113 protein-coding genes, 1 pseudogene and 1 riboswitch are annotated in these 110,897 nt (G+C 71.4%); of the genes and pseudogenes, 73 read left to right on the top strand and 41 right to left on the bottom strand.

Annotation, left to right across the window (positions count from 1 at the left end):
- Nucleotides 1–267: 267 nt before the first annotated feature.
- On the bottom strand, nucleotides 268–954 hold the full coding sequence (locus AB0C01_RS31765) for a hypothetical protein (protein WP_357244136.1): 687 nt from the start codon (nucleotides 952–954) through the stop codon (nucleotides 268–270).
- Nucleotides 955–1,023: 69 nt separating this feature from the next.
- Here AB0C01_RS31765 and AB0C01_RS31760 point away from each other — a divergent pair, with 69 nt between their 5' ends.
- From AB0C01_RS31760 to AB0C01_RS31750, 3 genes are read left to right on the top strand one after another with little or no spacing between them, the layout of a single operon-like run.
- Complete coding sequence (locus AB0C01_RS31760) at nucleotides 1,024–3,642, top strand: valine--tRNA ligase (protein WP_357244139.1); 2,619 nt, start codon at nucleotides 1,024–1,026, stop codon at nucleotides 3,640–3,642.
- Nucleotides 3,639–4,973, top strand: coding sequence for a folylpolyglutamate synthase/dihydrofolate synthase family protein (locus AB0C01_RS31755; RefSeq protein ID WP_357244142.1), 1,335 nt, complete (start codon nucleotides 3,639–3,641; stop codon nucleotides 4,971–4,973). Before AB0C01_RS31760 ends, AB0C01_RS31755 begins: the two co-directional genes overlap by 4 nt.
- Nucleotides 4,970–5,419, top strand: a complete 450-nt coding sequence (locus AB0C01_RS31750) for a DUF4233 domain-containing protein (protein WP_357244145.1) — start codon at nucleotides 4,970–4,972, stop codon at nucleotides 5,417–5,419. Before AB0C01_RS31755 ends, AB0C01_RS31750 begins: the two co-directional genes overlap by 4 nt.
- Nucleotides 5,420–5,443: 24 nt before the next feature.
- Here AB0C01_RS31750 and AB0C01_RS31745 read toward each other — a convergent pair whose 3' ends face one another.
- Nucleotides 5,444–6,880: a VOC family protein gene (locus tag AB0C01_RS31745; RefSeq protein WP_357572879.1), complete on the bottom strand. Its 1,437-nt coding sequence runs from the start codon at nucleotides 6,878–6,880 to the stop codon at nucleotides 5,444–5,446.
- A 141-nt stretch (nucleotides 6,881–7,021) separates the two neighbouring features.
- Here AB0C01_RS31745 and ndk point away from each other — a divergent pair, with 141 nt between their 5' ends.
- Nucleotides 7,022–7,447 carry a nucleoside-diphosphate kinase gene (ndk, locus tag AB0C01_RS31740; RefSeq protein WP_357244151.1) on the top strand — a complete coding sequence of 142 codons (426 nt, stop codon included), beginning with the start codon at nucleotides 7,022–7,024 and terminating at the stop codon, nucleotides 7,445–7,447.
- A gap of 75 nt (nucleotides 7,448–7,522) precedes the next feature.
- Here ndk and sigJ read toward each other — a convergent pair whose 3' ends face one another.
- Nucleotides 7,523–8,398: an RNA polymerase sigma factor SigJ gene (sigJ, locus tag AB0C01_RS31735; protein ID WP_357244154.1), complete on the bottom strand. Its 876-nt coding sequence runs from the start codon at nucleotides 8,396–8,398 to the stop codon at nucleotides 7,523–7,525.
- Nucleotides 8,395–8,835 carry a carboxymuconolactone decarboxylase family protein gene (locus AB0C01_RS31730; RefSeq protein ID WP_357244157.1) on the bottom strand — a complete coding sequence of 147 codons (441 nt, stop codon included), beginning with the start codon at nucleotides 8,833–8,835 and terminating at the stop codon, nucleotides 8,395–8,397. Before AB0C01_RS31730 ends, sigJ begins: the two co-directional genes overlap by 4 nt.
- A gap of 501 nt (nucleotides 8,836–9,336) precedes the next feature.
- On the opposite strand from AB0C01_RS31730, the gene ileS reads away from it, so the two are divergent.
- Both ileS and AB0C01_RS31720 read left to right on the top strand, forming a co-directional pair.
- Nucleotides 9,337–12,483 carry an isoleucine--tRNA ligase gene (gene ileS / locus AB0C01_RS31725; RefSeq protein ID WP_357244159.1) on the top strand — a complete coding sequence of 1,049 codons (3,147 nt, stop codon included), beginning with the start codon at nucleotides 9,337–9,339 and terminating at the stop codon, nucleotides 12,481–12,483.
- 104 nt (nucleotides 12,484–12,587) lie between these two features.
- Nucleotides 12,588–13,277 carry a lysophospholipid acyltransferase family protein gene (locus tag AB0C01_RS31720; RefSeq protein ID WP_357244162.1) on the top strand — a complete coding sequence of 230 codons (690 nt, stop codon included), beginning with the start codon at nucleotides 12,588–12,590 and terminating at the stop codon, nucleotides 13,275–13,277.
- Between the two features lie 78 nt (nucleotides 13,278–13,355).
- On the opposite strand, the gene AB0C01_RS31715 is transcribed toward AB0C01_RS31720, so the two are convergent.
- Entirely contained in the window at nucleotides 13,356–14,360 is a 1,005-nt protein-coding gene (locus AB0C01_RS31715) for a hypothetical protein (RefSeq protein ID WP_357244166.1), read from the bottom strand.
- A 486-nt stretch (nucleotides 14,361–14,846) separates the two neighbouring features.
- On the opposite strand from AB0C01_RS31715, the gene AB0C01_RS31710 reads away from it, so the two are divergent.
- The 9 genes from AB0C01_RS31710 to AB0C01_RS31670 all read left to right on the top strand — a co-directional run bounded on the left by AB0C01_RS31710 (nucleotide 14,847) and on the right by AB0C01_RS31670 (nucleotide 26,414).
- The gene (locus AB0C01_RS31710) at nucleotides 14,847–16,895 is read left to right on the top strand and encodes a TIGR03960 family B12-binding radical SAM protein (RefSeq protein ID WP_357244169.1); all 2,049 of its coding nucleotides are present in this window, start codon (nucleotides 14,847–14,849) and stop codon (nucleotides 16,893–16,895) included.
- 174 nt (nucleotides 16,896–17,069) lie between these two features.
- Nucleotides 17,070–18,833: a type VII secretion-associated serine protease mycosin gene (mycP, locus tag AB0C01_RS31705; RefSeq protein ID WP_357572878.1), complete on the top strand. Its 1,764-nt coding sequence runs from the start codon at nucleotides 17,070–17,072 to the stop codon at nucleotides 18,831–18,833.
- Nucleotides 18,834–18,993: 160 nt separating this feature from the next.
- The gene (locus AB0C01_RS31700; RefSeq protein WP_357244175.1) at nucleotides 18,994–19,806 is read left to right on the top strand and encodes a TIGR03936 family radical SAM-associated protein; all 813 of its coding nucleotides are present in this window, start codon (nucleotides 18,994–18,996) and stop codon (nucleotides 19,804–19,806) included.
- A 131-nt stretch (nucleotides 19,807–19,937) separates the two neighbouring features.
- Nucleotides 19,938–22,976, top strand: a complete 3,039-nt coding sequence (locus AB0C01_RS31695; RefSeq protein ID WP_357572877.1) for an Rne/Rng family ribonuclease — start codon at nucleotides 19,938–19,940, stop codon at nucleotides 22,974–22,976.
- A 116-nt stretch (nucleotides 22,977–23,092) separates the two neighbouring features.
- Nucleotides 23,093–23,584, top strand: coding sequence for a hypothetical protein (locus AB0C01_RS31690; RefSeq protein WP_357572876.1), 492 nt, complete (start codon nucleotides 23,093–23,095; stop codon nucleotides 23,582–23,584).
- Nucleotides 23,585–23,750: 166 nt separating this feature from the next.
- Entirely contained in the window at nucleotides 23,751–24,065 is a 315-nt protein-coding gene (gene rplU / locus AB0C01_RS31685) for a 50S ribosomal protein L21 (protein ID WP_007464063.1), read from the top strand.
- 11 nt (nucleotides 24,066–24,076) lie between these two features.
- On the top strand, nucleotides 24,077–24,331 hold the full coding sequence (rpmA, locus tag AB0C01_RS31680; RefSeq protein ID WP_007464062.1) for a 50S ribosomal protein L27: 255 nt from the start codon (nucleotides 24,077–24,079) through the stop codon (nucleotides 24,329–24,331).
- Between the two features lie 93 nt (nucleotides 24,332–24,424).
- Complete coding sequence (gene obgE / locus AB0C01_RS31675; protein ID WP_357244184.1) at nucleotides 24,425–25,894, top strand: GTPase ObgE; 1,470 nt, start codon at nucleotides 24,425–24,427, stop codon at nucleotides 25,892–25,894.
- Between the two features lie 70 nt (nucleotides 25,895–25,964).
- Nucleotides 25,965–26,414, top strand: coding sequence for a GNAT family N-acetyltransferase (locus AB0C01_RS31670; RefSeq protein WP_357244188.1), 450 nt, complete (start codon nucleotides 25,965–25,967; stop codon nucleotides 26,412–26,414).
- A 3-nt stretch (nucleotides 26,415–26,417) separates the two neighbouring features.
- Here AB0C01_RS31670 and AB0C01_RS31665 read toward each other — a convergent pair whose 3' ends face one another.
- Nucleotides 26,418–27,077 (bottom strand): DUF6766 family protein, encoded by a 660-nt coding sequence (locus AB0C01_RS31665; protein ID WP_357572875.1) that lies wholly within the window; start codon nucleotides 27,075–27,077, stop codon nucleotides 26,418–26,420.
- A 67-nt stretch (nucleotides 27,078–27,144) separates the two neighbouring features.
- Nucleotides 27,145–27,636: a DUF4383 domain-containing protein gene (locus tag AB0C01_RS31660; RefSeq protein ID WP_357244194.1), complete on the bottom strand. Its 492-nt coding sequence runs from the start codon at nucleotides 27,634–27,636 to the stop codon at nucleotides 27,145–27,147.
- A 229-nt stretch (nucleotides 27,637–27,865) separates the two neighbouring features.
- Between AB0C01_RS31660 and AB0C01_RS31655 the strand changes: the two genes are divergently transcribed.
- The 3 genes from AB0C01_RS31655 to AB0C01_RS31645 are packed head-to-tail and all read left to right on the top strand — an operon-like array spanning nucleotide 27,866 to nucleotide 29,833.
- Entirely contained in the window at nucleotides 27,866–28,687 is an 822-nt protein-coding gene (locus AB0C01_RS31655; protein ID WP_357572874.1) for a hypothetical protein, read from the top strand.
- 31 nt (nucleotides 28,688–28,718) lie between these two features.
- Nucleotides 28,719–29,186, top strand: coding sequence for a phage holin family protein (locus AB0C01_RS31650; protein WP_357244200.1), 468 nt, complete (start codon nucleotides 28,719–28,721; stop codon nucleotides 29,184–29,186).
- On the top strand, nucleotides 29,183–29,833 hold the full coding sequence (locus AB0C01_RS31645) for a DUF3618 domain-containing protein (RefSeq protein WP_357572873.1): 651 nt from the start codon (nucleotides 29,183–29,185) through the stop codon (nucleotides 29,831–29,833). Before AB0C01_RS31650 ends, AB0C01_RS31645 begins: the two co-directional genes overlap by 4 nt.
- A 101-nt stretch (nucleotides 29,834–29,934) precedes the next feature.
- Here AB0C01_RS31645 and AB0C01_RS31640 read toward each other — a convergent pair whose 3' ends face one another.
- The gene (locus tag AB0C01_RS31640; RefSeq protein ID WP_357572872.1) at nucleotides 29,935–31,014 is read right to left on the bottom strand and encodes a glycosyltransferase family 2 protein; all 1,080 of its coding nucleotides are present in this window, start codon (nucleotides 31,012–31,014) and stop codon (nucleotides 29,935–29,937) included.
- A 159-nt stretch (nucleotides 31,015–31,173) separates the two neighbouring features.
- Between AB0C01_RS31640 and AB0C01_RS31635 the strand changes: the two genes are divergently transcribed.
- Entirely contained in the window at nucleotides 31,174–31,812 is a 639-nt protein-coding gene (locus tag AB0C01_RS31635; protein ID WP_357572871.1) for a cyclase, read from the top strand.
- The gene (locus AB0C01_RS31630; protein WP_357244212.1) at nucleotides 31,809–32,978 is read left to right on the top strand and encodes a zinc-dependent alcohol dehydrogenase; all 1,170 of its coding nucleotides are present in this window, start codon (nucleotides 31,809–31,811) and stop codon (nucleotides 32,976–32,978) included. Before AB0C01_RS31635 ends, AB0C01_RS31630 begins: the two co-directional genes overlap by 4 nt.
- A 55-nt stretch (nucleotides 32,979–33,033) precedes the next feature.
- Here the strand turns inward: AB0C01_RS31630 and AB0C01_RS31625 are convergent, their stop codons facing one another.
- Nucleotides 33,034–34,281, bottom strand: a complete 1,248-nt coding sequence (locus AB0C01_RS31625; RefSeq protein ID WP_357572870.1) for a cytochrome P450 — start codon at nucleotides 34,279–34,281, stop codon at nucleotides 33,034–33,036.
- A gap of 160 nt (nucleotides 34,282–34,441) precedes the next feature.
- Between AB0C01_RS31625 and AB0C01_RS31620 the strand changes: the two genes are divergently transcribed.
- A complete protein-coding gene (locus AB0C01_RS31620; protein ID WP_357244218.1) occupies nucleotides 34,442–34,843 on the top strand; it encodes a hypothetical protein in 402 nt (133 codons plus the stop codon).
- 57 nt (nucleotides 34,844–34,900) lie between these two features.
- Here AB0C01_RS31620 and AB0C01_RS31615 read toward each other — a convergent pair whose 3' ends face one another.
- The gene (locus AB0C01_RS31615; protein WP_030491749.1) at nucleotides 34,901–35,119 is read right to left on the bottom strand and encodes a DUF397 domain-containing protein; all 219 of its coding nucleotides are present in this window, start codon (nucleotides 35,117–35,119) and stop codon (nucleotides 34,901–34,903) included.
- 69 nt (nucleotides 35,120–35,188) lie between these two features.
- Here AB0C01_RS31615 and pepN point away from each other — a divergent pair, with 69 nt between their 5' ends.
- Nucleotides 35,189–37,705, top strand: a complete 2,517-nt coding sequence (gene pepN / locus AB0C01_RS31610) for an aminopeptidase N (RefSeq protein ID WP_357572869.1) — start codon at nucleotides 35,189–35,191, stop codon at nucleotides 37,703–37,705.
- A 52-nt stretch (nucleotides 37,706–37,757) separates the two neighbouring features.
- Here pepN and AB0C01_RS31605 read toward each other — a convergent pair whose 3' ends face one another.
- Together AB0C01_RS31605 and AB0C01_RS31600 are read right to left on the bottom strand one after the other, a co-directional pair.
- Nucleotides 37,758–38,972: an FAD-dependent monooxygenase gene (locus tag AB0C01_RS31605; protein WP_357572868.1), complete on the bottom strand. Its 1,215-nt coding sequence runs from the start codon at nucleotides 38,970–38,972 to the stop codon at nucleotides 37,758–37,760.
- Between the two features lie 160 nt (nucleotides 38,973–39,132).
- The gene (locus AB0C01_RS31600; RefSeq protein WP_357572867.1) at nucleotides 39,133–39,795 is read right to left on the bottom strand and encodes a PadR family transcriptional regulator; all 663 of its coding nucleotides are present in this window, start codon (nucleotides 39,793–39,795) and stop codon (nucleotides 39,133–39,135) included.
- A 453-nt stretch (nucleotides 39,796–40,248) separates the two neighbouring features.
- On the opposite strand from AB0C01_RS31600, the gene nadD reads away from it, so the two are divergent.
- The 6 genes from nadD (at nucleotide 40,249) to AB0C01_RS31570 (ending at nucleotide 44,352) form a co-directional block, all read left to right on the top strand.
- On the top strand, nucleotides 40,249–40,845 hold the full coding sequence (gene nadD / locus AB0C01_RS31595; RefSeq protein ID WP_357244230.1) for a nicotinate-nucleotide adenylyltransferase: 597 nt from the start codon (nucleotides 40,249–40,251) through the stop codon (nucleotides 40,843–40,845).
- A 110-nt stretch (nucleotides 40,846–40,955) separates the two neighbouring features.
- Entirely contained in the window at nucleotides 40,956–41,363 is a 408-nt protein-coding gene (gene rsfS / locus AB0C01_RS31590; RefSeq protein WP_357244233.1) for a ribosome silencing factor, read from the top strand.
- Entirely contained in the window at nucleotides 41,360–42,019 is a 660-nt protein-coding gene (locus AB0C01_RS31585) for a histidine phosphatase family protein (RefSeq protein ID WP_357244236.1), read from the top strand. Before rsfS ends, AB0C01_RS31585 begins: the two co-directional genes overlap by 4 nt.
- Before the next feature lie 48 nt (nucleotides 42,020–42,067).
- Nucleotides 42,068–42,922: a DegV family protein gene (locus AB0C01_RS31580; RefSeq protein ID WP_357244239.1), complete on the top strand. Its 855-nt coding sequence runs from the start codon at nucleotides 42,068–42,070 to the stop codon at nucleotides 42,920–42,922.
- A 3-nt stretch (nucleotides 42,923–42,925) separates the two neighbouring features.
- Nucleotides 42,926–43,699, top strand: coding sequence for an SDR family oxidoreductase (locus AB0C01_RS31575; protein WP_357244242.1), 774 nt, complete (start codon nucleotides 42,926–42,928; stop codon nucleotides 43,697–43,699).
- Between the two features lie 278 nt (nucleotides 43,700–43,977).
- A complete protein-coding gene (locus tag AB0C01_RS31570; RefSeq protein WP_357244245.1) occupies nucleotides 43,978–44,352 on the top strand; it encodes a VOC family protein in 375 nt (124 codons plus the stop codon).
- A 122-nt stretch (nucleotides 44,353–44,474) separates the two neighbouring features.
- Here the strand turns inward: AB0C01_RS31570 and AB0C01_RS31565 are convergent, their stop codons facing one another.
- On the bottom strand, nucleotides 44,475–44,678 hold the full coding sequence (locus AB0C01_RS31565; protein WP_357244247.1) for a hypothetical protein: 204 nt from the start codon (nucleotides 44,676–44,678) through the stop codon (nucleotides 44,475–44,477).
- 95 nt (nucleotides 44,679–44,773) lie between these two features.
- Between AB0C01_RS31565 and AB0C01_RS31560 the strand changes: the two genes are divergently transcribed.
- From AB0C01_RS31560 to AB0C01_RS31540, 5 genes are all read left to right on the top strand, one after another.
- Nucleotides 44,774–45,193 carry a DUF6086 family protein gene (locus AB0C01_RS31560; protein WP_357572866.1) on the top strand — a complete coding sequence of 140 codons (420 nt, stop codon included), beginning with the start codon at nucleotides 44,774–44,776 and terminating at the stop codon, nucleotides 45,191–45,193.
- Nucleotides 45,194–45,364: 171 nt separating this feature from the next.
- Nucleotides 45,365–46,174 carry a ComEA family DNA-binding protein gene (locus AB0C01_RS31555; protein ID WP_357572865.1) on the top strand — a complete coding sequence of 270 codons (810 nt, stop codon included), beginning with the start codon at nucleotides 45,365–45,367 and terminating at the stop codon, nucleotides 46,172–46,174.
- Nucleotides 46,175–46,218: 44 nt separating this feature from the next.
- Nucleotides 46,219–48,594 carry a ComEC/Rec2 family competence protein gene (locus AB0C01_RS31550; RefSeq protein WP_357572880.1) on the top strand — a complete coding sequence of 792 codons (2,376 nt, stop codon included), beginning with the start codon at nucleotides 46,219–46,221 and terminating at the stop codon, nucleotides 48,592–48,594.
- Between the two features lie 237 nt (nucleotides 48,595–48,831).
- Complete coding sequence (gene holA / locus AB0C01_RS31545) at nucleotides 48,832–49,812, top strand: DNA polymerase III subunit delta (RefSeq protein ID WP_357245171.1); 981 nt, start codon at nucleotides 48,832–48,834, stop codon at nucleotides 49,810–49,812.
- A complete protein-coding gene (locus AB0C01_RS31540) occupies nucleotides 49,809–50,246 on the top strand; it encodes a hypothetical protein (protein ID WP_357244408.1) in 438 nt (145 codons plus the stop codon). The genes holA and AB0C01_RS31540 overlap by 4 nt, the downstream gene beginning before the upstream one ends.
- Before the next feature lie 118 nt (nucleotides 50,247–50,364).
- Here AB0C01_RS31540 and rpsT read toward each other — a convergent pair whose 3' ends face one another.
- The gene (gene rpsT, locus AB0C01_RS31535) at nucleotides 50,365–50,631 is read right to left on the bottom strand and encodes a 30S ribosomal protein S20 (protein WP_357244411.1); all 267 of its coding nucleotides are present in this window, start codon (nucleotides 50,629–50,631) and stop codon (nucleotides 50,365–50,367) included.
- Nucleotides 50,632–50,813: 182 nt separating this feature from the next.
- A complete protein-coding gene (locus AB0C01_RS31530) occupies nucleotides 50,814–51,800 on the bottom strand; it encodes a phosphotransferase (RefSeq protein ID WP_357572864.1) in 987 nt (328 codons plus the stop codon).
- Between the two features lie 61 nt (nucleotides 51,801–51,861).
- On the opposite strand from AB0C01_RS31530, the gene AB0C01_RS31525 reads away from it, so the two are divergent.
- From AB0C01_RS31525 to AB0C01_RS31495, 7 genes are all read left to right on the top strand, one after another.
- Entirely contained in the window at nucleotides 51,862–52,398 is a 537-nt protein-coding gene (locus AB0C01_RS31525; protein WP_357244417.1) for a DUF4240 domain-containing protein, read from the top strand.
- Between the two features lie 114 nt (nucleotides 52,399–52,512).
- Entirely contained in the window at nucleotides 52,513–54,390 is a 1,878-nt protein-coding gene (gene lepA, locus AB0C01_RS31520) for a translation elongation factor 4 (protein ID WP_357244420.1), read from the top strand.
- Nucleotides 54,391–54,797: 407 nt separating this feature from the next.
- Nucleotides 54,798–55,082: a GlsB/YeaQ/YmgE family stress response membrane protein gene (locus tag AB0C01_RS31515; protein ID WP_099857898.1), complete on the top strand. Its 285-nt coding sequence runs from the start codon at nucleotides 54,798–54,800 to the stop codon at nucleotides 55,080–55,082.
- Between the two features lie 862 nt (nucleotides 55,083–55,944).
- Nucleotides 55,945–56,229, top strand: a complete 285-nt coding sequence (locus AB0C01_RS31510; RefSeq protein WP_099857898.1) for a GlsB/YeaQ/YmgE family stress response membrane protein — start codon at nucleotides 55,945–55,947, stop codon at nucleotides 56,227–56,229.
- Between the two features lie 248 nt (nucleotides 56,230–56,477).
- Nucleotides 56,478–57,764 carry a sugar ABC transporter substrate-binding protein gene (locus AB0C01_RS31505; protein WP_357244423.1) on the top strand — a complete coding sequence of 429 codons (1,287 nt, stop codon included), beginning with the start codon at nucleotides 56,478–56,480 and terminating at the stop codon, nucleotides 57,762–57,764.
- Nucleotides 57,761–58,747 (top strand): sugar ABC transporter permease, encoded by a 987-nt coding sequence (locus tag AB0C01_RS31500; RefSeq protein WP_357572863.1) that lies wholly within the window; start codon nucleotides 57,761–57,763, stop codon nucleotides 58,745–58,747. Before AB0C01_RS31505 ends, AB0C01_RS31500 begins: the two co-directional genes overlap by 4 nt.
- Nucleotides 58,744–59,574 carry a carbohydrate ABC transporter permease gene (locus AB0C01_RS31495; RefSeq protein ID WP_357244429.1) on the top strand — a complete coding sequence of 277 codons (831 nt, stop codon included), beginning with the start codon at nucleotides 58,744–58,746 and terminating at the stop codon, nucleotides 59,572–59,574. Before AB0C01_RS31500 ends, AB0C01_RS31495 begins: the two co-directional genes overlap by 4 nt.
- A gap of 24 nt (nucleotides 59,575–59,598) precedes the next feature.
- Here AB0C01_RS31495 and AB0C01_RS31490 read toward each other — a convergent pair whose 3' ends face one another.
- Genes AB0C01_RS31490 through AB0C01_RS31480 form a run of 3 tightly spaced genes read right to left on the bottom strand, consistent with a single transcriptional unit; the run spans nucleotide 59,599 to nucleotide 61,975 of the window.
- On the bottom strand, nucleotides 59,599–60,381 hold the full coding sequence (locus AB0C01_RS31490; RefSeq protein WP_357244433.1) for a MerR family transcriptional regulator: 783 nt from the start codon (nucleotides 60,379–60,381) through the stop codon (nucleotides 59,599–59,601).
- A gap of 38 nt (nucleotides 60,382–60,419) precedes the next feature.
- Nucleotides 60,420–61,181 (bottom strand): ABC transporter permease, encoded by a 762-nt coding sequence (locus AB0C01_RS31485; protein WP_357244436.1) that lies wholly within the window; start codon nucleotides 61,179–61,181, stop codon nucleotides 60,420–60,422.
- Entirely contained in the window at nucleotides 61,178–61,975 is a 798-nt protein-coding gene (locus AB0C01_RS31480) for an ATP-binding cassette domain-containing protein (protein ID WP_357244439.1), read from the bottom strand. Before AB0C01_RS31480 ends, AB0C01_RS31485 begins: the two co-directional genes overlap by 4 nt.
- A 93-nt stretch (nucleotides 61,976–62,068) precedes the next feature.
- Between AB0C01_RS31480 and AB0C01_RS31475 the strand changes: the two genes are divergently transcribed.
- The gene (locus AB0C01_RS31475) at nucleotides 62,069–62,689 is read left to right on the top strand and encodes an MOSC domain-containing protein (RefSeq protein WP_357245173.1); all 621 of its coding nucleotides are present in this window, start codon (nucleotides 62,069–62,071) and stop codon (nucleotides 62,687–62,689) included.
- Between the two features lie 132 nt (nucleotides 62,690–62,821).
- Nucleotides 62,822–64,015 carry a low temperature requirement protein A gene (locus tag AB0C01_RS31470; RefSeq protein WP_357572862.1) on the top strand — a complete coding sequence of 398 codons (1,194 nt, stop codon included), beginning with the start codon at nucleotides 62,822–62,824 and terminating at the stop codon, nucleotides 64,013–64,015.
- 15 nt (nucleotides 64,016–64,030) lie between these two features.
- On the opposite strand, the gene AB0C01_RS31465 is transcribed toward AB0C01_RS31470, so the two are convergent.
- The 3 genes from AB0C01_RS31465 to AB0C01_RS31455 form a co-directional block, all read right to left on the bottom strand.
- Nucleotides 64,031–65,212, bottom strand: coding sequence for a low temperature requirement protein A (locus tag AB0C01_RS31465; RefSeq protein ID WP_357572861.1), 1,182 nt, complete (start codon nucleotides 65,210–65,212; stop codon nucleotides 64,031–64,033).
- Nucleotides 65,213–65,402: 190 nt separating this feature from the next.
- Entirely contained in the window at nucleotides 65,403–66,305 is a 903-nt protein-coding gene (locus AB0C01_RS31460) for a phytanoyl-CoA dioxygenase family protein (protein WP_354979729.1), read from the bottom strand.
- A 223-nt stretch (nucleotides 66,306–66,528) separates the two neighbouring features.
- Nucleotides 66,529–67,389, bottom strand: a complete 861-nt coding sequence (locus AB0C01_RS31455) for a hypothetical protein (protein WP_357572860.1) — start codon at nucleotides 67,387–67,389, stop codon at nucleotides 66,529–66,531.
- A 401-nt stretch (nucleotides 67,390–67,790) separates the two neighbouring features.
- Between AB0C01_RS31455 and AB0C01_RS31450 the strand changes: the two genes are divergently transcribed.
- The gene (locus AB0C01_RS31450; protein ID WP_357244453.1) at nucleotides 67,791–68,555 is read left to right on the top strand and encodes an SDR family NAD(P)-dependent oxidoreductase; all 765 of its coding nucleotides are present in this window, start codon (nucleotides 67,791–67,793) and stop codon (nucleotides 68,553–68,555) included.
- Nucleotides 68,556–68,659: 104 nt separating this feature from the next.
- Here AB0C01_RS31450 and AB0C01_RS31445 read toward each other — a convergent pair whose 3' ends face one another.
- Complete coding sequence (locus AB0C01_RS31445; protein WP_357244456.1) at nucleotides 68,660–69,469, bottom strand: enoyl-CoA hydratase-related protein; 810 nt, start codon at nucleotides 69,467–69,469, stop codon at nucleotides 68,660–68,662.
- Nucleotides 69,470–69,488: 19 nt separating this feature from the next.
- Between AB0C01_RS31445 and hemW the strand changes: the two genes are divergently transcribed.
- On the top strand, nucleotides 69,489–70,712 hold the full coding sequence (gene hemW / locus AB0C01_RS31440; protein WP_357245175.1) for a radical SAM family heme chaperone HemW: 1,224 nt from the start codon (nucleotides 69,489–69,491) through the stop codon (nucleotides 70,710–70,712).
- A 66-nt stretch (nucleotides 70,713–70,778) separates the two neighbouring features.
- Here the strand turns inward: hemW and AB0C01_RS31435 are convergent, their stop codons facing one another.
- Nucleotides 70,779–71,429, bottom strand: a complete 651-nt coding sequence (locus AB0C01_RS31435; RefSeq protein ID WP_357244459.1) for a DUF4870 domain-containing protein — start codon at nucleotides 71,427–71,429, stop codon at nucleotides 70,779–70,781.
- 166 nt (nucleotides 71,430–71,595) lie between these two features.
- Here AB0C01_RS31435 and hrcA point away from each other — a divergent pair, with 166 nt between their 5' ends.
- The 3 genes from hrcA to AB0C01_RS31420 all read left to right on the top strand — a co-directional run bounded on the left by hrcA (nucleotide 71,596) and on the right by AB0C01_RS31420 (nucleotide 74,575).
- On the top strand, nucleotides 71,596–72,618 hold the full coding sequence (gene hrcA, locus AB0C01_RS31430) for a heat-inducible transcriptional repressor HrcA (RefSeq protein WP_357244462.1): 1,023 nt from the start codon (nucleotides 71,596–71,598) through the stop codon (nucleotides 72,616–72,618).
- A gap of 75 nt (nucleotides 72,619–72,693) precedes the next feature.
- On the top strand, nucleotides 72,694–73,839 hold the full coding sequence (gene dnaJ / locus AB0C01_RS31425) for a molecular chaperone DnaJ (RefSeq protein WP_172862226.1): 1,146 nt from the start codon (nucleotides 72,694–72,696) through the stop codon (nucleotides 73,837–73,839).
- A gap of 1 nt (nucleotide 73,840) precedes the next feature.
- Nucleotides 73,841–74,575, top strand: a complete 735-nt coding sequence (locus AB0C01_RS31420; RefSeq protein ID WP_357244465.1) for a 16S rRNA (uracil(1498)-N(3))-methyltransferase — start codon at nucleotides 73,841–73,843, stop codon at nucleotides 74,573–74,575.
- A 216-nt stretch (nucleotides 74,576–74,791) separates the two neighbouring features.
- Here the strand turns inward: AB0C01_RS31420 and AB0C01_RS31415 are convergent, their stop codons facing one another.
- Nucleotides 74,792–75,232 (bottom strand): MarR family winged helix-turn-helix transcriptional regulator, encoded by a 441-nt coding sequence (locus AB0C01_RS31415; protein ID WP_357244468.1) that lies wholly within the window; start codon nucleotides 75,230–75,232, stop codon nucleotides 74,792–74,794.
- Between the two features lie 88 nt (nucleotides 75,233–75,320).
- Between AB0C01_RS31415 and wrbA the strand changes: the two genes are divergently transcribed.
- The 3 genes from wrbA (at nucleotide 75,321) to AB0C01_RS31400 (ending at nucleotide 78,149) form a co-directional block, all read left to right on the top strand.
- A complete protein-coding gene (gene wrbA / locus AB0C01_RS31410; RefSeq protein ID WP_357572859.1) occupies nucleotides 75,321–75,947 on the top strand; it encodes an NAD(P)H:quinone oxidoreductase in 627 nt (208 codons plus the stop codon).
- 26 nt (nucleotides 75,948–75,973) lie between these two features.
- Nucleotides 75,974–77,395 carry an MFS transporter gene (locus tag AB0C01_RS31405; RefSeq protein WP_357572858.1) on the top strand — a complete coding sequence of 474 codons (1,422 nt, stop codon included), beginning with the start codon at nucleotides 75,974–75,976 and terminating at the stop codon, nucleotides 77,393–77,395.
- Nucleotides 77,396–77,678: 283 nt separating this feature from the next.
- Nucleotides 77,679–78,149 carry a hemerythrin domain-containing protein gene (locus AB0C01_RS31400; RefSeq protein ID WP_357244477.1) on the top strand — a complete coding sequence of 157 codons (471 nt, stop codon included), beginning with the start codon at nucleotides 77,679–77,681 and terminating at the stop codon, nucleotides 78,147–78,149.
- Nucleotides 78,150–78,222: 73 nt separating this feature from the next.
- On the opposite strand, the gene ppk2 is transcribed toward AB0C01_RS31400, so the two are convergent.
- Both ppk2 and AB0C01_RS31390 read right to left on the bottom strand, forming a co-directional pair.
- On the bottom strand, nucleotides 78,223–79,134 hold the full coding sequence (gene ppk2, locus AB0C01_RS31395) for a polyphosphate kinase 2 (protein WP_357244480.1): 912 nt from the start codon (nucleotides 79,132–79,134) through the stop codon (nucleotides 78,223–78,225).
- 62 nt (nucleotides 79,135–79,196) lie between these two features.
- Nucleotides 79,197–79,958 (bottom strand): SDR family oxidoreductase, encoded by a 762-nt coding sequence (locus AB0C01_RS31390; RefSeq protein ID WP_357572857.1) that lies wholly within the window; start codon nucleotides 79,956–79,958, stop codon nucleotides 79,197–79,199.
- A gap of 99 nt (nucleotides 79,959–80,057) precedes the next feature.
- Between AB0C01_RS31390 and AB0C01_RS31385 the strand changes: the two genes are divergently transcribed.
- The 7 genes from AB0C01_RS31385 to era all read left to right on the top strand — a co-directional run bounded on the left by AB0C01_RS31385 (nucleotide 80,058) and on the right by era (nucleotide 86,168).
- Nucleotides 80,058–80,417, top strand: a complete 360-nt coding sequence (locus AB0C01_RS31385; RefSeq protein WP_357244486.1) for a histidine triad nucleotide-binding protein — start codon at nucleotides 80,058–80,060, stop codon at nucleotides 80,415–80,417.
- Nucleotides 80,414–81,811 (top strand): serine hydrolase domain-containing protein, encoded by a 1,398-nt coding sequence (locus AB0C01_RS31380; protein ID WP_357244489.1) that lies wholly within the window; start codon nucleotides 80,414–80,416, stop codon nucleotides 81,809–81,811. Before AB0C01_RS31385 ends, AB0C01_RS31380 begins: the two co-directional genes overlap by 4 nt.
- 131 nt (nucleotides 81,812–81,942) lie before the next feature.
- A complete protein-coding gene (locus AB0C01_RS31375) occupies nucleotides 81,943–83,001 on the top strand; it encodes a PhoH family protein (protein WP_357244492.1) in 1,059 nt (352 codons plus the stop codon).
- A gap of 15 nt (nucleotides 83,002–83,016) precedes the next feature.
- Complete coding sequence (ybeY, locus tag AB0C01_RS31370) at nucleotides 83,017–83,490, top strand: rRNA maturation RNase YbeY (RefSeq protein WP_272613012.1); 474 nt, start codon at nucleotides 83,017–83,019, stop codon at nucleotides 83,488–83,490.
- Nucleotides 83,466–84,887, top strand: a complete 1,422-nt coding sequence (locus tag AB0C01_RS31365; protein ID WP_357245177.1) for a hemolysin family protein — start codon at nucleotides 83,466–83,468, stop codon at nucleotides 84,885–84,887. Before ybeY ends, AB0C01_RS31365 begins: the two co-directional genes overlap by 25 nt.
- Nucleotides 84,880–85,266, top strand: coding sequence for a cytidine deaminase (locus tag AB0C01_RS31360; RefSeq protein WP_357244496.1), 387 nt, complete (start codon nucleotides 84,880–84,882; stop codon nucleotides 85,264–85,266). Before AB0C01_RS31365 ends, AB0C01_RS31360 begins: the two co-directional genes overlap by 8 nt.
- On the top strand, nucleotides 85,263–86,168 hold the full coding sequence (era, locus tag AB0C01_RS31355) for a GTPase Era (protein ID WP_357244499.1): 906 nt from the start codon (nucleotides 85,263–85,265) through the stop codon (nucleotides 86,166–86,168). The genes AB0C01_RS31360 and era overlap by 4 nt, the downstream gene beginning before the upstream one ends.
- Before the next feature lie 41 nt (nucleotides 86,169–86,209).
- Here the strand turns inward: era and AB0C01_RS31350 are convergent, their stop codons facing one another.
- Nucleotides 86,210–87,013 (bottom strand): DUF4097 family beta strand repeat-containing protein, encoded by an 804-nt coding sequence (locus tag AB0C01_RS31350; protein WP_357244502.1) that lies wholly within the window; start codon nucleotides 87,011–87,013, stop codon nucleotides 86,210–86,212.
- Nucleotides 87,014–87,115: 102 nt separating this feature from the next.
- Here AB0C01_RS31350 and recO point away from each other — a divergent pair, with 102 nt between their 5' ends.
- The 5 genes from recO to AB0C01_RS31325 all read left to right on the top strand — a co-directional run bounded on the left by recO (nucleotide 87,116) and on the right by AB0C01_RS31325 (nucleotide 90,190).
- Complete coding sequence (gene recO / locus AB0C01_RS31345; RefSeq protein ID WP_357244506.1) at nucleotides 87,116–87,982, top strand: DNA repair protein RecO; 867 nt, start codon at nucleotides 87,116–87,118, stop codon at nucleotides 87,980–87,982.
- 4 nt (nucleotides 87,983–87,986) lie between these two features.
- Nucleotides 87,987–88,799 (top strand): isoprenyl transferase, encoded by an 813-nt coding sequence (locus tag AB0C01_RS31340; RefSeq protein WP_357244508.1) that lies wholly within the window; start codon nucleotides 87,987–87,989, stop codon nucleotides 88,797–88,799.
- A 71-nt stretch (nucleotides 88,800–88,870) separates the two neighbouring features.
- On the top strand, nucleotides 88,871–89,056 hold the full coding sequence (locus AB0C01_RS31335; protein ID WP_357244511.1) for a hypothetical protein: 186 nt from the start codon (nucleotides 88,871–88,873) through the stop codon (nucleotides 89,054–89,056).
- Between the two features lie 175 nt (nucleotides 89,057–89,231).
- Complete coding sequence (locus AB0C01_RS31330) at nucleotides 89,232–89,432, top strand: thioredoxin reductase (RefSeq protein ID WP_357572856.1); 201 nt, start codon at nucleotides 89,232–89,234, stop codon at nucleotides 89,430–89,432.
- On the top strand, nucleotides 89,429–90,190 hold the full coding sequence (locus AB0C01_RS31325) for a pirin family protein (protein ID WP_357572855.1): 762 nt from the start codon (nucleotides 89,429–89,431) through the stop codon (nucleotides 90,188–90,190). The genes AB0C01_RS31330 and AB0C01_RS31325 overlap by 4 nt, the downstream gene beginning before the upstream one ends.
- A gap of 159 nt (nucleotides 90,191–90,349) precedes the next feature.
- Here the strand turns inward: AB0C01_RS31325 and gndA are convergent, their stop codons facing one another.
- Nucleotides 90,350–91,792, bottom strand: coding sequence for an NADP-dependent phosphogluconate dehydrogenase (gndA, locus tag AB0C01_RS31320; protein ID WP_357572854.1), 1,443 nt, complete (start codon nucleotides 91,790–91,792; stop codon nucleotides 90,350–90,352).
- Between the two features lie 104 nt (nucleotides 91,793–91,896).
- Nucleotides 91,897–92,196: an MTH1187 family thiamine-binding protein gene (locus tag AB0C01_RS31315; RefSeq protein WP_357244522.1), complete on the bottom strand. Its 300-nt coding sequence runs from the start codon at nucleotides 92,194–92,196 to the stop codon at nucleotides 91,897–91,899.
- Between the two features lie 287 nt (nucleotides 92,197–92,483).
- Between AB0C01_RS31315 and AB0C01_RS31310 the strand changes: the two genes are divergently transcribed.
- Nucleotides 92,484–92,942 carry a hypothetical protein gene (locus AB0C01_RS31310; protein ID WP_357244525.1) on the top strand — a complete coding sequence of 153 codons (459 nt, stop codon included), beginning with the start codon at nucleotides 92,484–92,486 and terminating at the stop codon, nucleotides 92,940–92,942.
- 169 nt (nucleotides 92,943–93,111) lie between these two features.
- On the opposite strand, the gene AB0C01_RS31305 is transcribed toward AB0C01_RS31310, so the two are convergent.
- The 3 genes from AB0C01_RS31305 to AB0C01_RS31295 form a co-directional block, all read right to left on the bottom strand.
- A complete protein-coding gene (locus AB0C01_RS31305; protein WP_357244528.1) occupies nucleotides 93,112–93,912 on the bottom strand; it encodes an energy-coupling factor transporter transmembrane component T in 801 nt (266 codons plus the stop codon).
- Nucleotides 93,909–95,339: an ABC transporter ATP-binding protein gene (locus AB0C01_RS31300; RefSeq protein WP_357244531.1), complete on the bottom strand. Its 1,431-nt coding sequence runs from the start codon at nucleotides 95,337–95,339 to the stop codon at nucleotides 93,909–93,911. Before AB0C01_RS31300 ends, AB0C01_RS31305 begins: the two co-directional genes overlap by 4 nt.
- Before the next feature lie 111 nt (nucleotides 95,340–95,450).
- A complete protein-coding gene (locus AB0C01_RS31295) occupies nucleotides 95,451–96,038 on the bottom strand; it encodes an ECF transporter S component (protein WP_357244534.1) in 588 nt (195 codons plus the stop codon).
- Between the two features lie 77 nt (nucleotides 96,039–96,115).
- A riboswitch (TPP riboswitch) is annotated at nucleotides 96,116–96,220 on the bottom strand.
- A 106-nt stretch (nucleotides 96,221–96,326) separates the two neighbouring features.
- On the opposite strand from AB0C01_RS31295, the gene AB0C01_RS31290 reads away from it, so the two are divergent.
- The 5 genes from AB0C01_RS31290 (at nucleotide 96,327) to AB0C01_RS31270 (ending at nucleotide 101,491) form a co-directional block, all read left to right on the top strand.
- Nucleotides 96,327–97,157: an alpha/beta fold hydrolase gene (locus AB0C01_RS31290; RefSeq protein WP_357244537.1), complete on the top strand. Its 831-nt coding sequence runs from the start codon at nucleotides 96,327–96,329 to the stop codon at nucleotides 97,155–97,157.
- Nucleotides 97,158–97,185: 28 nt separating this feature from the next.
- On the top strand, nucleotides 97,186–97,992 hold the full coding sequence (locus AB0C01_RS31285) for an AAC(3) family N-acetyltransferase (RefSeq protein ID WP_357244540.1): 807 nt from the start codon (nucleotides 97,186–97,188) through the stop codon (nucleotides 97,990–97,992).
- Nucleotides 97,989–98,738: an SIS domain-containing protein gene (locus AB0C01_RS31280; RefSeq protein ID WP_357244543.1), complete on the top strand. Its 750-nt coding sequence runs from the start codon at nucleotides 97,989–97,991 to the stop codon at nucleotides 98,736–98,738. The genes AB0C01_RS31285 and AB0C01_RS31280 overlap by 4 nt, the downstream gene beginning before the upstream one ends.
- Nucleotides 98,739–98,877: 139 nt before the next feature.
- Nucleotides 98,878–99,381, top strand: coding sequence for a DUF6328 family protein (locus AB0C01_RS31275; RefSeq protein WP_357244546.1), 504 nt, complete (start codon nucleotides 98,878–98,880; stop codon nucleotides 99,379–99,381).
- Nucleotides 99,382–99,484: 103 nt separating this feature from the next.
- Nucleotides 99,485–101,491, top strand: a complete 2,007-nt coding sequence (locus AB0C01_RS31270) for an acyl-CoA dehydrogenase family protein (protein WP_357572853.1) — start codon at nucleotides 99,485–99,487, stop codon at nucleotides 101,489–101,491.
- 111 nt (nucleotides 101,492–101,602) lie between these two features.
- Here AB0C01_RS31270 and AB0C01_RS31265 read toward each other — a convergent pair whose 3' ends face one another.
- The 8 genes from AB0C01_RS31265 to AB0C01_RS31230 form a co-directional block, all read right to left on the bottom strand.
- Nucleotides 101,603–101,770 (bottom strand): hypothetical protein, encoded by a 168-nt coding sequence (locus AB0C01_RS31265; protein WP_357244553.1) that lies wholly within the window; start codon nucleotides 101,768–101,770, stop codon nucleotides 101,603–101,605.
- 70 nt (nucleotides 101,771–101,840) lie between these two features.
- Nucleotides 101,841–102,449, bottom strand: a complete 609-nt coding sequence (locus AB0C01_RS31260; protein WP_357244556.1) for a hypothetical protein — start codon at nucleotides 102,447–102,449, stop codon at nucleotides 101,841–101,843.
- 151 nt (nucleotides 102,450–102,600) lie between these two features.
- Nucleotides 102,601–102,999 carry a Fur family transcriptional regulator gene (locus tag AB0C01_RS31255; RefSeq protein ID WP_357378404.1) on the bottom strand — a complete coding sequence of 133 codons (399 nt, stop codon included), beginning with the start codon at nucleotides 102,997–102,999 and terminating at the stop codon, nucleotides 102,601–102,603.
- Entirely contained in the window at nucleotides 102,996–103,295 is a 300-nt protein-coding gene (locus tag AB0C01_RS31250; RefSeq protein ID WP_355030824.1) for a metalloregulator ArsR/SmtB family transcription factor, read from the bottom strand. The genes AB0C01_RS31255 and AB0C01_RS31250 overlap by 4 nt, the downstream gene beginning before the upstream one ends.
- A 37-nt stretch (nucleotides 103,296–103,332) precedes the next feature.
- Nucleotides 103,333–104,205, bottom strand: coding sequence for a metal ABC transporter permease (locus AB0C01_RS31245; protein WP_357244562.1), 873 nt, complete (start codon nucleotides 104,203–104,205; stop codon nucleotides 103,333–103,335).
- Nucleotides 104,206–104,208: 3 nt separating this feature from the next.
- Entirely contained in the window at nucleotides 104,209–104,970 is a 762-nt protein-coding gene (locus tag AB0C01_RS31240) for a metal ABC transporter ATP-binding protein (protein WP_357244566.1), read from the bottom strand.
- Complete coding sequence (locus tag AB0C01_RS31235) at nucleotides 104,967–105,908, bottom strand: metal ABC transporter substrate-binding protein (RefSeq protein ID WP_357244570.1); 942 nt, start codon at nucleotides 105,906–105,908, stop codon at nucleotides 104,967–104,969. Before AB0C01_RS31235 ends, AB0C01_RS31240 begins: the two co-directional genes overlap by 4 nt.
- Before the next feature lie 53 nt (nucleotides 105,909–105,961).
- Nucleotides 105,962–106,219 (bottom strand): hypothetical protein, encoded by a 258-nt coding sequence (locus tag AB0C01_RS31230; RefSeq protein ID WP_110566727.1) that lies wholly within the window; start codon nucleotides 106,217–106,219, stop codon nucleotides 105,962–105,964.
- A gap of 29 nt (nucleotides 106,220–106,248) precedes the next feature.
- Between AB0C01_RS31230 and AB0C01_RS31225 the strand changes: the two genes are divergently transcribed.
- From AB0C01_RS31225 to dusB, 5 genes are all read left to right on the top strand, one after another.
- The gene (locus AB0C01_RS31225) at nucleotides 106,249–106,590 is read left to right on the top strand and encodes an antibiotic biosynthesis monooxygenase (RefSeq protein ID WP_110566725.1); all 342 of its coding nucleotides are present in this window, start codon (nucleotides 106,249–106,251) and stop codon (nucleotides 106,588–106,590) included.
- A 24-nt stretch (nucleotides 106,591–106,614) separates the two neighbouring features.
- The gene (locus AB0C01_RS31220) at nucleotides 106,615–107,094 is read left to right on the top strand and encodes a hypothetical protein (RefSeq protein ID WP_357244574.1); all 480 of its coding nucleotides are present in this window, start codon (nucleotides 106,615–106,617) and stop codon (nucleotides 107,092–107,094) included.
- Between the two features lie 114 nt (nucleotides 107,095–107,208).
- Complete coding sequence (locus AB0C01_RS31215; protein ID WP_357572852.1) at nucleotides 107,209–108,588, top strand: glycine--tRNA ligase; 1,380 nt, start codon at nucleotides 107,209–107,211, stop codon at nucleotides 108,586–108,588.
- Between the two features lie 163 nt (nucleotides 108,589–108,751).
- Complete coding sequence (locus AB0C01_RS31210; protein ID WP_357572851.1) at nucleotides 108,752–109,345, top strand: hypothetical protein; 594 nt, start codon at nucleotides 108,752–108,754, stop codon at nucleotides 109,343–109,345.
- Between the two features lie 71 nt (nucleotides 109,346–109,416).
- Nucleotides 109,417–110,589: a tRNA dihydrouridine synthase DusB gene (dusB, locus tag AB0C01_RS31205; protein ID WP_357244583.1), complete on the top strand. Its 1,173-nt coding sequence runs from the start codon at nucleotides 109,417–109,419 to the stop codon at nucleotides 110,587–110,589.
- Between the two features lie 216 nt (nucleotides 110,590–110,805).
- Here the strand turns inward: dusB and AB0C01_RS31200 are convergent.
- Nucleotides 110,806–110,897 (bottom strand): annotated as a pseudogene (locus AB0C01_RS31200) (phytochelatin synthase); the annotation flags it as partial.

Raw genomic sequence — 110,897 nt, 5'->3', positions numbered from 1 at the left:
ATGGTACTGCACTCGTGAGGGTGTGGGAGAGTAGGACGCCGCCGGACAATCTTCCAGAAAAGGCCACCCCATCACGGGGTGGCCTTTTCTGCGTCTGCCGGTTGGTGGGTTCACCGACCCGGGTTCCTCGCGCCTGAGGCAAGGTCACGCTCGAACCAGAATCTGGTGCTGTCCCCGACGTGCTGACCCCACTACAACCAGGATGTTGCGCGACCCTGCGGCCTGCGGCCGGGCGGTGGTCTGGGCGGGGGCGCCGGTCGGGTGGGGTCAGTTGCGGGACTGCATGCCGGCGCGGAGGTTGCGCAGCAGGCCACCGGCGTCGCTGACCGACCGGCCCGGGAACATCGCCATGACCACGCTGCCGTGGTCGGCCCACCCGCACACCGCGAAGTCGCCACCCTCGCCGCTGGTGCTACCGCACTTCAGCACGCCGCCCAGGTCGCCGGCGGGCATCTCGCGGAGGCCGGTCACCGCACCTGTCTCGTCGGACATGAGGCGGAACAGGCTCTCCAGGTCCCGCTCGGGCTGCCAGAGCAGGGTGGTGCCGCCGAAGATGAGCACGGAGCGCTTCTCGTCGGCCGGGTCGCGGTAGACCGTGCCGAAGCTGCGGTCCAACTCGATGTCCGCCGCCAGGCCGCTGCGCAGGTAGTCGGCCGTGCTCTTCGCTCGTTCGCTGTCGTCCCGGCTCAGGCCGGCAATCTGCGGAGGCGAGGTGAGCTCGGTGTCCTTCTGCTGCGCCACCCGCCACCCGGCGGCACCCAGCACCCCGGCGCCCGCCAGGCCGACCACCAGCGCGACCGTCCAAGCGATCTTGCGCCGTCTCGACCAGCCGCTGGGGCGTTCGTCGGGGTCGCCCCCGGAGTCGCGGGTGCTCAGCTGGATCGGCTCTTCGGTCAGCTCGACCGGCTCGCGACCGCCGTCGAGCGACCGCTCGGTGAGATGTGCGTCGGACATAGCCGACACCGTACGCGAACCACAGGTGGCGCACGTCAGGTCCGCGGAAGCCCTCCGTAGACTTGTCAGGTGACCGAGAGACTGGATGCCCGACGCCCCGACGCCCCGACCCTTGCCGGCCAGTACCAGCCCGGCGAGGTAGAGCAGCGACGGTATGAGCAGTGGGTAGCCGCCGGGCACTTCCGGGCCTCCGCCGACAGTGACAAGCCCCCGTTCGCCATCGTCATCCCACCGCCGAACGTGACCGGCTCACTGCACATGGGCCACGCGTTCGAGCACACGCTGATGGACGCGTTGACGCGGCGCAAGCGGATGCAGGGCTTCGAGGCGCTGTGGCTGCCGGGCATGGACCACGCCGGCATCGCCACCCAGAACCTGGTGGAGCGTCAGCTCGCCGCCGAGGGCCTGTCCCGGCACGACCTCGGCCGGGAGAAGTTCGTCGAGCGGGTCTGGCAGTGGAAGGCCGAGTCCGGCGGGGCGATCCTGGGGCAGATGCGGCGCCTCGGCGACTCCGTCGACTGGGACCGTGAGCGCTTCACCATGGACGAGGGGCTGACCCGGGCCGTCCAGACGATCTTCAAGAAGCTCTTCGACGAGGGTCTCATCTACCGGGCCAACCGGATCATCAACTGGTGCCCGCGGTGTCTGACCGCGCTCTCCGACATCGAGGTCGAGCACACCGACGACGACGGTGAGCTGATCTCGATCCGCTACAGCGACGAGGTCGTGGTGGCCACCACCCGGGCTGAGACGATGCTGGGCGACACGGCGGTGGCGGTCCACCCGGACGACGAGCGTTACCAGCACCTGATCGGCACCGAGGTCGAGCTGCCGCTGACCGGCCGGCGCATCCCGATCGTCGCCGACGCGCACGTCGACCCGTCGTTCGGCACCGGCATGGTCAAGGTGACCCCGGCGCACGACCCGAACGACTTCGAGATCGGCCAGCGGCACGACCTGCCCGCGATCACGGTCATGGACGAGCGTGGCGTGATCACCGTGCCCGGCCCGTTCGAGGGGCTGGACCGGTTCGAGGCGCGGCCCGCGATCGTGGCGGCGTTGCGCGAGCAGGGTCGGATCGTCGCGGAGAAGCGGCCGTACGTGCACGCGGTCGGGCACTGCTCGCGGTGCAAGACGACAGTCGAGCCGCGGCTGTCGTTGCAGTGGTTCGTCAACACCGGACCGCTGGCCCAGGCCGCCGGCGACGCCGTGCGCGACGGTCGCGTCCGCATCGAGCCCGCCGAGCTGTCCAAGCGCTACTTCGCCTGGGTCGACAACATGCATGACTGGTGCATCTCCCGCCAGCTGTGGTGGGGGCACCGGATCCCGGTCTGGTACGGCCCGCAGGGCGAGATCGTCTGCGTCGGCCCGGACGAGCAGCCGCCGACCGGCGACGGCTGGCGGCAGGACGAGGACGTGCTGGACACCTGGTTCTCCAGCGCGCTCTGGCCGTTCTCCACGCTCGGCTGGCCGGAGCAGACCCCTGACCTGGCCAAGTTCTATCCGACAAGCGTCCTGGTCACCGGCTACGACATCCTGTTCTTCTGGGTCGCCCGGATGATGATGTTCGGCCTGTACGCGATGGACGGCAAGCAGCCGTTCGACGTGGTGGCCCTGCACGGCATGGTCCGCGACGAGCACGGCAAGAAGATGTCGAAGTCGTTCGGCAACGTCGTCGACCCGCTGGACTGGATCGACCGGTTCGGTGCCGACGCCACCCGGTTCACCCTGGCCCGGGGCGCCAACCCCGGTCAGGACGTGCCGGTCAGCGAGGAGTGGTGCCAGGGCTCGCGCAACTTCTGCAACAAGCTGTGGAACGCCACCCGGTTCGCCCTGATGAACGGTGCGCACACCACGGGTGACCTGCCGCCCGCCGAGCGGCTCTCCACCGTCGACAGGTGGATCCTGTCCCGGCTGGCGCACGTCACCGCCGAGGTCGACGAGCAGTTCGAGGCGTACGAGTTCGCCAAGGTGTGTGACCTGCTCTACCACTTCGCCTGGGACGACGTCTGCGACTGGTACGTGGAGCTGAGCAAGCCGGTGCTCGCCGAGGGCGGTGAGCGGGCCGAGACCAGCCGTCGGGTCCTCGGGCACGTGCTGGACCAGCTGCTGCGGCTGCTGCACCCGGTCATCCCGTTCGTCACCGAGGAGCTGTGGCTCGCGCTGACCGGTGGCGAGACGGTGCAGACCGCCGCCTGGCCGGTGGCCGACCGGTCGCTCGTCGACGACGCCGCCGAGGCCGAGCTGGCAGGTGTGCAGCGCGTGGTCACCGAGATCAGGCGGTTCCGCTCCGATCAGGGGCTGCGCCCGACCCAGCGGGTGGCCGCCCGGTTGGACGGGCTGGCCGGGGCGGGCATCGACGCCCACGAGCCGCTGATCCGCTCCCTGGTCCGACTGGACCCGGCCGGAGACGATTTCCAGGCCAGCGCCACGCTGGCCATGCCCGGCGCGGTCGGTGTCGCGTTGGACACCCGGGGGTCGATCGACGTGGCCGCCGAACGGGCCCGGCTGACGAAGGACCGCGCGGCGGCCGAGAAGGAGGTCGCGCAGGCTCGGGCGAAGCTCGACAACCCGGCCTTCATCGGTAAGGCCCCCGAGCCGGTGGTCGCCAAGATCCGCGACCGGCTCGCCACCGCCGAGGCCGACCTGGTCCGGATCGACGCTGCTCTGGAGACGCTTTCCTCGTGACCGACCGTACCGAATTCGCCGCCGTCGAGGCCGAGCTCAACGCCCGTGGTTTCACCCGCATGGTCTTCGAGCTGGGCCGGATCGAGTCGCTGCTGGACCTGCTGGGCAGCCCCCAGCGGGCGTACCCGGCGATCCACCTGACCGGCACCAACGGCAAGACCTCCACCGCACGGATGATCGACTCGCTGTTGCGGGCGCACGGGCTGCACACCGGGCGGTACACCAGCCCGCACCTGGAGACCGTCCGGGAGCGGATCAGCCTGGACGGGGAGCCGGTGAGCGAGGAACGGTTCGCGGCCGTGTACCGGGAGATCAAACCGCTGGCCGAGCTGGTGGACGCGCGGTCGGACGAGCCGCTGACGTACTTCGACATGACGACCGCGTTGGCGTTCGCCACGTTCGCCGACGCGCCTGTCGACATCGCGGTGGTCGAGGTGGGCCTCGGCGGCGCGGAGGACGCGACGAACGTCATCCAGGCCGGGGTCTGTGTGATCACCCCGATCGGGCTGGACCACACCGAGTGGTTGGGTGACACCCTTCAGGACATCGCGCTGGCCAAGGCCGGCATCATCCACCCGGGCGCCACGGTGATCGCCGCGGCACAGGAGGAGGAGGCCGCTGGTCCCCTCCTCGATCGCAGCGCCGAGGTCGGGGCCACCATCGCCCGGGAGGGCGCCGAGTTCGGCGTACTGGGTCGGGCGGTCGCGGTCGGCGGTCAGGTCCTCAGCCTGCAGGGCCTGGGCGGCGTCTACGACGACGTGTTCATCCCGCTGCACGGCGCCCACCAGGCGCAGAACGCCGCGGTGGCTCTCGCGGCGGTGGAAGCGTTCCTGGGCGCCGGGGCTCGACGTCAGCTGGACGTCGAGACGGTCCGGGAGGGCTTCGCCTCGACCAGTTCCCCGGGTCGGTTGGAGCGGGTCCGTAACGCGCCGACGATCCTGCTCGACGGCGCGCACAACCCGCACGGCATGAAGGCCACCGTCACCGCGCTCCAGGAGGAGTTCGCGTTCAGCAAGCTGGTGGCGGTCGTCGGCGTACTCGCCGACAAGGACGCGGAGGCCATGCTGGAGTTGCTGGAGCCGGTGGTCGACCAGGTGGTGGTCACCCGTAACAGCTCCCCACGGGCGATGCCGACCGAGGCACTCGCCGCGCTGGCCGCCGAGATCTTCGGCGAGGAGCGGGTGGACTTGGCCGAGGAGATGCCGGACGCCATCGAGCTGGCGGTGGCGCTGGCCGAGGAGGACGTCCCCGGCGAGCTCAGCGGGGTCGGGGTGCTGGTCACCGGCTCGGTGGTGACGGTCGCCGATGCTCGTCGGCTGCTGAAGCGATGACCGAGCCGCAGCGGGACCCCTCCGCCACCGATGACCCGGCCGACCAGGGCGCGGCCGGCTCGCCGGCCGATCAGTCCGTGTCGGAGGAGCGCGTCGCCGGGCAGCCGCGACGCTCCGGGTTGCGCAACCCGGAGCGGGCGGTACGCGGCCTCGGGGCCGGCACGCTCAGCCTGGAGGCGCTGGTGCTGCTGCTCGCCATCCAGCCGATCCGTGTGGTCGGCGGTGATCTCAGTGGCGCCGCGATCGGTGCCGTGGTGGCACTTGCGGTGGCCGCCATCGTGGTCGCCGGCATGATGCGCCGCCCCTGGGCATGGCACGCCGGCACGGTGCTCCAGGGCCTGCTGATGCTGGGCGGTCTGCTGCACTGGTCGCTGCTCGCCCTGGGCATCATCTTCGCCCTGGTCTGGGCGTACGCGCTGCACGTCCGCCGGGTCATCCTCGGCTGACGCCGGACCGGTCGGCGGGCCGGGTCAGGCCTCGGCGCGTTCGCGCCACTGGGTGAGCGCGATGCCGTGGCCGTCCGGGTCGCGGAACGCCGCCGCCCACACCTCCAGCTTCGAGCCCCGGTTGACCACCCGGGGCGCGTACGTGAATCGGACGCCCGACCCGCGTAACCGTTCGTACGCCGCTTCGATGTCGTTGACCTCAAGGTTGACGTGCACCAGGCGGCGGCTGATGGGCGCCGCGCCGGTCACCTCGCGCAGGACGAGCCGGGTCGTGCCGGAGGCGAGTACGGCGTTGCCGGCGCCCCGGTCGACCTCGGTGAAGCCGAGCACGTCGCGGTAGAAGTCGAGCGAACGGGACAGGTCGGTCACCAGCAGGGTGAGACCGACCCCGCTGATCGGCGCGCCCGGATCGGCGGTCGCGCCCGATTCGAACCCGAAGATCGCCTGGTCCAACTCCTCGTCGGTGACCGTCTCGCGTCCCGCCCCGGCGGGGGAGGGGTCGTCGAGCGGGAGGTCGAGGGGGTCCAGTGGGTCGGTCGCGCCCGGCCCGGACCGCTGGGCGGGCGGCGGGTCGACGCGCTGGGCCGGCGGGTCGAAGGCGTCTCCGGCGGGCGGGGTTGCCCGGTCGTCCTCCGGCAGGTCGTACCGCTCGTCGAAGCGCTCCTCGGCGGGCGGGCGTGGTGCCGGGGTGGCCCGCCGGGGCAGTCCACCACTGGCCTGCTGCTCGACGAGGACGCCTTCCAACACCACCGGGCCGCCCGGGCTCTGGTGCATCACCACGGGCTTGCGCTCCTCGGGCACGACGCCCGGGTCGTCGCGCAGCGGATCATCGCGCAGGGGGTCGGCGCGCACCGGGTCGGGGCCGAGCGGGTCACGGTAGGGGTCGCCGAGCGGGTCGCGGAAATCTTCCCGGAAATCGTCGTCCGGCCCTCGGCCGGCCCACGGCGGGGCATCCTGCTGGATCAGCCCCTCGTCCATCGCCTCGGCTTCGGCGAACTCCGGCGGGAGGTCGGCGACCGCGGCGGCGGTCTCGGCGTGGGTCGGCACCTCGTCCCAGAGGACCTTCACGTGCCGCTGGTCGTCCAACGCGACCCGGATCGGCAGGGTCTGGCCCAGCGACGGCCACTTGGAGACCGGCACCCTCGGCTCGATGATCTTCTTGGACCGGGGCGGCAGACCGGGCGCGTCGAGCACCAGTTGCAGTTCGCAGCGGCCGAACGCGTACTGGGTGGGTGGTTCGGAAGCGCTGTGCACGTGCCCGACACCGACCACCCAGGTGCGCCCACCACCGCGTACGGTCGCCAGCGCGATCGCCAGCACCAGCAGGGCGACCCCGAGAGCCACGATGGCCCAACTGGGCATGCCCAGCCCGAAGACGACGACGAAGGTGGCCACGGTGCCCAGCACCACGCCGACCAGCTTGCGTACCGGCGCGATGGGTCGGTTCCCGCCATTCGCCACAGTGGACCTCCCGGGGTCAGGGCCAGGCTAGGCCGGATCGGCCACCGGGCGAAAGGCCGGCCGCCGCGCCGGCGCCGGGACCGGGTCGCTACGCTGACCGTACCGATCCCAGGCGTCCAGCGTGCACAGGAGGAACCCAGCGTGTCCAGCAACAGCCCGGATGAGCGCAGCCTCGTTCTGATCAAGCCCGACGCGGTCCGCCGCGGCCTGGTCGGCGAGGTCCTCTCCCGCTTCGAGCGCAAGGGGCTGCGAATCGACGCGATGGTGCACCGGACGATGGACGCGACGCTCGCCGACGAGCACTACGCCGAGCACGTGGACAAGGCGTTCTACCCGCCGCTGAAGGACTTCATGACCAGCGGTCCACTTGTCGCGCTCGTGCTCTCCGGCGACCAGGTCATCGACGTGGTCCGCGGGCTGGTCGGCGCCACCGACGGACGCAAGGCCGCCGCCGGCACCATCCGGGGCGACCTGTCGCTGTCCAACCGGGAAAACCTGGTGCACGCCTCCGACTCGACGGACAGCGCCAAGCGCGAGATCGCGCTCTGGTTCCCCGAGCTGGGCTGACGCTCCCGAGTTGGGCTGACGCTGCGCGGTCCGGGCCGGCTCTGCGGTCCGGACCGGCCGACGGCACCGGAGGGTTCAGTCGACCGGCGGCACTTTCGTCGGGTTGCCGACCACGTAGATCCCGGTGATCCGTCCGTCGGCCGCGGCGATGGTGAGCGTGTACCGACTGCCGTCCGCGCGCGTGATCAACACGGCGGGTTCCCCGTTCAGTTCGATCGGATGCACGGTCATGGGACGGCCCGGGCCGTAGATCCCGGCGTAGAACCGGGCGATCCGGTCCGCGCCGGTGACCGGGTTGCGGGCTGCCCGGACCCGACCACCGCCGTCGTTCCAGGCCGTGGCGTCCGCCGCGACCAGGCCGGTGAGCGTCGCCAGGTCACCGTCGCGGGCGGCGGCGAGGAACGCGTCCAGCAACCGTTCCCGTTCGGCCCGGCTCGCGGTGAAGCGCCGCTGCTCCTGATGGACCCGGCTGGTCGCCCGGTGGTGGAGTTGGCGGCAGTCCTCCGGGGTCCGCTCCAGGATCTCGGCGATCTCGGCGTACGGCAGGTCGAAGGCGGTGTGCAGGACGTACACCGCACGCTCCGGCGGGGTGAGCCGCTCCAGGACGTGCAACAACGCGGTGGAGAGCGAGTCGCGCAACTCCGCGCGGTCCAACGGTCCGAACGGCGAGGGCGCGGTCGGCACGGGCTCGGGCAGCCAGGTGCCGACGTACGTCTCGCGGGCCGCCTGCCGGGCCCGCAACCGGTCCAGGGCCAGCCGGGTGACCACCCGGGACAGGTACCGGCGGGGCTCCTCGACCGCCGACCGGTCCACGCCGTGCCAGCGCAGGTACGCCTCCTGGAGCACGTCCTCCGCGTCGTGTCGGCTGCCGAGCAGCCGGTACGCGAGCCCGAGCAGCATCGGCCGGTGCGCCTGGAGCGCACCGGCCGCGTCTGTTGCCTCAGTGGTCATGCGTGGGCCGGAGGCTCCAACCGCATGGTCACTCCGATCCGATTCCACACGTTGATTGTGGCAATCGCGACGACGAGGTCGGCCAGTTCCTTCTCCGACCAGACCTTCGCGGCGGCGTCCCACACCTCGTCCGGCACGCCGTGCTCACCGAGCCGGGTGACCGCGTCGGTGAGGTCCAGCGCGGCCCGCTCCCGCTCGTCGAAGAACGGCGACTCCCGCCAGGTGGCCACCGCGAACAGCCGCCGGCTCGACTCACCCTTGGCGAGCGCGTCCTGGCTGTGCATGTCGACGCAGTACGCGCATCCGTTGATCATCGACGCGCGCAGTTTCACCAGCTCAAGCACCGTCTGGTCGACGTTCGACTGGACGTACTTCTCCAGCCCCATGACCGCCTGGTACGCCTTCGGCGCCACCGCGCCGGGATTCATCCGCTGCATGACTACCTCCCCTGATCGGTTGGACACCGACACGACGGATGGGAGAGGTCGCACCGTGACAGCCAAACCTGTGACCCCAGTCATGCCACCCACCAACCCCACCTCACTCCCCAGCCCGTTGATCATGGGGTTATCGTCACGACACGCCGGGGCGGCCAGCAATAACCTCATGATCAACGGGCTGGGGTCGGGCTGGGGGCGGGTGGGTCGGGGGTGGGGGTGGATTGGTCGGCGGTGTGGTGGTGGGTGGGTCTTGTATCGTTGGGACTGGCGATGATCCGGCTATCACCGGTGAGCCTCCGGAAGAACGGCCGGGTCACCGGCCCAGTAGAACCGGACGGGTGCGGCCCGTCACAGCCGGTCAATGAGCGGGCGGTCGATCGTGACCGCCAAGCGGGGTGGTACCGCGGATCACCCGGGAGCGCCGTCGAGGCGTACCCCTGGGACGGTTCGTCCTCGCAGACCCACGTTGAGTGAGCTGCATGAGGAGAGCGACCCCCGATGGCCTATCCGTTGCACGACCCGACCGCCGCCGGAGTCCCGGCGAGCCCGGACCTGCCCGCGGTCGAGCGCCGGGTGCTGGAGCACTGGACGGCCGACCAGACCTTCGAGGCCAGCGTCGAGGCCCGCCCGGCCGGCGACGACGGCAAGAACGAGTACGTCTTCTACGACGGCCCGCCGTTCGCCAACGGTCTGCCGCACTACGGCCACCTGTTCACCGGGTACGTCAAGGACGTGGTGCCGCGCTACCAGACCATGCGCGGACGGCACGTGGAGCGGCGCTTCGGCTGGGACTGCCACGGCCTGCCCGCCGAGGTGGTGGCCGAGAAGCAGCTCGGCATCACCAGCAAGGCGGAGATCATCGACCTGGGCGTGGCCCGGTTCAACGAGGCCTGCCGCACCTCGGTGCTGGAGTTCACCCAGGACTGGGAGCGGTACATCAACCGGCAGGCCCGCTGGGTCGACTTCACGAACGACTACAAGACCCTCGACCTGGACTACATGGAAAGCGTCATGTGGGCCTTCAAGACCCTGCACGACAAGGGTCTGATCTACGAGGGCTTCCGGGTGCTGGCGTACTGCTGGCGCTGCGAGACGCCGCTGTCGAACACCGAGACCCGGATGGACGACGTCTACCGGGACCGGCACGACCCGACGCTGACGGTGTGGTTCGGGCTGACCGCTGACGAGTCCGCGCCGGAGCTGGTGCGCGGGCCGGTCCGGCTGGGCGTCTGGACCACCACGCCGTGGACCCTGCCGTCGAACCTGGCGCTCGCCGTCGGCCCGGACATCGAGTACGCGGTGCTGGAACGCGACGGGGAGCGGTACGTCGTCGGCGCGGCGCGGCTGGCCGCGTACGCCAAGGAACTGGACGGCTTCGAGCAGGTCGGCACGGTGTACGGCCGGGACCTGGTCGGACGCCGCTACACGCCGCTGTTCGACTTCCTCGTCGAGCAGGCCGGCGACAACGCGTACCAGGTGCTCGGCGCGGAGTTCGTCACCACCGAGGACGGCACCGGGATCGTGCACCTCGCCCCCGCCTTCGGTGAGGACGACCAGAACGTCTGCAACGCCGCCGGCATCCCCACCATCGTCACCGTGGACGACCACACCCGGTTCACCGCGCTGGTCCCGCCGTACCAGGGTGAGCAGGTCTTCGACGTCAACAAGCCGGTGATCCGGGAGCTGAAGGAGCGGGGGGTGGTGCTCCGGCAGGACACCTACACCCACTCGTACCCGCACTGCTGGCGCTGCGACACCCCGCTTGTCTACAAGGCGGTGTCCTCCTGGTTCGTGGCGGTGACGCAGTTCCGGGACCGGATGGTCGAGCTGAACCAGGAGATCAACTGGACGCCCGGGCACATCAAGGACGGCTCGTTCGGCAAGTGGCTGGCCAACGCCCGGGACTGGTCGATCAGCCGGAACCGGTTCTGGGGTTCGCCGATCCCGGCGTGGAAGTCCGACGACCCGAACTACCCGCGCCTGGACGTCTACGGCTCGCTGGCCGACATCGAGCGGGACTTCGGCGTACGCCTGACCGACCTGCACCGGCCGGCGGTGGACGACCTGGTCCGCCCCAACCCGGACGACCCGACCGGACAGTCGATGATGCGCCGGGTGCCGGAGGTGCTGGACTGCTGGTTCGAGTCCGGGTCGATGCCGTTCGCCCAGGTGCACTACCCGTTCGAGAACGCGGATTGGTTCGAGCACCACTACCCGGGCGACTTCATCGTCGAGTACATCGGGCAGACCCGCGGCTGGTTCTACACCATGCACGTGCTGGCCACCGCGCTGTTCGACCGGCCGGCGTTCCGCAACTGCCTGAGCCACGGCATCCTGCTCGGCTCGGACGGGCGCAAGATGTCCAAGAGCCTGCGCAACTATCCGGACGTCTACCACGTCTTCGACGCGTACGGCTCGGACGCGATGCGGTGGATGCTGATGTCCTCGCCGGTGCTGCGCGGTGGGGACATGGCGGTCACCGAGGCGGGCATCCGCGACGCCGTCCGGCAGGTGCTGCTGCCGCTGTGGAACGTCTGGTACTTCTTCACGCTCTACGCCAACGCCGACGGGCACCAGGCGAGTCGTCGCACCGACTCGACGCACCTGCTCGACAGGTACATCCTGGCGAAGACCAACGAGCTGGTGGCCACGGTCGGCGCGCAGATGGACGCGTACGACATCTCCGGCGCCTGCGCCACCGTCCGGTCCTACCTGGACGCCCTGACCAACTGGTACGTGCGCCGCTCCCGGGATCGGTTCTGGTCCGGTGACGTCAACGCGTTCGACACGCTCTGGACGGTGCTGGAGACGCTCTGCCGGGTGGTGGCGCCGCTCGCGCCGTTGACCGCGGAGGAGATCTGGCGAGGCCTGACCGGGGAGCGGTCGGTGCACCTGACCGACTGGCCGGAGGCGACGGACTTCCCGGCCGATCACGACCTGGTCGCCGCGATGGACGCCACCCGGGCGGTCGCCTCGGCGGCGCTGTCGCTGCGCAAGGCCAAGGGTCTGCGGGTACGGCTGCCGCTGTCCAAGCTGACCGTGGCCTCCCCGGCGGCGGAGCAGTTGCGTCCGTTCGCCGACCTGGTCACCGACGAGGTCAACGTGAAGGCCGTCGAGTTCAGCGCCGAGCTGTCCGCGTACTGCGAGCAGGTGTTGACGGTGGTGCCCCGGGCGCTCGGTCCGCGGGTCGGCAAGCAGGTGCAGCAGGTGATCAAGGCGGTCAAGGCGGGCGACTGGGAGCTGGTCGACGGCGCCCCGGTGGCCGCCGGCGTCACCCTCGCCGAGGGCGAGTACGAGCTGCGACTGGTCGCCGCCGATGCGGAGAACTCCGCGCCGCTGCCCGGCGGTGAGGGTGTGGTGGTGCTGGACACCGAGGTCACCCCGGAGTTGGCGGCCGAGGGGCTGGCCCGCGACGTGGTGCGGGTGGTGCAGCAGGCTCGCCGGGACGCCGACCTCGATGTGTCGGACCGGATCGTGGTGTCGGTGTCGGCCTCCGAGCAGGTGCGCGCGGCGGTGGCCGGGTACCTGGACTTCGTGTCCGGGGAGGTGCTGGCCGACTCGGTGGACTTCGCCGAGGGCATCGACGGCTTCGCCGGTGAGGTCGGCGAGGGCGACCGGGTGACGGTCTCCGTCCGCCGGGTCTAGCGACGATCGTCAGGTAGCGGGCGCCGCGCCACCTCCGTCCGAGGGGTGTGCGGGCGTCCGCTACCGTGACACCGCCTGTTCGCACCTGATCTGCCGGAGGACCAGTGCCCCTGCTCTACACCATCGGCAAGCTCGCCGTGGGGCCCACGCTGCGGTTGGCGTTCCGCCCGACCGTCGAGGGGCTGGAAAACGTGCCGAGGAGCGGCGGGGCGATCTTCGCCGGCAACCACCTGTCCGTGGCCGACGAGCTGTTCCTCGGCACGGTTGTGCCCCGGCACCTGGCGTTCTGGGCGAAGTCGGAGTATTTCAAGGGCACCGGTGTGAAGGGCGCGATCTCCAAGTTCGTCCTCACCGGCCTGGGTGCCATCCCGGTGGAGCGGGGCGGCGGTCGAGCCGCGCTGTCCGCGTTCGACGCGGCGATCCCGGTGCTCAAGAACGGTGACCTGGTGGTGGTCTACCCGGAGGGCACCCGCTCGCCGGACGGCCGGCTCTACCGGGGGCGGACCGGCACGGTTCGGCTGGCGACCTCGACCGGCGTGCCGATCATCCCGGTCGGCATGATCGGCACGGACAAGGCGCAGCCGATCGGCGCCCGGGTGCCCCGGCCCGGCGCCGCCGAGATCATCATTCGGTTCGGCAAGCCGATCGACCTGACCGGGCGGCCGACCGACCGCACCTCGTTGCGGCAGATGACCGACGAGATGATGAGCGAGATCCAGAAGCTCACCGGCCAGGAGTACGTCCCCCGCTACGCCCCGCCGCGCGCCCACCCGGACGCGACTCGCGAGGCCTGACCCCCACCCCGGTTGACCAGGAAGTCCACCGCCTTCGTGGGGCGGGAGACCTCCTGATCAACGCTGGGTGGGTCGCGTTCAGGCCTTGGGTTGGATGATCTGGGCCCGCAGGGTGTTCAACAGGGCGGCGCTGTCGGCGACCGACAGCCGGGTGAACACTCCGGTGGCGATGCTGCCGTGATCGACAGAGGTGCAGACCACCACGTCACCGCCGTTGGACCGGCCGACCGCGCATCGCTCGTGCCGGCCCCGCACACCGGTGTCCACAACCTCGGGTGCGTCCAGCGCGTACCGCTCGGTGAGCCGGCTGATCTCGGCCTCCGCGTCCGACTCCGGGCTCCACCGGAAACCCGTTCCGCCGAAGACCGTCACCTGCTTGCCGCCCGAGGTGGAGTAGACACCGGCGAAGGTGCCCTCGGCCAGCAGGTGCTCCCCGCGTACCTCCTTCTCCAACTGTCGGGCGGCCTCCGCGCTGCGGCCGTCCTGCCGCAGCTTCAGATCGTCGACCTGGGCGGGCAGCGCGGCCTGCACCGGGTACTGGGCTGAGATCGGGAATCCGTAGTAGGCGGGGCAGCCGCAACAGCAGGCCAGGGTGAGCAGCAGCAACCAGGGCCAGCGGCGACGACGGCGAACCGGCACCGGCACGTACCCCTTGGGGGCCTGCCAGCCCGGCGGCGGCCCCGCCGGCGGCGCCACGGGCGGCGCGGCGGACCGCTTGCCCCGGCGCTGCTTCGGCGCGCTGGGCGGTGGCGTGGGCGGCGGCGTCGGCCGGGTCGGCATCCTGGGTCCGGTCGCCTGCGGTGGCCTCGGGGCCGCGGCCGGAGACACCGGGTGCGACCCGACCGAGCGAGCAGGCTGGCTGGGCCACTGCTTCGTCGCCGGCGGGGTCGGATGCGGCATCGTCGGGGGGAGCGGGGTAAGCGACGGCAGTTCGGCGGAGGGCAGGTCCCAGCCGCCGGTGTCCACGCCGGCCCACGGGTCGACAGGCGTCTGGTGCTCCGGCGGTCCCACGGGCAGGGGTGGCAGCGGGGTCGGCTCGGCCGACTCGCCCCAGACCGGTCGGCGTGGCAGCGGGGGTGGCACCGGCGCCGAGCCGCTCCACCTGGGCGCGGGGGGCTCCGGGGTGGTGGCGGGCTCGGGCCGGCCCGAGGCTGCCGGCTGATCCGGAGACTGGGGCTGCGTCGGAGGTGCCGGCTGGTCCGACGCTTCCGGCTGCGTCGGAGGGGCCGGTTGGTCTGACGGTTCCGGTTGGTCCGACGGTTCCGGTTGGTCTGACGCTTCCGGCTGCGTCGGAGGGTCCGGTTGGTCCGACGGTGCCGGCTGGTCTGACGCTTCCGGCTGCGTCGGAGGGTCCGGTTGGTCCGACGGTTTCGGCTGGTCCGACGGTACGGGTGGGGAGGCCGGCTGATCGGCGGCCGCCGGAACCCGGTCCGGCTCCGCGCCCGGGGTGCTCCCGTCGGCCGGCCGTGCTCCCGGCTGGGGCTCGGGCATGGCGGCAATCTCCTCTCGCGCCGGTCCGAGGTTAGTACCGCGTCGCCACCGCCGGGTGGGCGCGTACCCTTGGGCATCATGAGTGCCCCGTCCACGACGCCGCGCGCGGCCGCGACCAACTCTCGCGACGACTCCAGCTCGGCGGCTCCGACGCCGAGCCGTGACCTGGAGCCGTCCGTCTGGTCCCAGCTCGAGCCGCTGCTACCCCAGGTTTCCAAGCCCATCCAGTACGTCGGGGGCGAGTTGGGTGCGGTGACCAAGGACTGGGCCGCGGCGACCGTGCGCTGGGCGTTGATGTATCCCGACGCGTACGAGGTGGGCCTGCCCAACCAGGGCGTGCAGATCCTCTACGAGGTGCTCAACGAGCTGCCCGACACCCTCGCCGAGCGGACGTACGCGGTCTGGCCGGACCTGGAGACGCTGATGCGCACGCACGGCGTGCCGCAGTTCACCGTCGACGCGCACCGGTCGGTGCGTAACTTCGACGTGTTCGGCATCTCCTTCTCCACCGAGCTGGGCTACACGAACATGCTCACCGCGATCGACCTGGCCGGCATCCCGATGCTGGCCGCCGACCGCACCGACGCCGACCCGGTGATCGTGGCCGGTGGCCACGCGGCGTTCAACCCGGAGCCCATCGCCGACTTCATCGACGCCGCGGTGCTCGGCGACGGCGAGGAGGCGGTGCTGGAGATCACCGCGATCGTGCGGGAGTGGAAGGCCGAGGGTTCCCCGGGGGGCCGCGACGAGCTGCTGCTGCGGCTGGCGCGCACCGAGAGCGTCTACGTGCCGCGCTTCTACGACGTCGACTACCTCCCGGACGGGCGGATCCAGCGTGTCGTGCCCAACCGGGCGGACGTGCCGTTCCGGGTGCACAAGCGCACGACGATGGACCTGGACGCCTGGCCGTACCCGAAGAAGCCCCTCGTGCCGCTGGCCGAGACGGTGCACGAGCGGTACGCGGTGGAGATCTTCCGGGGTTGCACCCGGGGCTGCCGGTTCTGTCAGGCCGGCATGATCACCCGTCCGGTGCGGGAGCGGTCCATCACCACGGTCGGGCAGATGGTCCGCGAGGGCCTGGAGTTCTCCGGCTTCAACGAGGTGGGCCTGCTGTCGCTCTCCTCGGCCGACCACTCCGAGATCGGTGACATGTGCTCGGGCCTCGCCGAGCAGTACGCGGGCACGAACGTCTCGCTGTCGCTGCCGTCGACCCGGGTGGACGCCTTCAACATCGACCTCGCGCAGGAGTTGTCCCGCAACGGGCGGCGGACCGGCCTGACCTTCGCCCCGGAGGGCGGGTCGGAGCGGATTCGCAAGGTCATCAACAAGATGGTGACGAAGGAAGACCTGATCCGTACCGTCGTCACCGCGTACACCAACGGCTGGCGGCAGGTGAAGCTCTACTTCATGTGTGGCCTCCCCACCGAGACCGACGAGGACGTCCTCGAGATCGCGGAGATGGCCCACGAGGTGATCCGGGCCGGTCGGGCCGCCACCGGTTCCAAGGACATCCGCTGCACGGTCTCCATCGGTGGGTTCGTGCCGAAGCCGCACACCCCGTTCCAGTGGGCCTCGATGGAGCGTCCGGAGGTCATCGACCACCGGCTCAAGATCCTCAAGCAGGCCATCAACTCGGACCGCTCGCTGGGCCGCGCCATCGGCTACCGGTACCACGACGGTGAGCCGTCGCTGATCGAGGGACTGCTGTCCCGGGGTGACCGCCGGGTCGGCTCGGTGATCCGCAAGGTCTGGGAGAACGGCGGCCGGTTCGACGGGTGGAGCGAGCACTTCTCCTACCAGCGCTGGGTGGACGCGGCGGCCGAGACGCTGCCCGCGTTCGGGGTCGACCTCGACTGGTACACCACCCGGCAGCGCGAGGAGTTGGAGGTCCTGCCCTGGGACCACCTCGACTCGGGCCTGGACAAGGACTGGCTCTGGCAGGACTGGCAGGACTCGGTGAGCGAGTTCGAACAGGACGACTGCCGGTGGACGCCCTGCTTCGACTGCGGCGTCTGCCCATCGATGGACACCGAGATCCAGATCGGCCCGACCGGCAAGAAGCTGCTGCCACTCACGCCGCTGGGCGGCAACGGAATGAAGGTCCCGGCCGCCGACCACCCGGCCTGACCGCCCGCCGCCGGGGCAGCACCCGGCGGCGGTGACCGCTAGCCTCCACAGTCGACACCACACCCGCCGGGCCTCGTGCTCGGCGGGTGACTGGCGCTGACGGGGGATAGCGCGATGTCCGGTTTCTCCATGAACGCTGGCACTTCCCGGGCATCCTGCGGTGAGGACAGACGGATGAGGATGAACGTCGGAGCGATCCGGCCGGCCGCTGCCTGCCTGCTGGCGGGGTTCCTGGTGGTAGGTGCGGCCCAGCCGGCGGCCGCCGCGCCTCGGCGGGCCGAGCAGTGGTATCTGGACGAGCTCCGGATCGACCAGGCGCACAAGATCTCGACCGGGCGGGGCGTGATCGTGGCCGTGCTCGACAGCGGTGTCGAGGCCAGCCACCCGGACCTGCGGGGTCAGGTCCTTGCCGGTGGTCGCAGCTACGGCGCCTCCGGAGACGGTCGGGCCGACGAGAACGGCCACGGCACGCACATGGCCGGCATCATCGCGGCGAAGAGCGGCGGTCGCGACGGGGTGGACGGCATCGCCCCCGGCGCGAAGATCCTGCCGATCAAGATGGGCAAGGGCAGCGGGACCTTCAGCGACGGGGTGATCGCTCTCGGTATCCGGATGGCCGTCGACGGTGGCGCCAAGGTGATCAACTTGTCCGTCGGTGGGCCGGGCGTCGTCAGCCCGGAGGAAGAGAGCGCGATCAGGTACGCGCTGGACCACGACGTCGTCGTGGTTGCCTCCGCTGGCAACACGGCCAAGGGCGATGTCGGCGTCGCGCAACCGGCCAACACCCCCGGTGTGATCGCGGTTACCGGGACGACCAGGGGCGGCAGATTCTGGTCCGGCTCGGTCCAGGGGCCGGAGGCGGTGGTCGCCGCTCCGGGCGACGGCATCTACAACGCCAGCAACGAGGGGGGCTACGGCTGGGGCGACGGGACCTCCGACGCCACGGCGATCGTCTCCGGCCTGGCCGCGCTGATTCGGGCGAAATATCCGAATCTCAACGCCCCGAACGTGATCAACCGGATCATCCGGACCGCACGGGACTCCGGCCGGGCCGGGCGAGATCCGCAGTTCGGCTTCGGGCTGATCGACCCGCTGAAGGCGTTGACCGCGAACGTACCGCCGGTCACCACCAATCCGCTGCTCGGCCCGGAGGCGACCCCCAGCCCGGGCCCGATCATCACCGAGGCCGCGAAGGAGTTCGACCTCTCCCAGCACGGCGATCGCGGTGGTCCCACCGACCAGCAGGTCATGGTCGTGGTCATCGGTATCGCCGTGGCGCTGGTGCTGCTGCTGGCGCTTGTGGTGTTCCTCATCTGGAACCGCCGGCGCTACCGGCGGGAGGCGGTCCGGGCCGCCGCCGACATCCCGGACGAGGTGCTGGACCAGATGATCTCCGGCGGCTACCCGCCCCCGCCTCCTGGCTACGGCCCGCCTCCCGGCTACGCCCAGCCTCCTGGCTACCCGCCGCCTCCCGGGTATGCCGCATCGCCCGGCTACCCTCCGCCTCCCGGTTACGGCCCGCCTGCCGGGTATGCCCAGCCCTCTGGTTACGCCCAGCCTCCCGGTTACGGGCCGCCTCCCGGTTACGGCCCGCCTCCCGGTTACGCCCAGCCTCCCGGTTACGCCCAGCCTCCCGGTTACGGCCCGCCTCCCGGGTATGCCGCGTCGCCCGGCTACCCTCCGCCTCCCGGTCACGGCCCGCCCTCCGGGTACGCCCAGCCTCCGGGTCAGGCGCAGCCTCCCGGTTACGCGCAGCCTCCCGGGTATGCCCCGCCCCCCGGCCACCCCACGCCTCCCGGTTACCCCACGCCTCCCGGTAGCGGCTCGCCTCCCGCCGACCCCCCAGTTTCCGGTCATCCCTCGGCGCCCGGCCACCTTCTGCCTCCCGGGTACGGCCCGCCGGGCGGAGCTCCGCCCACTGGGCCGCAAGAGCGGTAACCGGTTCTGATCGTGATGGCCGGCTGGTGACCTTCCGGGGCCGCCGGCCGGCCATCAGGCTCCGCGGACGGGTGGTCACGACCCAGCCGGGCGGTTCGTACCCGCCTGTCCGGGCGCTCCGACCGCCCCGGCTGCGTACCGTCGGTGGCGCTGGGCCAGGATGGTCGGACACGCAGGTACACCCGAGGAGCCCACGATCGCCAAGAAGCCTCAACCCGAGGGCGGCCAGGCACCGGTCGTCCAGCGCGTCCGCATCCGGTACGCCAAGCGCGGGCCGCTGCGGTTCACCTCGCACCGGGACTTCGCCCGGGCGTTCGAGCGTGCGCTGCGCCGGGCCGCCGTGCCGGTCGCCTTCTCCCAGGGTTTCCACCCGCACCCGAAGATCTCCTATGCCAGCGCCGCGCCCACCGGGGTGGCGAGCGAGGCGGAGTACCTGGAGATCGCCCTTCAGGCCGAGGTCGACCCGGAGGCGCTGCGCGCCGCGTTGGACGCCGCGCTCTCGCCGGGGCTGGACGTCCTGGACGCCGTGATCGCCGAGGGGGGCAACCTCCCGGACCGGATCGAGGCGTCGCACTGGCACATCGAGTTGCCCGAGGTCGAGACCGAGGTGCTCCGCGCCGCGGTGGACGCCTTCCTCGCTGCGGACGAGGTGCTGGTGGAGCGGATGACCAAGCAGGGTCGACGCACCTTCGACGCCCGCGCCGCAGTGATATCGATCGATGTCCTCGCACCAACGCCGACGCCTTCCGGGGCGCCGGCCGTACCGTGTGCGATACTCGAACTGGTCGTACGGCAGGTCACCCCGTCCGTACGGCCCGATGACGTCCTTTCCGGCCTCCGCGTGGTGGCCGACCTGGAGCCGCCGGTTTCGCCGAGGGTGACCCGGCTGGCTCAGGGCACGTTGACCGCGCAGGGTGCGATCGTGGATCCGTTGGATGCGGATCGCGACGGGGCAACCATCGTTGGGCACTGACCGACGGTTGGTGTTCTGGCAGGCAGACTTCGGCGGTCGCGCACCACGCGCGCCCGGCGGAAACACTTTTGCGGCGACCCTGCGTGGCAGCGCTCACCCGCGCCCGGGGTAGCCAGAACTGGAGAACGTCCATGCTCGAGAACGAGCCCGAGGGCGGCGAACGGACCGGTTCACAGCCGGCCGGGGAGACCGCCGACCAGAGCACCACGGCCGACGGCGCTGCCGTCGCGACCCCCACCACGGCCGTCGGTTCGGCTTCGGTGGAGCCGGACGGCGCGCAGAGCGCCGAGCCCGCCGCGCCGGTACGGCGCGCCCGGGCGACCCGACGTCGCGCCGCCCCGCTGAGCCAGCCGGAGCAGACCGACGCTCCGGCCGAGGCGTCCACCAGCGAGGCCGCCAGTACCGAGTCGCCGCAGGCGGAGGTCTTCGCCCCGATCTCCGGCGACCAGGACGTCGCGCCCAAGACCCCCCGGCGCCGTCGTAAGGCGACCCCGGTCGAGACGACCGCCGAGGAGCCGCTCGTCGCGTCCTCCGCGGAGGTGGCCCCGGCCGACGTGGTTCCGCCGGTCAAGGTGACCCGTACCCGGCGCAAGAAGGCCACCCCGGCGGCCGTCGAGGAGCCGCCCGCGGTCGAGGAGCCGGTCGTCGAGGAGCCGGTCGCCGCCGAGGAACCGGTGGCCTCCGACCTTCGCGAGGCCGAGGCCGAGCTGAACGACATCCCCACGGCGACCCCCGCCGAGTCGCCCTGGACCAGCGCCGGCGAGGTGTCACCTGGTGTCGCCGTCTCCGGTGTGACAGCTGAGCCGATCGAGCCGGCCGAGGTCGAGCCGGAGCAGCCGCGTACCCGTCGTCGGCGGGCCGCGCTCTCCGCGCCCACCGTGCTGTTCATGGCTCCCCAGCCGGACGCCGTGCCGGTGACCCGGCCGGTCGAGCCCGCTCCCGTCGCCGAGGAGCCGGCGGTGGAGGAGGCCGCGGAGCCGTCCCGCCGCCGTCGGCGTGGTCGCCGCGAGGTCGAGCCGGTGGAGCCGATCGAGGCGATCGAGGCCGAGGAGGAGCCGACCGAGGAGGCCGACGAGGCCGCCGAGGCGGATGAGGACGACGAGGACAGCGCCGCCGCGCGCCGCCGCCGCCGGCGTGGTCGCCGGGGCCGGGGCCGGGGCAAGGGCGGGGCCGACGACGCCGAGGACGACGAGTCCGAGGAGGCGGCGCAGGCCGACGAGGAAGAGACCGCCGAGGTCGAGGGCGACGAGGACGAGGACAGCGAGGGCGGGGACGGCCTGACCCGCCGTCGCCGGCGTCGTCGTCGCCGGGGCGCGGGCGACACGGAGGGTGCCGCCGACGACGGCGTACCGACCGTGGTGAAGATCCGCGAGCCGCGCCGGACCGTCGACGAGGTGCAGGGCGTGTCCGGTTCGACCCGGCTGGAGGCCAAACGCCAGCGCCGCCGGGACGGCCGGGAGCAGCGGCGTACGCGGCCGCCGATTCTCAGCGAGTCGGAGTTCCTGGCACGCCGGGAGGCGGTCGACCGGGTGATGGCGGTCCGCCAGCGCGGTGACCGTACGCAGATCGCCGTTCTGGAGGACGGGGTGCTCGTGGAGCACTACGTCACCCGCAACTCCTCCGGCACGATGGCCGGCAACGTGTACCTGGGCAAGGTGCAGAACGTGCTGCCGAGCATGGAGGCGGCGTTCGTCGACGTCGGCCGGGGTCGCAACGCGGTGCTGTACGCCGGCGAGGTCAACTGGGACACCTCCGGTCTGGAAGGGCGGGCCCGCTCGATCGAGCAGGCGCTGCGCTCCGGCGACTCGGTGCTGGTCCAGGTCACCAAGGACCCGATCGGGCACAAGGGCGCTCGGCTGACCAGCCACATCGCGCTCTCCGGCCGGCACCTGGTCTACGTGCCCAACGGCAACGCGTCCGGGATCAGCCGCAAGCTGCCGGACAACGAGCGCAAGCGGCTGCGCGACGTGCTCAAGAAGCTGGTCCCGGACGGCGCGGGCGTGATCGTCCGCACTGCCGCCGAGGGCGCCAGCGAGGACGAGTTGGCCCGCGACGTCAAGCGGCTCCAGGCGCAGTGGGAGGACATCCAGGCCAAGGCCGCCGAGGGTGGCGCTCCGGCGCTGCTCTACGGGGAGCCGGACCTGGTCATCCGGGTCGTGCGGGACCTGTTCAACGAGGACTTCCGCGAGCTGGTCATCGAGGGCGAGCAGTCGTACGACATCGTCGAGTCGTACCTGTCGCACGTCTCTCCGGACCTGGTGGACCGGGTGCGGCGGCACGTCGGCACGAGCGACGTCTTCGCCGAGTACCGGATCGACGAGCAGATCATCAAGGGCCTGGACCGCAAGGTCTTCCTGCCCTCCGGCGGTTCGCTGGTGATCGACCGCACCGAGGCGATGACGGTGGTGGACGTCAACACCGGTAAGTACACCGGTTCCGGGGGCAACCTGGAGGAGACCGTCACCCGCAACAACCTGGAGGCGGCGGAGGAGATCGTCCGCCAGCTCCGGCTGCGGGACATCGGCGGCATCGTGGTGATCGACTTCATCGACATGGTGCTGGAGTCGAACCGTGAGCTGGTGCTGCGCCGACTCACCGAGTGCCTGGGTCGGGACCGCACCAAGCACCAGGTCACCGAGATCACCTCACTCGGCCTGGTGCAGATGACCCGTAAGCGGATCGGCGCGGGCCTGCTGGAGGCGTTCAGCGAGACCTGTGAGTGCTGCAAGGGTCGGGGCGTCATCATGCACACCGAGCCGGTGCCGGAGAAGGCGCGCGTTGCCGGTGCGGGGGAGAAGGTCAAGGCGGTCGCCTCCTCGGTGGCCGTCGCTCCGGCCGCCGCCGAGCAGGGCAGCACCTCGTCCCGTCGCCGGGCGCGCAAGAACGCACCGGCCGAGCGGGCCGTGGTCGAGGTCGTCGACACCGAGACCAGCGCCGAGCCGGACGCGGACTACCAGGACACCATGGGCTACGACCTGTCCCGCTACGAGTCGGAGACGGCCGCCGCACCGGCGATCTCCGACGCTCAGCAGGGGGAGTCGGCCCGGTTGGCCGCGGCGGACGACCCGGACGCGCTCGCCGACGGTGAGGGCGACGAGGACAGCACCGAGGGTGGTGCCGGTCGCCGCCGTTCACGCCGGGGTGGCGCACGTCGGCGGACGCGCCCCTGACCGCCTGACCGGCCAAGTGTTTGGCGAGGTCCCTTCTCCGGCAAAGTGACGGGGGAGGGACCTCGCCGTTGTGCCACTCCGGCCCAGGATCGACAGTCCCTGGTCAGGAGAAGAAGATGCGTCGTCTGCTCGCCCTCATCGCGCTTGGCACTGTGCTCTTCGACGTGTCCGGCTGTGCCGCCGACCGGCCGGGGGGCGTGGGGTCCGGTTCGGCCGGCGTGACCACCGGTGGCACGGCCTCCGGGCCGAGCGGCGTTCCGGCCAGTGGTGCCGCGGCGGGCGGCGCCACGCAGGTCTGTGTCGCCGCCCAGCAGGCCAGCACCACCGCCGTCCGGACGTATGTGGCTGAGCTGGGCCAGATGGTCGCGGCGGTGGGCGCCGGGGACAGCGGCACGGCCGAGGCTGCCCGCGTACGGGCCGAGGGGGCGTTGGCCGGCTGGCGGAGCGAGCTGCGTAAACAGGCGGAGCGGGCCACCGATCCGCAGCTCAAGACCCTGCTCACCGATCTCGGCACCGAGGTCGCCGCGCTCGGCGCCGATGTCGAGTCCATCGACGAGACCGAACTCGACAGGCTCCAGCAGCGCCTCGACGAGCTCTGCGCGCGCTGACCAGGGCAGGCCGGTTTGGGGTCCGGGCCGGCAATGGCGTACTCTTGCCTGCGGCCCACCTTTGGTGTGCCGAGTTCCCGTGTGCCCGCGCCGCCGTGCACTGCTACCCGGCGAGCCGCCGCGGGGACGACCGCCAGCAGCCTCAACGACAGGGAGTCCGCCTCCGATGTACGCGATCGTCAAGACCGGCGGCAAGCAGTACAAGGTCGCCGAGGGCGACGTGATCGAGGTCGAGAAGCTCACCGGTGCCCCCGGTGACGCGGTGAAGCTCACCGCGGTGCTCCTCGTCGACGGTGACGACCTGGTGACCGACGCGGCGAAGCTTGCCGAGGTCGCGGTGTCCGGCGAAATCGCCGCGCACACCAAGGGCCCGAAGATCCGGATCCACAAGTTCAAGAACAAGACCGGCTACCACAAGCGCCAGGGTCACCGCCAGCCGTTGACCCAGGTCAAGGTGACCGGCATCTCCAGCGGGAAGTAGGTCGTCCTCCAATGGCTCACAAAAAGGGTGCGTCCAGCTCGCGTAACGGTCGTGACTCCGCGGCCCAGCGACTCGGCGTGAAGCGCTTCGGTGGTCAGGTTGTCAGCGCCGGTGAGATCATCATCCGGCAGCGTGGCACCAAGTTCCACCCCGGTGACCTGGTCGGCCGTGGCGGCGACGACACGCTGTTCGCGCTGTCGGCCGGTGCGGTCCTGTTCGGCACCAAGCGCGGTCGTAAGACCGTCAGCATCGTTCCGCAGCAGTAGTTCTCCGGCTAAGCGGGCCGCGGACCTCCGGGTCCCGGCCCGCTTAGCTTTTTTCGAAGTGCGGGGTCGGACCTCGCTGGAAGGATTGACGCCGTGGCGACGTTCGTTGACCGGGTCGTTCTGCACCTGCAGGCCGGCGATGGCGGGCACGGCTGTGTCTCGATCCACCGCGAGAAGTTCAAGCCCTTCGGTGGGCCGGACGGCGGTAACGGCGGGCACGGCGGCAGCGTGTCCCTGGTCGTCGACCCGCAGGTCACCACCCTGCTCGACTTCCACTTCCACCCGCACGTCAAGGCCGACAACGGCAAGGGCGGCGCCGGGTCGAACCGGGACGGCGCCAACGGCCGCACCCTGATGCTGAAGGTGCCCAACGGCACGGTGGTGCAGACCACCGACGGCACCGTGCTGGCCGACATGGTCGGCGCCGGCACCACCTTCGAGGTGGCTCGGGGCGGCCGCGGCGGGCGGGGCAACGCGTCGCTGGCCAACGCCAAGCGCAAGGCGCCCGGCTTCGCCGAACTGGGCGAGCCCGGTGACCAGTTGGACGTCGTGCTGGAGCTGAAGAGCGTCGCCGACGTGGGCCTGGTGGGCTTCCCGTCGGCCGGCAAGTCGTCGCTGATCTCGGTGATCTCCGCCGCGAAGCCGAAGATCGCCGACTACCCGTTCACCACCCTCGTGCCCAACCTCGGCGTGGTCCGGATGGACAACCACACCTTCACCGTCGCCGACGTGCCCGGTCTGATCCCCGGCGCGGCCAGCGGCAAGGGGCTGGGCCTGGAGTTCCTGCGGCACATCGAGCGCTGCGCCGTGCTGGTGCACGTCATCGACTCGGCGACCCTGGAGCCCGGCCGTGACCCGGTCGCCGACATCGACGCCATCGAGGCCGAGCTGAGCCAGTACGGCGGGCTGAGCGACCGCCCACGGATGGTCGCCGTCAACAAGGTCGACGTGCCGGACGGCCGGGACCTTGCCGAGATCGTGCGCCCCGACCTGGAGGAGCGCGGCTACCGGGTGTTCGAGGTCTCCGCGGCCACCCGGGAGGGGCTCAAGGAGCTCACCTACGCGATGGCCGATCTGGTCGAGGCGCAGCGTAAGGCCGCGCCGCCCGCCGAGCCGACCCGGATCGTGATCCGGCCGATCGCGGTGGACGACGACGGCTTCACCATCACCGCCGAGGCGGACGGCTCGTTCACCGTTCGCGGTGTCCGGCCGGAGCGCTGGGTCAAGCAGACCAACTTCGACAACGACGAGGCGGTCGGTTACCTCGCTGACCGGCTCGCCCGGCTCGGAGTGGAGGACAAGCTGGCCAAGGCCGGCGCGGCGCCCGGTGATCTGGTGCGGATCGGCGAGCGCGAGTTCGACTGGAAGCCGACGCTCTACGCCGGCGTGGACTTCGTACCCGGCAACCGGGGCACCGACGTCCGGCTGGAGGAGAAGTCGAACCGGCTCTCCGCGGCGGACCGGCTCGCCGCCCGCAAGGCCCGCCGGGTGCGATCGGACGAGGTGGGCGCGGACTCGTCCGACGATCTCGACGACGACGAGTACGAGGACGACGCCGAGTAGTCCGTTGCGCTCTGTGATCGGGTTGATTTCCGGAAACCTTCGCGAAATCCACCCGTCCTAGCGTGGGGTGATGCTGATCGAGTCTCGGCCCGTCATCGATCCGGAGATCGCCGCCCTGCTCGTCGCCCAGCAGCGTGAGCTGCTCACGGCTGATGGCGGGTTGGATGGGCAGGTCTTCGTCCCCCACGACGACGTCCGCTACCTGGCGGCGGTGGTGCAGGGTCGCGCGGTCGCCTGTGGCGGGCTCCAGTCGATCGACGCCGGCACCGGTGAGATCAAGCGAATGTACGTCCGGCCCGCCTACCGGGGTCGGGGCATCGCCCGTCAACTGCTCGCCGCACTGGAGGAGTGCGCGTTCCGGCAGGGGCAGTCGGTGGTCTGCCTGGAGACGGGCACCTACCTGCCGGCCGCGATCGCGCTGTACACCTCGTCCGGCTATGACCAGATCCCGGTCTACGGCGAGTACGTGGGCAACCCGTACAGCATCTGTTTCGCGAAGCGGCTGCCGGTCGCGGCCTGACGCCTACGCGCCCGTGCTGGCGTGCGCGACGGTCACCGGCTTCGACTCGGGTGAGGCGTGCTGGCGCAGGACGATGCTCAGCAGGATCAGCGCTCCGACGGCGAGGAACTCGCTCTGCCAGTTCTGCATGGACTGGAACCAGAAGTCGCTGGTGCCGAGGAACTCCCACACGCCGATCGGCGGCGCGCCGCTCTGGAGCGCCTGCTCCTGGTTGTACGCGGCGGTGCCCCCGAACAGGTGGCCGACGAACGAACCGGCGAAGATCAGCAGCAGCGCGAGGGAGAGGCTGTTGCGGTAGATCACCAGCGGCAGGCCGCCGACGCGCACCGGCCAGGGTGACTGCGGCGTGGCCCGCCGCTCGTCGTCCTCCGGCCGGTCGGTCTGGTCCACCGGCTTCGACTCGGCCGAGCCCCGCTGCACCAGGTACGCGGTGAGCAGCACGTAGCCGCCCATCTGGAGGAACTCCGACTCCCAGTTCTCGAAGACCGACTCGGCGAAGTGCCCGCTGCCCAGGTACGCCGGCCAGCTCAGCGGCGCGGCCCCGAACTCGGTCAGCTCCTCGTTGTGGGTCTGCCAGCCGAAGACGCTCTGCAACACCAGGAAGATCAGGAACGCGCCCAGCATGGCGATGGCCAGGGCGTTGTCACGTAGCCAACGAGGCATGATCGCACCTCCATCCGCCTGTCGACTTACCCCGGCGGGCGTGACCGCGAAACCACAAAAGTCCAGTTCAGTGGCGGTCGGCCGGGTTGTCCAGGCGTCCGCCGGTGCCCGCCTGGTTCGACAGCAGCAGCCCGAGCGCGAGCATCCCGAAGCCGAGTGCGAGGTGCAGCCAGTTGTCGGCGTCGTTCACCGGCAGGATGTTCGCCCCGCTCTCCGGGTCGACGGCCTCGATGGCCAGGCCGTACAGCCAGAGCGCGAGATAGCTCGCCCCGCCGGCGGCCAGGAACACCCGGGCGCCGGCGACGCTGCGCGCCAGCACCAGGCCCACCAGCCCGTAGAGCAGGTGCACCGCGTTGTGCAGGATCGACACCTGGAACAGCCCGAGCAGTCGCGCGTCCGAGTGGTGCCCGGCGAATCTCAGCTCGCCGTAGTCGGTGGTGACGCCGGGAACGAAGCCGAGCACGCCGATCAGCAGGAAGACCCCGGCCACGACCAGCGCGGCCACCTGGACCCGGGGTCGAGGACCCGCCCGTCGGCCACCTCGCACGTCTCGTGCCATCGCTGCCCCCTCCGTGGCTCTGCCGGCCCTCGCGAACCGCACTGTCCGCAGCGGCGACATGACGCAGCCCGACGATCCTCCATTTTGAAGACCAACCGGTGGGCCGCGCAGAGAAATGCACGAAGAGGTATGGAAGCCGAAACGCAGGGTAGGTGAATGGTCAGCGGCGGCGGCAACGCGCCGCATCCCCCAGCACAACCGCGACGACTTTCTGAGCGGAAGGGAAATCATGTCTTACGATCTTTCACCCACGTCTTCCACGTACGGGCAGGAGTCGACGAACGGCGGTGGCGTTCGCGACCAGGTGCGCCAGGTCGGCTCCGAAGCCGCGCAGGCTGGCGGCGCGGTCGCGCAGACCGCGAAGGAGCAGGGCACCGAGGTCGGCCGCGAGGCGGCCCGGCAGGCTCGCAACCTGTACGGCGAGACTCGCACCCAACTCGCCAGCCAGGCCGGTGAGCAGCAGCGTCGGGCCGCCGGTGGACTGCGCTCGCTTGCCGACGAGATGCGTTCGATGGCCGAGCAGGGTGGTCAGGCCGGCCCGGTGACCGAGCTGGCCCGTCAGGCCGCCGACCGGGTGCACGGCGTCGCCGGCTGGCTCGAGCAGCGCGAGCCCGGCGACCTGATCACCGAGGTACGCGACTACGCCCGGCGCAATCCCGGCACCTTCCTGGTCGGCGCGGCCGTTCTCGGTGTGTTGGCCGGCCGGCTGACCCGGAGCGTCTCCGCCGCCGGCCACGACTCCGGCAACGGATCCTCGACCTACCGGGGTGCGGGGGCGTACGACCCGGAGCAGACCGTCGTCATCCCGACGCCGCCGCCGGCGCCCCGCGCGGTGCCGGACGCCGTCCCGCCGGGTGGCTACCTCGACCCGACCCCCGGCACGCGCACCGAGCCGATCTCCGGCGGCTATGCCGACCCGACGCCCGGCGGCTATGCCGACCCGAGCCGGGACGGTGCCTCGGAGTACTCCGGCACCGGGCAGCCACTGCCGCCGGTACAGCAGACCGACCCGCTACCGGGCGTTCCGTCCAGCGGCACCCCCCGTCCGTGAGCCGCCGAGTCATCCGAAGGGAGGCGACGGCATGACCACGCCGACGCAGGGGTCCGGCCTGGGCTCCGGATACCAACCCGACGCGGGTGCCCCGCACACCGCTGCGGAGGTGAAGGGCAGCTCCATCGGTGAGCTGATGCGCCAGGTGACGAGTGACCTGTCGACGCTGATGCGTCAGGAGGTCGAGCTGGCCAAGGCCGAGATCCGCCAGGAGGGCAAGAAGGCCGGCAAGGCCGCCGGGCTCTTCGGCGGGGCCGGCTTCGGCGGCTACATGGTGGCGCTCTTCGTGTCCATCGCCGTGTGGCAGTTCCTGGACAACGTCATGGACTCCGGCCTGGCCGCACTGATCGTGGCCGTCGTCTGGGCCGCGATCGGCGCCGTCCTCTACTCCATGGCGAAGAAGAACGCCCAGCACGTCCGCGGGCTCAAGCAGACAAACGACAGCGTGCAGCGGATCCCCGACGCGCTCAAGCCGCACCCGGAGGGAGTCACCCGATGAGCACCGATCCCGATCAGATCCGCCGGGAGATCGAAGCCACCCGTAACAGCCTCAGCTCCGATGTGGACGCGCTGGCGTACAAGGTCAGCCCCAGCCGCATCGTCGACGACCGCAAGCAGCGGGCCCGTTCCGCTCTGCAGAATGTGAGGGACAAGGTCATGGGAACCGCGTCTGACCTCGGCCACGGCACCGGCCAGGCGGCTCACTCGGTGGGCGACCGCGCCTCGTCGGCGGCGTCCAGCGTCAGCGACGCCGCGCACTCGGCGGCGACGACTGTCAGCGACGCCGCGCACAGCGCCCCGCGGGTGATCCGGCAGAAGTCCCAGGGCAACCCTCTCGCCGCCGGTCTGATCGCGTTCGGCGTCGGCTGGCTGGCCTCCTCGCTGATCCCGGCCTCCCGCCGCGAGCAGCAGGCCGCGACCCAGCTGAAGGAGCGGGTCGGGGAGCACACCGATGCGGTGAAGGACAAGCTGGGGGAGGTGGCCAGCGAGCTCAAGGAGGAGCTGCGCGAGCCCGCCCAGCAGGCCGCCCAGTCGGTGCGGTCCACCGCCCAGGACGCCGTGCACGCGGTCAAGGACGACGGCAGGTCGGCCGCGCACGACGTCAAGGACCAGGCCCAGCAGGCCCGGCACCAGGTCAGCCCCTGACCTCACCACCACCACGCCGACAGCTCGCGGCCACCGTCCCGGTGCCCGCGAGCTGTCGCGCTCCATCCCATGCCGCGCCGATCGGCCTGGGCCGTTGTCGACTACCGGCTGTCCTGCCCCGACCGGAAGCGCGCGATCGCGCGGGACAGTGCGCGGTGCGGGGCGGGATTGGCGGCTCGGCGGATCTGGGCGTCGCCGTAGCGGACGCCGCCGCGCAGGACCCGCTGGGCTACCGCCAGCCAACCGCACACCCCGCGCTCCACCAGCCAGAGTGGGGCCGCCAGGGCCGTGGTCGGCGGAAACACCCGGTCCCCGCCGGCGCGCCGGCGGCCCGCCTCGGCCAGCGCGACCACCCCGGCCGCCGCGCCGAGCAGCAACCTGGGCCGGCGCGCCGCGACCGCCGCCGCCAGCCCCGGCAGGACCGCGAGCGCGGTCAGCAGGCGAGCCGGCTGGGCCAGATCGTCGTACGCCTGACGGACCCGTTGACCGCGGAAGTGCGCGGCGTCCGGCGGCAGTCGACGGACGTACAGCCAGGCCGGCCTGGCCTCGACACCGCCGTACCCACGGACGGTACGGATCAGCTCCAGATTCTCGAAGAGCACGTCCGGGTCGTACCCGCCCATGGCGAGGAAGGTGCTGCGCCGCACCGCGAGGGTGCCCGGGTAGTCATCCCCGAGCGCTCGGTTGAGCAACGTCCGGCCGGTGTCCCACCAGGCGTGCCAGGGCAGCGGGTCGAAGTAGTTCTGCGGTCGGACCAGGTCGACCCGGGCCAGCAGCCGGTGCACGGCGCTCAGCCCGGCCTCGTCGTACCGGACGTCGTCGTCGGCGATCACCACGTGCTCGTGGGCCGCCGCGCGCACCCCCGTGCGTACGCCGAGCACCTTGCCGTTGAGCCCGCGCGCGGTGGCGTCGGGCGGGAGGTGCCGGACCAGTCCCCGCCAGGCGTCGGCGTGCCGCGCGAACACGTCCGGTGCGGATCCGTCGACCACGATCACCTCGACCCGGTCGGCCAGCCAGCGCAGGTAACCCGTCAGCTCGGTCAGGCCGGTGTCGGCGTGCCAGCGCAGCGGCAGCACGTACGTCATCGGCAGGTGGGCCGGCGTCGTGCCGGCACGGTCGTCTGCGACGCCGCACCCGCGGGCGGCGGGCCGGGCGTCACCAGGTGGGCTGAACAAGGACATCGACGTCCCTCCTCACCAGGACAGCTGTGTGTCGGTGGTCGAGCAGCACCTGCCCGCATTCCCGCCGATCAAACGGACATGTTGTTTCGACCGCCGGTCGCCGGGTAGCGCTGCCGGAAAGAGCTGTCCATGCCCGGATGTCCGGGTGGAGGAGACGAGATGACACACAACGGAACGAGATGGGCGGTGCTCGGCGTCACCGCGGTCACCGCGGTTGGTGTGGGACGGGCGGTGGCTCGCCGTCGGCACCGGCATCAGCCGGAGCGGCAGGACGGCTGGTACGTGGTACGTCGCGGGGTGACGGTGGACCGGTCCCGGGACGGCGTGATCGGGTTCTGGACCGACCGGGAGCGGCTGGACCGCGCGCTGGCCGGGTGGGCCACCCTGGAGCAGCTCGACGACCGGCGCTGGCGGTGCGTGGCCCGCGACCGGGCCGGCGGCGACACGGAGTGGCGCGCGGAGATCACCGTCGACGGACCGGGCGCGCTGCGGTGGCGGGTCGACGACGGGCCGGCACCGCAGGAGGGGCGGATCGAGCTGGCCGACGCCCCCCAGGGGCGGGGCACCGAGATCCGGGCCGAGCTGCGGTACCGCTCGGGCCCGGTGCGCCGCGTGTTCGGCCTGATCGGCGGCGACGACCCCGATCTGGCGCTGCGCGACACCCTGCGGCGGGTGAAGGCGCTGATCGAGTGTGGCCAGCTGATGGACACCCGGGACGACCCGTCAGGCCGTAGCCCGAGGCAGGAGAGGGCGACCGACAAGGTGCGGGAGAAGTTGATGACGGGAGGCCGGGCGTGAGGGCACTGTGTTGGGAAGGCGTCGGCAAGCTGGCGGTCCGGGACGTGCCGGAGCCGCAGATCCGTGCCGAGGGGGACATCATCGTCCGGGTCCGGGCCAGCAGTGTCTGTGGCTCCGACCTGCATCTGATCAACGGGTACCTGCCGGCGATGCGGGAGGGCGACATCCTCGGCCACGAGTTCATGGGCGAGGTCGTGGAGACCGGTCCCGGCGTACGACGGCACCAGGTCGGTGACCGGGTGGTGGTCGGGTCGGTGGTCGCCTGCGGTGGCTGCTGGTACTGCCGCACCGAGCAGTACTCGCTCTGCGACAACTCCAACCCCCAGCCGGTGTTCACCGAGAAGCTGTGGGGGCACTCACCGGCCGGCATTCTGGGCTACTCGCACGCGGCCGGCGGCTACTCCGGGTCGCACGCCGAGTACATCCGGGTGCCGTTCGGCGACATCGGCGCGTTCGGGGTGCCCGACGGGGTGCCGGACGACTCGGTGGTGTTCGCCTCCGACGCCATGCCCACCGGATGGATGGCGGCGGACTTCTGTGGGCTCACCGGTGGCGAGGTGGTGGCCGTGTGGGGTGCCGGCGGTGTCGGTCAGATGGCGGCCCGGTCGGCGCAACTCCTCGGCGCCGAGCGGGTCATCATGATCGACCGATTCCCGGACCGGCTCGCCACCGCCGCCGAGCGGGTCGGGGTCGAGACGATCAACTACGCCGAGACCGACGTGTTGGAGGCGCTGCGGGAGCTGACCGCCGGGCGCGGGCCGGACGCGTGCATCGAGGCCGTCGGCATGGAGTCGCACGACGTCGGGCCGACCTACGCGTACGACCGGGCGAAGCAGGCGACGCGGTCGCAGACCGACCGCCCGACCTCGGTCCGCCAGGCGATCATGGCGTGCCGTAAGGGCGGCACGGTGAGCATCGTCGGCGTGTACGCCGGCCTGGTCGACAAGTTCCCGCTCGGCGCGGCCATGAACAAGGCCCTGGTGCTGCGGATGGGGCAGATGCACGCGCAGCGCTACATCCCGATGCTGCTCGACCGGCTCGCCGCCGGCGAAATCGATCCCGGCTACCTGGCCACCCACCCCATCTCGCTGGAGCAGGGCGCACACGGCTACGAGCTGTTCGAGAAGAAGCAGGACGGCTGTCTTCGCAGCGTCCTGCACCCCTGACCCGCCGCACGCGGCCGCCTCGCCGGTCACCCCGGAACGATCGGCGAGGCGCAGGTCAGGTGGTGCGCCGGACGTTGCTGAGGGTCAGGCCGAGGGGCGGCAGCGCCGGCATCCGGTGCAGGTCCAGGGCCAGGTCCTGGACGGGTACGTCGTAGCGCATGGCGCTGGTCAGGTTGGTGACCGCCCGCTTCATCAGGTCGATGGTGATCCACTCGCCCGCGCACCGGTGTCCGGCCCAGTGGTCACCGCCGCCCTGCGGGATCAGCTCGAACGGGTCCACGCGTCGTCCGGCGAACCGTTCCGGGCGGAACAACTCCGGTTGCGGCCAGAGGGTCGGGTGGTGGTTGGTGCCGTACAGGTCGAGCAGCACCCGTCGACCCCGCGGAAAGTGGTGGCCCTGCCAGTCGAAGGAGTGCTTGACCCGGGCCGCCGCGATCGGGAAGAACGGGTAGTAGCGGCGTACCTCCTGGACGAAGTTCCCGGTGGCCTCGTCGTCGCCGCGGACCCGGTCCCGCCAGCTCGGATGGTCGTGCAGGGCGAGCGCGGCGAACGCGATGTACTGGTCCACGGCGACCACCGGCCGCAGCACGTTGAGCAGCTCCACCGCCGCGATCCGCCGGGGGAGTAGCTGGCCCCGCCGGTCCCGGTGCTCGGCGATCACGGCCAGGGCGCTCCCGGGCGGCGCCGGGAAGAGACCGATCCGGGTGCGTTCGATGAGGCCGGCGAGCCAGCGTTCGGCGCGGTGCCGGGCGAGTCGTCCCCGCCAGTGCCGGGGTCCGAGCACCGCCGGCCCTTCGATCATCGCGTGCAGGTCGACGGCGCGTCGCTCGACCTGCGACGTGGGCAGCGGCACCCCCGCCCAGGCGCAGACCACGCGGGTGAGCAAACGGCCCAGCTCGTCGTAGAGCGGCAGCGGCCCGGCGGCCTCCCAGGCGGGGATCCGCGCCTGCCACTCGTCGTCGAAGAGTTGGCCGAGGTGCCGGATGGCGGTCGGCGTCATGATCGACATGAACATGGCCTTGCGGTCGGTGTGCTCCGGGCCGTCCAGCCCCTGCACACCCCGCCGCCCGGTGAGGGTCCGCTGCACCCGCAGCGGCATGGCGGTCGCGCGCTGGAAGCGTTCGGTGTCGTAGAACAGCATCGCCGCCGGCCGGCCGCGCAGGCAGATGGTCGGGGCGAGCAGGATCCGGGTCTGGAACACGTCGCTGCCGTACCGTTCGCAGCGTTCGCCGATGAACCGGTAGCCGGCGCGGAGCAGGGCGAGAGTGCTGTCCGGGCTGCGGTCAGCCGGCATGGTCGCCATCGGGTCTCCTCACGCGCGGGTGCGGCCGGGCACCGCCGGGCCGGATGCGGGTACCCCCGTCGCCGCCGCTGAATCCCCGCGCCGACGGCACGCCGGCTGGCCCCTCCCAGGAGCGGCGGAATTTGGTTGGCTGCTGGTGGGACAACCACGGGGAGGGCGGATGCGCGACAACACATCGCCGCACTGGCGGCAGCGGCGAACGGTCCGGGCACCGGGCGGCGGCCGGGACGGGCGGCCTCTGATCGGGCCGCCTCGGCGACCCGATCGGCCGCACCGATTCTTCACCGTGCACCTGGGCTTCACCGCGCCCACCGTGGTCGAGGCCCGCGAGCTGGCCGTGGCGTACGCGGAGGCGTTGACCCTGCTCCGCCCGGAGGTGGCGCTCGGCGCGGCGGCCCTGTCGCCGGCCGACGCCTGGCAGCGGGCCGAGCGGCTGTTCTGCGGTGCGGTCGGCCCGGACGGCGAACGCTGCGTCGACGTGGCCGGTCATCCCGGCTTCCACCACGCCCCGGGGCCCGGCGGTCTCGGCTGGGGCGACGGCGACGGCCCCGTCCGTGGCTGACCGCCAACCCGGGTCACCCGTCCCGGGTCGGCGGCCACCGCACACCGGTCGGCGCGATCAGTCCAGGTCGAACTCACCGTCCTGCGCGCCGGCCACGAACGCGTCCCACTCGGCCTGTGTGAAGACCAGCACCGGCCCCTCGGGCTCGGCCGAGTTGCGCATCCCGATCAGGTCGTCGACGAAGGCGACCTCGACGGCGCTGTCGGAGGTGTCCCCTTCGGCCCGCTGCCAGACCGCCCGAGAGAGGTCGAAGTCGCCCTTGGGGTGCTGCGCCATTGTTCTTTCCTCCAGTGCCGAGGGTCGTGTGGTGACCGTGAGTCGATCCCCATCGGGCAGGATAAGCGGATGCCGAGCCTGACCCGTGTAGAGGCGACCGCGCGTGGCGCGGCGATTACTGTCGAGTCCTATCAGGTGGACCTCGACCTGACCGTCGGCGCGGAGTTGTTCCGCTCGCACGTCGAGATCCGGTTCCGGGCCACCCCCGGCACCGCGACTTTCGTCGAGCTCAAGCCCGCCAGACTGCTCGCGGTACGCCTCAACGACCGCGACCTCGACCCCGCCCTGCTGACCGACAACCGGCTGCCGCTCACCGACCTCGAAGCGGACAACACGCTCGTCGTCGAGGCGGAGATGGCGTACTCCAACGCGGGTGAGGGGATGCACCGCTTCGTCGACCCGGCCGACGGCGAGACCTACCTCTACGCGGTGAGCTTCCTCGACAACGTGCAGCGCATCTTCGCCGCGTTCGACCAGCCCGACCTCAAGGCTCCCGTCGTCCTGTCGGTGACCGCGCCGCCGGAGTGGACGGTCTCCAGCAACGCCGAGGTGGCTGCCACGCCGGCCCCGGGTCGGTGGGAGTTCGCCCCCAGCGCGCCGCTGGCCACGTACTTCTTCTCGCTGATCGCCGGTCCCTACCACGTGCGGCGGGCCGAGCACGACGGCGTGCCGCTGGGCATCTACTGTCGCCGGTCGCTCGCCGAGCACCTGGACGCCGACGCCGAGGAGATCTTCACCGTCACCCGGCAGTGCCTGGACCGGTTCCACCAGCTCTTCACCGAGCGCTACCCGTTCGGCAAGTACGACCAGGCGTTCGTGCCGGAGTTCAACGCCGGCGCCATGGAAAACCCGGGCATCGTCACCTTCCGCGACGACTACGTGTTCCGCTCGGCGGTCACCGACACGCAGCGGGAGTCGCGGGCCACCACGATCGCGCACGAGATGGCGCACATGTGGTTCGGCGACCTGGTCACCATGCGCTGGTGGGACGACCTGTGGTTGAACGAGTCCTTCGCGGAATACCTGGGCACCCGGGTCACCGCCGAGGCGACCCGCTTCGACCAGGCCTGGACGACCTTCGCCATGCGCCGCAAGGCCTGGGGATACGCGGCCGACCAGCGGCCCTCCACCCACCCGGTCGCCCCGCCGGAGGTGGCCGACGCCGACGAGGGCCTGCTCAACTTCGACGGCATCTCGTACGCCAAGGGTGCCAGCGTGCTGCGGCAACTGGTCGCGTGGCTCGGCGACGAGGCGTTCCTCGCCGGCCTGAACGCGCACTTCGCCGAGCACCGCTTCGGCAACGCCACGCTCGCCGACCTGCTGGTCAGCCTCTCCACCTCCAGCGGCCGGGACCTGTCCGGTTGGGCCGACGTGTGGTTGCGGCGACCGCAGGTCAACACCCTGCGCGCCGAGGTCACCGTCGACGCCGACGGCCGCTACACCGACGTGGCCGTGGTGCAGACCGCGCCGGAGTCCCACCCGGTGCTGCGCCCGCACCGGATCGGCGTGGGCCGCTACGCGGCGGACGGCACGGTGCACCGCGACGACCTCGACATCGACCCCGCGGCCGACGGTGGCCGGACCGTGCTGGGGGCGTTGGCCGGCACGCCGGCGGCCCGGCTGTTGCTGCTCAACGACGGTGACCTCACCTACGCCAAGGTGCGCCTCGACCCGGCGTCGGCGGAGGCGGTCGCGCTGCTGCTGCCCCGCCTGGCCGACCCGCTCACCCGCGCGCTCCTCTGGGGCGAGGCACTGGACGCGGCGACCGACGGGGAGCGGCCCGTCATCGGCCTGGTCGACCTGATGGCCGCCGCGCTGCCCACCGAGACCGAAGTGATCATCGCGGAGGACGTGCTCACGCTCAGCCGGTCGTTGGTGGACCGCTACCTCGACCCGCTGGCCCGGTCCACGGCGTTGGCCCGGGTCGCCGGGGCGTGCCAGCGGCTGCTCGACAGCGCGCCGGCGGGAGAGTCCTTGCAGTTGGCCGCCGCGCGGGGGTGGATCGGCGCGACCACCGACGCGGACCTGCTCGTCGGCTGGCTCGCCGGCCGGGACGTGCCAGCCGGGCTGCGGGTTGACGCGGAGCTGCGCTGGGCGGTGCTGCACCGGTTGGTGGTGCTGGGTGCCGCCGGCGAGGCGGAGATCGCCGTCGAGGTAGCCGCCGACAACAGTTCCACGGGCGCGGAACGGGCCGCCCGCTGCCGGGCCGCCCTGCCCGACCCGGTCGCGAAGAAGACGGCCTGGGACATCATCGTGCGGGACGCAGAGCTGTCCAATCGCCTGCTGGAGGCGACCGCCGAGGGGTTCTGGCAGCCCGAGCAGGTCGAGCTGACGGCCGCGTACGTCGAGCGGTACTTCACCGACATGCCGGCGGCCGCGCGCCGACGTACTCCGTGGACGGCCGACCGGGTCGCGAAGCTGGCGTTTCCCCGCTACGCCGTGGCGCAGCCGACCCGGGAGGCGGCCGCGGCGCTGCTGGCCCGCGACGACCTGACTCCCGGCCTACGTCGGGTGGTCACCGACTCCGACGACGACCTGCGCCGTGCGCTGGTCGCTCGCACGGCGGTGGCGGCCGCGGCGGCGTAGGGGCGGGTGCGGCCGGGCGCGGGGTGGCGGGTGGCCACCCCGCGCCCTCGGCTCAGCGCAGCGCGAGCTCCGTCGTGACCGGGGTGTCCCAGTCGATGACGTAGCGCTGCTCGTGGGCGGTGGTCTTCTCCGGGTCCATCACCGTGCGCACCATCAGCGGCATCAGCAGCGGCATCAGCGTCCGGGCAACCGGCCCCGGCGCCTTGGCGTGGTTGATCCGGGCCGCGCGGGCGGCGACCTTCTCCACCCTGGCCCGGCGCAGCCGCACGTACGTGTCGAACGCCGCCGCGACGTCCGGCAGGTCCCGAAGGCAGCGGGCGAGCTGCACCGCGCTCTCGATGGCCAGCGAGGCACCCTGCCCGGAGCTGTTCGACGGTGCGTGCACCGCGTCGCCGACCAGCACCATCCGGCCCCGGTGCCAGTGCGGCACGGGCGGCATGATCTGCAACGAGCCGGCCACCTGGAGCCCGTCGGCGTCGCTCGTCGCCATCAGCTCCCGGCCCGGGTCGTCGTCGCCGTAGCTGGTACGCAGCGTCTCCCACCACTGTCGCGCCGGCACCGCACGGGCCTCGACGAGGCTCATCGGCCGCTGCTGCGGCAGGTTGGCGCCCCACCGGGTGCCGCCGCCGGGCTCCGGCCAGTACAGGTAGTAGCCCCGTTGCCCGAACGCGAACGTCATCGTGCCCGGCGCGACGTCCACCTCGTGCCGGGCGACCGCCTCAAAGCTGAGCAGGCCGGTGAACCGGGGGCCGGGCGCGGCCGGGTCGATGAGCCCGCGGACCGTGGACCGGATGCCGTCCGCGCCGACGAGGATGTCGGCGGTGGCGGTGCTGCCGTCCTCGAACCGGGCCGTCACGCCGCTGTCGCTCTGCTGGGCGTCGACGAGCCGTTTGCCGTACGCGAACGAGACGCCCTCGGCGACCGCCCGGTCGCGCAGCGCCCGGTGCAGCTCGGCCCGGTGCACCACCCGCAGCGGCGGCACCCCGGCCAGCGTGGGCAGGTCGATGCGGCGACGGCCCACGGCCATCGCGCTGCGCTCGATCGGGGTGGCGGCCGCCGTCACCGCCTCGTCCGCGCCGACCAGGCGCAGGGCCGCCACGCCGTTGGGCGCGAGGGCGAGGGTGCCGCCGATGCCGCCGACTCCGCTGGCCGTGGCGGGGTACGCCTCGTAGACGGTGGCGGTGATGCCGGCTCGGCGCAGCGCGAGCGCCGTCACCGGTCCGGCGATGCCGCCGCCGATGACGATCGCGGTTCGTACCGTGGTCATGGTCTCTCCCTGGGTGTGGTCGGTTCGTGCGCGTGCGAACCGACCTGGGAGGGAGCCCGGCTATCCTCTGGTTGCCGCTTCGGGCCGGGTGCCTTCCCAGGTGTCGGTTCGAGGTAAGGGCTCCGGCGGGGTGTTGGCGCACCCCGCCGGAGCCGCTTTGTCAGTCGGTGGTCTCCGCGGTCGGGGTGCTGGTCCTCTCGGCCAGCCCGGTCAGCTCGGCCGGCATCTCGCCGGTCTCGTGGAAGGCCCGCCAGGTGTCCAGGCCCGGATAGCTGCCCGACGTCAGCTCGGCGAGCAGGGCACGCAGCCAGGTCGCCTCCGCCGCCCGCAGGGCCAGGTCGTACTCCGACTCCACCAGGAACAGCCGCGGGATCTCCCGCAGGTGCGCGTCGAGCGTCTCGCGGTCCCGCCGGAGCGCGTCGTCGAGCAGGTCGAGCCGCTGACGGAGCAGGTCGGTGGCCTCGTCGGGATGCAGCGCGGCGAGGACGGACAACCCGGCCCGGAAGCGGGGATGCTCCGGCATCGGGGTGGAGACCAGCTCGCGGGCCCAGTCGACCAGCTCGGCCCGTCCCGCGTCGGTGATCCGGTAGACGGTGCGTTCCGGGCGTCGGCCCTCGCGAACACTCTCCACCGCGTCGATCAGGTGGTGTTTGTCCAGGTTGCGGATCACCGTGTAGAAGGAGCCCCACTTGAACTCCATGTCCTGGTCCTTGCCCCAGGCGCGCAGTGCGGTGGCGATCTCGTACGGGTGCATCGGCCGCTGAACCAGGGCGGACAGCACGGCCAACGCCAGCAGATTGCTGACCTTTCGCCGCTTCGGCACGATGCCCTCCAGGCTCGCTCGCGTCCAAATACTCGTGCGCAAGTATACGCACACGAGTAACCCCGTCGCGACCCTGCGCGCGCCGCGGCTCCGTGCGCCTTGGCCCCCGTGCGCCTTGACCGCGTGCTGCGACCCGCGCTCGCGGTGATCGACTCGGTTTCCTTGAGGTCGGGGTGTCCGGGCCGGTGTGACGCACCGATTTCCTGAAAGGCGAGTTGACCACCGCTGCCAGGGAGCGCCTTCCCGGTATGTCGCGGTGTCCCGCCGGGCCGGGATGGGGCGCTCCCCCGCGCCGGGGCGCCTGCCCGCCCGCGCCGGGTTGGGGCGCTCGCCCGTGGCAGGGCCGGGGTGGGGCGCTCGCCCGAGCCGGGGTCGGCGCCCGCCCCGGGTTGAGGTGAGGGCGCTCACCCGGGCCGGGGTAGTCGGTCCCGGCGGTCGGCCTACGATCATCGGGTGGAGGAAGATATCCGGCGGATCGGGATCATGGGTGGCACCTTCGACCCGATCCACCACGGTCACCTCGTCGCGGCCAGTGAGGTGGCGGACCGGTTCGGCCTGGACGAGGTGGTCTTCGTTCCGACCGGGCAGCCGTGGCAGAAGGCCGACGAGCCGGTCAGTCCGGCCGAGGACCGCTACCTGATGACGGTCATCGCCACCGCCTCCAACCCCCGCTTCCAGGTCAGTCGGGTCGACATCGACCGCAGTGGGCCGACCTACACCGTCGACACGCTGCGCGACCTCCAGGCCGAGTACGGCCCCAAGGTGCAGCTGTTCTTCATCACCGGCGCGGACGCCCTGCAACGGATCCTGTCCTGGAAGGATCTGGACGAGATCTTCGAGCTGGCCCATTTCATCGGGGTGACGCGGCCCGGCTTTCCGCTGACCGACAAGCACCTTCCGGCGGACACCGTCAGCCTGATCCAGGTGCCCGCGATGTCCATCTCGTCGACCGACTGCCGCGCCCGGGTGGCCCGAGGTGAGCCGGTCTGGTATTTGGTGCCCGACGGTGTGGTGCAGTACATCGCCAAGCGGAGCCTCTATCAGCGCTGACCACGCCGGATTCCGGCGGTTTTGTGCATTTAACCGACCAGAACTGCACGGTCGGGGCGTCGCCGGGTATGAGACGCTTGGAGGATCGCACGCTTGATCGAAGGAGAACGGTGACAGTTTCCGAACGCGCCCACGAGCTGGCAATGGCGGCCGCACAGGCCGCCGCTGACAAGAAGGCGCAGGACATCACGATCATCGACGTCGGCGACCAGCTCGCCATCACCGACGCGTTCGTGCTCGCCGCCGCCCCCAACGAGCGTCAGGTGCTGGCCATCGTGGACGCCATCGAGGAGAGCCTGCTCGAGCTGCCGGACAAGGCCAAGCCGGTCCGGCGCGAGGGTGAGCGTGGTGGCCGCTGGGTGCTGCTCGACTACGTCGACATCGTGGTGCACGTCCAGCACACGGAGGAGCGCGAGTTCTACGCGCTCGACCGTCTCTGGAAGGACTGCCCCACCATCCCGTTCGTCGATCGCGACCTGGTCGAGGCCGACGCCAGCGGGTCCGCCGCCGCCGAATGACCCGACTGATCGTCTGGCGGCACGGCAACACCGACTGGAACGCCGCCAACCGTGTCCAGGGACAGACCGACGTACCCCTCAATGAGCTGGGTCGCGACCAGGCTCGCGCCGCCGCGCCGCTGCTCGCGGCGCTGCGGCCCGACGCCATCGTGGCCAGCGACCTGAGCCGCGCCGTGGAGACCGCCGCCGCGCTCGCCGCGTTGACGGGGCTTCCGGTGCGCACCGACGCCCGGCTGCGCGAGCGGCACTTCGGTCAGTGGCAGGGTCTGCACCTCACCGAGGTCGCCGAGCGTTTCCCCGAGGAGTACGCCCGCTGGCGGGCCGGCGACCCCGATCCGGGCGCGGATCTGGAGCCCCTGCACGACCTCGGCGAGCGGGTCGGCACCGCGTTGCGGGAAGCAGCCGACGCGGCACCCGGCGGCACTGTGGTGATCGCCACCCACGGTGGCGGCTCCCGCCAGGGCATCGGTCACCTGCTCGGCTGGGACACCGGCGTGCTGCGCACCATCGGTTCCCTGGCCAACTGCCACTGGAGCGAACTACGGCACGACGACCGCGCGCCGGCGATCGGACGTCCGCAGGACGTCCGTGGCTGGCAGTTGCGGGCGCACAACGTCGGCCTGGTCACCGCGCCGGTCACCATCGACGCGATCTGAGCGCTCGCGCTTCGGCGTCGGGGCTCTCGATCGGCTAGCGTGCCGAGCATGCCCGTCGCGGTCGTCATCGACTCCACCGCCTATCTTCCGCCTGAGCTGTTGCAGGCGCACCGGCTGACCGTGGTCCCGCTGACGGTCGTGCTCAACGGCGCGGAGGGGCTGGAAGGGGTGGAAACCCAGCCGGCCGATGCCACCGTGGCGCTGAGTGCCCGGCGGGTCACGGCCACCACCTCCCGCCCGGCGCCCGACCAGTTCGCCCGGACGTACCGTCAACTGCTCGACGCCGGCGCGGACGGAATCGTCTCGGTGCACCTCTCCGCCGCGCTCTCCGGCACGGTTGAGGCCGCGCGCCTGGCCGCGGCCGACCTGGACGGCCGGGTCGAGGTCGTGGACAGCCGTTCCGCCGGCATGGGGCTGGGCTTCCCGGCCATCGCGGCCGCCACCGCCGCCGAGGGCGGCGTCGACCTCGCCGGGGTACGCGACGCGGCGCTCGCGGCGGTCGCCCGCACCGACGTCTACTTCTACGTCGACACGCTGGAGTTTCTCCGCCGAGGTGGCCGGATCAACGCGGCCGAGGCGCTGTTCGGCACCGCCCTGTCCGTCAAGCCGATCATGCACATGCCGGACGGGGCGATCGTGTTGCGCGAGAAGGTCCGCACCGCCAGCCGGGGAGTGGCCCGGCTCGTGGACCTGGCCGTCGAGGCGGCCGGGGACGACGACGTGGATCTCGGGGTGCACCACCTGGCCGCGCCGCAACGGGCCGAGGCGCTGCGAACCGCGCTTACCGAACGGCTCGGTGCACGGCTGCACGACACGTACGTCTCCGAGGCGGGCGCGGTCGTCGGCGCGCACGCCGGTCCGGGGTTGGCCTGCGTGGTCGTCCACCGCCGACCGGGGGGCTGAGCGGTGCTCACGTCGTGTGTGGTGACCGGCGGTGGTCGCGGCGTCGGTCGGGCCGTGGTGGAACGCCTGGTGGCGACCGGTGCCACAGTCGTCGTGTTGGAGCGCGACGCCGACGCGGCCGACTGGTTGGCCGGGCACCCGGCCGCCGACCGGCTCGTCGCGGTGTTCGGCGACGCCGGCGACGAGCGGGTGGCCGAGCACGCCGCCGAGCTGGCCGAACGCGCGGCGCCGCTGACCGGCTGGGTGAACAACGCGGCGGTCTTCCGCGACGCCGCGCTGCACTCCGCGTCGGCCGACACGGTCCTGGACCTGATCGGGCTGAACCTGCGCCCGGCCGTGGTGGGCGCGGCGGTGGCCGTCCGCCGGTTCCTGGCCCGCGCCGCCGGCGGCGCGATCGTCAACGTCTCGTCGCACCAGGCCCGCCGGCCCGTGTCCGGCGCCCTGCCGTACGCGACGGCGAAGGCCGCCGTGGAGGGGCTGACCCGGGCACTGGCTGTCGAGTACGGGAAGCACGGCATCCGCGCCAACGCGGTCGCGCTCGGCTCGATCGCCACCGAACGGCACACCGAATTCCTGGCCACCCAGGAGCCCACCCAGGCCCAGTGGATCGACGCCGAGCTGACCCGGTTGCACCCGGTGGGCCGCATCGGGCGGGCCGAGGAGGTGGCCGAGGCGGTCGCGTACCTGCTGTCGCCCGCGGCGAGCTTCGTCAACGGGGTGACGCTGCCGGTGGACGGGGGACGAGCCGTGCTCGGCCTCGACCCGGAGGCCCGCTGACCGCCCGTGGGACACGGGTGCCGCGCTCGACGCTAGTCGGCGACGATGAATGATCCAGTCCGGGCCGCTGTGTTAGCCTCCGTTTGCGCCCCAGATGGGCCTACCCCCCCCGGAGGTTCTGGCTACTTCAGCCACCACGCCGAGATCGACGCGATGTCCGCGTCTCTCGTGCGGGATCCGGGGCGTCGGTGCCCTCGGGGCTTTGTCATCGCTGTGGCTGCGGAGGGCTCTGGGCCTCCGGTCGGGTCAACGGATCGACCGGGAAGAAGACGGTACGGATGACAGTCACGTTCAACCACACAATCATCGCCAGCAAGGACAAGAGCGCGTCGGCCGCGTTCTACCGGGATCTGTTCGAGCTGCCGGAGGCGCCCTCGTGGGGGCCGTTCGCCAACGTGCAACTGGACGAGGGGCAGCTGCTCCAGTTCGCCGAGCCACCGGTGGACATCCAGATGCAGCACTACGCGTTCCTCGTCGACGACGAGTTGTTCGTGCGGTGCCTGGCGTTCGTCGAGGGGCGCGGCATCACGTACTGGGCCGACCCGCAGTTGAAGCGGGAGAGGGAGACCAACACCGAGCACGGTGGGCGGGGCTTCTACTTCTTCGACCCGGCCGGCCACGCCATCGAGGTCATCACCCGGCCGTACCTGTAGTGACCGAGGTCGGCGGCGGCGCACCCGCTCGTCGAGGAAGGGTGTCGGCCCTGGTGCGCATTGCATCGGGCCGGCACCACCCGCCCCACGGTCTGTGCCTGTGGCTGCACTCCATGCCGGGCTCAGGAGCGTTTCTTCGTGGTCCAGACCACGTAGACGGCGCAGGTGACCAGCATGAGGGCGGCGATGGCGGTCCAGGCCCAGCGGGCGAAGGGCTCGTCGGCCACGAAAGCCCGGATGCCGGCCAGGACGGCGAGCGCCAGCGGACCCAAGCCGAACCACTCGGAGTGCTCGGAGAAGGTCAGGTCTTTCCACGCCTGCCGCATGGCGCCAGTCTAGATAGGACCATCACTGCTCACGATGATGCTCCCGGACCGCTCGGACGCGACCGGTCACTCCGGCCGCCTGCGATCATGGCGCGGTGAGTCAATGCTTTCAGGTCGGCGATCTGGTGCTGTGGAACCCGTCCAACACCGTCGCGCAACTGTTCTTCCGCATGACCGAGGCGATGGCGCCGGTTGCCGAGTGCCCGTCTGGAGTCGATCCGGACGTCGATCGGGACGAGTACCAGATCGACCCGGACACCTTCGCGGCATTCGTCGACGTGTTGACCGCGCGGTACCTGTCGACGAACCACCCCATCCTCAAGTCCATGATCGAGGGATACCTGCCGACCGCACTCGTGCTGGTCCGCCGCAGCGGCCTCGACGTCCCGGCCCTTGACCGGCCAGTCACTCGGGCCAGCCGGGACATCTCACTGTGGGACGCGTTCGACCCGGACGCCGACCGGCAACGGCTCCTGAGCCTGGCGGTGAGTCGCGCGGCGGCAATGCCCGACTGAGACGGCGTAGCCGTGCGGCGGATCCTCGTGTCGCAGCCTGCCAGCTCCGGGTGCTGCTGAGCCCGTTAGCAGATCTGCGCTTGATCAGGGAGTTGTCCACAGTGGCATCCGTTATCCACAGGGCCGCGCCGCCACACCCCGTCGCCTTCGCCGTCGCCCTAGCGTCGCCCTGTGTCGCAGAACGAAGAGACCGAGGTACGCCAGCGCCTGCGCCGGCTGACGGACGCGTCGCTGGACGTGTCGTCACCCCCGGCCGGGGCACCGCTCGCGGGCGTACCTCTGGCTGGGGTGCTGCCGCCGCGGACCGGGGTGCCGTTGGCGGAGCCGGAAGCGGGCACACCCCTTGCCGTGGACGGCTCGGTGCCCCCACGGCTGTCCGGGCCTGGCGCGTTCGACCCGGGACGACGCGGTGTGCGGGCGCTGGCTGTCGTCGCGGCGGTGGCGGTGCTGGCCGCCGCCGGATGGGCCTGGCGGTCCCGACCACACGCCGAGCCGGTCGCCCCGCTGGGCAGCGAGGCCGTGGCGGCCACTCCGGCGGGCGACCTCAGCGCGTCCGGCTCCGGTGAGCTGGTGGTGGCGGTCGCCGGCAAGGTCCGCAAGCCCGGGTTGGTGCGGTTGCCGGCCGGGTCCCGGCTCGCCGACGCGGTGCAGGCGGCCGGCGGCCCGCTCCCCGGGGTCGACGTGGCGCTGCTCAACCCCGCCCGCAAGGTCACCGACGGCGAGCTGATCGTGATCGGGGTGACGCCGCCGCCGGGCGGACCAGCGGCGGGCGGGACGGCACCGGCTGTCGGGCCACTGAACCTCAACACCGCCACACTGGCGCAGCTCGACGCGTTGCCCGGCGTCGGGCCGGTGCTCGCCCAGCGCATCCTCGACCATCGGGACCAGCACGGCGGGTTCAAGGCGGTCGGCGACCTGCGTCAGGTCGACGGGATCGGCGACGCGCGGTACGAGCAGCTCAAAGACCTGGTGACGGTGTGAACCGCCGCCCTGCCACCGGCAACCCGTCGCCGCCCGCCGACGGGTTGAGCGGTGCCCGGCGCCAGACCTCGCCACCGGATCTGCGGCTCGCCGGGCTGGCCGTGGCCGCCTGGCTCACCGCGCTCGCCGGCCTGCATCTCGGCACCCGATCGCTTCTGCTGGTGGCCGGGATCGCGGCCGTCCTGACCACCTGCGGCGCCCTGCACCTGCTCGATCGCCTCGGCCGTCCCCGGGCCGCCGCGCGCCGTTACGGCTGGATCGCCGTCGCGGTCGGCCTCGGTGTGGTCTGCGCAGGGGCGACCACCGCGGCCCGGCTCGCCATCCGGGACACGCCACCGATCCGTGCCCTGGCCGAGCAGCGTGCACCGGTCACCGCTGAGGTGGTCGTCCGGGACGATCCACGACCGATCCGCTCTGCCGGTCGGCCGGGGATGCTGCTGGTGCCGAGCGAGCTGGTCTGGCTCACCGGCCCGGACGGCCGCCGACTCCACGCGTCGGTGCGGCTGCTCGTGCTGGCCACCGACCCGGCCTGGCGTGGGCTGCTGCCCGGGCAGCGCGTCACCACCGAGGGTCGACTCGGCGTCCCCCGCGGTGGTGACCTCACCGCGGCGGTGCTCAGCACCAACGACCCGCCCGAGCGGCACGGCACGTCCTCCTGGCCGCAGCGCGCCGCCGGCACCCTGCGTGCCGGCCTGCAACGGGCCTGCGCGCCGCTGCCCGACGACCCGGGCGGGCTGCTGCCGGGGTTGGTCGTGGGGGACACCAGCCGACTGCCACCCTCCGTCGAGGAGGACTTCCAGGCCACCGGGATGACACACCTCAATGCCGTTTCTGGGAGCAATGTCGCCATTGTGGTGGGTGCGGTGTTGTTGCTGGCCCGCTGGGGTCGGGCCGGTCCGTGGCTCGCCGTCGGGCTCTGCGGGGTCGCGCTGGTGGGCTTCGTCATCCTGGTCCGTCCGTCACCGAGCGTCGTACGAGCAGCGACGATGGGGGCGATCGGGCTCGCCGCGCTCGCCGGCAGTCGTCCCCGCGCCGCACTGCCCGCGTTGGCCGCCGCCGTCACCGTCCTGGTGCTGGTGGACCCGGAGTTGGCCGGGGATCCCGGATTCGCGCTCTCCGTGCTTGCCACCGGTGGCCTGCTGCTGCTCGCCACACCCTGGCGGGACGGGTTGCGTCGGCGGGGCGTGCCGCCCGGCCTGGCGGAGGCGCTGGCCGTGCCGGCGGCCGCGCAACTTGCCTGCGGGCCGGTCGTCGCCGGGATCTCCGGCACGGTCAGCCTGGTCGCGGTGCCGGCCAACCTGCTCGCGGTGCCGGCCATCGCGCCCGCGACCGTACTGGGCGTGCTCGCGGCGATGGTGTCGCCGATCTGGCCGCCGGGTGCCGAGTTCGTCGCATGGCTGGCGAGTTGGCCGGCCTGGTGGCTGGTGGTCATCGCCCGCCAGGGCGCGCGGTTGCCGGGCGGCACCCTGCCCTGGCCGGGTGGGTTGCCGGGCGCCCTGCTGCTGACGGTGTTGACCGTCGCGCTGCTGGTCGCGGTGCGACGGCCCCTCGTGCGCCGGCTGGTGGCAGTGGTTGGCGTGGCCTCGGTGCTCGGCGCGCTTCCGGTGCGGTTGGTGTTCGCCGGCTGGCCGCCGCCGGGTTGGGTCGTGGTGGCCTGCGCGGTCGGCCAGGGCGACGCCGTGGTGTTGCCGGTCGCCCCCGGTCGGGCGGTGGTGATCGACGCCGGGCCGGAGCCGAGCGCGGTGGACGGTTGTCTGCGTCGACTCGGCGTACGCGAGGTGCCACTGCTGGTGGTCAGCCACTTCCACGCCGACCACGTGGGTGGAGTGGCCGGGGTGTTCCGGGGGCGACGGGTGGGCGCCGTGTTGGTGCCGTCCTCAACGGATCCGGCGAGCGGCCGGGACCTGGTCCGGGAGGCGGCGACTGTCGGGCGGGCCGCGCTGCTCACCACCGTGGCCGGCGCGCGCCACCCGATCGGGGGCGTCGACCTGCTGGTGCTCGGCCCGCCGTACCCGCTGGCGGGGACCAGGTCCGACCCGAACAACAACTCGCTGGTGTTGCGCGCCACGGTTGGTGGAGTGCGGATCCTGCTGCCCGGGGACGCCGAGACCGAGGAGCAGCACGCGTTGCTGACGCGGACCACGCCCGGCCAGTTGCGGGCGGACGTGTTGAAGGTCGCGCATCACGGGTCGGCGTACCAGGACCCGAGCTTTCTCGACGCGGTAAGACCTGCCGTCGCCCTGGTGCCGGTGGGCAGCGGTAACACCTACGGCCACCCGAACCCGGGGCTGCTCGCCCGACTGGGCAGGGGCGGCACCCGGGTGCTGCGCACCGACACGGACGGTGATGTGGCCGCGGTCCGTACGGGCGAGGGTCTCGCGGTAGCCCGGCGAGGAGTGCCGGCCGGAAGGGGGCAGTGAACCGCGCTGACCGTCCACTCGCTGATCGACTCGGGATCGCTGACCTCGGGGTGTCAACGGTGGTCCGACACCACGGCTTCGTTGATGCCGTGTGGATCACGAACGAGTCTCCGATTAATCGGGCGACTTGTTGACAAAAAGGGGAATTGACTTGGATGTCTGGATTTGCGCTGTGTGCGGGCTGCGCCGACCAAGCAGCGAATGAGCAGGCATGATCCCGACGCCGGCCGTGCGAATATGGGCGGCGTGACCGCCGCCGACCTCGCCCCCATTCTGCTCGTCCTCGGTGACGAGGAGTTGCTCGCCACGCGCGCGGTCACCGAAGCTGTCGCGAAGGTACGCGGCGTCGACCCCGAGGTGGACGTGCGCGAATACCAGGCGAGCGCGCTCACCGTCGGCGAGATCGCCGAGATGCTCAGCCCTTCGCTGTTCGGGGGGCGGCGGCTGCTGGTCCTGCGCTCCGGCCAGGACGCTCGCAAGGACCTGGTCGCCGCGCTCCTGGCGTACGCGAAGAATCCCGACCCGGACGTCCAACTCCTGGTGCTGCACCTGGGCGGCGCCAAGGGCAAGGCGTTCGCCGACGGGCTACGCGCGGCCGGCGCCACGGTGATCCCGGCGACCAAGCTCAAGGGGCACCGCGACCGGGTGGCCTTCGTCCGGGACGAGATCCGCCGAGCCGGCGGGAAGTGCACCGACGACGCCGCCGAGGCGCTCATCGCCGCGGTCGGCAACGACCTGCGCGAGCTGGCCGCCGCCTGCTCCCAACTGATCGCCGACACCGACGGGCGGATCAGCGCCGACGCGGTCGCCCGTTACTACCGGGGCCGGGTCGAGGTGACCGGCTTCACGGTGGCGGACGCCACCATGGTCGGTGACGTGCCGGGGGCACTGGAGGCGCTGCGCTGGGCCCTGCATGTCGGAGTCGACCCGGTGCCCATCGCCGACGCCCTGGCCGACGGGGTACGCACGGTCGCCCGGGTGGCGTCGGCCGGGCGGGGTAACGCGTACCAGCTCGCCAGCAGCCTCGGAATGCCCGCCTGGAAGATCGAACGCGCACAGCGGCAGGGGCGGGGCTGGACACCGGAGGGCCTGGTCCGAGCCATGCAGGTCGCCGCCGAGTGCAACGCGGCAGTCAAGGGGGGCTCCGACGACCGGGCGTACGCCCTGGAGCGTGCCGTCTTCTCGGTTGCGGCGGCCCGGCAGGGCAGCACCAGGTGACGGGTGCGAACCGCCCAGCGTGGGCCAGCATCGCAGTGGATGAGGAGCGGTACCGGCCGCTCTACGCCCGACTCCTCGGTCTGCGGTTCGTCAACCCCGGCGGAGTGCTGTGCTTCCTCTTCTTCGAGGGCGCCATCGCACTGGCGGTGCTGCTCGCCCTCGCCGAACTGGTCAGCTGGTGGGCGGTGCTGGTGTTGCCCGCCGTGGTAGCGGCCATGGTCAAGCTCAACGACATCGTGGCCGCGGTCGTGGTCCGGTCGGCGGCGCTCGTGCCGGAGCAGGAACGGGACCGGTTCCGTCGGCAGATGGAACCTGCGGTCGGGCGAGCCCAGGTGGAGTGGATCTCGCACAGTGTGACCGGGGTCGTCGTGGCGGTGGACGCGTCCACCCCGCGCACCGATGCGCCGAAGCGCCCACCAGCTCAGGCGCAGTAGAGCTGGGAGCGGCACGGCCGCCAGGAGCCAAGGATCTCAGGCCGGTGTTCGCGATGAGACACACGGAAGCCCCGGGCAGATGCCCGGGGCTTTCCGAATCAGTCTGACGGTGAAGTCGTCAGGCGGAGAGCGACACCACGCGCTTTGCGATCGCGGACTTGCGGTTCGCGGCCTGGTTGGAGTGGATCACGCCCTTGCTGACGGCCTTGTCCAGCTTGCGAGAGGCGTCCAGCATGAGCGCGGTGGCCTTCTCGACGTCACCGGCCTCGGCAGCCTCGTTGAACTTCCGGACGGCGGTCTTCAGCGACGACTTGACCGACTTGTTGCGCAGCCGGGCCTTCTCGTTCTGCCGGTTGCGCTTGATCTGGGACTTGATGTTCGCCACGCGACAGCCTCGTCTTGATAGCTCGGGTTGGTCAGCTTGTGCGCTGGATGACGAACATGCGTCACCGCTGCGCGAAGAGCCAGGTTACCAGGTCGCCCGGGACGAGCCAAAACGGCTCGGCCTTCGCGCGGACGGACCTGGCCCGTCGGGCACCAGATTACGCCCTCGGCCGTCAACGCGGCTCACCGCCAGCCCTGCCGGTGAGCCAGCCAGTCGAGGGACTGTTCGCCACTCCACCGCTGGTGGGCGGGCAGGTGCGGCGAGGCCGTCGGCGGCGCGGCCGCAGCGCCGGTGAGGTAGTAGCCGGCCAACGCGGCCAGGGTCGCGTCCAGTGCGTCCGGGGGCGCGCCGGCCGCCGCCGGGTGCGTGGCGAAGAGCCGGTCCGCGTCCAGGCCGCTGGCGTACGCGGTGAGCAGCAGCCCGGCCAGGTCGAACCAGGCCGGCCCGGAGCAGACCCAGGTCCAGTCGCAGAACCAGGCTCGGCCGTCCACGTCGATCAGCACGTTGTCGATCCGCAGGTCGCCGTGGATCAGGCCGGTCGCCCCGGCGGCGTACCGGGGGAGCAGGGACTCCAACTCCACCAGCTGGGGCAGCCGGTTCCGCAGCGGAGCGGGCAGCGGTGGCGCCGGCTCGCGACCGGCGGCGACCTCCTCCCACCAGAGGATGTCCGAGCGGGCCAGGTCGGCCAGGTGCGGCAGGCCGAGCGCGGTCAGTTCGACCGGCGGGTCGGCCAGGGCGGCGGCGACCTCGGCGTACCCGGCGAGGGTGGCGTCCAACTCGGCGGGCACCCAGGGCAGGTGCGGGGTGTGCCCGTCGACGGCGTCGGTGCACAGCACGAACCAGCCGGCCGCCGAGAGCGTCCACCGGGGGCGGGGCGCCGGCAGGTCGGCCGGCAGCCGGTCGAGGATCGCGGCCTCTCGGGCGTACCAGTCGACCAGATGCGGTTGCTCGGCGGCGGGTGCCGCCTTCACGAAGGCCCGGCCACCGTCGGCGGTGTCGAGCACCGCGGCGAAGCCGCGGGTGAAGCCCGCGCCCGCGACCCGGGCGGTGACGACCGGCGCGCCGAGGCGGTCGGCGACCGCGGCCCGCAGCGCCGCCGGCAGCGTCGGCCACGACGGGCGCAGCGCACTCGCGTGGTAGGGCACCGGCGGCAGCGAGGTTGGGGACACCACACCATGCTGCCCCGGGGTACGTGCGCGACGCACGGCGACACTGCCAGACTGCCAAGCCATGAGGACCGAGGACTTCTGGCAGCTGATCGACGACGCGCGGGCCGGCGGTGGGGGAGAACCCGGGCCGGTCGCCGCGCGGGCCGTCGCGCTGCTCGCCGCGCGCGATCCGGAGGACATCGTCGGGTACGCCCGGCACCAGACGCGGGTGCTGGCCGCCTCGCACAAGGCCGACCTGTGGGGCGCGGCGTACCTGATCAACGGTGGTGCCTCGGCCGACGGCTTCGAGCACTTCCGGGGCTGGCTGATGACCCAGGGACGGGCGGTCTTCGCCCGGGCGGTCACCGAACCGGACTCCCTTGCCGAATTGCCCCAGGTGCGGGCGGCCTCGCTCAGTGGCGAGGAGTTCTCCGCCGAGCAGATGCTGTCGGTGCCCTGGGACGCGTACCGGAAGGCCACCGCGACCGAGTTGCCGGCGGACCGCGACCCGGTGCGGACGCCGGACCTCAACGACTTCTGGGACTTCGACGACGAGGAGGAGGCGCGTCGTCGGTTGCCGCGACTCGCCGCGCTCTTCGTCGAGCCGCCGCTGGAGTGAGGGCCGCGGGCCGATCCGTCGCCCGCGCAGCGGGCGCACCCCGGCGGCGTGGGAACATAGAGGGGGTCGGCGGCGCGCCGGCCTGTTCACGTCAGCCGACCAGAACGGACCGCTGTGCCACCGAAGCTCGATCCCGGCGCGAATGCTCCTGGTTCCACCGACCCCGGTCGCATCCGGAACTTCGGCATCATCGCCCACATCGACCACGGAAAGTCGACCCTGGCCGATCGGATGCTGCAGCTCACCGGTGTGGTCGACCCCCGGCAGATGCGCGCCCAGTACCTGGACCGGATGGACATCGAGCGCGAGCGCGGCATCACGATCAAGAGCCAGGCCGTCCGCATGCCGTGGACCATCCGCGAGGGTGAGCGGGCCGGCGAGCACGCGGTGCTCAACATGATCGACACCCCGGGGCACGTCGACTTCACCTACGAGGTGTCCCGGTCGCTGGCCGCCTGTGAGGGCGCCGTGCTGCTTGTCGACGCGGCGCAGGGCATCGAGGCGCAGACCCTGGCCAACCTCTACCTGGCGCTGGAAAACGACCTGCGCATCATCCCGGTGCTCAACAAGATCGACCTGCCGGCCGCCCAGCCGGAGAAGTACGCCGAGGAGCTGGCTCACCTGATCGGCGGCGACCCCGCCGACTGCATCCGGGTCTCCGGCAAGACCGGCGAGGGCGTGCCGTACCTGCTCGACGAGATCGTCCGGCAGTTCGTCCCACCGGTCGGTGACGCCGAGGCGCCCGCCCGGGCGATGATCTTCGATTCGGTGTACGACGTCTACCGCGGCGTCGTCACGTACGTCCGGGTCATCGACGGCCGGATCAGCGCCCGGGACCGGATCAAGATGATGTCCACCGGCGCGGTGCACGAGCTGCTGGAGATCGGCGTCATCTCGCCCGAGATGGTCAAGGCCGAGGCGCTCGGCGTCGGCGAGGTCGGTTACCTGATCACCGGTGTGAAGGACGTCCGGCAGTCCCGGGTCGGTGACACGGTCACCATCAACAGCCGGCCGGCGGCCGAGGCACTGGGTGGCTACAAGGACCCGAAGCCGATGGTCTACTCCGGGCTCTACCCGATCGACGGGTCCGACTACCCCAACCTGCGTGAGGCACTGGACAAGCTCAAGCTCAACGACGCCGCCCTGGACTACGAGCCGGAGACCTCCGGCGCGCTCGGGTTCGGCTTCCGCTGCGGCTTCCTCGGCCTGCTCCACCTGGAGATCATCCGGGAGCGGCTGGAGCGCGAGTACAACCTCGACCTGATCTCCACCGCGCCCAACGTGGTGTACCGGGCGATCACCGACGACGGCGCCGAGATCGTGGTCACCAACCCCAGCGAGTACCCCAGTGGCAAGATCGCCGAGGTGTACGAGCCGGTCGTGCGGGCCACCGTGCTGACGCCCAACGACTACGTGGGCGCGGTGATGGAGCTCTGCCAGGGCCGCCGCGGCACCCTGCTGGGCATGGACTACCTGTCCGCCGACCGGGTGGAGCTGCGCTACACGCTGCCCCTCGCGGAGATCATCTACGACTTCTTCGACCAGTTGAAGAGCCGTACCAAGGGCTACGCCTCGCTGGACTACGAGCCCTCCGGCGAGCAGGCGTCCGACCTGGTGAAGGTGGACATCCTGCTGCACGGCGAGCCGGTGGACGCGTTCAGCGCCATCGTGCACAAGGACAAGGCGTACAACTACGGCGTCAGCATCGCCGCCAAGCTTCGTACGCTGATCCCGCGCCAGCAGTTCGAGGTGCCGATCCAGGCGGCCATCGGCAGCCGGGTCATCGCCCGGGAGACCATCCGGGCGATCCGCAAGGACGTGCTCGCCAAGTGCTACGGCGGTGACATCAGCCGTAAGCGCAAACTGCTGGAGAAGCAGAAGGAAGGCAAGAAGCGGATGAAGATGGTCGGCCGCGTCGAGGTGCCGCAGGAGGCCTTCATCGCCGCTCTCTCCTCCGACTCCGGCGACGGCAAGGCCGCCGGAAAGAAGTAGGTCGCGCTTCGTACGCGCCCGGGTGCCCTGTGCGCCCGGGCGCGTTCGTGTTCGGTGGCGTCCTCCGCTGCGGTGTGGGGGCCTGTCTCGTCTCTCCGGCCACGTTGGGAGTGCCGTTCCGGTTGCCTCCTCGGGGGTCTGCTGGTCGCCCCTCGGAGCGCCGGGTGCGGTGCCGTGACCGCCGGGGCAGAAATTTTTCTGGCCGTCGTCGTGGGGCACCCGGGTCGGCGACACCGGCTCCCACCTGTGTGGACGCGGCTCCACGCCAACCGACGCAGCTCCCGGACATAGACGACTGACGCTTTCCTTTGAGGTGAGTCGGTTTGGGCTTTCGACGGGTCGGGCAATTAGTGGTCACGACAGGAAGCGCACCTTGTGTGTCGAACATTCTTTGAAGGAGGGTGGCCGTGGAGCTCACCGTGTGGGGCATCATCACTGCGATCGTTGTTGGTCTCATCGTCGGCGCGCTCGGCCGCCTGGTTGTTCCGGGCCGGCAGAACATGCCGATCTGGCTGCACCTGCTGATTGGTGTTGGCGCGGCCCTGCTGGGCACCGTTCTGGCGCGGGCCATCGGCATCGCGACCGAGACGAGCGGTATCGACTGGGCCGAGTTGCTGGTGCAGGTCGTGGTGGCCGCGATCGCGGTCGCGCTGGTGGCCGGTGTGGGTGGCCGCCGCCGCGTAACCCGGTAACACCAGCACCAACCCCCGTATTACGCAGCATCTCCGATGGGCGCCCGGCCAGCAGGCTGGGCGCCCATCGGCGTCTGCCGTTGTGGTGGTCGGTCGTCGGCTCCGTCGGCGTCTTGCTGTTGTGGTGGTCGGTCGTTGGGTCCGTCGGCGTCTTGCTGTTGTGGTGGTCGGTCGTCGCGCCGGTTCTGTTGTGGCCGGCCAACAGTGGCGTCCGCCAAGCGTCGCCGGCACCTCGCCGGGCGTCCCTGGCGGGTCGGATCGCGGAGATCCACTCGGTTTCCGTGATGTCGCGGTGTCCTGGTGGCCGTGATGCCGCGGTTTCAATGATCTCGTGTTGATCTCTTGGTTCGGCGTGGCGGAGTCGTTCGTCTGTATCGCGTCAGGGGTGTTACGGCGCCTGGTGGCGGCGGAGATCCACTCGGTTTCCGTGATGTCGCGGTGTCCCGGCGGCCGTAATGCCGCGAGATCAAGCAAACCGAGTGGATCACGCGGCCTCGCGACGCCAGGCGCTGCGCGGCCGGCGGCTGTGGGGTCCGACCGGCCGCCCTATGTCCGGGCGGCAGGGGCCTGGCCTCGCTGCGGCCTGGCCTCGCTGCGGCCTGGTGGCCGGCGGGCCTGGTGGCCGGCGGCCTGGCGGCGCTGCGGCCCGGGCTGCGGGAGAGCCTGACGGCGCTGCGGGCTTGGCGGCCTGGCGGCCCGGCTCGTGTGGGGTGGCGGGGTGCGCGGTGGAACGTGTGCCTGTCGACCAAGTCGTGATCGTCTGGTGGGCTAAGTCGGTTTGGATTTTCGTTGGGTCGGGCAATTAGTGGTCACGACAGGAAGCGCACCTTGTGTGTCGAACATTCTTTGAAGGAGGGTGGCCGTGGAGCTCACCGTGTGGGGCATCATCACTGCGATCGTTGTTGGTCTCATCGTCGGCGCGCTCGGCCGCCTGGTTGTTCCGGGCCGGCAGAACATGCCGATCTGGCTGCACCTGCTGATTGGTGTTGGCGCGGCCCTGCTGGGCACCGTTCTGGCGCGGGCCATCGGCATCGCGACCGAGACGAGCGGTATCGACTGGGCCGAGTTGCTGGTGCAGGTCGTGGTGGCCGCGATCGCGGTCGCGCTGGTGGCCGGTGTGGGTGGCCGCCGCCGCGTCACCCGATAACGACCTCGCAACACCTGGCGCCACTGCGCCACCGTAGGACAGCGCGACTGAAGGAGCGCCCGGCCCAGAGCCGGGCGCTTTTTCGTGCCGTGTGCCCGACTTCAGCCCGATGTCAGAGCATCGGTCGTCGGGCCGCTGCGATACCGTCGCCTCGCTTCGATCAGTCCTGCCCACTGTCGTAAAGGAATTCTTCGTACTAGGGTGCGGCGGAGAAGGTTAGTTCCAGGCGGCGTGAGGGGAGAAGTGGCGTGAACAGGTGGAAGCGGTTGGCCCCGGTCACCGCCATGGTGGCCTCGGCCGCGATGGTGCTGACCGGCTGCGGGGGTTCCGGTGAGGACGCGGCCGACGACAGCAAGCTCACGGTCTGGATGATGGGCGAGGGCGGCGACGCGCAGAACGCCTTCCTCGATTCCGTCGAGACCGAGTTCCGCCAGAAGCACCCCGACACCGACGTGGTGGTGCAGTACATTCCCTGGCTCGAAGCGCCCAAGAAGTTCCAGGCCGCGCTCGCCGGTGGTGAGGGACCGGACATCACCGAGCTGGGCAACACCGAGACGCAGGGGTGGGCTGCCCAGGAGGCGCTCGCCGACGTCAGCGGTCGGATGGGCAGCTGGGCCGACGGCAAGGACCTGCTTCCCGACCTGGTGCGCAACGCCCAACTCGACGGCAAGCAGTACGGCGTGCCCTGGTACGCGGGTGTGCGCGCGATCTACTACCGCACCGACTGGTTCGCCGAGGCCGGCGTGCAGCCCCCGAAGACCTGGGACGACCTGGTCACCGTGGCCAAGGCCGTGCAGGCGAAGAAGAAGGGCACCTACGGCATCGCCCTGCCGGGCAACTCCGAGCTGCCGTTCTACTCCTTCCTCTGGGGTGCCGGCGGCGAGATCGCCAGCAACCAGGGCGGCACCTGGAAGTCCGGCTACACCACGCCGGAGGCGCAGCGGGCGGTCAAGTTCTGGACCGACCTGGTGACCGTGCACAAGGTGGCCCCGCCGGCGGCGGCGGGTTGGAACGAGATCGACGCGCGCACGCAGTTCGCCACCGGCAAGGCCGCGATGGCGTTCGCCGGCAGTTGGCAGCAGGGCGCCATCAAGAAGGACAACCCCGAGATCGAGAAGGTCTGGGGTACGTTCCCGATCCCCGGCCCGGACGGCAAGGCGGCGCCCGGGTTCGCCGGTGGTTCGGACGTGGCGATCTGGAAGGACAGCGAGCGGCAGGACCTGGCCTGGGACTACCTGACCGTGCTGCTGAACAAGAAGAACTCGCAGAGCTTCGCGAGCAGCCTCGGCTTCTTCCCGGTCTACAAGGATCTGGTCGCCAGTGACACGTACGCCAACGACAAGGTGATGGCGGCGTTCGCCACCACCATGCAGAACACCAAGCTCACGCCGCTCACCCCGAAGTGGGTGGAGGTCAGCCGTACCAAGACGGTGACGCAGGCGATGAACAGCTCGGTCATGAAGGGTCAGAAGACGGTCGAGAAGGCTACCGCCGACGCGGCCGGTGAGATGGAAGGCATTTTGAACAGCAAGTGAGCTCACAGACAAAACCCCCGGAGACGGCCGCCGCGCGGGAGGCCCCCGCGCGGCGGCGTCGCCGGGTGGACCGCCTGCCCTACCTGCTGCTCCTGCCCGCACTGGTGATCATCGGGGTGCTGCTGCTCTGGCCGCTCGGCCAGGTGGTGGTGATGTCCTTCTACCGCCTGAACAGCGTCCGGCAGCTGCGCGGCGACCGGGAGTGGCCGTGGGTGGGGCTGGGCAACTACGCCGACATCCTGTCCGATCCGTTCTTCCTGACCGTGCTGCGCAACACGGTCCTGTTCGCCGCGGCGAACGTGCTGCTCACGATGGTCCTCGGCACGCTTGTCGGGCTGCTGCTCAACCGGCTCGGCCGCAAGATGGCGACCTTTGTGGCCAGTTGCGTGATGCTGGCCTGGGCCACGCCGGCGCTGACCGGCACCATCGTGTGGAAGTGGATCTTCGACGACACGAGCGGCCTCGTCACGTGGCTGTTCAACGCGCTGCCCGACGGGCTCTCCGACAGCCTGTTCGGTCGGAGCGACTGGACCGGCTACGGCTGGTTCAACTCACCGCTGCTCTTCTTCGCCATCCTCACCCTGGTGGTGGTCTGGCACTCGTTCCCGTTCATCGCGGTGAGCGTGCTCGCCGGTCTGAAGAGCGTGCCGAGCGAGCTGCACGAGGCGGCCCGGGTGGACGGCGCCAGCCCGTGGCGGGTCTTCTGGAAGATCACCTTCCCGCTGCTGCGGCCGGTCTTCGGGATCCTGATCGTGCTCTCCACCATCTGGGACTTCAAGGTGTTCACCCAGCAGTTCGTCCTGGCCGGCGGCACCCAGGACCGGCCGACGTTCATGCTCGCCATCTACTCGTACGCCGAAGCCTTCTCCCCGCCGCCGAAGTACGGACTCGGCGCGGCCGTCGCGGTGATCCTCACGCTGATCCTGCTCGTGGTGACCGGCTTCTACGTACGGATGGTGCTCAGGCAGGAGGACGAGTCGTGAAGAAGGTAGCCCTCAACGCCGCCGGGCTGCTTGTCGCGCTCTTCGCGGCGTTCCCGGTCTACTGGATGATCTCGACCTCGCTGAAGCCCAGCAACGAGATCTTCTCGGCCACCCCGCAACCGGTGCCGACCCACCCGACGCTGGCGCACTACCGGGAGATCCTGACCGGCAACCTGATCCCCGGCGTGAGCTTCTTCGACTTCTTCCTCAACAGCGCGCTCGTCGCCGTCTCCACGGTGGTGCTCAGTGGCCTGGTCGCGTTGCTGGCCGCGACCGCGGTGGCGCGGTTCCGCTTCAAGCTGCGGACCAGCTTCCTGATCATGCTGCTGGTGGTGCAGATGATTCCGCTGGAGGCGTTGGTCATCCCGCTGTTCCTGATGATCCAACGGCTGGGGCTCTACAACACCCTGCCCAGCCTGATCCTCACGTACCTCGGTTTCTCGCTGCCGTTCGCGGTCTGGATGCTGCGCGGCTTCGTCGCCGCGGTGCCCAAGGAACTGGAGGAGGCGGCGGCCATCGACGGGGCGAGCCGGGCCCAGATGTTCCGGCGGATCCTCTTCCCACTTGTCGCACCCGGCCTGGTGGCCACCAGCATCTTCTCCTTCATCACGGCGTGGAACGAGCTGATCTTCGCGTTGACGTTCATCAACGACCAGGGGAGCTACACGCTGCCGGTGGCGATGACGTTCTTCTTCGGCCGCGACGACACCAACTGGGGTCCGGTGATGGCCGCGTCCACCCTGTTCACCCTGCCGGTCATCATCTTCTTCCTGCTGGTGCAGCGGCGGATGGTCTCCGGTCTGGTGGCCGGCGCCGTCAAGGGCTGACCGGCCGGAAACGCCGCCCGGCGGTCAGTCGGGCGGCGACTTCGGCAGTCGCTCCATCCGGTTCCATCCGGACCAGCCGCGCTCGCGCATCAGCTCCCGCAGCCGCCGCACACGCGGGTCGGACTCGACGGCGAGCGCGTCGATCAGGTCGTGCGGGAGATCGTCGTCGGCGTCCTCTCGGGGAATGACCTCGCTGGCGGCGTACGCCTGCTCTGCTAGGCAGGCCATGATGTCGGCGGCCTCCGCCAGCCGCGGGTCGTCCTCCTCGTCACCGTCGAAGATCTCCGAGAGCACCCGATAAAGTCGGACGACCTGCGGATCATCGAGGTGGGCGATCTTGCCGGGCATCCACTCGACGATGCGGTCGGGCCAGCGCGCCGCGACCAGGATCCACCCGTCCCGTTCGGCCTCCACCATCCGCTGGGACGCCCCGATGCCCCGGAGCCGGTCGAGATAGGCCGCGACCTCCGGTGGGAGCGCCAGGCTGTCCCCGGCGGTGAGCTGCGCGATGTGTCTGCGGCTGCTCTCCAGCCGTTGGATCTCGTCGCGCAGGTGGTTGTCGATGGTCCGGATCGCTTCGGCGAAGGCCGAGGCGTCGGCTTCGAGCATCCGACTGATCTGCGACAGTGGCACGCCGGCGTCGGCGAGAGTGCGGATCTTGATGAGCGACACGACTGCCGTTGCGCCGTACCGCCGGTAGCCCGAAGCGTCCCGCTCCGGCTCGGGCAGGAGCCCGATCTGGTGATAGTGCCGCACCGCCCGCACCGTGACGCCGGCGTACGCCGCGAGTTGGCCGATCGTCAGCATGCCCTGATCCTGCCCCCCAGTTCGAACAGCTCCCCCGTTCAGGAGATCCTGCGACGGTAGGTGACGTTGGCGAACAGGTAGGCGAGAACGAGGATGCCGGCGCACCAGGCGAGAGCGATCCAGATATCGGCGCCGACTGGCTGTTGGGTGAACAGGTCCCGGATCGCGTTGACGATGGAGGTCACCGGCTGGTGCTCGGCGAATGCGCGTACCGGGCCGGGCATGGACTCGGTGGGCACGAAGGCCGAGCTGACGAACGGCAGGAAGATGAGCGGGTAGGAGAACGCGCTCGCGCCGTCCAGCGTCTTCGCGCTGAGGCCGGGGATCACGGCGATCCAGGTCAGTGCCAGGGTGAACAGGACGAGGATGCCGGCGACCGCGAGCCAGCCAGACACGCCCGCCCCCGTACGGAAGCCCATGATCAGGGCGACGCCGATGACGACGACGATCGAGATCAGGTTGGCGACCAGCGAGGTCAGGACGTGTGCCCACAGCACGGCGGAGCGGGCGATCGGCATGGACTGGAACCGTTCGAAGATGCCGCCCTTCAGGTCCAGGAAGAGCCGGAAGGCGGTGTAGGAGATGCCCGAGGCGATCGTGATGATCAGGATGCCGGGCAGCAGGTAGTTGACGTAGGAGTCGGACCCGGTCTCGATCGCGCCGCCGAAGACGTAGACGAACAGCAGCATGAAGGCGATCGGCATGATCGCGGTGGTGATGATGGTGTCCGGGCTGCGGGCGATGTGGCGCAGCGAGCGACCCAGGAGAACGGCGGTGTCGCCGACGAAATGCCTGTTCATCGTTGTTCCTTGCTCGTGCGGGTGCCGACGACGGTGAGGAAGACGTCCTCGAGGCTCGGCTGCTTCTCGACGTACTCGATCTTCGCGGGTGGGAGGAGCTGCTTGAGCTCGTCGAGGGTGCCGTTCACGATGATCCGGCCCTCGTGCAGGATCGCGATCCGGTCGGCGAGATGCTCCGCCTCGTCGAGGTACTGGGTGGTGAGCAGTACTGTCGTACCTCCCTTGGCGAGTTCCTTGACGGCCTGCCACACCTCGATGCGCGCCTCCGGGTCCAGCCCGGTTGTCGGCTCGTCAAGGAAGATCACCGGTGGGTTCCCGATGAGACTCATCGCGATGTCCAGCCGGCGGCGCATACCCCCGGAGTACGTAGCCACCCTCCGGGTGCCCGCCTCGGTCAGCGAGAAGCGCCTCAGCAGGTCATCCGCGACTGTGCCCGGCTCCGGGCGGTGCCTGAGCCGGGCGACCAGGACGAGGTTCTCCCGCCCGGTGAGGACCTCGTCGACCGCCGCGAACTGCCCGGTGAGACTGATCGACTCGCGCACCTCGGCGGCCTGTGCCGCGACGTCGAAGCCGTTGACCCGGGCGGTCCCCGCGTCGGCCCTGAGTAGCGTGGACAGGATCTTCACCACAGTGGTCTTGCCCGCTCCGTTGGAGCCGAGCAGGGCGAAGATGGAGCCGCGCGCCACGTCGATGTCCACACCGCGCAGCACCTTCAGATGCTTGAACGACTTCTCCAGGCCCCGCACGTGTAGCACGGGCGGCTCGACCTGAGCGGTTGTTGGAGGGATGCTCATGGCAGCCAGCATGGAGGGTTGACGCAGCGTCAAGGTCAAGCCAGCAACGCGAATTCACCTAGGCTGACGGTCATGACGGGCAGGGTGGCAGCGATGAACCTCGGCATCGTGACCGAGGCGCAGTGGGCCGGCGACGCGAGCGGTCGCAGCGGCATCGACAAGCGGCCGGTGGACGGCCCGGTGCTGATCCGCGCCGACGGGGTGGTCGGTGACTTCATCGGCGAGCGAGCCCATCACGGTGGTCCTGACCAGGCGGTCTACGCCTACGCGGAGGAGGACGCCGCCTGGTGGGCGGCCGAGTTGGGCCGCGACATACGGCCCGGTGGTTTCGGGGAGAACCTGTCCACCTACGCGATCGACGTGACCGGCGCGGTGATCGGCGAGCAGTGGCAGGTCGGTTCCGCCCTGCTCCAGGTCACCAAGCCGCGGACGCCCTGCACGACCTTCGCGGGGTTCTGGGGCGTACCGGATCTGATCAAGCGGTTCACCGCGCGGGCGATGCCCGGCGCCTACCTGCGGGTGCTGCGCGAGGGCGAGGTCGGGCCGGGTGACCCGGTCGAGGTGGTGGAGCGGCCCGCGCACGGTGTGACGATCGGCGAGGTGTTCCGGGCCACCAGCCTGGAGCCGGAGCTGCTGCCCCGGCTGCTCGAAGCGGAGGACCTGCCGGAACCGATCCGGGAGAAGGTCCGCCGCCGCCTCGCCTCCCGCGGCTGAACGCGGGGTCCCGACCACGCGCGACAGTCCGCTCCGGGCTGGCTGGCCGCCGGCGAGAACCTGGGGACGGGGCCGACGGTTGCCCGTATTGTCCCTACCGGGGGCGTGCTGCGGGGGGCCGGGTGGAGCGCGATGTCGACGGCGACGGACAGCGATGCCACGGCGGCGTCACCCCCCGATCCGGGCCTGGAGCGTCCGGCCTTCCTGGAACTCTTCTTCGACCTCGTCTACATCTTCGCGCTTGTCACCCTGGCGACCGTACTGGCCGACAACCTCAGCTGGACCGGCCTCGCCGAGACGGTGGTGCTGCTGCTCGCGTTCACGATGATCTGGGCGCTGACCGTCTGGGGGGCGGACAGCATCGACCTGACCCGCCCGTCCGGGCAGGGACAGGTCATCTGGGTGGCGTCGGCCAGTCTGCTGTTGGCCGCGCTCGCGGCCGACGCGTACGGCGATCGTGGGCTGCTCTTCGGGACCACGTACGTGGTGATCCACCTCAGCTCCGCGGCCTACTACGTCGTGGTCATCTCGATCAGGAGACCGCCGCGTCGCAGCATCCGGATCCAGATCTGGGAGAGCATCGCCGGCGTCGGCTGGATCGGTGGGGCGCTCGTCGGCGGTTCGGGGCAGTTGGCGATCTGGGCGCTCGCTGTCGTCGTCGAGTATGCCGCAGCCGTGTTCGGCTGGCCGGTGCCCCGGATCGGTCGGTCCCGAGCACGTGACTGGCGGCTGGTCGGTGCCCGGGTGGCGGAGCGGTACCGGCAGTTCGTCATCGTCGCGCTCGGTGTCTCGATCTTCGTCACCGGCACGACCTTCAGCGCGAGCGAGTACACGCTGGAGCGTGGCTGGGCGCTGCTCGTCGTGTTCGCCACCGTCGTGTTGATGTGGCGGATCTACATCTACCGTGCCGGTGAGCTGCTGACCGACGCGATCGCCCGATCGACGAACCCGGCGCTGCTCACCCAGTCCGCGGCGGCAACCCACCTGGTCATGGTGGCCGGAATCGTCGGCGCGGCGGTCACCAGCCACCTCGTGGTGAGCCGCCCGCTGGGCGAGACCCCGCCCTCCTGGGCGGCGGTCATCCTCGGCAGCCCCGCGTTGTATCTGGTCGGCCGGGGCGTCCTCGACTTCACCGTCTTCGGACGGATCTCCCGGTCCCGGCTGGCCGGTGTGGTGCTGCTGGCGTGCCTGGCACCGACCACACCCCTGTTGCCGCCGGTCACGGTCGCGCTGCTCGCCATGACGGTGCTGCTCCTGATCGCCGCGGCGAACCTGGTGAGTACCCGCCGGCACGCGCGGGCGCCGGCACCGCCGATGCTGGGGTGACCAGGCCGCGCCGCGTCATGGCGCGGCGGCCCGGACCGGATGGTGTCGCGCGGCCAGCCCCTCCCCGATCAGGGTGAGCAGCAGCACCAGGTTCGCCAGCACCAGGGCGGCCAGGGGCGGGAGCAGGAGTGTGGCGGGCGCCAGCAGGGCGCACAGCACCCCGATCGCCAGCACCCGGGACCAGAGGGTCCGGCCGGTCACCACGGCGTCGAACAGCACGGTTCCGAGCAGGAACAGGGCCGGTCCGCCGAGGATGGTGGCCATCAACCCGACCGGCGCGGAACCGAACGGCCGATCAATGACCAGCGAGGTGCCCGTCGACACCAACACCACCCCGGCCACCATCACCAGGTGGCTGTACGAGGTGGAGGTGCCGGGGCGGACCCGCTCCACGGTCGCGACGCTGGGTGGGGCCAGGATCCGCTGGACCCGCTGGAAGTAGAGCTGGAACAGCAGGACCGCGCTGACGAACGCGACCGCGCAGGTGGCCACCCGGCCGGCCGTGAACCCGCTGTCGGCCAGCCCCATGCCGGTGCTCAGGATCAACTCGCCGAGCGCGACGATGAAGATCGCCCGGTGCCGCTCGGTGAGGTGCATCCCGGTGAAGATCTGGCTGGCGAGTTCGGTACGCCCCAGCCTCGGCGTCGGCCAGCCGAACCGCGCCGAGCCGAGGTCGACCACCACCGCGAGCGACCAGAGCACCAGTCGAGCCGTCTCGTCCACGAACACGCCGGCCACCCACGGCGCCACGGTGATGCCGAACCAGAAGAACACCCGGATGCTCCGAGCCTGGATCGGGCGATTCACCCGGGTGCCGGGGATCAGGACGGCGTCCCGGACCAGGTGGATGCCGAAGTACGCGGCGACGAACAGCCATCCGTACCGGCCGAAGGCGTACGGCGTGGCGATGGCCATCAGCAGGGTGCCGAGCATGACCAGCAGGGCGGTCGCCTGGATGATCGGCAGCCGGGGGTTGAACAGGTCGGTGAGCCACGCGGTCAGCACCCAGACCCACCAGGCGGCCAGCAGCAGAACGGCCGTCTGTAGCGCACCCCGGACGGTGAGGTCGGCGGCCAGGCTGGCGGCGAGCCGGGAGAACATGAAGATGTAGACCAGGTCGAAGAAGAGTTCCAGGAAGGTCGGGTACGCCTGCTCGCCCCGGCGGCGGAGGATCCGGGGAAGCGGAGCGGACGTCACTGCGACTGCCTCCTGTGCCACCCCGCGCCCTCCGGCGGGGGCGCCCCGACCTGCGCACCCGCCACGCTACCGACAGTGCGGTCTCCGGTGGTCGGAACGGGCTCGGTCCGAGCGGTCGGGTCCCCGCGGACACGAAACGGCCCTCTGCCGTGGTGCAGCGGTCGCAGAGGGCCGTTCTACGAGCAGCAGGTCAGCGGAGCCAGGGGATGTTGCGGTCGAGCAGACCGCGCTCCTTGAGCTCCTTGCGCAGCGGGATCTCGTCGTCGACGTACCCGTCCCAGTTGATGCCCCAGTAGTTGGCGGTGTGGGTGCCCTCACCGATCAGCTGGCGCTGCACGGGGGTGCGGTTGCGGTACCACTCGCCGTTCACGTCGGGGTGCAGCTCGTCCAGCGGACGGATCCACCGGTAGGTGTAGCCGACGAAGAGCATCTTGCGGGTGATGGTCGACAGGTTCGTCGAGCGCGAGTGCCACTGCCGGCGGTCGAAGATGAAGGCGTCGCCCGGGTTGGCGGTGATCTCCACCGTGCCCTCCGGGTCGGGGTTCTGGACGGTGAGGTCCGCCGGCCGGGGCAGCGAGTTCTTCAGGTGGCTGCCCGGGATGACCTTGGTGGCGCCGCGGCCGGTCTCGGAGAGGTCCGACAGCACGTACGCGACCTTCAGCGAGAACATCGGCCGGGGCAGGTTCGGGTCCATCGTCTCCGGGTCGGAGTTCTGCCGGTACCCGTCCTGGTGCCAACCCCAGTACGGCTTCTCCGGCTCGGCGGCCGGCGGGGTGACGTCCAGGTGGTTGTGGTGGGTGTAGATGTTCCAGCCGGCCAGCCCCCACATGTACGGGAAGGCGACCGGGTGGGTGAGCAGCTCGCCGAAGAGCTCGTCGCGCTCCAGGAACCCCAGCAGGTGCAGGGTGCCGTCCTTCTTGGTGGTGCCCTTGGCCTGCTCCTCCGCGTAGACGCGGTCGACAGCCGCCTCCAGCGCCGCCCGGTGGTCCTCCGTCAGGACGTTGCGCAGCAGGAGGAAGCCCTGCTCGTGGAACTCCTTGCGGTCAGTGTCGCTGATCGGTTCGTAACCGGTCCGGTCGCCGTAATCGAACACCGCGTCGTACCCCTCCCCATGAGGTGAAACCTTTTCTGGCACAGGCCGCCGATCGTAACGCGGTGGCCAAGGCCTCGGGGAGGGCGTGTTGCGTGTGGGGGACCAAGCCGGAACCCCCCGCAGCGGGAGGGCTGCGCACAGTGAGATCTTTGTGATCGAGAGACGCTCTTGTGGCTCTTTGTCCGATTGTGCGGTGACTGCCGGTTAAGAGATCCGGGGCCGGTCAGCCCTCGTCGAACACCTCGGCCACCACCCGGGCGGCGGAGTTCTGCTGCTCGTCCACCCGACCCCAGGTGCCGCCCCGGGCGGTCCACTCCAGGTCGCCGAAGCGGACCCGCTTCACCCCGTGGTCCTGGGCGTGCGAGACCAGCCAGTGCGCGTACCGCCAGCCATCGCGCTGATCACCCGGAGTCACCGTCAGGCCGGTCGGGTCGTTCGGGTCGAGACCCTTCAACCCCCAGTCCAGTACGAGGTTGCGGGTGAGCTGGGTGGCCGCCGCCGCCCCGTGCATCACCGGGGTACGCCCCACCGTGCAGGCGACCGCGCCGGTGGCGTCGCCCATCAGTGCCCGGCTGAGCACCTCGGAGTCGTCGGCCCACTTCTGGTAGGCCTCCGGGAAGGCCGAGCGCTGCACCCGCTGGGCGGCGTCGGTGACCCGCATCTTCTCCCAGCCGCGGACCTTCTTGAGCGCCGCGTAGAACCGGTTGGCCGCGTAGCGCGGGTCGCGGATCTGCGCCGGGGTGCCCCAGCCCTGGCTCGGTCGCTGCTGGAAGAGGCCGACCGAGTCGCGGTCGCCGTCGGCGAGGTTGCGCAGCCCGGACTCCTGGTACGCCGTGGCCAGCGCGACCACGACGGCCCGCTCGGGCATGCCGCGCTGGGCGCCGATCGCCGCGATGGTGGCCGCGTTGGCCATCTGGTCGGCGTCCAGGGCGACCCGGCCGTCGGCCTGCACGGTGCACTTGCGTGCCGACAGCGGCAGCTGCAGACCGCCCCCGACCTGCCGTACGACGAGCCAGATCGCGATCACGGCGACGAGGATGAGGACCACTCCACCCGCAACGGCTGCCCGAGTTCGCACCCACACCCCCAGATCGACAAGTCTGCCAAGCGTACGTCCCCGTCGCGCCGAACGGACCGTCCGAGCGGGTTCGAGGCCGGCTCGGCGGCTCCGTCCCGGTTCGGGGTCGGCTCCACCGACGCGTTCCGATCGAGCACATTCCCGCTGCGGGCGCGGTCTCACCTGCCCGGATGGCTCTCCCGCCCACCCTGACTCAACGACAATCCAAGCGTGTGGTGCCGGTTGTCGCTGGCCAGGTGGCGGGCACCCGGCGTCTCGGCCGCCGGCTTGTCGCGCGCGTCACCGCCTCGACCGGGCAGGGAAGTGGTTGACCGGTCAAGGAGTTACTACGGTTGACATGTCAATCGCTGGCCCGTCCGGTGGTACGCGATGCGACCGAGCCGGGTCACGGAGCAAGGAGGAGTTCCATGGGAACGCTCGACGGCAAGGCTGTGCTCGTCACCGGCACCGGCGGCGGTCTGGGACGCGTCTCCGCGCAGATCTTCGCGCGGGAAGGCGCGAAGGTCGTCGGAGCCGACATCCAGGTCGCCGGCAACGACGAGACGGTCGAACTCGTCCGCGCCGCCGGCGGTGAGATGACCGGCATCGCGCCGGTCGACCTCAGCGACCCGGAACAGGTGCGAACGTTCGTCGAGGAGGCCGCCGCGGTCTACGGCGGGCTGGACGTGGTCTACAACAACGCGGCCGCGCTCCGCTTCGGCCCGATGCCGGACTTCTCCGTCGAGGACTGGCGGTACACCATCACCGGCGAACTGGACATTCCGTACTTCGTGTCGAAGTTCGCCTGGCCGCACCTGGTCCAGCGGGGCGGCGGCGTCATCATCAACGCCGCCTCCATGGCCGGCCTGATCGCCGGTCACGTCCCCCCGATGGTGGGTCACACCGCCGCCAACGCCGGCGTCATCGGCCTGACCCGACAGCTCGCGCTCGAAGGCGCGCCGCACGGGATCCGCGCGGTGGCGGTCAGCCCCGGGCCGATCATCAGCCCGGCGAGTGAACGCGACCTGGGTGACAACCAGGCGGCGCGAGACGCGATCACCGGCAAGACGCTGCTCAAGCGGTTCGCCCAACCCGAGGAGGTCGCCGAACTCGTGGTGTTCCTGGCCTCCGACCGGGCGTCGTACATCACCGGGGCGAACTACCCGGTCGACGGCGGCGCGACCGCCTGGTGACCCCACCGGACGAGCCCTTTGCTCTGCTCCAACGGACGCAACACTCAGACGCCCTAAGTGGTGCGCCGGTTGAAGCAGAGCAAAGGGCGCGCGGACAACCATGCCTACCCGGCGTGCTCGCCGGAGCCCTCGTCCAGAGCGGCCACCCATCGAGCCAATCTCTTCTCCCGGAAGGCCGTGACCCCTTCGCGTCCCTCGTCGGACAGGAAGTACCCGGTCGACAGGGCGGACAGCCGGGCCAGCTCGCCACGCAGCTCGGCGGTGCTCGGCCGGCGCAGCAGCTCCTTCGCGCCGGCCAACGCGCCCGGTGCGCCACGCACCAGCGAGTCGCAGTACCGCCGCACCGCGTCGTCCAGGCCGTCCGCCGGCACGCTGGCCGTGACCAGTCCGATCTCGGCGGCCCGCCGGCCGTCAAAGGTGTCTCCGGTCAGATACAGCTCGGCGGCGGCCCGGGCCTGCAGCCGAGGCAGTACGGTCGCCGAGATCACCGCCGGGATCACCCCGATCCGCACCTCGGTGAACGCGAACGTCGCCTCGTCGGCGCAGACCGCCAGGTCGGCGGCGGCGATCAGGCCCAGCCCACCGGCTCGCGCCGGCCCGCCCACCCGGGCCAGCACCGGCTTCGGGCACTCCCAGAGCGCCGCGAGCACGTCGCCCAGCATCCCGGCGGGCACCGTCCCACTGGCGTACGCCGCGGCGGTCTCCTTCAGATCCGCGCCCGAGCAGAAGACCGGGCCGGTGTGGTCCAGCACGATCACCCGGACCGTCTCGTCGGCGACCGCGTCGCCCAGCCCGGCCAGCAACTGGGTCATCAGGGCGGTGGACAGCGCGTTGCGGTTGCGCGGGCTGTCCAGGGTGAGGGTGGTCACCCCACGGGCCGTGGCGACCCGCACGAGGACGTCGGGAGAGGTCATGCCGGGCACACTAGTGGCCATGCCCGGCGTCCTTCCAGATGGTGAGACCGTCCCCGTCGACGGATCGCTGCCCGCCACCGCCACCACGGCGGTCGGCGCGCGCGGCTTCGGCGTCTACGTGCACGTGCCGTTCTGCGCCAGCCGCTGCGGCTACTGCGACTTCAACACCTACACGGCGTCCGAGCTGGGTGGCGGTGCCAGCCGCGAGGGGTACGCCGACACCGTCCTGGCCGAGCTGGCGCTCGCCGCCCGGGTGCTCGGCGACAACCCGCCGCCCCGGGTCGACACCGTCTTCGTAGGCGGCGGCACACCCACCCTGCTCCCCGCCGACGACCTGGCCCGCATCCTCGACGGCATCGACCGCACCTGGGGGCTGGCCGCCGACGTCGAGGTGACCACCGAGGCCAACCCGGAGTCGGTGACCCCGGAATCGTTGAAGCTGCTGCGATCCGCCGGCTACACCCGGATCTCGCTGGGCATGCAGTCCGCCTCCCCGGGGGTGCTGGCGATCCTGGACCGCAGACACAGCGCCGGCCGCGCCACCGCCGCCGCCCTGGAGGCCCGCGACGCCGGATTCGAGCACGTCAACCTGGACCTGATCTACGGGACCCCGGGGGAGCGGCCCGAGGACTTCGCCGCCTCACTGGAGCAGGTCGTGGCCGCCGGAGTGGACCACGTCAGCGCGTACGCCCTGATCGTCGAGGACGGCACCCGGCTCGCGGCCCGGATGCGGCGCGGCGAGCTGGCGTACCCCAGTGACGACGTGGCCGCGGACCGCTACCTGGCCGCGGAGGCCGCGCTCGACGCGGCCGGGCTCTCCTGGTACGAGGTCTCCAACTGGGCGCGCACCGACGACGCCCGGTGCCGGCACAACCTGCTCTACTGGACCGGCGCGGACTGGTGGGGGCTGGGGCCGGGGGCGCACAGCCACGTCGGCGGGGTGCGCTGGTGGAACGTCAAACACCCCACGGCGTACGCCCAGCGGCTGGCTGCGGGCACGTCTCCCGGCCTGGCCCGGGAGGTGCTCACGGCCGACGAGGCGCACATGGAGGACGTGATGCTCCGGCTGCGGCTCGCCAGCGGCCTGCCGCTGGCGGTGCTCGACGCCACCGGGCGGGCCGGCGCCGAGCGGGCGCTGGCCGGCGGCCTGCTGGCCGCCGACGAGTACAAGGCCGGTCGGGCGGTGCTCACCCTGCGCGGGCGGCTGCTCGCCGACGCGGTCGTGCGCGACCTGCTGCCCTGAGCCAGCCCCGCCGCCCCGGACCGGGGCAGCGGGGCACCGACCGGCCGGGGGAGCGGCCGGAGCGGGTCACTTGATGAAGCTGGCCGAGAGCGGGTAGCGGTAGAGCTGGCCCTCGTTGGCCTTGATGCCGGCGATGATGCCGAACACAGCGCCGAGAATGATGGCCGCCCCGACCCCGATGAAGCCGATCAGGATGCAGGACAGCACCCAGCCGACCAGGCCGACGACCGACCAGATGAGCTGGAAGTTCAGCGCCGCCGCGGCGTGCGACCGCACCGTCGGGGACTGGTTTCCCCGGGCCAGCAGCGCCACCAGCGGCGCGATCCAGCCCAGCACCCCGCCGCTGAGGATCATCCCGGCGGCACCGCCGAAGTGCGCGACGAGCGCCCAGGTCTTGTCCTCGTTGCTGGCGAAACCGCCACCGGGGCCGCCGTAGGCGCCGCCGGTCGGATATCCGCCACCGGGCGGCGGGTAACCGCCGGCCGGCGGATAGCCTCCGGGCGGCGGGTAGCCACCAGCCGGGGGGTAGCCGCCCGACGACGGTTGGTCACCGGTGGGCGGCGGATAGCCACCGGCCGGGGGATAGCCGCCCGGGCCAGGCGCCCCGGACAGTGGTGCGGTGGGTGGCTCAGCCGACGGATACGAGCTGGGAGAGGTCGGCTCCGGCGGGTAGTTGCCGGGGTCACCCGCGCCGGGAGGGCGAGGAGGTTCAGTCATGGGTGTCACGGTAGGGGTCCGTGGCAACGCCGCACCAGTGGGCGGCCGTTGATCATCGCGCTGGCGGGTACGCCGACGTAGACTGGCACTCGTTACAGTCGAGTGCCAGGGCGGCCCGACCGGGGCCACGGCGCCGGCGGCCGACGTGCGACAGGAGGTGCGGAGGATGGGTCTCGACGACCGGAAACTCGCTGTGCTCCGCGCGATCGTCGAGGACTACGTCTCCACCCAGGAGCCCGTCGGCAGCAAGGCGCTGGTCGAGCGGCACCAACTCGGGGTCTCCCCGGCCACGGTCCGCAACGACATGGCCGTGCTGGAGGAGGAGGGCTACATCCGGCAGCCGCACACAAGTGCCGGCCGGGTGCCCACCGACCGCGGCTATCGACTCTTCGTCGACCGGTTGTCCCGGGTCAAGCCGCTCAGCCCGGCGGAACGTCGGGCGATCGAGCGCTTCCTGGTCGGCGCGGTCGACCTCGACGACGTGGTGCACCGCACAGTCCGGCTGCTCGCCCAGCTGACCCGGCAGGTGGCCGTCGTGCAGTATCCGAGCCTGGCCCGCTCCTCGGTTCGGCACCTGGAGCTGGTGCCGATCTCCACCACCCGGCTGATGCTCGTCATGATCGCCGACACCGGGCGCGTGGAGCAGCGGCTGGTGGAGTTGCCCGGGCCGGTGCCCGCCGACAACGTCACCGATCTGCGCCGGCTGGTCAACGAGAAGCTCGCCGGCGCGCGGCTGTCCGACACGCCACCGTTGGTGCAGGCGCTCGTCGAGGAGGCGCCGTCCGAGCTGCGTCCGGCGATGACCACGCTCTCCACGGTGCTCCTGGAGACGCTTGTCGAGCGGCACGAGGAACGCATCGCGCTGGCCGGCACCGCCAACCTCACCCGCGGCGGCCTGCTCGACTTCCAGGGTTCGCTACGGCCGATCCTGGAGGCGCTGGAGGAGGAGGTCGTGCTCCTCAAGCTCATCGGTGAGACCGAGCCGAGCACGACCCGGGTGCTGATCGGTGACGAGAACGAGTTCGACAACCTGCGGGCCGCCTCGGTGGTCAGCACCGGGTACGGCCCGGGCGCCACGATCGTCGGCGGCCTCGGGGTGCTGGGTCCCACCCGGATGGACTACCCCGGCAATATCGCCACGGTGCGCGCCGTGGCACGCTACGTGGGCGAGTTGCTGGCCCAGAACTGATTGGTCAGGGCCGATGCGGCCGGCTGCGGCCGCCGACCGGCACAACGCGAGACGAACATGAGGACACGGAACGCAGTGGCCAGGGACTACTACGGCATTCTCGGTGTGAGCCGGGAAGCCTCCGATGACGAGATCAAGCGCGCCTACCGCAAGTTGGCGCGCCAGTTCCACCCGGACGTCAATCCGGACCCGGAGGCTCAGGAGAAGTTCAAGGACATCAACGCCGCGTACGAGGTCCTCTCGGACGACCGGAAGCGGCAGATCGTCGACCTGGGTGGCGACCCGCTCGCCCCGGGCGGCGGTGGCGCCGGCGGCCCGGGTGGCCCCGGTGGTGCCGGTCCGTTCGTCGGTTTCCAGGACATCATGGACGCGTTCTTCGGTGGCGCGGCCGGTGGGGCGCGCGGTCCCCGTCCCCGGACCCGCCCGGGTGCCGACGCGATCCTGCGCCTCGAACTGGACCTGCACGAGACGGCGTTCGGCGTCGAGGCCCCGATCACCGTCGACACCGCTGTGCTCTGCACCACCTGCTCCGGCGCCGGCACGGCCGCCGGCACCCACCTGGCGACCTGTGAGGCGTGCGCCGGCCGGGGTGAGGTGCAGTCGGTGCAGCGCACCTTCCTCGGCCAGGTGGTCTCCGCCCGGCCGTGCACGGTGTGCCAGGGCTACGGCACCACCATCCCGCACCCCTGCCCCACCTGCGCCGGCGACGGCCGGGTGCGCACCCGTCGTTCGCTGACCGTCAAGATCCCGGCCGGTGTCGAGGACGGCATGCGGATCCGGCTGGCCCAGCAGGGCGAGGTCGGCCCGGGCGGCGGCACCGCCGGTGACCTCTACGTGGAGATCCACGAGCGTCCGCACGACGTCTACTCCCGCAAGGGCGACGACCTGCACTGCCGGGTCACCGTGCCGATGACCGCTGCGGCGCTCGGCACCCGCCTGACCATCAAGACGCTGGACAGCGAGGAGACGGTCGACGTCAAGGCCGGCACCCAACCGGCCAGCACGCTGCGACTGCGCGCCCGGGGCGTGCCACATCTGCGCGGCACCGGCCGAGGCGACCTCTACGTGCACCTCGACGTGCGAACCCCGACCAAGCTCGACCCCGACCAGGAGAAGATGCTGCGCGACTTCGCCAAGACCCGTGGTGAGGAGGTCGCCGAGTTATCCAAGCAGGGCGGCTTCTTCTCGCGGATGCGCGACGCGTTCAACGGGCACGCCTGAGGTGTCCGCGCCGCTGTTCCTGGTCGAGGCGCTGCCCACCGGTGACGCGTTGACCCTGGACGGCCCGGAGGGGCACCACGCCGCCACCGTGCAGCGGCTGCGGGTCGGCGAGGAACTGCTGCTCGCCGACGGTCGGGGCGGCACGGCCGCCGCCGTGGTCACCGCCGTCGGCCGGGGCAGCCTGGAGGTCGCCATCACCTCCCGGGGGTACGCGGACGCGCCGGTCCCCCGGATCGTGGTGGTGCAGGGCATCGCCAAGGGCGACCGGGGTGAGCTGGCGGTGCAGGCGATGACCGAGGTCGGGGTGGACGAGATCGTGCCCTGGGCGGCGTCCCGCTCGGTCACCCAGTGGCGCGGCGACCGGGGCGTACGGGCGCGGGAGAAGTGGGTGGCCACCGCTCGGGAGGCCGCCAAGCAGGCCCGCCGGCCGTGGTTGCCCGTGGTGGCCGGCGCGCCCGACGAGTCCACCGCCACCGTCGCCCGCCGGATCGCCGGTGCTGCCGCCGGGTTCGTGCTGCACGAGGAGGCCGAGGAGCGGCTCAGCACCGCCGAGCTGCCGCCCAGCGGTGAGATCGTCCTGGTCGTCGGCCCCGAGGGTGGCATCGCTCCGGCCGAGCTGACGGCCCTCCGGGAGGCGGGCGGGCGAGTCGTGCGGCTCGGCCCGGCCGTGCTGCGTACCTCGACGGCCGGCGTGGCGGCGCTCAGCGTGCTGGCCACCCGCCTCGGTCGCTGGTAACCCGCTCCTGCGGTCGCGCCGGCCTGCTTGTGACGGTCAGTGCCGGCCACCCCCAGGTCGGCGGTCATGGCGAACAGGGAACGACGCGCGACCGTGTCTCCGCGCGCTCGGCTCCAGATCCGGATACCGGAGTCGTGGTCCAGCGCCGCTGTACGGCAGCGATGACGTGCGCCAGGCACCGACCGCGGCACGCCGGACTCTCGCACGGCGTGACGGTCAAGCGGGCAGCTTGCCGCTGACGTTGGTGGACATCGTGTGCAGGATGCCGGGCAGTTGCTCGAGCATCTCGGCGGGCAGGTCGCGGATCGTCTCCTCCGCAAGGGTGAGCCAAAGCTGCTGGATCTGCCCGACCAGCGCCTTGCCGCTGGCGGTGAGCGCGACGACGGTGGCGCGCTTGTCGGCCGGATCGGGTGTGCGCTTGATGTGGCCGGAGGCCTCCAGCTTCCGGGTCATCAGCGTGACGCTGGGTGGTTCACAACCCAGCGCCTCGCTGAGCTGCGCTTGGATGCGAGGGCCACTCCGGTCGAGTTCCAGCAACAGAGCCTCCTGGCCGACGTGCAGGCCGAGCGAGGCGAGCAGGTGCGCCGCCCTGGCCCGGTGACGCAGGCTGAGCAGGCGGATCGCCTGGTTCAGGGCGTCGGCGTACTCGTAATCCACGGAACCTCCTTGACAGCGGCATTAGTTATGCGCATAACATTATCTGCCTAATGATTAAGCGCATAACTAACGCTACCAAGGAGTCAACATGACGGTGAAGGTCGCAGTCATCTACTACAGCTCTACCGGTACCGTGCATGCCCTCGCGCAGGCCGTTGCCGACGGGGCCATGACCACCGGCGCGGAGGTGCGCCTGCGCCGGGCGGCCGAGCTCGCGCCGAATGAGGCGATCGATCAGAATCCGCTGTGGCGCCGGCACGCCGACGCCACCAAGTCGGTGCCCGTGGCCGAGCTCGACGACCTCGCCTGGGCTGATGCGTTCGCGTTCGGCACGCCGACCCGCTTCGGCACGCCGGCGGCGCAGCTCAAGCAGTTCATCGACCAGGCCGGCGGCCTGTGGCGTGAGGGCGTGCTGGCCGACAAGGCGGTCACGGCTTTCACCTCGGCCTATAACCGGCACGGTGGCAGCGAAGCCACCATCCTCGCGCTCGGCAACGTCTTCTACCACTGGGGCTCGGTCATCATCCCGCCCGGCTTCACCGACGCCACCGTCTACGCGGCCGGCGGCAACCCCTACGGCACCGTCGCGACCGGCAGCGAGGGTGCCGACGCCGCGGCTCTCGGGGCCGCTCGCTACCAGGGGCAGCGTCTGGCCAATTTCGCCGCCCGGCTTAGCGGCGACGTCCTCGTCCCGAGCCGCTCCGCAGCGGCGTGAGCAGTCACCCTGCTTCGGAGGAAAAGATGACGAGTATCCGTACCGAGAATCCGGGGACCAAGCTGTACGCCGGGCCTGCCTGGCTGGTCCTCGCGCTGGCCTGCGCCTGCCAGTTCATGGTCGTGCTGGACGTGTCGATCGTCAACGTCGCCCTGCCTTCCGTACAGCGTGACCTGGGGTTCACCGACACCGGGCTGGCCTGGGTGGTCAATGGCTATGTTCTGACGTTCGCCGGGTTCATGCTGCTGGGCGGCCGTGCGGCGGACCTGTTCGGGCACCGCCGGATGTTGGTGGCCGGCCTCGGCCTGTTCTCGCTGGCCAGCCTGGCCGCCGGCCTGGCCCACACGCCAGAGCTGCTTGTCGGTGCCCGGGTCGCTCAGGGCCTGGGCGGCGCCATGCTGGCACCGGCCACCCTCGCAGTGATCAACACTCGCTTTCCCGAAGGAAGGGAGCGCGCCCGGGCCTTCGGTGCGTGGTCCTCGGCGGGCGGCGTCGGCGGCATGGTCGGCGCGGTCGCCGGCGGCGTGCTGACCTCCGGGCTCTCCTGGCGGTGGGTGTTCCTGATCAACGTGCCGATTGGCATCGTGCTGCTCCTGGTGGCCACATCGCTGACCGCGGCACCGGTGCTCCGCCGCGAATCGCTCGACCTGCTCGGCGCGATCACGGGCACGGCCGGCCTGGCGTCGCTGATCTACGGCGTCATGCAGGCCGCCGATCACGCGTGGGGCTCCCCGCGGGTGATGCCGCCGATCCTGGCCGGCGTGGTCCTGCTCGCCGTGTTCCTGGTGGTCGAGAAGCGCGTCGCGGCCCCGATGATGCCACTGCGGCTGTTCAGGAACCGCAACGTGGCCGTCAGCAACGCGATGCTTCTGCTGTTCGGCGGCATCGCCATCGCGATGTGGTTCTTCTCCTCGCTGTTCATGCAGAACGTGCTGCAGTACAGCGCATTGGACGCCGGGCTCGGACAGACCCCCGCCGCAGTCATGTTCGTAGTGGTCGCCCGCTTCGCCACCGGCTGGTTTCTCCGGAGCGGTGCCCGCGCGCTCATCTTGACTGGGTGCGCATGCTTCGTGGCCGGCTTCGCCTGGCTCTCCCAAGCCGACGCCGACAGTCACTACGCCGCCGGAGTGCTCGGGCCGACGCTGCTCGTCGCGATCGGCATCGGCCTGGTCTTCCCGACCCTGATGGCCTCAGCGACCGCCGACGTCTCGTCGGGTGATGCCGGCATCGTCGGCGGCCTGGCCAACACCGCCAGCCAGGTTGGTGGCTCGATCGCACTTGCGGTGTACGCGACCGCGGCCGCCACCCGCGCCGCCGCGAACGACAGCGCGAGCGCCCCGCCCGACGCACTGGCCTCTGGATACGCACTGGTTTCCGGTATAGCGGCCGGAGTCGCCCTGACGATTGCCGCAGTCAGCCCGTTGCTCCCCACGCGGCGGCGGACCTGACCCACAACGCCACATGATGCCCGCCGCCCACGCGGTTGCCACCCGGGCGTGTCAATCCCGGCTCAGTGGTCCCCGCGGCAACGCAGCGCTCCCGTCCATGCTGCGGACTTACTATCCTCGACACGAGAGCACAGAACATGGCTCAGGTTCGCTACCGAGGATCAGCTGATCTCAATGGGTTTAGTTTCGACCAGCGTCGCGTGCCGGTGGCAGACCGTGTCAGGCATGGAGGCGCCCGACCGAGGGAGACCGACGACGTTGACGTCCCATCCTTCGTCTTCGCGTGACTGAGCGCGAGACGACCAGGCTGATCGCCTGGAGCCGCGAGCTTCGCGAAGTGCACGTGCGCCTGCGCGAAGCACTTGACCTCACTCGCACCGCAGTTGCCGAAGGTCGCTCCGCGGAGGCGGCCACACGTGAGCTGCTGCTGTACTGCCACGGCTTCTGCGCTGCCCTCGACGGACATCACAGGGCCGAGGACCACCGCCTATTTCCGGCGATCAAGGCGGCTCATCCCGAGTTGGAGCCCGTGCTCCGCAACCTCACCCAGGACCACTCGATGATCGCGCACCTACTCGGCGTACTGCGGGCCGCGGTCGATCGGGCCGCACCGGTTGCCGAGTTGGGTCGTCACCTCGAGGGCGCCGCAGCCATTATGGAGAGCCATTTTCGGTACGAGGAGCGTCAGCTGCTCAGCGTGCTCGAGACACTCTCGCTGGATGCGTCGCCCGAGGAGGTTCTGGGCCCGCTGTGAGCAATGGTGCCCCCGAAATAGCGCGCCACCGACGGATTACACGACCAACGTTCAAAGACGAGGAACCATGCCCTCAGGGGCGGGGGAACACCGGCACGACCTCTTCCTCCGGCGTCAGGTCCAGCCCGGCCGGCCCGATGATCTGCGGATCGGGAGTGCCGACCACCTCGGAGTCCTTGCCGGCGTAGTCGAAACGGTGCAGCACGTGCCGCATGGCCTCGAGCCGGGCGCGCTTCTTGTCGTTGCTCTTCACCACCGTCCACGGCGCGTCGGCCGTGTCGGTCCAGAAGAACATGGCCTCCTTGGCCTCGGTGTACTCGTCCCACCGGTCCAGTGACGCGATGTCCATCGGGGACAGCTTCCACTGGCGCACCGGGTCCACCTGGCGGATCGCGAACCGGGTGCGCTGCTCGTTCTGGGACACGGAGAACCAGAACTTGACCAACCGGATGCCTGAGCGCACCAGCATCCGCTCCAGCTCCGGGGCCTGCCGCAGGAACTCCAGGTACTCCTTGCGGGAGCAGAAGCCCATCACCCGCTCGACGCCGGCCCGGTTGTACCAGGATCGGTCGAACAGCACGATTTCGCCGGCGGCCGGCAGATGTGCCAGCCACCGCTGGAAGTACCACTGGGCGGCTTCCCGCTCGTCCGGCTTGGCCAGCGCCACCACCGACGCGCCTCGCGGGTTGAGGTGCTCCATGAAGCGTTTGATGGTGCCGCCCTTGCCGGCGGCGTCCCGACCCTCGAAGAGGATCACCAGGCGCTCACCGGACTCCTTGATCCAGTCCTGGAGCTTGAGCAGCTCGATCTGGAGCAGTCGCTTGTCGCGGTCGTACTCGTCGCGGTCCATCCGCTCGTCGTACGGATAGTCCTCGCGCCAGGTCTCGACGGGCGTGCCGTCGGGGCGGAGCAGGACGGGGTCGTCGTCGTGGCCATCGGCCACCCGGTAGTCGGCGGTGAGGTCCAGCAGCGCGGAGTCGGCCATGTCGGTGAGACTTACCCGCCTCGTGCCGCGAACCACCTTCCCTGCTGGGTGATCTGCCGATCTCAGCTGCGCAGGTAGGAGGCGCCGTTGAGGTCGACGATCGTGCCGGAGGCCCACTCGGCCTGCGGCGAGGCCAGCCAGTGCACCGCGGCGGCGATCTCCGCAGGCTCGGCCACCCGGTCGAACGGGCTCTGCGCCCGGATGGCGGCGCCCTGCTCGCCGCGCAAGTGCTCGGTGGTCATGTCGGTCGCCACGAAGCCCGGCGCGACCGTGGCGACCGTGATGCCGTACGGCGCGAGCGCCACCGCGAGGGACTGGCCCAGCGCGTTCAGCCCCGCCTTGCTGGCGCCGTACGCCGGCTGGTCCGGCTCGCCGCGGAACGCGCCCCGGGACGAGACGTTGACGACCCGACCGCCGCGCTCCCGCATGTGCTGGGCCGCGCACCAGGTGACGTTGCCGGCGCCGGTCAGGTTGGTCGCGAGCACCAGCTGCCAGCGTTGCTGCCACTGCTCGTAGGAGGCGCCGAAGATCGGGTGCGGATCGTCCCGGTCGCCGTACGTCCCGGCGTTGTTGACGAGCACGTCCAGCCCGCCGAGCAGCTCGGCGGCCCGGTCGACCATGGCCCGGACCGCGTCCGGGTCGGTGAGGTCGGCGCGGACCACCACGTGTCCGGCGCCCGGCAGGTGCGCGCGCAGCTCCTCGGCCGCGTCGGCGGAGTCGCGGTGGTGGATCGCCACCCGGTCGCCGCTGGCCGCGAACGCCGTCGCCACCGCCCGGCCGATCCCGCGCGAGGCCCCGGTCACGAGTACCGCTCGATCCGTCATGGCGGCCATCCTGCCTCAGCCGCCTCTTCGCTGCGAACGCCGCCGGCGGCGCGTGCCGCGCCGGAGCGCCCCCGGCCCGTTGGTCTTTACACTGCCCCGATGGGATCCGACTGCCTGTTCTGCCGCATCGTCGCCGGGGAGATCCCGGCCACCGTGGTCCGGGAGACCGACACCACGCTCGCCTTCCGTGACATCGACCCGAAGGCGCCGGTGCACGTGCTGGTCATTCCGAAGGAGCACTACGCCGACGTCGCCACACTCGCCCAGGGCGACCCGGCGCTGGCCGCCGACGTGCTGGCGACGTCCGCCGCGGTGGCCGAGGACGAGGGCCTGCTCGGCGACGGTTTCCGGCTGATGTTCAACACCGGCGCGTACGGCGGCCAGGAGGTCTTCCACGTGCACGTGCACCTGCTCGGTGGCGCGCCGCTCGGTCCGATGCTCGCCCGGAACCTGGCGTGAGCGCAGGGCCGGCGCCGGACGCCCGGGTGGACGAGCGCCTGGGTCGGCTGGTTCGCAGGGTGCAGGCCGACGCCCGGGTGCCGGCGGTGTCGGCGGCGCTGCACCGGGCCGACCGCCCGCTCTGGAACTGCACCGTCGGCGACACCGGCACCGACAGCCCGTTGGGGCCGGGCACCCAGTTCCGGATCGGCTCGGTCACCAAGACGTTCACCGCGGCGCTGGTCCTGCAGTGCCGCGACGACGGGTTGCTGGACCTGGACGACCCGGTGGGCCGGCACCTGGACCTCCCGGCACACGGCGAGCTGACCGTGCGCCGATTGCTGTCGCACACCGCCGGCCTGCAACGCGAGCCGTTCGGCGACGTGTGGGACAGGCTGCGCGCGCCGGACGCCGACCAGTTGGTCGCGGAGCTGGACCGGGCCGAGCGGGTGCTGCCGACCGGCCGTCGGTTCCACTACTCCAACCTGGGCCTGGCCGTCCTCGGCCAGCTCGTCGCCCGGCTTCGGGGCGAAAGTTGGGCGCGGGCGCTCACCGAGCGGATCCTGACGCCCCTGGGGCTGGCCGACACCACCGTGACCCCACGGCCGACGGCGGCCACCGGCTTCCTGGTCGACGCGTACTCCGACGAGGCGCGCCCGGAACCGCCCACCGACTTCGGTGCGGTCGGCCCGGCCGCCCAGCTCTGGAGCACCGCGACCGACATGGCCCGCTGGGCGGCGTTCCTGGCCGACCCGGCGGCGCTGGACCCGGCCGGCGCGGTCCTCGCCCCGGCCACCCTGGACGAGATGCGCTGGCCGGTGACCACCACCGACGAGACGCTCTGGGGCGCGGGCTTCGGGCTCGGGCTGATCCTCGTCCCGCAGGGGGAGCGGGTGGTGCACGTGGGGCACGACGGGGCGATGCCCGGTTTCCTCGCCGCCGTGTACGGCCGTCGCGGAGGCGAGGGCACGGCCGGCGCGATGGGCGCCGCCGTGCTCGGCTCGTCCGGCACGGCGACCGAGGTGCTCGACCTGCCGCACCTGCTGCTCGCGGCGGCGGTCGAGCACGACCCGGCCGAGATCGAGCCCTGGCGGCCGGGCGCACCCGCTCCGGCGGCCCTGCGGGGTGCGCTCGGCCGCTGGTGGGGAGAGGGCTACGAGTACGTCTTCTCCTGGCACGACGGCACCCTGCGGGCGCGCGGGGTCGGTGACCCGGCCGGACGACCGCCGGCGATCTTCACCCCGCTGCCGGACCAGCCGGACGTGTTCCGCACGGTCTCCGGTCGGGAGGCCGGCGAGCTGCTGCGACTGACCCGGGACGGGGCCGGCGCGGTGGTCCGGATGCACTGGGCGACGTACCGGTTCACCCGTCACCAGGAGACCTTCGACAGGTACGACTTCCGGGCCGGGAGTTGATCGCGGCCAGCGGAAATGGGCGCGATGCGCCCCACGTTGAACAGATACGATGGGTGTAACGTCCGCACGCCGTGCCAGCAGGGCCGGCGCCGAGATCGAGAGCAGGTGCGCAGGGCCCTTCGGCCCACCTTATGACCGGCACCCCACCTCCCGGCCCGCCCCGGGTGCAGACCAGGATCACCGTGCCCGACTCGAAGATCATGGTCGATCTGCTCGGCGCAGGCGACGAGATCCTCCGACTCGTCGAACGCTCGGTCAACAGTGACGTGCACGTTCGCGGCAACGAGATCACCATCACCGGTGACCCCGCGGACAACGCCCTTGCCGAGCGGGTCTTCAGTGAGCTGCTCGAACTCATCGAGAAAGGCGAGACCCTGACCACTGACGCCGTCCGGCGTACCGTCGGCATGCTCGAGCAGGGCAGTGCCGAGCGGCCCGCCGAGGTCCTGACGCTCAACATCCTCTCCCGTCGCGGGCGCACCATCCGTCCCAAGACGCTCGGTCAGAAGCGGTACGTCGACGCGATCGACACCCACACCATCGTCTTCGGCATCGGCCCGGCCGGCACCGGCAAGACCTACCTGGCGATGGCGAAGGCCGTCCAGGCGTTGCAGGCCAAGCAGGTCAACCGGATCATCCTGACCCGGCCGGCGGTGGAGGCGGGTGAGCGACTGGGCTTCCTGCCCGGCACGCTCAACGACAAGATCGACCCGTACCTGCGCCCGCTCTACGACGCGCTGCACGAGATGCTCGACCCGGAGACGATCCCGAAGCTGATGGCCCAGGGGACGATCGAGGTGGCACCGCTGGCCTACATGCGGGGCCGGACGCTCTCCGACGCGTTCATCATCCTGGACGAGGCGCAGAACACGACGCCCGAGCAGATGAAGATGTTCCTCACCCGGCTCGGCTTCAACTCCAAGATCGTCGTGACGGGTGACATCACCCAGGTGGACCTTCCCGGCGGGACCAGCAGCGGCCTGCGGGTCGTCCGGGAGATCCTGGAAAACGTCGACGACGTGCACTTCTCCCAGTTGTCCAGCTCCGACGTGGTCCGCCACCGGCTGGTGGGGGAGATCGTCGACGCGTACGCCCGCTGGGACGCCGAGCGGGAGAACCAGCAGGCGCAGGGCGTCCACGCCGTGCCCGGGCGACCCGCCCAGGGCGGCCGTGCCGGCCGCCGCCGCTAAAGCAGAGGAAAGCAGTTGTCCATCGAGATCGCCAACGAGTCCGGTGTCGAGGTTGACACCGATGCCGTGCTCGCCGTCGCCCGGCACGCCCTCGACGAGATGGGGGTCAACCCCCTCGCCGAGCTGTCCGTGCTGCTTGTCGACATCGACTACATGACCGAGCTGAACCACCGCTGGATGGGTGGCGACGGTCCGACCGACGTGCTCGCCTTCCCCATGGACGAGGGCAGCGTCGACCACGGCCCGGGGGAGTCCGCGCCGGCCGGTGGCGAGCCCGCCCTGCTCGGTGACATCGTGCTCTGCCCCGAGGTCGCGGCCAAGCAGGCGGCGACCGCCGGGCACGCCCCCGCCGACGAGCTGCACCTGCTCACCGTGCACGGGGTCCTGCACCTGCTCGGCTACGACCACGCCGAGCCGGAGGAGGAGCGGGAGATGTTCGCCCTCCAGGCCCGCCTGCTGGCGAGCTGGCGGTCGACCCGCACCCAGTGATGTCCACTCCTCCGTTACTGGCGGCCGGCGCCACCGCCGGCCTTCCCGACTTCCAGCTGATCGTCTTCGCGGCCGGCCTGGTGGTGCTCGCCGGGCTGATCGCGATGACCGAGGCGGCGCTCGCCGCGGTCTCGCCGGCGCGGGCCGCCGAGCTGGCCCGCGACGGCGTGCGTGGCGCCCGCACCCTCCAGGTGGTCGCCGGTGACGTCGTCCGGCACCTCAACCTGCTCCTGCTGTTGCGGCTGCTCGCCGAGCTGACCGCCACCACCCTGGTGGCGCTCGTCGCGGTGGACAGCTTCGGCGCCGGCTGGCGGGCCGCGTTGGTGACCGCCGGCGCGATGACCGTGGTCAGCTTCGTGGTCGTCGGCGTCGCTCCGCGCACCATCGGCCGGCAGCACGCGTACGCCGTGGGTCGTGCGGTGGCGCCGCTGGTCCGCTGGTTGGGCCGGGCGCTCAACCCGCTCGCCTCGTTGCTGATCCTGATCGGCAACGCGGTCACCCCGGGGCGCGGCTTCCGGGAGGGGCCGTTCGCCAGCCAGGTCGAGTTGCGTGAGCTGGTCGACCTGGCCGAGCAGCGCGGCGTGGTCGAGCACGGCGAACGTCAGATGATCCACTCGGTCTTCGCGCTCGGTGACACCATCGCCCGCGAGGTGATGGTGCCGCGTACCGAGATGGTGTGGATCGAGGAGGGCAAGACGCTCGCGCAGGCGTTGGTGCTCTTCCTGCGTTCGGGTTTCTCCCGCATCCCGGTGATCGGCGAGAGCGTCGACGACGTGCTCGGTGTGCTCTACCTCAAGGACCTGATCCGGCGCTCCCGCGGCGGGGACCCGGCGGCCGAACAGTTGCCGGTGGCCGAGCTGATGCGCCCGGCGACCTTCGTGCCGGAGTCCAAGCCGGTCGACGACCTGCTGTCGGAGATGCAGGCGGCCCGCAACCACCTGGTCATCGTGGTCGACGAGTACGGCGGCACCGGCGGTCTGGTCACCATCGAGGACATCCTGGAGGAGATCGTCGGTGAGATCACCGACGAGTACGATGTCGAACGCCCGCCCGTCGAACGTCTGACGGACTCCTCGGTGCGGGTGACCGCCCGCCTGCCGGTGGAGACCCTGGGCGAGATGTTCGACACCGAACTTCCCACGGACGAGGTGGAGACGGTCGGTGGCCTGCTGGCCCAGTCGCTGGGGCGAGTGCCGATCCCCGGCGCGGAGGTCGAGGTCGCCGGGCTCCGGCTGCTCGCCGAGGGCACCACCGGCCGGCGCAACCGGATCGACACCGTCCTGGTCAACCGGGTGGAGTCGGGCCATGAGCAGGACGCGGGGCGCGGCGAGCACGCCGGCTCCGGGGACGACACGGACAACTACCGAGACGACGAGAGGCAATCCGCCGATGCCTGACACACCCGCCGCGCCCGCCGCCCGGCCCGCCCCCACCGCGCCGGCGCCCCTGAGCGCCGAGGACGCCAAACTGGTCGTCCTGGCCCGGGGCGCCCGTGGCCGGGTCGCCGCCGTGGAGGGCGCCGCGGTCCGGGATCAGGACGGCCGGACGTACGCGGCGGCAAGTGTCGCGCTGCCCTCGCTGACTCTCACCGCGTTGCAGTTGGCGGTCGCGTCGGCCGTGGCGGCCGGGGCGAGCCGGCTGGAGGCCGCGGTGGTGGTGACCGAGGCGTCGACGCTGGACGGCGCCGGGCACTCGGCCGTGCGTGACCTCGCGACGGACGCGCCGATCCACGTGGCCGCCCCGGACGGCACGGTCCTCGGCACGGTGACCGAGTGAGCCCCGTGCGGGACCCGGAGACCCGCCCGTACCGGGCCGGGTTCGGCTGCTTCGTCGGCCGGCCCAACGCGGGCAAGTCGACGCTCACCAACGCCATCGTCGGCACCAAGATCGCGATCACCTCGAACAAGCCGCAGACCACCAGGCACGTCATCCGGGCCGTGCTGCACCGTCCGGAATCGCAACTGGTCCTGGTCGACACCCCGGGGCTGCACCGCCCCCGTACGCTGCTCGGCGAGCGCCTCAACGACCTGGTCCGGTCCACCTGGACGGAGGTCGACGTGATCGGCCTGTGCATCCCGGCCGACGAGCCGGTCGGGCGCGGAGACCGGTTCATCACCGGTGAGCTGGCCGAGCTGAAGGCGACGGTGCTGGCGGTGGTCACCAAGACCGACCTGGTCGACAAGCGCCGCCTGGCCGAGCAGTTGCTCGCGGTCAGCAAGATGGGGGAGTTCGCCGAGATCGTGCCGGTGAGCGCGGTCTCCGGGCACCAGGTGGACACCCTGGTCGACGTGATGACCAAATACCTGCCGCCGTCGCCGCAGCTCTACCCGGACGACATGCTGACCGACGATCCCGAGCAGGTGCTCGTCGCGGAGCTGATCCGCGAGGCCGCCCTGGAGGGGGTCCGCGACGAGCTGCCGCACTCCATCGCCGTGGTGGTGGAGGAGATGATCCCCGAGGGTCAGGTCATGAAGATCTACGCCGACCTGTACGTGGAACGCCCCAGCCAGAAGGCGATCGTGCTCGGGCACAAGGCGAGCCGGCTCAAGGAGGTCGGCACCAACGCCCGCCGGCAGATCGAGGAGTTGCTGGGCGGCCGGGTCTATCTCGACCTGCACGTTCGGGTCGCGAAGGACTGGCAGCGCGACCCGAAGCAGTTGCGCAAGTTGGGTTTCTGAGCGTCCTCGGCGGTGGGTCGGCCCGGTGGCGACCGGTACCGTCAGCGCTGGCTGATGGTGACGTTGCCGCTGCCGGCCGAGCCGTCGAGCACCAGGGACGCGGCCGGATCGTCGGCGACGGTGACCCGGGCGTCACCGGAGCCGGTGTTGGACCGGACCCGGTAGCTTCCCGCCGGCACCAGCAGCGTGACATCGCCGCTGGCGGCATGTGCGCGGGCGGCGGCGGGCTTGTCCAGTTCGACGTTGACGTTGCCGGACCCGGCCTCCGCGTCGACCGCGCCGCCCAGTCGGCGCGCGGTGATGTCCCCGGAGCCGGCGCGCAGTCGGACCGCCCCGCTGGCCTCGCTGACGTCGATGTCACCGGAGCCCGTCTCGACCCCGACCGCGCCGGACGCGCCGACGATCCGTACGTCGCCGGAGCCCAGCCGCAGATCCACCGTGCCGACCCGGCTCAGTTCGACGTCGCCGGAGCCGGACTCGCCCTGGAGAGCCACGCCCTCCGGCAGGGCCACCTCGTAGGAGATGCTGCACCGGTCGCCGCAGTCGGTGTCCAGCACCAACTCGCTGCCCTTGATCTCGTACCGGGCGCTGGGCTCGCCACCCTGATAGCGCACGACCCGTTTGATCCGCGCCTCGCCCTCCGTGCCGCTACCCCGGACGATCACGTCGCCCGCACCGGGCAGCACCCGGATGGTGGTGATCTTCGCCGCCTCGGTGTCGTCGTAGTCAAGGCGGCGCATGGCGAGGTTGTCGCACCCGGCGACAAGGATGAGGGCGGTTGTCAGGCCCAGAGCGACGGGCGCGGTGGCGCGACGGACGGCGCTGGTGGTGGGGTGCATTGCCATGACCAGCACGCTACGGGCGGCGACGAGCCTGGCGCATCGGGGTTCGTCCGCGCATCCACCCCGAACCAACCCTGATTTCACACCCCGAGGGAGAATGGCCCGATGGCCGGGTATCGCCGACAGCTCTACCGCGACGACGCGGTGGTGCTGCGTGTGCAGAAGCTCGGCGAGTCCGATCGGATCATCACCCTGCTCACCCGTCGGCACGGCCGGCTGCGCGCGGTGGCCCGGGGGATCCGCCGCACCACCAGCAAGTTCGGTGCCCGGCTGGAGCCGTTCGGCCACGTCGACCTCCAGCTCGCCGGTGACCCGAAGGGCAACCTCGGCAGCTCGCTGCACACCGTCAGCCAGGTCGAGGGCATCGACCTGTACGGCAAGCGGTTCCTCGGGGACTATCCCCGTTACACGGCGGCCAGCGCGATCGCCGAGACCGCCGAGCGGCTGACCCCGGTCGAGCGGGAGCCGTCGCTGCGGCTCTTCCAGCTCACCGTGGGCGCGCTGAAGGCGCTGTCCCGGGGCGAGCACGCCACCACCCTGGTGCTCGACGCGTACCTGCTGCGGGGGATGGCCCTCGCCGGCTGGGCACCGGCGCTGATCGCCTGCGCGGTCTGCGGCACCCCAGGGCGGCACCGGGCCTTCTCCGTGCCGGCCGGGGGTGCGGTCTGCCCGGATTGTCGGCCACCCGGCGCGGCCCACCCCGCGCCGGCCACCATCGATCTGATGTCCGCGCTGACCACCGGTGACTGGGTGCTCGCCGACGCCACCGACTCCGGCGTACGCCGGGAGTGCAGTGGGCTGGTCGCGGCTCACCTGCAATGGCACCTGGAGCGCGCGCTACGCTCGCTGCCGCTGGTCGACCGGGGTCCCTCGGCGACCGGCACGTCCTCGCCGCCGGACGGCGCCGGGGTCGTGGTGCTCCGGCCACGTGGCGATGTCGAGGCCGGGGCGGACGGCACGAGCAGGGAGTGACCGAGTGATCCGATCGAAGAAGGCCGGCCGGCGCGAGCCGACGCCGCCGACACCGCACCCATCCGGCGCCCGACCGCCGGCGCTGCCGACCGAGGCGGTGCCGAAGCACGTGGCGGTGGTGATGGACGGCAACGGTCGCTGGGCCAAGGATCGGGGGCTGGCCCGCACCAAGGGCCACGAGGCCGGGGAGCACAGCCTCTTCGACACCATCGAGGGCGCGATCGAGATGGGCATCCCGTACCTGTCGGCGTACGCCTTCTCCACCGAGAACTGGCGGCGCTCGCCCGACGAGGTCCGGTTCCTGATGGGGTTCAACCGGGACGTGATCCGTCGTCGCCGTGACCAGTTGGTCGACCTCGGCGTCCGGGTGGTCTGGTCGGGCCGGGCCGGCCGGTTGTGGAAGAGCGTCATCTCCGAGTTGCAGACGGCCGAGGAGATGTCCCGGGACAACGCGACGTTGACCCTGCAGTTCTGCGTCAACTACGGCGGGCAGGCCGAGATCGGCGACGCCGCTGCCGCGATCGCCCGCGACGTGGCGGCCGGGCGACTGGATCCGGCCAAGGTCAACGAGAAGACCGTGGCGAAGTACCTCTACCACCCGGAGATCCCGGAGGTGGACCTGTTCCTGCGCCCCTCGGGGGAGGAGCGGATCTCCAACTTCATGCTCTGGCAGTCCGCGTACGCGGAGTTGGTCTTCCTGGACACGCTCTGGCCCGACTTCGACCGCCGCCACCTCTGGTACGCGTGCGAGTTGTACGCGCAGCGGGACCGCCGCTTCGGCGGGGCGCTGCCCAACCCGGTCGCCCCGGTGATCTGAGCCGACGCGCTTACTCTCCCGTCACTCTGGGTATCACAGTCGTCAGAAGCCACTGACGGAGGTGAACCCACATGATCCAGAAGCGCATTGCCCAGTGGGCGGTGATGGCGGTAGCGGTGCCCCTCGCGGCTGCCGGTGCCCGCCGGCTCAGCCACACCCTGGAGGCCCGGCGTGGTCCCTCCGGGATGACCCGGTTGCTCACCAAGGGCGCGGACCTCATGCGTCCCCAGAAGGCCAAGCGGCGTCGCTTCTTCTGACCAACCCCGCCCGTCCCCGGCGCCGCCCGCACTCCGGTGCGGGCGGCGCCGTCTCGTCCCACCCCCTCGGGTCGGTCGTTTCGGGGTGCCGCGGAATGGGGCCCGGGTAGGGTCCGAAGGTGGCGGGTCGACGGCTGTGGGGGTGGCTGTGCGGGATCTCCGATACAAGATGATCATGGCGTTGAACGCCGCGGATCTGGGTGAGCCGATGTGTGCGCAGGTGGCCGACATCTGTGCCGAGATCGCCGAGCAGCACTGCGCCGAGTTCGGTCACACACCGCAGCTGTTAACCGGTGAGATCGCCGAACTGGCCACCGGCGAGCCGGCCCTGACCTGGGCGCCCACGGCCCCCGACACCGCGCGGCGTGCCTGGTGACCGCTCCCGCGCCGTCGGTCGAGGTGCGTCGCGCCGACGACCGCTTCGCCACCCGGATCTCCTGGCTGGACTCCAAGCACTCGTTCTCGTTCTCCCGGCACTACGACCCGGCCAACACCCACCACGGTCTGCTGCTCGTCAACAACGACGACGTGGTGCGCCCAGGGGCCGGCTTCGAGACCCACCCGCACCAGGACATGGAGATCATTACCTGGGTGCTGCGTGGCTCCCTGGTGCACCAGGACTCCACCGGTCACTCCGGGGTGATCTACCCGGGCCTGGCCCAGCGGATGAGCGCCGGCACCGGCATCCTGCACTCGGAGAAGAACGACGCCTGGCGACTCGACAACCAGACACCGCACACCGACCCGGTCCACTTCGTGCAGATGTGGGTGCTCCCCGACGAAGCGGGCGTCGACCCCGGCTACGAGCAACTGGAGATCGAGGACGAACTCCTGCGCGGTGGCCTGGTGCCGATCGCCTCCGGAATGGACCGCTACGACGGTGCGTCCGCGATCCGGATCCATAACCGGTACGCGACCCTGCACGCAGCCCGTCTCACTCCCGGCGACGAGGTCACCATCCCGGACGCGCCCTACGTGCACCTGTACGTGCCCGACGGCACGGTGACGCTGGAGGGCAGCGGCCCGCTCGGCTCCGGCGACGCGGCCCGGCTCACCAGGACCGGCGGCCGGCGGGTCACCGCCGACGAACCGGCCGAGATCCTCGTCTGGGAGATGCACGCCACCATCAGCTGACCGTCGCCGGGCGGGAGGCGTGCTCCGCCGCGCCCCCGTGATCGCGCACCGCCCTGCCCCATGATCTCGCCCGAACACGGATGTAGTGGCCTCCCGACGTCGAAAGGCCACTACATCATGGATTTGGTGCGATCACGGCGCCGCGGGGCGCCGCGCCGACTACGCCGGGGACTCGGCGCGGTCGCCCGCCCACGTGGTGTGGAACGAGCCCTCGCGGTCCACCCGCTGGTAGGTGTGCGCGCCGAAATTGTCCCGCAGACCCTGGATCAACGCGGCCGGCAGGCGCTCGGCGCGCAGCGCGTCGAAATACGCCAACGACGAGGAGAACGCCGGCGTCGGCACACCGGCCCGGGTCGCGTCGGCCACGACCCGCCGCCAACTCGGCACGCCAGCGGCGACCGCCTCGGCGAAGTACGGCGCGACCAGCAGCGTCGGCAGCTCCGGCTTCTCGTCGTACGCCTCGCGGATCCGGTCCAGGAAGCGGGCCCGGATGATGCAGCCGCCCCGCCAGATCGTGGCCGTGCCGCCCAGGTCGATATCCCAGTTGAACTCCTGGCTGCCGGCGCGGATGTGGTCGAAGCCCTGCGCGTACGCGACGATCTTGGAAGCGAGCAACGCCCGGCGGACGTCCTCGACGAACGCGTCCCGGTCGGTGACCTGCCACTGCTCACCCGCGTCCGGGAACGCCCGCCGCGCCGCCTCCCGCTGGTCGACGTGCCCGGAGAGCGAACGGGCGAAGGTCGCCTCGGCGATCCCGGTGATCGGAATGCCCAGGTCCAGGGCGCTCTGCACGGTCCACCGGCCGGTGCCCTTCTGCTCGGCCCGGTCCTGCACGATGTCGACGAACGGGCGGCCCGTCGCCGCGTCGGTGTGCGCGAGCACATCGGCGGTGATCTCGATGAGGAACGACTCCAACTCGCCGCCGTTCCAGTCGCGGAAGATCTCCGCGATCTCCGCCGGCTTCGCGCCCAGACCGGCCCGAAGCAGGTCGTACGCCTCGGCGATGAGCTGCATGTCGGCGTACTCGATGCCGTTGTGCACCATCTTGACGAAGTGCCCGGCACCGTCCGGCCCGACATGGGTGCAGCACGACACGCCGTCCACCTGGGCAGCGATCTTCTCGAACATCGGCCCGAGCTTGGCGTACGACTCCGTGGAGCCGCCGGGCATGATGCTCGGCCCGAGCAGCGCGCCCTCCTCGCCACCGGAGACGCCGGTGCCACTGAAGTGCAGCCCCTGTGCGCGCAGCGCCTCCTCCCGGCGGCGGGTGTCGGCGAAGTGGGCGTTGCCGCAGTCGACGATGATGTCGCCCTCCTCCAGCAGCGGCACCAACTCGTCGATCACCGCGTCGGTGGGCGCACCCGCCTTGACCATCACGATCACCGCGCGGGGCCGCTCCAGCGACGCCACGAAGTCGGCCATCGTCTCGCCGGGCACGAACGTGCCCTCGTCACCGTGCTCGGCAACCAGGCTGCGGGTGCGTTCCGGCGACCGGTTGTGCACCGCCACCGTGAAGCCGTTGCGGGCCAGGTTGCGGGCCAGGTTACGGCCCATCACCGCCAACCCGGTCACACCGATCTGCGCCGTCGCCTGCTCAGCCATTCGTGCCGCCACCTCTCGCCGTCGGACTTACGTGCTAGGACCGTATCGCGGTGCGGCAAAACGTGGGTGAGTCGTCTCGACAGCCGGTTATCGGCAAATGATGCTCAGCTTTCCCGGGCCAGGCGATCCTCCACATGCGCGACCTTCGCGGTGAGCGCGTCCGTCACCCCCGGGCGGATGTCGGCCTTGAGCACCACGCTCACCCGAGGCGCCTGTGCGGCCACCACGTCGACCGCCCGCTTGACGACCGCCATCACCTCGTCCCACTCACCCTCGATCGTGGTGAACATGGCGTCGGTGCGATTGGGCAGACCCGAGTCGCGGACCACCCGTACCGCCTCGGCGACCAGGTCACCGACAGACTCACCGACTCCGAGCGGGGTTACCGAGAACGCGATAAGCATGCCGCCGATGGTGCCAGGAAAATCGGCTGCGCCGACGGACGACCGGCGATAGTGTGCGGGCATGCGCTACTGACGCCCCTTCTCCGAGCCGGCCCGCCGCCCCGCGTCGCGGTCCGTGCGCTCCCGGGCGTCCCGCATCCCACCCGCACTTCGGCGGCGCTGGCCCTGCCCGACCCCGGTGAGCAGTCTCTCCCGTTCGACCGTCGCGCCGCGACGGTCACCAGCCGATCCGACCGACCGCCGGAACGCGGGACCGGCCGAGCCGGTCGGCACCGAAGGAGGCCCGGATGCCTGCCAGGCGCAATCCGAAGAAGTCCCGTACCCCCGGCGCGACGCCGCTCGGCATCGACCCGGCGGCCGAGCACGGCCCGCTCCCACCCACCCGCCTCGACCTCGCCGTCGAACCGACCGAGCCGGCACTGCCGGTCGAGCCGGCAGCACTGGTCGAGCCGGCGCTACCGGCGGCACTGGTCGGGCCGGCGGTGCTGGTCGGGCCGGCGCTGCCGGCGGCGGCCGTCTCGGACGCGTTGACGCTGCCGGTCCACGTGCCGGCGCCGGTCGACGTGCCGGCAGCGTTCGACGTGCCGGCGGCGGTCGACGCTCCGGCGGTGGACGATCTGCCACCGGCGGCCGGGCGACCGGCGGCACCGACGGCCGGTCCGCCGCAGGGCGGCGGCAACCGCTCGGGCGGCGGACGCAGCCAACAGGCCGGCCAGACCCGCCGCTACGCCTTCCGCCGCAGCTGACCGATCCGCCCCCGCCCCGTCGGGTGGGGCGCCGGGTGCTGACAGCAACATCAGGGATGTAGTGGCCTCCTGCGCCAACGAGGCCACTACATCCCTGATGTTGTGCAGATCTTGCCCGCGCACGGCGGGCCCGCGCGGGCGGCGGGCGTGCGGGTGACCCGGGACGGGCTCAGCTGATCAGGGGGCGGAAGGTGCCGACCAGGACGCTTGTCGTGAGGGCGGCACCGGCCAGCACGGCGGCCCCGACGATGAGGAGCGCGTCGGCGCGGGTGAAGCGTTGGCGGCGGGCCGCGGTCCGGGGAGTGCCGGCGTCGAAGCCCCGGGCGTCCATCGCGACGGCGAGGCGGGTGCCCCGGCGGATCGCCCCGACCAGCAGCGCGAACGCGGTGGAGGCGAACAGTCGTAGCTTCGCGAGCGGGTTGCGTCCCGCGTCGACCCCGCGCGCGCGTCGGGCCATGCTGATCATCTGCCACTCCTGACCGAGCAGCGGGACCAGGCGAAACGCGGCCAGTGCCCCGATGGCGAACCGGGCCGGCGCCTTCGCGTTCTGGACCAACGCGTCGGCCAGGTCGGTGGGGTCGGTGGTCGCGAAGACGATCACACCGGGCAGGGCCACCGCGAAGATGCGCAGCACCAGCCCGAGCGCCGTGAGCAGCACGCCGGTGCTCACCAGCACCGGTCCGGCGTCCAGCAGGACCCGACCGGACCGGTCGGCGGCGAAGAGCACAAGGGTGACCAGGATGCCGGCGGCGCTGAGGAGCAGCGGCCAGGCCCGCCGGGCCAGCACCCGGTAGCCGATGCCGAACAGCGGCAGCACGGCGAGTTCGAGCGCGATGGCGATCGCCGGGGCCAGTGGGTCCAGGGTGGCGAGCAGGGTGAACGAGAAGACCAGCGCGGCGGCGACCTTCGCCACCGGGTTGCGGCGGGCCAACGGCGCACCGGGTGTGGCGACCGACTCGATGCTGATCATCGGTCGTCGTCCGAGGAGCGTCGCAGGGTGATGGTTCGGTCGGCGAGCGCGGCCACGAAGTCCGCGTCGTGGGTGACCGCGACCAGGCCGTGCCCGGCGTCGCGCAGGTCGGCGAAGAGGTCGACCAGTTCCCGCCAGGTCCGCCGGTCCTGACCGAAGGTGGGTTCGTCGCAGATCAGCAGGCGGGGCGCGGTGGCCAGGGCGGTCGCCACACTCAGCCGCCGCGCCTCACCACCGGAGAGGGTGTACGGGTTGGCGGCGGCGAGCCGGACCAGTCGCAGCCGTTCCAGCAGCCCGCTGACGGTCTCGTTGACGGCCGCCTCGGGCTGACCGGTCCGGCGTGGGCCGAGCGCCAGCTCGTCGAAGACGGTGCTGGTGACGAACTGGTGCTCCGGGTCCTGGAAGACCGACCCGATCCGGCGGACCAGTGCGGGGGCCCGCCAGCGGTGTGGGGGAGTGCGGTGGTCCGCGCCGGCCAGCTCGACGGATGCGGTGACCCGTCCGGCGCCCGGCCGGAGCAACCCGCCGAGCAGCAGTGCCAGGGTGGACTTACCGGCGCCGTTGGGTCCGCGTACGGCGAGTGCCTCGCCGGCGCGTACCCCCAGGTCGGTGGAGCCCAGCCGGGGCGGCAGGCCGAGCCGGTCGGCGGTGAGCAACAGGTCCCCCGGCGCGGCGGTGGCCGGCCGGGGCGCGATGGGGTGACCGGGCACCCAGACCCCCTCGGCGGCCAGGGCGGCGCCGTGGGCGGCGAAGACGGCCTCGGGGGTGCCGTCCGCGCGGACCCCGCCGCCTGGCTCCAGGACGACCACCCGGTCGACGAGCGGCAGCGCCTCGGCGACCCGGTGCTCGACCAGGATCAGCGTGGTGTCGGCGTGCAGCGCGCCGGCCACCGCCTGGCGGACCAGGTCGGCCCCGGCCGGATCGAGGTTGGCGGTCGGCTCGTCGAGCAGCAGCAGCTCGGGACGCAGCGCCAGCGCGCCGGCCAGGGCGAGGCGTTGCTGCTCGCCGCCGGAGAGCGCGGCGGTGGGGCGGTCCCGGGGGTACGGGAAGCCGACGCGGTGTAGCGCCTCGTCCACCCGGGGCCAGATCTCGTCGGTCGGTACCCCGCGGTTCTCCAGACCGAACGCGACGTCGTCGCCGCAGCGCGCCATCACCAGTTGGGTTTCCGGGTCCTGGAAGACGATGCCGACGCGTTCCCGCCCCTTGCGCGGGTCGAGCCCGTCGATCTCGACGGTGCCCTCCTGCTCGCCGGAGTCCTCGGGCAGCAGCCCTGCCAACGCGCTGAGCAGGGTGCTCTTACCGGCCCCGGAGGGCCCGAGCAGCAGAACCCGCTCCCCGGCCTCAATTCGCAGGTCGACCCCGCGCACCGCCCAGGCGCGCCGCCCAGCGTGCCGCCACCCGAACCCCCGCAGCAGTACCCCGCCCACCAATCCACCCCCTCCGGGCCGCGCGTCCCCCGCCCATCCGCCGTTGATCAAGAGGTTTGCGTCAGGAAATCGCCTTCCGCTGACGCAAACCTCTTGATCAACGGGGCGGGGTCAGATCAGGGCTCGGTCTCGGCCCGCCGGGAAGCGGTCCAGGACGCCGGTGTTGGCCAGGGCCTTCGTCAGCAGCCAGCCGCCAGCACCAGCGATCACGGTGGCGCTGACGATGGTGAGCAGCGCGTACGGGATTCGGTAGTCGGCAAGCGCGTAGGCGTCGTTCCAGACGAAGAAGTCGAACAGCGCGGCGCTGAGGCCGGTCAGCGCGCCGGCCAGCATCGCGGTCGGCAGCCGGAACGACCGGTACCGGAAGGCGGCGAACGCCAACTCGGCGCCGATGCCCTGCACGATGCCCTGCGGGATCACCGTGCCGGCCCACTGGCTGCCCAGCAGCGCGGACAGGACCGCGGCCACCGTCTCGCAGTAGAGCGCGGCACCGGGCTTGCGGATGACCAGGCCGCCGATCACGGCCGGCATCAGCCACACGCCGTAGAGCAGCGTCTGCGCCGGCGGGAAGAACGCGAACGCACCCTCGGTGGCGCTCCAGACCAGGCCCCAGGCCCAGAAGATGACGCCGAAGGCGACCGCGATCACCGAGGCGACCACGATGTCGATGGTCCGCCAACGGTTGGTGGTGTTGTCCATGCTGGTGCTCCCAGTTCAGTAAATCGAACCAGGAGAAGACGCACGCCGCGCGTCCGGTGGCACCGGACGGCGGCGCGGCTGGAGGTCGACCGAACTCCCTGCGCTGGCATTACCCAGATCAGGTTCGAGGGTCTGCGGGCATGCCCGCACTCTCAGCGCTGTGCGCTCCCCTGTCGGATGTGAAGTTGTCTCGTCGACGCTAACACTGACCAGGGGGGCCGGCCCAGCAGGGCATCCGCCCATCTCGGCGTTCAGCCGGCCGTACCGCGGCTGGGTAGGCTGACGATCATGCGGGTTGACGCGCGAGGTCTCACGTTCGAGGTAACCGCCGGCGGTCCGTCGGACGGCGTACCCGTCCTGCTGCTGCACGGCTTCCCCCAGCACAGCGGTGAATGGGACGACGTGGTGCCCGCGCTGCACGCGGCCGGGCTGCGCACGTACGCGCTGGACCAGCGCGGTTACTCGCCCGGTGCGCGGCCGACGGCGGTGGCCGACTACCGGATCCCCGAACTCGTCGCCGACGTGGTGGCGGTGCTCGACGCCCTGGGGCTGGACGCCGTGCACCTGGTCGGCCACGACTGGGGCGCGATCGTGGCCTGGGCGGTCGCCGCCGGGCACCCCGACCGGGTCCGCACCCTGACCGCGGTGTCCGTGCCGCATCCGGCCGCCATGGCGTACGCCCTGAGCAACGACGGCCAGCAGAAGGCCCGCTCGTCGTACATCACGTTGTTCCGTAAGCCGGGCACGGCGGAGAAGGTGCTGCTGGCGTGGCACGCGACCGCGCTGCGCAAGATGCTCGGCGGGGTGGGTGACGCGCCCCGGGTGGACCGCTACGTTGCCCCGATGCGCGAGCCGGGGGCGCTGACCGCCGCGCTGAACTGGTACCGGGCGATGTCCCGCGCCGACCTGGCCGGTGTCGGCCCGGTCGCGGTACCCACCACCTACGTCTGGAGTGACCGGGACGTCGCCATTGGCCAGACCGCCGCCGAGGCGTGCGCCGCGAACGTCACCGGAACGTACCGCTTCGTGCGGTTGCCAGGTGTGAGTCACTGGATTCCGGACACCGCGCCGGGTCCGCTCGCCGAGGCGATCCTGGCTCGGGCCGGCGGAACGGCCTGAGCCTGTGGGCCAGCCAGGGAGGGGCGCCGTGACCACGAACGCCAGCGGGCCGGGCACCCGACGCTCGATCGCCGCGCAACTGCGCCTGCTGGGCGTACGCCCCGGGGCGACGCTGCTGGTGCACGCCGCGCTACGTCCGCTGGGGTTCGTCAGCGGCGGCCCGCACGCGGTGGTGCTCGCCCTGCGCGACGCGCTCGGCCCGGACGGCACGATCGTGGTGCCCACCCACACGCCGGACAACAGTGACCCCGCGGGGTGGCGCAATCCACCGGTGCCGGCGGACTGGTGGCCGCTGATCCGCGCCGAGATGCCGGGCTTCGACCCGGCGGTCACGCCGAGCCGGTTCATGGGCGTGCTCGCAGAGACGGTTCGCGGCTGGCCCGGCGCCCTGCGCAGCTCGCATCCGCACGTGTCGTTCGCCGCGCTCGGGCCGGCCGCCGAGCAGGTGGTGGCCGGGCACGGCCTGGCCGACATGCTCGGCGAGGGTTCTCCCCTCGCCCGGCTCTATGACCTGGACGCCGACGTCCTGCTGCTCGGCGTGGACCACTCCGTGAGCACCTCGCTGCATCTGGCCGAGTACCGCTGCCCCGGTTCGCCGCGCGAGCGGGTCGGCGCCGCGGTGCGGACCGGCGACGGTGGTCGGGAGTGGATGTGGTGGCAGGACGTACGGCTCGACGCGGACGACTTCGACGCGCTGGGCACGGACCTGGAGGCCACCGGGGCGGTTCGCACCGGACCGGTCGGCACCGGGACCGGCAGGCTGATGAGTCAGCGGGCGGCTGTCGACTTCGCGGTGCGCTGGCTGGACCGACACCGGACGACGGAGGACGCATGACGGTGAGTGCCGAGGCCTACCTGGCCGTGGTGACCGAGACGATCGGCCGGGTGGCCGCCAGCCAGCGGCTGGCGGTGGGGCGGGCCGCCGACCTGATCGCCGACGCCGTCCGCGCCGACGGGGTGGTGCACGCGTTCGGCACCGGGCACTCCGAGGCTCTCGCCATGGAGATCGCCGGCCGGGCGGGCGGTCTGGTGCCGACCAACCGGATCGCGCTGCGCGACCTGGTGCTGCTCGGCGGCGAACCGGCGGAGCGGCTCGGCCCGCTGCTGGAACGGGACCCGGCGGTCGCGCACCGGCTCTACGAGTTGGCGCCGGTCCGGCCCACCGACGTCTTCGTGCTCGCCTCGAACTCCGGGGTCAACGGCGCGATGGTGGAGTTCGCCACGCTCGTCAAGGAACGCGGTCACGGCCTGGTGGCGATCACCTCCGCGCAACACTCGGGCCGGATGACCTCCCGCCACCCGTCCGGGCGCAAGCTGGCCGACCTCGCCGACGTCGTGCTCGACAACGGCGCTCCGTACGGTGACGCGACGCTGCCGCTGCCCGGCGGCGGGGCGGTCGGCGCGGTCTCCTCGATCACCGCGGCGCTGCTCGCCCAGCAGGTGACCGTGGAGGTGGTGGCCCGGCTGCTGGCGGCGGGGGAGCGGCCGCCGGTCTACCTGTCGGCGAACATCCCGGACGGCGACGCGCACAACACCGAGCTGGAGGCCCGGTACGCCGGTCGGATCCGACGCGGGTCCTGAGGCCGTACTGATAACCGACGTGCGTCCAGAAGGTGAACAGCGAATGTCGTGAACCTGTTTCGCGCTCACCCGGGTGGGGCATTGGCGTTGCTGCCGGCGGCCGGGACCGCCGGCAGTAGCGTCGCAGCGGAGGTAGCGCGTGTCCAAGGAGACCGAGAAGCAGCGTTGGCAGCGGAATTTCGCCGACCTGTTGCAGGAGTTGCGGGTCGCACAGACGGGCGTGCAGATCCTCTTCGCCTTCCTGCTCACCCTGCCGTTCAGCAACGGGTTCACCGAGACCACGGAGTTCCAGCGGGACGTCTACATCGTCGCGCTGCTCGCCGCGGCCGCCGCGACCGCGATGATCATCTCGCCGGTGGCGTTCCACCGGGCCCTGTTCCGGCAGGGGCGCAAGCCGGAGTTGGTGCGCTTCGCGCACCGGATGGCCACCGGCGGTCTCGCCTTCATGCTGATCGCGATGGTCAGCGCGGTGCTACTGATCACCGACTTCGTGCTGGACCGGCCGATCGCCTTCGTGCTCAGCGCGCTGACCGGGCTCTGGTTCCTGACGTTCTGGGCCGCCCTGCCGTTCGCCCGCCGCAGCTGGGGTGAGGACGACATCGACGACGACGACGACGACCCGGACGAGGTCGCCGGCCGCTGATCGAGCAGTTCTCCACCGAGCGCTACCCCTGGGTAACACCCGGGGGTAACGTGACGGTAGTCGCACACGTCGAGCAGCCGCACCGAGGTTCGAGGGGGCAGCCGTGACCACGACACAGGACGGCCGACCAGCACCGGACGGCCCGGATTCCGACACCACCCCGCAGACCGCCGGAGCCGCCGCACCGCTGCCCGCGGAGGCCGGGCAGGTCTCGGAGAAGGAGGCCCGGCGGGTCGCCGAGGCCGCTCGCGAGTCCTCCTGGGACCGGCCCAGCTTCGGCAAGGAGTTGTTCCTCGGCCGCTTCCGGCTCGACCTGATCGACCCATGGCCCCGGTCCGACCCGGACGACGTGGCCCGTGCCGAGGAGTTCCTCGGACGGTTCCGCGCCTTCCTGACCACCGAGGTGGACGGGGCGGCCATCGAACGCGACGCGTCCATTCCGGACTCGGTCTTCCACGGCCTGGCCGACCTCGGCGCGTTCGGCATGAAGATCGACCGGACGTACGGCGGGCTCGGGCTGAGCAACCTGCACTACTGCCGGGCGCTGATGCTGGCCGGCTCGGTCAGCCCGGCCATCGGCGCGCTGCTCTCCGCGCACCAGTCGATCGGGGTGCCGCAGCCGCTGAAGATGTTCGGCACCGCCGAGCAGAAGCAGCGCTTCCTGCCCCGGCTCGCCGCCGGCGAGGTGTCCGCGTTCCTGCTCACCGAACCGGACGTCGGCTCCGACCCGGCCCGGCTGGCCACCGTCGCCGAGCCGACCGAGGACGGCACCGGCTACCGGCTCAACGGGGTGAAGCTCTGGGCCACCAACGGCATCGTGGCCACGCTGCTGGTGGTGATGGCCCGGGTGCCGGCCACCGAGGGGCGGCGGGGTGGGATCACCGCGTTCGTGGTGGACGGGGACAGCGCCGGCATCACCGTCGAGCGGCGCAACGAGTTCATCGGTCTGCGCGGCCTGGAAAACAGCCTCACCCGGTTCCACGACGTGTTCGTGCCCGCCGAGAACGTGATCGGCGGCGAGGGCAAGGGGCTGAAGATCGCCCTGACCACGCTGAACACCGGCCGCCTGTCGCTCCCGGCGATGTGCGTGGGCGCCGGCAAGTGGGCGCTGAACGTGGCCCGGGGCTGGGCCGCCGACCGGGTCCAGTGGGGCCGTCCGGTGGGCGAGCACGAGGCGGTCGCCCAGAAGCTCTCCTTCATCGCCGCCACCACCTACGGCATGGAGACCATGCTCGACCTGTGCTGTCTGCTCGCCGACGACGACCGCAACGACATCCGAATCGAGGCCGCGCTGGTCAAGCTGTACGCCAGCGAGATGGCCTGGAAGATCGCCGACGAACTGGTCCAGATCCGGGGCGGGCGCGGCTACGAGACGGCCGACTCGCTGGCCGCCCGCGGCGAACGCCCGGCCAACGTCGAGCAGGTGCTCCGCGACCTGCGCATCAACCGGATCTTCGAGGGCTCCACGGAGATCATGCACCTGCTGATCGCGCGGGAGGCGGTCGACGCCCACCTGTCGGTGGCCGGCGACATCATCGACCCGGACGCGGGCCTGGGCCGCAAGGCGCGCGCCGGCGCCCGAGCCGGTGCCTTCTACGCGAAGTGGCTGCCCACGCTCGCCGTGGGCCGGGGGCAGAGCCCGTCGGCGTACGCCGAGTTCGGGCCGCTCGCCCCGCACCTGCGGCAGGTGGAGCGGTCATCGCGCAAGCTGGCCCGTTCGACGTTCTACGCGATGTCCCGCTGGCAGGGAAAGATGGAACGTAAGCAGGCGTTCCTCGGCCGTGTGGTGGACATCGGCGCCGAGTTGTTCGCGATGTCCGCCGTCTGTGTCCGGGCACAGTCCGAGCGGGCCAGCCGCCCGGAAAATATCGAGTTGGCCGACCTGTTCTGCCGGCAGGCGCGGGTGCGGGTGGACGCCCTGTTCTCGGCTCTCTGGGACAACACCGACTCGGTCGACACCGCCGCCGCGAAGCGGATCCTCGCCGGCCGCTACGCGGGCCTGGAGGAGGGCGTGCTCACCCCGTCCGACGACCTGCCCTGGGTGGCCGGCTGGTCGCCCGGCCCGTCCACCGCCGAGGACGTCCGCCGCCGCATCCCGCCGAGGCCGTGACCGCGCCGCCTGGCGTCCTGCCGGGCGGTGACCGCGCCGCCCGGCGTCCTGCCGGGCCGTGACCGCGCCGCCCGGCGTCCTGCCGGGTCGGTGCGGTGGTGACGGTGCGGGTCAGCTGGCGATCGCCCAGGCCAGCACCGCCGCCAGGATCAGTCCGTTGAGCGCCGCCAGACCCAGGTAGGCCGCGGACGGGATCTTCTTGCCCCGGCGGACGAAGGAGACCAGGACGGCGGCGTAGCCGAGCAGCAGGACAGCGATGACGACCAGGAAGTAGAACACCCGAAGACCTTAACGGTCCCCGGCGCGCGAACCGCGACGGCGCGGTGGTCGCCGGCACCCGTGGTCGACGTCAGCGGCTCCGGCCGCGCAGGCCGAGGTGGCGCAGCTCCAGCGCGGCCAGCGCGTCGACCGTCGCGTCGTCGCCGCGCCGCCACGCCTCGGCCACGTCGGGGCCGACCCGGGTGAGCCGGCCCAGCGGCTGGGTGGCCAAGGCACGCAGGGCGAGCAGGTCCCGGCCGGCCGGCCCGGCGGCCAGCTTCGCGGCCGACCCGGCCCGACGCATCCAGCGCAGCCGCAGCGGCAGCCAGCCGAACAGCACCAGGCCGAGCGGGAAGATCAGCACCGCGATGGTGAGGGCGAGGGCGAGCTGGTCGACCAGGTGCTGCTGGTCGCGGCCGGCGTCGGCGAGCCCTCGGGCGGCGTCGGCGGCCCGCTGGAAGGGCGCGGTCAGCTCGTCGCCGACCAGCGGCACTCGGCGAACCTTGCCGCCGGCGTCGGCGAGGTTGTCGGCGAGGCCACCGCCGGCACCCTCCAGTTTCTGTCCCGGTACGGCGAGCTTCTGCACCAGGTCGTGCAGCCACAGCGCGCCGCGGACCGCCGCGTACACCCAGGCGACGACGAGGAGGTCGGTGAGCAACTGACGGGCGGCGGTCGGGAACCGATCGGCATAGATCTTCACGCCGGACAGCGTGACACGAACGGGCCGGGACCGGCACCCGCCGGATCAGCCGGCGGGGGAGCGGTTCGACCCGGGCCGGCCAGCTTCGCGCCGCCCGGATCGAGATGTCGAGCGAGGTCTTGCTGCATTGCCGGCGATGATGAATGACCGTTCAGCGGACGCAGGTGGGGCAGGTGCCGAAGATCTCCAGGGTGTGGCTGACGTCGGCGTAGCCGTGCTGCGCGGCGACCCGGTCGGCCCAGCTCTCCACCGCTGGGCCGGCCACCTCCACCGTGTTGCCGCAGACCCGGCAGACCAGGTGGTGGTGGTGTCCCTCGCTGCACCGGCGGTAGAGGTGCTCGCCGCCCGGCGGCCGCATCACGTCGATCTCACCGGCGTCGGCCAGCCCCTGCAGGGTGCGGTAGACGGTGGTCAGGCCGACCCGCTCGCCGCGCTGCCGCAGCATCGCGTGCAGGTCCTGGGCGCTGTGGAAGCCCTCCATCTCGGCCAGCAGCGCGCTCACCGCCGAACGCTGCCGGGTGTTGCGCACCGCGGCGCCCTGCTCGCTCATGATCCCTCCCCGGCGTGGCTGACCGCGTCGGCCACGATGTGCGCGACGTGCTCGTCGACCAGGCTGTAGGCGATCTCCCGACCTCGGCGGGAACCCCGCACCACCCCTGCGCCGCGGAGCACCCGCAGATGCTGGGAGACCAGTGGTTGCGCGGCACCGAGTTTGTCCACCAGCTCGTGTACGCACCGCTCACCGCTCGCCAGCTCGCTGACGATGGCCAACCGGATCGGCGCCGACAGGGCGCGGAGCAACTCGCTGGCCCCGTCGAAGCCCTCGTAGCCTGTCGCGCTGGTCATTCCGTAACGGTACCCATTACCACCGACGGCTCGCGGATCAGGATCGGCCCAGTACGACCTCGTGGGGTTCGGCTGTTGGCGCGGGGGTCGGCGTCGACCGTCGGCGCAGTGTCCGCCAGACCCCACCGGCGACGGCGACCACCAGGAAGGAGGCGATCGCCACCAGCACCACCGAGGCACCCGGCGCGGTGTCCGCCGTGGCCGCCACCCAGACACCGGAGCCAGCGGCGAAGAGCCCGAGTGCCATCGCGGCCGTCATGGTGCTGCGGAAGCCCCGGGTGACCTGCTGGGCGGTGGCGACCGGCACCACCATCAGCGCGCTGATCAGCAGCACCCCGACGGCCCGCATCGCGATGGTCACCGTGACCGCGGTGGCGACCGCGATCAGCAGGTTCAGCGTGCGTACCGGCAGGCCGGAGACCCGGGCGTACTCCTCGTCGTGGCTGACCGCGAAGAGCGCCGGGCGCAGCGCGATCATCGTGACCAGGATCGCCGCGCCGAGCACCGCGATGGTGATCACGTCGGCGAGGGAGGTGGTGATCAGCGACCCGAACAGGTAGGCGTTGAGGTTCGCGCTGGTTGCGTCGGAGAGGCCCACCAGCAGTACGCCGCCCGCGATGCCGCCGTAGAAGAGCAGGGCCAGGGCCAAATCGCCAGAGGTACGCCCCCGAGCCCGGACCACCTCGATGGCGATCGCGCCCGCGGTGGCGACCAGCACGGCGACCAGCACCGGCGAGCGGTTGAGCAGCAGTCCGGCCCCGACGCCGGTCAGCGCGACGTGCCCGACGCCGTCACCGATCAACGCCAGTCGGCGCTGCACCAGGTAGATGCCGAGCGCCGGCGCGGCCAGGCCGATCACCAGCGCGCCGATCAGGGCATGTTGCATGTAGGAGTACTGGAAGAGTCCCATGGGTCAGTTGCTCCACAGCCCGGCGGGCTCGTCGTAGCAGTGCGGGTGCACGTGGTCGTGGTCGGGCTCCGCGTGGTGGCCGGCCGGGTCCGGCACCGCGCCGTCGTGGGCGATGCGACCCTCGTGGACGACGACAGCCCGGCTGATCACCGGTCGCAGTGGGCCCAACTCGTGAGCGACGAGCAGCACCGTCCCGCCGTCGGAGACGAAGTCGCGCAGCGCGCTGGCGAATGCCTCCTGGCTGGTCGCGTCCACCCCCGCGGTGGGCTCGTCGAGGACCAGCAGCTCCGGCTGGCCGGCCAGCGCGCGGGCGATCAGGGTGCGCTGCTGCTGGCCGCCGGAGAGCGTGGCCACCGGGTCGCCGGCCCGGTCGGCGAGCCCGACCGCGAGCAGCGCGGCGTCGACGGCGGCGCGGTCGGCTCGACCCGGCGGGCGGAGCACGCCCCGGCGGGCCAGCCGCCCGGAGGCCACCACCTCACGGACGGTGGCCGGTACGCCACCACCGGCGCCCAGGCGCTGCGGAACGTACCCGATCCGCTCCCACTGCCGGAACCGGCGCAACGGCCTCTCGAAGAGGGTGACCGAGCCGGCGCTGACCGGCACCAGCCCGAGCACGGCGCGGATCAGGGTGGACTTGCCGGAGCCGTTGGCCCCGAGCACGGCGACCACCTCACCGGCGGTGACGGTGAGGGAGATGTCCCGGAGCACGGGGCGGCCGTCGTAGCCGACCACCCCGTGCTCGACGGTGATGACAGGTGTGGTCACGAGCAGCCCAAGGCCGTCTGCAGGGTCCGCAGGTTGGTGCGCATCACCGAAAGGTAGTCCCCGTCGCTGCCGGCGGCGAGCCCTTCGATCGGGTCCAACACGGCGGTCTTCGCGCCGACCTGACCGGCGATGGTCTCGGCGACCTTCGGGCTGACCAGGGTCTCGAAGAAGATCGTGGTGGCCTGGTGCTCCTTCGCCTCCTCGATCACGTGCGCCAGCCGCTGCGGCGAGGGCTCGACGTCGGGGCTCAGCCCGGTGATGCCGACCTGGTCGAGCTGGTAGCGGTCGGCGAGGTAGCCGAACGCGGCGTGGCTGGTCACGATCTCCCGCCGTTGGCAGGTGGCCAGGCCCTGCCGGAACTCGCCGTCCAGGGCCGTCAGGTCGGCGCGCAGCGCCGCCGCGCGGGCGGTGTAGTCGGCGGCGTGGTCCGCGTCGGCCTTGCCGAGCCGCTGGGCGAGCTGGTCACCGATGCCGGCCAGCCGGGTCGGGTCGAGCCAGACGTGCGGGTCCTTGCCGCCGCTGTCCTCGGTGTGCCCCTCCTCGCCCTCGTGGTCGTGACCGCCGGCGGTCGCGTCCAGCAGCGGCTGCACGCTTGTCACGTCGAACGCCCGGTCGCCACCGTTCTGCGCGACGGCATCGTCCACCGCCGGCTGGAAACCCTTCAGGTAGACGATCAGCTCAGCCTCGCTGACCTGACCGACCTGGCTGGGGTTGAGTTCCAGGTCGTGCGGTTCGGCGCCCGGCTTGGCCAGGTTGGTCACCCGGACCGCGTCGCCACCGACGCGCTCCGCGATGAACTGGAGGGGGTAGAACGCGGCCACCACGTCGACCCGTTGGGGGTCGGCGTCAGCGCCTCCGGTGGAGCAGCCGGCCCCGGCGCCCAGGGCGAGGAGGGCGGTCGCGGCGGCCAGGACACGGGACGTGGTGCGGTTGCTCATGTCGTCAACTGTCCGTGGCAACGATAATGATTGTCAAAAACGCATGGTTCATGTCAGAGCAGCTTCGCGAGGCCCACCGTCACCAGCAGGGTGAGCATCACCAGCCGAAGCAGCCGGGTCTGCGGCGCCTGAACCGCCCAGGTCGTCGCCAACAGGGCGATCAGGACAGCGGCGAGCGCGAGGGTCAGCAGCCCGCCGATCACCCCGGGCGTGAAGAACGCCACCAGCACCACCACCAGGGTGAGCAGGAACACCGACGTCGGGTTGGCCCCGGCCAACCGGGCCAACAGAGGGCGCTGCGTACGCTGCATCCCACAGACTCTACGAGGAGGGACACCCGTTGCTGGTGACCAACCGGTTCGTGGTCGACGTCGATGTCGCCGACGACTTCACCGAACGGGCGCACGCCGCCCTCACCGCACTGGCCGCCCGCCCCGGCTACCTGCGCGGTCAACTGGTCCGGGCGCTCGACGACCCCCGGTACTGGTCGCTGGTCACCGAATGGGAGTCGGTCGGCACCTACCGCCGGGCACTGGGCGCCTTCGAGGTCAAGGTCAGCGCCGTGCCGCTGCTCGCCGAGTCGGTCGACGAGCCCTCCGCGTACGAGGCGCTGGCCACCGCCGCCCCCGGCGGGGCAGTTGTCGTCGCCGAGAGTGATCGGGCTGCGGGTCCTTACCGCTGAGCCGCCGGACACTACGCTGCTCCTATGACCGCACCCGCCCCGCCACCCGGTCCCGGCGTGGCTCCGCCGTTCGCCGCGCCGCCCACCGAGGGCCGTCGGACTCGGCTCTGGATCGGCCTCGGCGTCGGCGCGCTCGCCGTGGTGCTCTGCTGTGGCGGGGGTGGCAGCGCCGTCATCGGCCTGGCCGTCACCGGCGTGCAGGCGATCGGGGAACAGGCCCGCACCGTGACCGGCGCCTACTACCAGGCGCTTGTCGAGCGGGACTACGGGCGGGCGTACGAGCAGCTCTGCGACGACGCGCAGCGGCGCGAGTCCCGGCCCGAGTTCGAACGGCGAGCCGCCGCCGAACCGCAGGTCACCGCGTTCCGGCTCGGTCAGGTCGACACCATCAACCTGACCGTGCCGGTGGACGTGAGCCTCTCCGGCGGCGACCGGGAGCAGCAGCAGGTCAGCCTCGGCCGGGACGGGCAGACCGGCGGCGTGGAGGTCTGCGGGGTCAGCTGACCCGCCACCGGTATTCTGCTGGGCTCAGGGCGACGGTGGTCGTACCGTTGTCCCGAACCGACCGATCCATCCACATCTCGCCCCCGCCGACCGCCAGCCGGCGTAGGAGGAAACATGCCAGCCGACCGTATCGACGCCGTCGTCAGCCTTGCCAAGCGCCGAGGCTTCGTCTTCCCCTCCAGTGAGATCTACGGAGGCACCCGATCGGCGTGGGACTACGGCCCGCTCGGCGTGGAGCTCAAGGAGAACGTCCGCCGGCAGTGGTGGAAGACCATGGTCCAGCAGCGGGACGACGTGGTCGGCCTCGACTCTGCCGTGATCCTGGCCCGCAAGGTGTGGGAGGCGTCCGGCCACATCGCCGAGTTCGTCGACCCGCTCACCGAGTGCCAGTTCTGCCACAAGCGGTTCCGGGCGGACCACCTGGAGGAGGCGTACGCGGAGAAGCACGGCAAGCCGCTGACCTCACTCGCCGAGCTGAACTGCCCCAACTGCGGCAACAAGGGCACCTTCACCGAGCCGAAGATGTTCAACGGCCTGATGAAGACCTACCTGGGTCCGGTGGAGAGCGACGAGGGTCTGCACTACCTGCGCCCGGAGACCGCGCAGGGCATCTTCGTCAACTACAAGAACGTCGAGACGGTCGCCCGTAAGAAGCCGCCGTTCGGCATCGCCCAGACCGGTAAGTCGTTCCGCAACGAGATCACCCCGGGCAACTTCATCTTCCGGACCCGTGAGTTCGAGCAGATGGAGATGGAGTTCTTCGTCGAGCCGGGCACCGACGAGCAGTGGCACGAGTACTGGCTCCAGGAGCGCTGGAACTGGTACCTCGACCTCGGCCTGTCGGCGGACAATCTGCGTCTCTTCGAGCACCCCGCCGAGAAGCTCTCGCACTACTCGAAGCGGACGGTGGACATCGAGTACCGCTTCCAGTTCGGCGGCACCGAGTTCGCCGAGCTGGAGGGTGTCGCCAACCGCACCGACTTCGACCTCTCCACGCACAGCAAGCACTCCGGCGTCGACCTGTCGTACTTCGACCAGACCAAGAGTGAGCGCTGGATGCCGTACGTCATCGAGCCGGCCGCGGGTCTGACCCGCGCGGTGCTCGCCTTCCTGCTGGAGGCGTACGACGAGGACGAGGCTCCCAACACCAAGGGCGGCGTGGACAAGCGCACGGTGATGCGGTTCGACCCACGGCTGGCGCCGGTCAAGGTGGCGGTGCTGCCGCTGTCGCGCAACGAGGCGCTGTCGCCCAAGGCGAAGGACCTCGCCACGCTGCTGCGCAAGCGCTGGGTGGTCGAGTTCGACGACTCGCAGGCGATCGGCCGCCGCTACCGCCGGCAGGACGAGATCGGCACCCCGTTCTGCGTGACCGTCGACTTCGACACGCTTGACGACAACGCCGTGACGGTGCGCAACCGGGACACCATGGCCCAGGAGCGGGTCTCGCTGGACCAGGTCGAGCGCTACCTGATCGAGCGCCTCCCCGGCTGCTGACGTCCTCCGAAAGCCCCTCCCCGACCGCGGTCGGGGAGGGGCTTTCTGGTGCCTGACCAGGTGCGGGACCCGAAACGAACCGTCGGCGAGTCGCGGGCCGATGAAATTAGTTCAATGCCATCTTTCGATATCTTGGGTCTCGATCGGGAGAAGGTGGGATGACATGGCGAACCGACTGTCCGTCCTCCGCGTGACCGCTGCGGCGTCGATCGTCGTGGGACTGCCGGCGCTCTCGGGCTCGACGGCCCACCACGGTGCCGCCCAGGCCCCGCCGCCGCACCTGACCTCGGCGTCGCGCGGGTCGGCTGGTGCGGTCCCCACGACCACCGTGTCGCCGGTCCCCGAGATGATCGAGGCCGCCCAGTGGAGGATCGAGCAGCCGGCCCCGTCCCGCGGCGGTCCCGCGCGGCGTACCTCCCCGCACGCCCCCGTGACACGTCTCGCCCCCGTGACGGCGATCCACTCGCAGGCCAAGATCGACAGCGGGGCGCTGGTGACGTGGACGACCTCCCCGACGTGCCTCCTGGCGGGGCACGACACCATGGGTTGGGCGTGGCTCAACGACCTCCCGGCCGGGAGGGTGGTGCGGGTCGACTCGGGGCCGTGCGCGGGCACCTACCAGGTGGTCGGGCACCGGTGGCAGCCGCGTAAGGGCGGCACGATGCCGGACTGGGTGAGCAGATACGACCTCGTGCTCCAGACCTGTACGGGGCGGAGCGGGACGGGGTTCAGCACCGCTCGACGGCTGCCCCGGTAGGCCCGGTCGGTCGACCCGGGCGCCGCCCTGCGGCAGGTAAAGGGGGAGGAACCCCTCCGTATACTTGCGGGGTGAGTGATGTCGCGGTGGCGCCCGGACGCCCGTTAACCCTCGGTGGCTACCAGGTGTGGCCGCCGGTGGTGCTGGCGCCGATGGCCGGGATCACCAACGTCGGCTTCCGCCGGCTCTGCCGGGAGCAGGGCGGCGGCATCTACGTCTGCGAGATGATCACCACGCGGGCGCTTGTCGAGCGGAACCCGAAGACCCTGCACATGATCGCGTTCGGCGACGACGAGAAGCCGCGCAGCCTCCAGCTCTACGGCACCGATCCGGAGATCACCGCCGCCGCGGTCCGGATCATCGTGGAACGCGACCTGGCCGACCACATCGACCTCAACTTCGGCTGCCCCGTACCCAAGGTCACCCGGCGTGGTGGCGGCGCGGCGCTGCCGTGGCGGCGCCGGCTCTTCGCCCGGCTGGTGCGGGCCGCGGTGGACGCCGCGGCACCGGCCGGGGTGCCGGTCACCGTCAAGATGCGCAAGGGCATCGACGACGACCACCTGACGTACGTCGAAGCCGGGCTGGCCGCCCAGGAGGCCGGCGTGGCCGCGGTGGCCCTGCACGGGCGGACGGCCGCGCAGCGCTACTCGGGCACCGCCGACTGGGACGCGATCGCCACGTTGAAGCAGGCCCTCGACGTGCCGGTGCTCGGCAACGGCGACATCTGGGAGGCCGACGACGCGCTGCGGATGGTCGCGCACACCGGGGTCGACGGCGTGGTCGTCGGGCGTGGCTGCCTGGGGCGCCCATGGCTGTTCGCCGACCTGGAGGCCGCCTTCAACGGCCGGCCGGAGCGGCGACTGCCGACCCTCGGGGAGGTGTCGGTGACCATGCGTCGGCACGCCGAGCTGCTGGTCGACCAGTTCGTGGCCGCCGCCCGCAACCCGACCCGGGGCGAACGGGACGGCTGCGCCGATTTCCGTAAGCACGTCGCCTGGTACCTCAAGGGCTTCCCGGTCGGCGGCGAACTCCGCCGCTCACTGGCGATGATCGAAAGCCTGGCTCAGCTCGACGACCTGCTCGGCAAACTCGACCCGACGGAGCCGTTCCCGGTGACCGCCCTGGGCCAGCCCCGTGGGCGCACCAACTCGCCGGGCAAGGTCTTCCTGCCGGATGGTTGGCTGGCCAGTCGGGACGACGACGCCGTCCCCGAGGGCGCCGAAATGGACGACTCCGGAGGCTGAGCGCCCCGGCCGCACAGATCTTGGACACTTTCCGTTAGCCGCTAACGGAAAGTGTCCAAGATCTGCTCATTCCACGCGGTGCTTGGGTGAGGAACCGGGCGACCTGGCGCGGGGTGGGGTGGGGCGCGCTTCGGGCCGGGCTCGCGGATCAGGCCGAAAGGGCCGGTCCCCGTGGTGGGGTCCGGCCCTTCGGTGTAAGCGGTGGTGGTGTGGGGGTCAGCTGGTGGCGTAGCCGCGGGTGGCGATCCAGTCGGCGAGGTGCTCGACGGTGATCCAGTAGGAGGCGGTGTTCGGGTCGGCGGAGTCGG

Origin of the sequence: Micromonospora sp. NPDC048905 (assembly GCF_040649655.1) — a bacterium.
Lineage (GTDB): Bacteria > Actinomycetota > Actinomycetes > Mycobacteriales > Micromonosporaceae > Micromonospora.
Note: the sequence above shows the minus strand (reverse complement) of the source record. Positions and strands in the feature narration are given on the sequence as shown.

What these genes read in the sequence shown, in the direction of transcription:
- AB0C01_RS31765 (WP_357244136.1), bottom strand. Translation starts at nt 954, where the DNA reads ATGTCCGACGCACATCTCACCGAGCGGTCGCTCGACGGCGGTCGCGAG.
- AB0C01_RS31750 (WP_357244145.1), top strand. Translation starts at nt 4,970, where the DNA reads ATGACCGAGCCGCAGCGGGACCCCTCCGCCACCGATGACCCGGCCGAC.
- sigJ (WP_357244154.1), bottom strand. Translation starts at nt 8,398, where the DNA reads ATGACCACTGAGGCAACAGACGCGGCCGGTGCGCTCCAGGCGCACCGG.
- AB0C01_RS31730 (WP_357244157.1), bottom strand. Translation starts at nt 8,835, where the DNA reads ATGCAGCGGATGAATCCCGGCGCGGTGGCGCCGAAGGCGTACCAGGCG.
- ileS (WP_357244159.1), top strand. Translation starts at nt 9,337, where the DNA reads ATGGCCTATCCGTTGCACGACCCGACCGCCGCCGGAGTCCCGGCGAGC.
- AB0C01_RS31710 (WP_357244169.1), top strand. Translation starts at nt 14,847, where the DNA reads ATGAGTGCCCCGTCCACGACGCCGCGCGCGGCCGCGACCAACTCTCGC.
- mycP (WP_357572878.1), top strand. Translation starts at nt 17,070, where the DNA reads ATGAGGATGAACGTCGGAGCGATCCGGCCGGCCGCTGCCTGCCTGCTG.
- AB0C01_RS31700 (WP_357244175.1), top strand. Translation starts at nt 18,994, where the DNA reads ATGGTCGGACACGCAGGTACACCCGAGGAGCCCACGATCGCCAAGAAG.
- AB0C01_RS31695 (WP_357572877.1), top strand. Translation starts at nt 19,938, where the DNA reads ATGCTCGAGAACGAGCCCGAGGGCGGCGAACGGACCGGTTCACAGCCG.
- AB0C01_RS31690 (WP_357572876.1), top strand. Translation starts at nt 23,093, where the DNA reads ATGCGTCGTCTGCTCGCCCTCATCGCGCTTGGCACTGTGCTCTTCGAC.
- rplU (WP_007464063.1), top strand. Translation starts at nt 23,751, where the DNA reads ATGTACGCGATCGTCAAGACCGGCGGCAAGCAGTACAAGGTCGCCGAG.
- rpmA (WP_007464062.1), top strand. Translation starts at nt 24,077, where the DNA reads ATGGCTCACAAAAAGGGTGCGTCCAGCTCGCGTAACGGTCGTGACTCC.
- AB0C01_RS31670 (WP_357244188.1), top strand. Translation starts at nt 25,965, where the DNA reads ATGCTGATCGAGTCTCGGCCCGTCATCGATCCGGAGATCGCCGCCCTG.
- AB0C01_RS31665 (WP_357572875.1), bottom strand. Translation starts at nt 27,077, where the DNA reads ATGCCTCGTTGGCTACGTGACAACGCCCTGGCCATCGCCATGCTGGGC.
- AB0C01_RS31660 (WP_357244194.1), bottom strand. Translation starts at nt 27,636, where the DNA reads ATGGCACGAGACGTGCGAGGTGGCCGACGGGCGGGTCCTCGACCCCGG.
- AB0C01_RS31655 (WP_357572874.1), top strand. Translation starts at nt 27,866, where the DNA reads ATGTCTTACGATCTTTCACCCACGTCTTCCACGTACGGGCAGGAGTCG.
- AB0C01_RS31650 (WP_357244200.1), top strand. Translation starts at nt 28,719, where the DNA reads ATGACCACGCCGACGCAGGGGTCCGGCCTGGGCTCCGGATACCAACCC.
- AB0C01_RS31645 (WP_357572873.1), top strand. Translation starts at nt 29,183, where the DNA reads ATGAGCACCGATCCCGATCAGATCCGCCGGGAGATCGAAGCCACCCGT.
- AB0C01_RS31640 (WP_357572872.1), bottom strand. Translation starts at nt 31,014, where the DNA reads ATGTCCTTGTTCAGCCCACCTGGTGACGCCCGGCCCGCCGCCCGCGGG.
- AB0C01_RS31635 (WP_357572871.1), top strand. Translation starts at nt 31,174, where the DNA reads ATGACACACAACGGAACGAGATGGGCGGTGCTCGGCGTCACCGCGGTC.
- AB0C01_RS31625 (WP_357572870.1), bottom strand. Translation starts at nt 34,281, where the DNA reads ATGGCGACCATGCCGGCTGACCGCAGCCCGGACAGCACTCTCGCCCTG.
- AB0C01_RS31620 (WP_357244218.1), top strand. Translation starts at nt 34,442, where the DNA reads ATGCGCGACAACACATCGCCGCACTGGCGGCAGCGGCGAACGGTCCGG.
- AB0C01_RS31615 (WP_030491749.1), bottom strand. Translation starts at nt 35,119, where the DNA reads ATGGCGCAGCACCCCAAGGGCGACTTCGACCTCTCTCGGGCGGTCTGG.
- pepN (WP_357572869.1), top strand. Translation starts at nt 35,189, where the DNA reads ATGCCGAGCCTGACCCGTGTAGAGGCGACCGCGCGTGGCGCGGCGATT.
- AB0C01_RS31605 (WP_357572868.1), bottom strand. Translation starts at nt 38,972, where the DNA reads ATGACCACGGTACGAACCGCGATCGTCATCGGCGGCGGCATCGCCGGA.
- AB0C01_RS31585 (WP_357244236.1), top strand. Translation starts at nt 41,360, where the DNA reads ATGACCCGACTGATCGTCTGGCGGCACGGCAACACCGACTGGAACGCC.
- AB0C01_RS31580 (WP_357244239.1), top strand. Translation starts at nt 42,068, where the DNA reads ATGCCCGTCGCGGTCGTCATCGACTCCACCGCCTATCTTCCGCCTGAG.
- AB0C01_RS31570 (WP_357244245.1), top strand. Translation starts at nt 43,978, where the DNA reads ATGACAGTCACGTTCAACCACACAATCATCGCCAGCAAGGACAAGAGC.
- AB0C01_RS31565 (WP_357244247.1), bottom strand. Translation starts at nt 44,678, where the DNA reads ATGCGGCAGGCGTGGAAAGACCTGACCTTCTCCGAGCACTCCGAGTGG.
- holA (WP_357245171.1), top strand. Translation starts at nt 48,832, where the DNA reads ATGGGCGGCGTGACCGCCGCCGACCTCGCCCCCATTCTGCTCGTCCTC.
- AB0C01_RS31525 (WP_357244417.1), top strand. Translation starts at nt 51,862, where the DNA reads ATGAGGACCGAGGACTTCTGGCAGCTGATCGACGACGCGCGGGCCGGC.
- AB0C01_RS31490 (WP_357244433.1), bottom strand. Translation starts at nt 60,381, where the DNA reads ATGCTGACGATCGGCCAACTCGCGGCGTACGCCGGCGTCACGGTGCGG.
- AB0C01_RS31485 (WP_357244436.1), bottom strand. Translation starts at nt 61,181, where the DNA reads ATGAACAGGCATTTCGTCGGCGACACCGCCGTTCTCCTGGGTCGCTCG.
- AB0C01_RS31480 (WP_357244439.1), bottom strand. Translation starts at nt 61,975, where the DNA reads ATGAGCATCCCTCCAACAACCGCTCAGGTCGAGCCGCCCGTGCTACAC.
- AB0C01_RS31475 (WP_357245173.1), top strand. Translation starts at nt 62,069, where the DNA reads ATGAACCTCGGCATCGTGACCGAGGCGCAGTGGGCCGGCGACGCGAGC.
- AB0C01_RS31470 (WP_357572862.1), top strand. Translation starts at nt 62,822, where the DNA reads ATGTCGACGGCGACGGACAGCGATGCCACGGCGGCGTCACCCCCCGAT.
- AB0C01_RS31450 (WP_357244453.1), top strand. Translation starts at nt 67,791, where the DNA reads ATGGGAACGCTCGACGGCAAGGCTGTGCTCGTCACCGGCACCGGCGGC.
- AB0C01_RS31445 (WP_357244456.1), bottom strand. Translation starts at nt 69,469, where the DNA reads ATGACCTCTCCCGACGTCCTCGTGCGGGTCGCCACGGCCCGTGGGGTG.
- hemW (WP_357245175.1), top strand. Translation starts at nt 69,489, where the DNA reads ATGCCCGGCGTCCTTCCAGATGGTGAGACCGTCCCCGTCGACGGATCG.
- AB0C01_RS31435 (WP_357244459.1), bottom strand. Translation starts at nt 71,429, where the DNA reads ATGACTGAACCTCCTCGCCCTCCCGGCGCGGGTGACCCCGGCAACTAC.
- hrcA (WP_357244462.1), top strand. Translation starts at nt 71,596, where the DNA reads ATGGGTCTCGACGACCGGAAACTCGCTGTGCTCCGCGCGATCGTCGAG.
- wrbA (WP_357572859.1), top strand. Translation starts at nt 75,321, where the DNA reads ATGACGGTGAAGGTCGCAGTCATCTACTACAGCTCTACCGGTACCGTG.
- AB0C01_RS31405 (WP_357572858.1), top strand. Translation starts at nt 75,974, where the DNA reads ATGACGAGTATCCGTACCGAGAATCCGGGGACCAAGCTGTACGCCGGG.
- ppk2 (WP_357244480.1), bottom strand. Translation starts at nt 79,134, where the DNA reads ATGGCCGACTCCGCGCTGCTGGACCTCACCGCCGACTACCGGGTGGCC.
- AB0C01_RS31390 (WP_357572857.1), bottom strand. Translation starts at nt 79,958, where the DNA reads ATGACGGATCGAGCGGTACTCGTGACCGGGGCCTCGCGCGGGATCGGC.
- AB0C01_RS31385 (WP_357244486.1), top strand. Translation starts at nt 80,058, where the DNA reads ATGGGATCCGACTGCCTGTTCTGCCGCATCGTCGCCGGGGAGATCCCG.
- AB0C01_RS31375 (WP_357244492.1), top strand. Translation starts at nt 81,943, where the DNA reads ATGACCGGCACCCCACCTCCCGGCCCGCCCCGGGTGCAGACCAGGATC.
- AB0C01_RS31360 (WP_357244496.1), top strand. Translation starts at nt 84,880, where the DNA reads ATGCCTGACACACCCGCCGCGCCCGCCGCCCGGCCCGCCCCCACCGCG.
- AB0C01_RS31350 (WP_357244502.1), bottom strand. Translation starts at nt 87,013, where the DNA reads ATGGCAATGCACCCCACCACCAGCGCCGTCCGTCGCGCCACCGCGCCC.
- recO (WP_357244506.1), top strand. Translation starts at nt 87,116, where the DNA reads ATGGCCGGGTATCGCCGACAGCTCTACCGCGACGACGCGGTGGTGCTG.
- AB0C01_RS31335 (WP_357244511.1), top strand. Translation starts at nt 88,871, where the DNA reads ATGATCCAGAAGCGCATTGCCCAGTGGGCGGTGATGGCGGTAGCGGTG.
- AB0C01_RS31330 (WP_357572856.1), top strand. Translation starts at nt 89,232, where the DNA reads ATGGCGTTGAACGCCGCGGATCTGGGTGAGCCGATGTGTGCGCAGGTG.
- gndA (WP_357572854.1), bottom strand. Translation starts at nt 91,792, where the DNA reads ATGGCTGAGCAGGCGACGGCGCAGATCGGTGTGACCGGGTTGGCGGTG.
- AB0C01_RS31315 (WP_357244522.1), bottom strand. Translation starts at nt 92,196, where the DNA reads ATGCTTATCGCGTTCTCGGTAACCCCGCTCGGAGTCGGTGAGTCTGTC.
- AB0C01_RS31310 (WP_357244525.1), top strand. Translation starts at nt 92,484, where the DNA reads ATGCCTGCCAGGCGCAATCCGAAGAAGTCCCGTACCCCCGGCGCGACG.
- AB0C01_RS31305 (WP_357244528.1), bottom strand. Translation starts at nt 93,912, where the DNA reads ATGATCAGCATCGAGTCGGTCGCCACACCCGGTGCGCCGTTGGCCCGC.
- AB0C01_RS31295 (WP_357244534.1), bottom strand. Translation starts at nt 96,038, where the DNA reads ATGGACAACACCACCAACCGTTGGCGGACCATCGACATCGTGGTCGCC.
- AB0C01_RS31290 (WP_357244537.1), top strand. Translation starts at nt 96,327, where the DNA reads ATGCGGGTTGACGCGCGAGGTCTCACGTTCGAGGTAACCGCCGGCGGT.
- AB0C01_RS31280 (WP_357244543.1), top strand. Translation starts at nt 97,989, where the DNA reads ATGACGGTGAGTGCCGAGGCCTACCTGGCCGTGGTGACCGAGACGATC.
- AB0C01_RS31255 (WP_357378404.1), bottom strand. Translation starts at nt 102,999, where the DNA reads ATGAGCGAGCAGGGCGCCGCGGTGCGCAACACCCGGCAGCGTTCGGCG.
- AB0C01_RS31250 (WP_355030824.1), bottom strand. Translation starts at nt 103,295, where the DNA reads ATGACCAGCGCGACAGGCTACGAGGGCTTCGACGGGGCCAGCGAGTTG.
- AB0C01_RS31245 (WP_357244562.1), bottom strand. Translation starts at nt 104,205, where the DNA reads ATGGGACTCTTCCAGTACTCCTACATGCAACATGCCCTGATCGGCGCG.
- AB0C01_RS31235 (WP_357244570.1), bottom strand. Translation starts at nt 105,908, where the DNA reads ATGAGCAACCGCACCACGTCCCGTGTCCTGGCCGCCGCGACCGCCCTC.
- AB0C01_RS31230 (WP_110566727.1), bottom strand. Translation starts at nt 106,219, where the DNA reads ATGCAGCGTACGCAGCGCCCTCTGTTGGCCCGGTTGGCCGGGGCCAAC.
- AB0C01_RS31220 (WP_357244574.1), top strand. Translation starts at nt 106,615, where the DNA reads ATGACCGCACCCGCCCCGCCACCCGGTCCCGGCGTGGCTCCGCCGTTC.
- AB0C01_RS31215 (WP_357572852.1), top strand. Translation starts at nt 107,209, where the DNA reads ATGCCAGCCGACCGTATCGACGCCGTCGTCAGCCTTGCCAAGCGCCGA.
- AB0C01_RS31210 (WP_357572851.1), top strand. Translation starts at nt 108,752, where the DNA reads ATGGCGAACCGACTGTCCGTCCTCCGCGTGACCGCTGCGGCGTCGATC.